Raw genomic sequence first — 115,343 nt, 5'->3', positions numbered from 1 at the left:
GCCCGCCGGGGCCGCGCAGGGCACGGTCCGTGCGGTGCTCGCCGGGCTCGCGCTCGTGGTCCTCGTCGTCGCCGTCCTCCGGCCGGTGCTGCGCTGGCGCACCACGCACTACGTCGTCACCACCCACCGGGTGCTGCTGCGCGAGGGCGTCCTCGCCCGCCGGGGCCGCGACATCGCGCTGTCCCGGATCGCCGACGTCTCCTACCGGCAGACCCTGGGCCAGCGACTGGTCCGCTCGGGGACGCTCACCATCGAGTCCCTCGGGGAGGGCGGGACCACCGTGCTCGAGCGGGTGCCCGACAGCGACGGCGTCCAGCAGCTGCTGGTCGCGCTGATGGAGGAGGACGTCGACCGGCGCGGCGGCGCCGGTGTGCCGCCGCCGCGCGACGGGTGGGACGACGACGGCTGGACCCCCGCCGGGTGGACCGCCGGGCACCGCACCACCCGCCTCTGAGCGGGGTGTGACGGGCCCGTCACGGCGTGGCTGGGCACTTCTGTCAGCACCCCGACCTACCTTCTGCGCCCATGCGGCTGCTGCACACCTCCGACTGGCACATCGGCCGCTCCCTGCACGGTGCCGACCTGCTGCGCGAGCAGGAGCACGTGCTCGCCGGGCTGGCCGAGGTCGTCGTCGCCGAAGCGGTCGACCTCGTGGTCGTCGCCGGTGACGTCTACGACCGCGCGGTGCCCTCGGCGGATGCCACCGGCGTGCTCGACCGGGTGGTCGGGCGGCTGCTGCGGGCCGGCGCGGCCGTCGTCCTGACGCCGGGCAACCACGACTCCGCCCGCCGCCTGGGCACCTTCTCCGGCCTGCTCTCGGCCGCCGGTCTGCACGTGCGCGCCACCACCGCCGGGCTCGACGAGCCGGTGCTGCTGCGCGACGAGCACGGCGAGGTGGCCGTCTACGGGCTGCCCTACCTGGAGCCGGAGATCGCCCGGCACGAGCTCGGTCTGCCGGGTGCGCGGTCCCACGAAGCGGTGCTGACCGAAGCGATGGAGCGGGTGCGCCGCGACCTGTTCCTGCGCCCCGGCACCCGGTCGGTCGTGCTGGCGCACGCCTTCGTCGGCGGGGGCGTGCCCAGCGACAGCGAGCGCGACATCTGCGTCGGTGGGGTCGACCTGGTGCCCGCGCCGGTGTTCGACGGGGTCGACTACGTCGCGCTGGGGCACCTGCACCGGCCGCAGACGATCACCGAGCGGCTGCGCTACAGCGGGTCGCCGCTGGCGTACTCCTTCGGCGAGGCCGGGCAGGACAAGCAGGTGTGGCTGGTCGACCTGGACGCCACCGGGCTGGCCGGCGTGCGCGCGCTGACGCTGCCCACCCCGCGTCCGCTGACCGTGCTCACCGGCACCCTGGACGACCTGCTCGCCGACCCGGCCCACGCCGCGGTCGAGGAGCACTTCGTCTCCGCACGGCTGACCGACGACGTCCGGCCCTCGGACCCGATGCGGCAGTTGCAGACCCGCTTCCCGCACTGCGTGCACCTGGAGTGGACCGGCGGCACCGCCGGGGGAGACGGGCGCAGCTACCAGGAGCGGCTGCGCGGCCGCAGCGACCTTGAGGTCGCCGGTGAGTTCGTCACCCACGTCCGCAACGGCGTCGGGATGAGCGACGCCGAGCGCGAGCTGCTCGTCCGGGCCCTGGGCGCGGCGGCCCGGGAGGAGCTGGCCCAGTGAGGCTGCACTCCCTGTCGATCACCGCGTTCGGGCCCTTCGCCGGCACCGAGACCGTCGACGTCGACGCCGTCGCCCGCGACGGGCTCTTCCTGCTGTGGGGCCCCACCGGCGCGGGCAAGACGACGCTGCTCGACGCCGTCGTCTACGCCCTCTACGGCACCGTCCCGGGCGCGCGCGGCGAGGAGAAGCGGCTGCGCAGCGACCACGCCGACGCGGCCACCCGCACCGAGGTCTCCTGCGAGCTCACCCTCGCCGGCGAGCGGCTGCTCGTCGTCCGCCGACCCGAGCAGACCAGGCCGAAGAAGCGCGGCGCCGGCGAGACGACCGAGCAGGCCAGGCTCACCGTCCAGCGGTGGGACGGTGCCAGGTGGCAGCCGGTGAGCACCCGCATCGACGAGGGCTCGGAGTACCTGCGGGTGCGGCTGGGCCTGTCCGCCGAGCAGTTCTGCCAGGTGGTGCTGCTGCCGCAGGGCGACTTCGCCCGCTTCCTGCGTGCCGAGCCGGAGGACCGCGCCAAGCTGCTGCGCACCCTCTTCGACGTGGGGCGCTTCGCGCGCGCCGAGGACTGGCTGGCCGCCGAGCGCCGCGCCGCCGAGGAGACGCTGCGCGCCGACCGGCACCGGATCAGCACCCTGCTGCACCGGGTGGCGCAGATCGCCGACGTCGAGGTGCCCGAGGAGCTGGCCCCCGAGCTGGTCGGCGCCCAGCCCGGCGCCTCGGTGAACGGGTGGGTCGCCGCGGTGCGCGCCCGGGCCGCCGGTGACCTCACCGCCGCGACCGCGGCGGCCGAGGCCGCTGCCGCGGAGAGCGCCCGCCTCGACGGCGAGCTGGCCCGGGCCCGCGCCCTGGCCGACCGGCACGCCCGGCGCGACCGGGCCCGTCAGGAACTCGTCCGGCTCACGGCCGAGGAGGAGCAGCTCGGCCCGCTGCGGGCCCGGGCCGACGCGGGGCGCCGTGCCGAGGCGCTGCGGGACGTGCTGGAGACCGCCGGCCGCACCGCGCTGGCCGCCGAGGCCGCTGCCGCAGCACTGCAGTCGGCGCGCGCCGCCTGGGCCGAGGTGGCTCCCTCGCTCGACGACCCCACCCACCCCGCCGCCGACACGCTGCTGGCCCGCGAGCTGCGGGACGAGGCCGCGGCGGCCCGCGCACTGGTGCCGGAGGCCGACCGGGCCGTCGGCCTGGCCCGCGAGGTCACCCGGCTCGAGCGGGAGATCCGGGCGCTCGCCGACCGCTGCGAGCGCGGAACCGCCGCGGCCCGGGTCTGGCCGGCACGGATCGCCGAGGCGCAGGACCGGGTGGACGCCGCCGTCGATGCCGCAGCGCGACTGCCCGGCCTGACCGCGGCCGAGGAGTCGGCCCGGACGGCGCTGGTGGCCGCGGCGCAGGCCGACCGTGCGGCGACCGCGCTCGCCGCATCCCGGGTGGCGGCCGACGCGGCGCGGACCACCTGGTTGGAGGCCCGCGAGCACCTGGTCGAACTGCGCAGCCGACGGCTCGACGGCATGGCGGCCGAGCTGGCCGCCGGCCTGGTCGACGGCGCCGATTGCCCCGTGTGCGGCGCCACGGACCACCCGCGGCCGGCCGTGCACGCCGGTCCGGTCGTCTCCCCCGACGACGAGGAGCGGGCCCGCGCCGCGGCCGATGCGGCCGAGGAGCGGGCGACCGCCACCCGGCGGGCCGTCGAGGAACGCGAGCGCGAGCTCGCCGTCCTCCACGCCCGGGCGGGCGACCTGCCGCTGCAGGAGCTGACCGCTCGGGCGGAGGAGGCCCGCGCGGCCCTCGCCGAGGTCGCCGGGTTGGCTGCCACGGTCGAGGAGGCGCGCCGCGACCTGGCCGCCCGCGAGGCGGAGCTGGACGCGGCCGCCGCCGCGCTCGCCGCCGACCGCCTGACGATGGAGAGCCGCAGCGCCGAACGCGCGGCGCGGGAGGAGGCGCTGACGGAGCTCACCGCGCGGCTCGACGCCGCCCGCGGGGCGGACGCCGACCTGCCGGCGCGGGTCCGGCGGCTGACCGCGGCCGCCGAGCGCTGCGAGGCGGTGCTGTCCGCGGAGGGCGAGGAGCTGCGCGCCCGCACGGCCGCCGACACCGCACGGGAGACCGCCGTGGAGCGGGCCGCGGCCGCCGGTTTCGCCGACCTGCTCGACGCCGCCGACGCGCTGCTCGACGCGGGGCAGCTGACCGTCCTCGAGCGCCGCCTGCGGGAGCACGACGAGGCCCGGTCGGTCGTCGCGGCCACCCTCGGCGACCCGGAGCTCACCGACCTGCCCCCGCGGCCGGACGTCGCCGCGCTGCAGCAGCGCTGTGCGGAGCTGACCGCCCGCCGTGAGGAGGCGGTCGCGGCTCTGGAGCAGGCCCGGCGCTGCGCGGGCGCCCTCGACGCGCTCGCCGGGGAGGTGGTCTCCGCCGAGGTGGAGCTCGCCGAGCGCCGCGCCCGGGCGGGGCGGGTCGCCGGCCTGGCCGACCTGGTCAACGGCCGCGGCGCCAACACGCTGCGGATGCGGCTGCAGTCCTTCGTGCTGGCCGCCCGGCTCGAGCAGGTCGCCGAGGTCGCCAGCCGGCGGCTGCAGGAGATGTCGGGGGGGCGGTACACGTTCCTGCACAGCGACGCGCAGGCCCGGTACGGGGCCCGTGGCGGGCTGGGCCTCGACGTCTTCGACGAGTACACCGGCACCCGGCGTCCCACCAAGACCCTCTCCGGCGGGGAGAGCTTCATGGCGTCGCTGGCGCTCGCCCTCGGTCTCGCCGATGTCGTCACCGCCGAGGCCGGCGGCATCCAGATGGACACGCTCTTCGTCGACGAGGGCTTCGGCACCCTCGACGCACTCGCCCTCGACGCGGTCATGAACGTGCTCGACGAGCTGCGCCGCGGCGGCCGGACGGTCGGCGTCATCAGCCACCTGGAGGAGTTGCGCACCCGCATCCCCACCCGGCTGGAGGTCGTCGCCGGACGGCACGGGTCCCGTCTGGCCGGCTGATCCGGCCGCTCCGGACCGCGGCGCACGGGGTGCGCGGGACGGGTGTGACAGGGGGCGCGACCCCTGGCATGTGTTGCCTCAACGGCGTCGGCTTTCGGTGGGTTTCGAGTTAACAGTCGCGTGCGGAGCGTGACTAGCGTCCAAGGCGTCCACAGGAACGGACCGATCCTCCTCGCTGCTTCTCCGGGAGACCCGATGTCCACCGCGCCGAGCACGAGCGCAGTCACCCACCCGTCCGCGCCGGGCGCCGTCCGCCGGTCGCGGTCGGAGATCCGGGCGTTGACCGGGCTGCGGATCGTCGCCGCGGCGTGGGTCGTCCTGTTCCACTTCGAGGGCCAACTCATGCCCTACGTCGACCAGTTGCCGGGCCTGCACGCCGTGCTCAGCGCCGGCTGGATCGGCGTGGAGCTGTTCTTCGTGCTCAGCGGCTTCGTCATCGCCCGCAGCTACCTGGACGAGTGCGGCCGCCGCTGGTCGACCGCGGGTGCGGCACGGTTCGTGGCCAACCGCTTCGCCCGGGTGTGGCCGGCGTGGATGACGGTGACGGTGGTCGCGTGCGCGTGGCTCGTGGTCTGCCCGCGGCTGGGCCTGAACCCGAACGTCATCAGCGGGCATCCGCCGCTGGACCTCACGATCCTGCTGCGCCAGGTGACCATGACCCATATGTGGGGCGAGTCCTCGCTGGTCGACGTCAGCTACGTCGCTCCCGGCTGGTCGATCAGCGCGGAGTGGCTGGCCTACCTGGCCTTCCCGCTGCTCGCCCTGGCGATGCGCCCGCTGCTGCGGGTCCACCCCGCGGCCACCCTGGTCCTCGCCACCGCGGCGATGTCCCCGCTGGCCCTGACCTCGTTCCTGCACGGCACCGACGACATCGAGATGAACTGGGTGTTGCGCATCACCTGCAGCTTCGTCGCGGGCATCCTCGCCCTCTGCGCCGTCGCCCGGCTGGAGGGCACCGAGCGGGGGGAGCGCTGGGGCCGGCGGCTCACCGCCGCTGCTCTGGTGACCACGGGTGTCGTGCTGCTCTGGGCCAATTGGCGCACCGGTCAGGACCTCGCGACGGGCCGGGAGTTCGGTAAGTACGCGGCCGTCGCGGTCGCGGGCTGGCCGATGTTCATCGCCGGCCTGGCGCTGGGCGGCGGAGGGCTGGGGCGCTTCCTGTCGCGTGACGCTCTCGTCTACGGCGGCCGGATCTCCTACTGCTTGTACCTGGTGCACTGGGTCGTGCGGGACATCGGTATGGCCGTGATCGCGCGGGACCCCGCAGGCGCGGGCGCGCAGTCGCCCGGCGGCGCGCTCGCCGTCCCCGTCCTCGTGGCCCTCTGCCTGGTCCTGGCGGCGGGGCTCCACCACGGGGTGGAAGAGCCGTCCCGTCGCCGGCTGGTCCGGCTGTGGAGCGGCCGGCGCGCCGTCGAGACGGCTTCCCCGGCGGAGCCGTCGCAGGCCGTGGCCGACGAGAGCCCCGAGGATCCAGCGGCCGCCCGCTGGCCGACGCCCCTGCCAGGCGGGTCCTGCCGCCCGCGGCCTGTGGTCGGGACCTCGCAGCTGCGGACGGCGCCGACTCCGGCCTTGCCTGCGGACGCTCGGCTGGCCGTGGGGGAGAGGCGCACCACCCCTGTGCGTGGCTGACGCCCGGGCGGACCCCAGCGCGGCGCGTCAGCCGGACCGCGGGCGGATCAGGCGGAGGCCTCGGCGGCGGGAAATACCCACCGCCGGTACATCAGATACCGCAGGACGGTGCCCACGGCGATGGAGGTCAGATTGGCGCCCTGGAGCGCCCACGCGCTGGTCAGGTCGAGGCCGTACCGGGCGAAGGCAACGATCCCCAGGCCCATCAGCAGCGTCAGCCCGTTGATCACCAGGAACATCGGGTACTCGCGCTTGAACCCGGTGCGGGCCCGGTGAGCGAACGACCAGTGGCGGTGGCCGAGGAAGGCCACGGTCATCGCCACGATGGTCGCCACCGCCTTGGCGACGACCGCGCCGCTGCCCAGGTGTCCGTAGAGCAGCTGGAAGAGCCCGACCTCGATCACGAAGCCGACCCCGCCGACGACACCGAACGCCCCGAGGTGGCGGACGACGGACCACAGGGAGCGGCTGCGGCGCTGCGCACCGGCGGAGACGGCAGTCACGGAGGGCCACGGTACGCGCCGGCGACGCGTCGCACCGGGCGATGCGGACCACCGGACCGTTGGCGGACAGCTCGTGGTCGTGCGCGCACGCTCGCCCGCGCTCGTCGCCAGGCCAGTGGTGCTCCGCCGGCCGTCCGCGTGCCGCGCCGCCTCCCGTCCCCGCACCGCCTCGTGACCGAGACTCGTGCCGTGGCGCGGCTCCTCCCTCGACGGGCTCTCGTGCGGACGGTGGTGGCGGCCGCCTTGGTGACCGCCGTGGTCGGCTGCGTCCCGGCGGCGGACGGTCCGCAGCCGAGTGCCGCGACGACCGACTCCCCGGAGCCGCGCACCTTCGTCGTGGTCGGCGACTCCATCACCGCGGGTGCCACAGACGTGTCCCAGCCGCTCGTCGGCGACCGGGTCCAAGGGGATGCCTCCTGGCTGCCGGCCGCCGAGCAGGCGAGCGGTCTCGACCTCGTGGCCGGCTGGGCGGTCCCCGGTGCCACCACCGCGGACATGCTGGCCGGCGTCGAGCCCACCGCCTGGACGGCGGACGTGCTCGTGGTGATGGCCGGCACCAACGACCTGGCCCACGGTGTGACATGGCAGGAGTCGGCCGCCCACATCGAGGGCATCGCCGCGGCAGCCGGGGCGCCCACCGTGGTGGCCGTCGCCATCGCGCCCAACGACCCCCGCCCGGCGGCCCGCAACGGCTACAACTCCGCGCTCGCCGACGTGGCCGGCCGCAACGGCTGGACGTACCTGGACCCGTGGGGGGAGGTCGACGCCGGTGGGGTGTTCATCCCGGGTGCCTCGCCGGACGGCGTCCACCCGACCCCGGCCGTGGCCGCCGACGTGGGGGACCGCATCGGCCGCTCGCTCGCCGCGCTGGGCTGAGCCCGCCGGGAGCCTCCCTGCAGGGCGTGTCCGACGGACCTCCGGCCTCGGGAGCACCCCTCAGGGGGCGCTCCCGTCGGCATGGGTCCGTCCGGCGCGTCCTAGGCTCGGTGCCCGTGGCCACCCCCGTCGACCCGCGCACCGGACTCCCCGTCGTCGCCATGGTCGGCGGTGGCCAGCTGGCCCGGATGACGCACCAGGCAGCCATCGCGCTCGGTCAGTCGCTGCGGGTCCTGTCCACGGGCCCGGACGAGTCCGCCGCGCTGGTGGCCGCCGACGTCCGGCTCGGCGACCACCGCGACCTCGACGCCCTCCTGGCCGTCGCCGACGGCGCCACCGTGGTGACCTTCGACCACGAGCACGTGCCCACCGAGCACCTGCGCGCCCTCGAGGCGGCCGGGCACCGGGTCGCCCCCGGCTCCGACGCGCTGGTGCACGCGCAGGACAAGCTGGTCCTGCGCCGGGCGCTGGCCGCCGCCGGCGAGCCGCAGCCGGTCTGGGCCGAGGTCGCCTCCGTCGACGAGGTCGCCGCCTTCGGCGACCGGCACGGCTGGCCGGTGGTCGTGAAGACGCCGCGTGGCGGCTACGACGGACGCGGGGTGTTCGTCGTGGACGGTCCGGACGACGTCGCGCCGCTCTTCACCCGGTACGACGTGCTGCTGGCCGAGCAGCGGGTCCCGATGGTCAGGGAACTGTCCGCGCTGGTCGCCCGCTCGCCCTTCGGCCAGGTCGCCGTCTGGCCCGTGGTCGAGACCGTGCAGCGCGACGGCATCAACACCGAGGTGCTCGCGCCGGCGCCCGGGCTGGACGAGGGCACCGCGACCGCCGCCCAGGAGCTCGCGGTGCGGGTGGCCGACCGGGTCGGCGTCGTCGGGGTCCTCGCCGTCGAGCTGTTCCAGACGGCGGACGGCGTCCTGGTCAACGAGCTCGCGATGCGGCCGCACAACTCCGGGCACTGGACCATCGAGGGCTCGCGGACCAGCCAGTTCGAGCAGCACCTGCGCGCCGTCCTCGACTACCCGCTGGGCACGACCGCGATGGCCGCGCCGGTCGTGGTGATGGCCAACGTGCTCGGCGGGCGCGCCGCCGAGGAGGGCTGGACCGGCCCCGGTCTCGACGAGCGGGTGCACCACCTGATGGCGCACTGGCCCGACGTGAAGCTGCACTGGTACGGCAAGGGCCAGCGCCCCGGCCGCAAGCTCGGGCACGTGACCGCGCTGGGCGCCGACCTCGACGAGGTGCGTGCCCGGGCCACCGCGGCCGCCCGCTACCTGGCCGACGGCGAGGTCGACCCGGCGTTCGCCTTCCCGACCGAGCACTGACCCCGACCGAGCAGCGAGGAGCCCCGCGTGGACCCGATCGTCGGCATCGTCATGGGCAGCGACTCCGACTGGCCGACGATGGAGCCCGCAGCGGCGGCGCTGCTCGAGTTCGGCATCCCCTACGAGGCGCACGTCGTCTCCGCGCACCGCACCCCGCGCCGGATGCTCGAGTACGCCGAGAGCGCCGCCGACCGCGGTCTGCGGGTGGTGATCGCCGGCGCCGGAGGAGCGGCCCACCTGCCGGGGATGATCGCCGCGGCCACGCCGCTGCCGGTGATCGGCGTCCCACGGCCGCTGGACCGCCTCGACGGGCTGGACAGCCTGCTGTCGATCGTGCAGATGCCCGCCGGGGTGCCGGTCGCGACGGTCTCCATCGGGGGTGGCCGCAACGCCGGGCTGCTCGCGGTGCGCATCCTCGCCGCGTCCGACCCGCAGCTGCGGGCCGCCGTCGAGCGGTTCCAGGCCGGCCTCGCCGACTCCGTCGTCGCCCGGGACGCCACGCTGCAGGATCGGCTGGCTTCCTCATGATCCAGGGCGGTCCTACGATCTACCCGTGGGTAACAACGCTGCGGGGCTCTACGCCCTGACCGAGGAGCACGAGGCGGTCCGCGAGGCGGTCCGCGACATCGCCGAGCGGGAGATCGCCCCGTACGCCGCCGAGGTGGACGCCGAGTCGCGCTACCCGGTCGAGGCGCAGAAGGCCCTGACCGCCGCCGGTTTCCACGCCACCCACATCCCCGAGGCCTACGGCGGCGAGGGCGCCGACGCGATCGCCACCTGCATCGTCATCGAGGAGGTCGCCCGCGTCGACGTCAGCGCCTCGCTGATCCCCGCGGTCAACAAGCTCGGCTCGATGCCGGTGATCCTGTCGGCGTCCGAGGACCTCAAGCAGCGGGTGCTGCGGCCGATCGCCGCCGGCGACGCGATGATCAGCTACGGGCTCTCCGAGCGGGAGGCCGGCTCCGACGCCGCCGCGATGCGGACCCGCGCCCGGCTCGACGGCGACAGCTGGGTGCTCAACGGCACCAAGGCCTGGATCACCAACTCCGGCATCTCCGAGTGGTACACGGTCATGGCCGTCACCGACCCGGAGAAGGGCGCCAACGGCATCTCCGCCTTCGCCGTCCACCGGGACGACCCCGGCTTCGCAGTGGGCCCCAAAGAGCGCAAGATGGGCATCAAGGGTTCGCCCACCTGCGAGCTCTACTTCACCGACTGCACCATCCCGGCCGACCGGATCATCGGCGAGCCCGGCACCGGCTTCAAGACCGCGCTGCGGACGCTGGACTTCACCCGGCCCACCATCGGCGCGCAGGCCGTGGGCATCGCGCAGGGCGCGCTGGACGCCTCGGTCGCCTACGTCAAGGAGCGCCGCCAGTTCGGCAAGGCGATCAGCGAGTTCCAGGGCGTGCAGTTCATGCTCGCCGACATGGAGATGAAGATCGAGGCGGCCCGCCACCTGGTCTACGTCGCCGCGGCCGCCGGCGAGCAGGGCCGCCCCGACGTCACCCGGGTCTCCGCCTCGGCCAAGGCCTTCGCCTCCGACGTCGCCATGCAGGTCACCACCGACGCCGTCCAGCTCTTCGGCGGCGCCGGTTACACGCAGGACTTCCCGGTCGAGCGCATGATGCGCGACGCCAAGATCACCCAGATCTACGAGGGCACCAACCAGGTCCAGCGCATGGTCATCGCACGCAGCCTCCTCCGGTAGCGCACCGCCCGGGCCGCCCGCGACCCCGCCCGGTCGCGGGCGGCCCGGGCGCGCGTACGAGGATGGGGGCGTGGTGAGACAACGCAAGGTGGGTCCCGAGGACGCGCGCTCCTGGCTGCTCGTGAACGGTGCCCGTACCGACCTGTTCGACCGGGCATCGGACTCGCGAGCCGACCAGATCGTGCTCGACATCGAGGACGCGGTGGACCCCGCCAACAAGGACCAGGCCCGCGCCGGCGTCATCGAGTGGCTCTCGCGCGGGGAGCGCTCGGCCTGGGTGCGGATCAACGACCGCTCGACGGAGTTCTGGGACGACGACGTCGCCAAGCTGTCCGGGGTGCCGGGCCTGCTCGGCGTCATGCTGGCCAAGACCGAGGCCGCGGAGCAGGTCACCGAGACCGCCGACCGGCTCGGCGGTTCCACGCCCGTCCTGGCGCTGGTCGAGTCGGCGCTGGGCATCGAGGAGGCCGTCTCCATCGCCCGTGCCCGCGGCGCCTTCCGGCTGGCCTTCGGCAGCGGCGACTACCGGCGCGACACCGGCACCAGTGCGGACGACCTGGCCATGGCCTACCCCCGCTCCCGGCTGGTCCTGGCCAGCCGGATCGGCGGCCTGCCCGGGCCCATCGACGGCCCGACCGTCAGCAGCAGCCACCCCGTGCTGCGCGAGCAGACCGCTGTCACCGTGTCCCTCGGGCTCACCGGAAAGCTCTGCCTGGACCCCGAGCAGACGCCGGTGATCAACGAGGTCATCAGCCCGACGCCGTCGGACGTCGCGTGGGCGCGCGACTTCCTGGCCGACTTCGAGGCCCGTGGCCGGGTCATCCGCGACGGCAGCGACAAGCCCCGGCTGGGTCGGGCCCGCAAGATCGAGCGCCTGGCGCAGACCTTCGGCGTCGAGCCCGCCTGACCGATCGGGGAGGGCGTGCCGCCGCCGCGCCGCGCCCTCCCCGCAGCCGGCCACCCGCCTCGTGGCCGCACCGTTCGTCACGTCCGTCCCGCTTCCCCCAGCAGCACTCCGACACCGCAGGCCCGACGACGGGCCCGGCTACTCTCGCCTCCGCCGGAAGGGCGCCCCTCAATGGGACGGACGGCTCCGTCCCCGCCGACCGCCTCTCCGTCGACCCACGCCACCAAGCCCGTCGGGGCTCGTGGACCCATGCCGTCGAAAGGCGCAGAGTGTCATCAACGCTGTCCCGGGAGATGTCGGTCGCGCTGCGTCCGCCGGTAGCCGCTGAGCACACCCCGGCTCGCCGGCTGCCGCTGCGAGCCGTCGTGTCCCTCCTGGTGGGGCTCCTGGGGATGGGCTTGGCCGTCGCGCTGCCCCTCGCGCCGGTCGTGGCCGACCGCACCGTGGTCAGCTGGCCGACGGAGGGTGCGCTGCCGACGTCGACGACGGCCTTCTTCGTGCCGTACCGGCCCGCCGAGGTCCACGCCCAGGTGCCGTGCCGGTCGGTGCTGGAGGCGCTGGACGCGCCCGAGCGGACCACGCTGCTGGCGACGACCCGCGTCCGCGGCGACGGCCCGACGTCCGGCCTCGTCGTCGACACCGAGGCCGGGCAGCTGCGCGTGCTGGTGAACGGGCGCCTCGTGCACACCGCGTCTCCGGCCGGGACCGGCTGCGACGTCCGGGTGGACTCCGACGACACGGGCACGACCGTCGCGGTGGGCGCCGACGCGCCGACGGTGCTGTCGGGCGAGCCGGTGCCGGAGGTCTTCGCGTTCACGACCGACCTCACGCCCGAGGAGGCGGAGGGGACGACGGTCACCGCCCGCACCCGCACCTGGTTCGAGAGCCGGCCGAGCGGGGTCAAGGCCGCGATGATCGGCGCCCACGTCGTCCTCGTCGTGCTCTCCGTCACCCTGCTGGCGTGGCGGCGGGGTGAGCGCCCGGCCCCCACGCGGAGGACCGAGCAGCGCGAGCGCGTCCGGGGTCGGGGCGTCCGGGCAGCCTGCGACGCCGCCGTCGTGGCCGCCCTGTCGGTGTGGGTGGTCATCGCTCCGCACACGGTCGACGACAGCTACGCCACGATGACCATCAGGAACGGCATCGAGAGCGGCGACATCGGGAACTACTACCGCTGGTACAACGCCTCCGAGGCGCCCTTCACGCTCGTCCAGCACCTCCTGCAACCGCTGGCGATGATCACGACCGAGCCCGTGTGGCTGCGCCTGCCCAGCTACCTGGCCGGGATCGCGACGTGGTTCCTGGTCAGCCTGGGGGTCCTCGGGGTCACGCTGCCGCAGTCCGGCCGGGGCCGCCTCGCGCGCGTGCTGGCAGCGCTGTGCTTCCTGGCCTGGTGGTTGCCCTACAACACCGGGGTCCGGCCCGAGCCCTTCGTCGCCCTCGCCGTGGTGGGCGTGTTCGCCCTGCTCCTGCGGGCCACCGCGCCCACTGCCCGCCGTCCGCTGCTGCTCCTCGCCGCGGCGGCCCTCGTCGCCGGGCTGTCGCTGTCCATCACACCGTCGGGCATCCTCGTCTTCGCGCCCGTGCTCGTGCTCCTCCCGAGGATCTGGCGGACGCTCCGCACCACCGACGGGGAGGCTCCGCACGCCGCGTGGGCCACGGTCGCAGGCCGCGCAGCGCTCCTCGCGTGCCTGGCGAGCGCCGGCTTGGTGGTGATGTTCGCCGACCAGTCGTGGCACGGGGCCGCGAAGGCCACCGAGATGCACACCGTCATCGGGCCGAACTTCAGCTGGTACGAGGAGATCGGGCGGTACGCCCGCCTGCTCCAGTACGGCGGTGAGGGCACTGCGACGAAGCGTCTGCCGGTGCTCCTGACCCTCGGGATGCTCCTGATCGTCGCGCTGCTGATCGCGCGGCGGGTGCGGGCGCTGCAGGGGTTCGGGGAGGCACACGTCCTCGCGGGTACGGCGGCGCTGGCCTTCGCGCTCCTCTGGGCCACGCCCTCGAAGTGGTCGCACCACTTCGGCTCGCTCGCCGGCCTGTGCGCGCCGTTCCTCGTCCTGGCCGGCCTGCTGCTCCTGCAGGTGGTCCGGGATCGATCGCGGGACGGGGCCGTCCGGGTGATCGGGTTGGCCGGCACCGGCGTCCTCGCGGGGGCCGCCGGGCTGGCCTTCTCCGGGCCCAACGACTGGTGGCTGTACTCCGACCACGGCGTGTCGTACCTCGGCCTCCCGGTGCGGCCCTTCGGGGTCCCGATCGACAACCCGGCGACGTGGCTCGTGCTCGGCCTCGCCGCGGCGGCGGTCGTGGCCTGGTCGCGGTCGCGGGACACCCGAGGGCTTGGTGGGTCCGCGGTCGTCCTGTCGCCGGTGCTGATCACCGCAGGCGCCTGCGTGGTGTCCCTCGCCGTGCTGCTGGGTGGGTTCGCCGTGGCGGCGCTGCGGCAGGCCGAGGTCGGCGGTTACACGGTGGCGGCGACGAACCTCGCGAGCCTGACCGGGAGCAGCTGCGGGATGGCGGAGTCGATCCAGGTGTTCCCCGACGATCCCGAGGGCCCGCTGCGACCGGCCACCGGCGACGGGTCCGACGACGGGTCCGCGGTCGGCTTCCGGCGGGATGCCGGCCACCTGTCGCCTCCGCCGGCGGAGCTCGCGGGGTCGGGGTCGGCCCTCGACTCCTGGGGGAGCTTCGTCGACGGCGAGCGGAGCACGGGAGAGCTGACGAGCCCCTGGTACAGCCTGCCCGACCTGACGGCCGGCCAGGACGTGGCCGTCAGCGCGGCCGGCCGGACCGGTGGCGCGAACCGCCTGGAGCTGGAGTTCGGCCGCTCCGACGGGGACGGCGGCGTCGACACGCTGGCCGCCAGTCGGCTGGACGACGGGCCGGCCGGGTTCGTCCACTGGCGCCCGCTGGCCGTGACCGCCGACGCGGTCCCCGACACCGCGGACCGGGTCCGCGTGGTGGCCGCGGACGCATCCACGGACGTCGGCGGCTGGTTGGCCGTGACCGGGCCGCGCGTCCGGACGGCACAGAGCCTGCAGGACTGGCTCGCCGGCCAGGGGCCGGTGCTGCCGGACTGGCTGGTGGGCAACCACGTCCCGTGCGTGCAGGACGTCCCCGTGGTGTCCGACGGCCTCGCGGAGACCCCGGCGATCGTCCTCGCCCACCCCAATGGAGTGAACAGCTCCGTCCCGTCCTTCAACCCGGCGGGGACCGGCACGTTCGCGGGGGTCGCGGTCGCCGACCAGGAGGTCGTGCCCAGCTGGCTGCCGGGCTCGCACCTCCCGGTGTGGGGACACGTGGTCCGGCTCGACTACCCGTTCGACCGGGACCGCTACGACCGGGTGACCGACCAGGTCACGCTGTGGGGCTGGGAGGGTGACCGGTAAAACCGGCCAGTCTGCCGGGCGACACGGCGCGTCGTCACGCAACGACACTGCATCGTCGCTTAGATTGGGACCTGTCCACGGGCGCAGGCCGGAGTTCGTCCCGCCTGCCCGGAACCCCACAGCACCAGGAGTCCGCGATGGCGACCCCTGCTATCCACCCCGACTACGCCCCGGAGGGCTTCGACCAGGTGGTCGAGCCCCTGCGCCGGCGGCTCGTCTCGTACGTGCTCCCCGTCTACAACGAGCAGGACGGCATCCGGGAGTTCCACCGCAGGCTCGCCGCGGCCACGGCCACCCGTCCCGACCTGGAGTTCGAGTTCGTCTACGTGAACGACGGCTCCCGCGACCGGTCGCTCGAGGTCCTCGAGGAGATCGCGGAGTCCTGCCCCGAGGCCCGGGTGCTCGACCTGTCCCGGAACTTCGGCCACCAGATGGCGATCACGGCCGGGCTCGACGACGCCCGTGGTGACGCGGTGATCGTCATGGACACCGATCTGCAGGACCCTCCCGAGGTCAGCATGGAACTGATCACGGCCTGGGAGGCGGGGGCGCAGATCGCCTACGGGCAGCGTCGCACCCGCAAGGACACGGCGATGAAGCGCCTGACCGCGCACGCCTACTACCGGATCCTCCACCGGTTCGCCGAGATCGACATCCCGGTGGACACCGGCGACTTCCGGCTCATGGACCGGGCCTCCACCGACGTGCTGCGCGCCCACCGGGAGCGCAACCGCTTCGTGCGCGGACTCGTGGCGTCGCTCGGGTTCCAGCAGGTGGCCGTGCCGTTCGACCGCGACGAGCGGGTCGCGGGGTCGACGAACTACCCGCTGCCGAAGATGCTGCGGCTCGCGGCCGACGGCGTGACCAGCTTCTCCACGGTCCCGCTGAAGATCATCACGCGGCTGGGGCTCATGACGACCGCCCTGGCGCTGCTGGGGATCCTCTACGCCCTCGTGATGCGCGTCTTCCTGCCCGAGGTCTCGGTGCCCGGCTGGACGCTGCTGATGATCATGGTGCTCTTCCTCGGCGGCGTGCAGATGCTCTCGCTCGGGGTGATCGGGGCGTACGTCGGCCGCATCTACACCGAGGTCCAGGCGCGGCCCCTCTACAGCGTGCAGAGGGTGGTGGGACGTGGCCACGCTCGACCGGACGCTGGGACGACCGCTCCCTGAGCTCTGGCGCCGGCACCGGAGCTTCGTCCTCTACCAGCTGATCGGCGCCTCGGGTGCCCTGCTGGACCTGCTGCTCTTCCTGGCGCTCTACAACGCCGCCGGGGTGCACGAGCAGGTCGCGGCGGCGATCAGCACGTCGGTCGGCATCGCGAACAACTTCCTGCTGAACAGCTACCTGAACTTCCGCAAGCGCGACGGCATGCTGCGCAGGTTCGTCCGCTTCTACACGGTGGGACTGCTCGGCCTGGCCCTGGTGGCGGTGCTGCTGCTCGTCTTCCACTCCTGGCTCGGGGTGGACGCCAACATCGTCAAGGTCGTGTCGATGCCGATCGTCGCCGTCCTGCAGTTCCTGGTGAACAAGAGATGGAGCTTCAAGTGAACATCGGCATCATCGGCGCCGGCGCGACGGGCCTGACCGCGGCCCACGACCTGGTGCGCGACGGCCACGACGTCACGGTCCTCGAGGGCGCCGACGAGCTCGGCGGACTGGCCGGCTCGCTCACGGTGCAGGGCACGCCGCTGGAGCGGTACTACCACCACATCTTCGAGACCGACCGCGCCTTCATCGAGCTGATCGACGAGCTCGGTCTCTCGCCGGAGCTGCGGTTCCACTCGACGACGACCGGCATCTTCCACGAGGGCGCCCTGCACGACTTCTCCACCCCGGTGGACATGCTGCGGTTCCCGCCGCTGACCCTGTGGGACCGGGTCCGGTTCGGCGCCTCCTCGGCGGCCCTCAAGGCCATCCGTCAGGGGGAGCGGCTCAACGACCAGCGGGCGCTCGAGTGGGTGCGCCGGTGGGCGGGTCGCCGGGCCGCCGACGTCATCTGGGAGCCGTTGCTGGCCGGCAAGTTCGGGACCCGGGCCCCGGAGATCTCGATGGCGTGGCTCTGGGCGCGGGTGCACTTCCGCACCTTCAAGCTGGGGTACCTCGACGGCGGGTTCGACCAGGTCTACACCGCACTGCTCCGGTCGGTGGAGGACGGCGGAGGCAAGGTCGAGTTCGGCAAGCGCCTGTCCTCGATCACCCAGCCGGACCCGAAGGGGCCGGTCGAGGTCCGCACCGAGGACGGCTCCCGCTACGAGTACGACAAGGTGCTCGTCACCGTTCCGCAGCCGGCGTTCGCCCAGGCGACCGGCGCGCCGTCGGACGACGTCCTGCGGCGCAACGAGTACCTCGGCGCGACGTGCTTCGTGCTCGAGTGCGACCGCAGCGTCATCCCGTACTACTGGCTCAACGTCAACGACCCGTCGTTCCCCTTCCTCGCGGTCGTCGAGCACACGAACATGATCCCGCCCGCCGAGTACGGCGGTCGGCACATCGTCTACGTGGGCAACTACGTGCCGCGCGACGACTGGCGGTTCACGACCGATCCCGCCGAGCTGCTCGAGCAGTACGTGCCGTGGCTACGTCGTCTCAACCCCGACTTCGACCTCTCCTGGGTGAAGGACTGGCACTTCTCCCGTGCGCCCTTCGCCCAGCCGGTCGTCACCCCCGACTACCGGGCGTCGATCCCGCCGCACGAGACGTCGATGCCGGGCGTCGTGCTCGCCACGATGTCGCAGATCTACCCGCAGGACCGCGGGCAGAGCTACTCCGTGGCGCTGGCCCGCAAGGTCGTGCAGCAGTACTTCCGCTGAGCCGCCCCGGGGTGTCGCGGTCACTCGAGCAGCCGTGACACCCCGGCCAGCCGGCCGTCGCCGGCCATCGCGGCCAGCCACGCCGCCCAGCCCGGACGGGCCCGCATCGCCTCCAGCGCCGCCCGCGCCGCGTCGCGGTCCCCGCGCTGCGAGGCGGCCAGCGCCGCGTAGAGGTCGCGGGCGCCCTCCGGGGCGAACAGCGCCAGGGTCTCGTAGTCCCGCTCGTCGTAGGCCCGCTGCAGGTTGCGCAGCATCCGCAGCTGCGCGACCGGGTCACCGGAGTCGTCGACCCGCAGGTCCATCCGGACCCCGTCGTCCTCGTCGCTGGCCGGCGTCCCGCTGACCACCAGCAGCGCCGCGGACTGCCGACCGCGGACGTCGCCACCGGCGTCCTGCCCGGCGGTCAGCGCGGCGAGCAGCCGGTCCGGCAGGTCCCCGCGGGCGGCGGTGTAGGCCTGCGCCATCGCTGGCAGCACCTCCGGCGAGGCCAGCATGTTGCCCTGCACACTCATCTGGTCGCCGACCAGGTGGCCGCTGACCGGGAACGAGCCGCGCCCAGTGTCGGCGGCGACGCGACCGGTGGCGTCGAGGACGGCGATCTGCCGGTCGACGTCCTCGGCCGCGTGCGCCGCCGCCCGCACCAGGTCGGCCGGATCGGCGCCGTCGGCGAGGCCGGCCAGCAGCGACTGGCCCAGGCCACGCCGGCTGCGCGCCTGCACCGCGACCACCCCGATGCCTGGCCGCGCGCTGGGCACCGCCCGCCCGACGGCGAGGATGCAGGACGACACCGCGATGCCCAGCTCGCCGGTCGCCGGGTCCCTCGCGACGACCGAGAACGTCACGGCATCGACTCGGCGGCGCTCGCCGACCCCGGAACGCGACGCGCGGTGTCCCCGGGTGACCTCACACAGTCGCCGGGAGCGGCATCTCGCGGACGTCGTCGGCGACGGTGAGCGGGGCTCCGGTGGCGGCCTGGACCTCGTCGACGCTGACGCCCGGGGCGGTCTCGCGGAGCAGGAAGCCGGCGGCGGTGACGTCGACGACGGCGAGGTCGGTGACCACCCGGTCCACGCACGCCTTGCCGGTCAGGGGGAGGGTGCACTCCTCGACCAGCTTGGGGGACCCGTCGCGGGCGACGTGCTCCATCATGATGATCACGCGCTTGGCGCCGTGGACGAGGTCCATCGCCCCGCCCATGCCGTTGACCATCTTGCCGGGGATCAGCCAGTTGGCCAGGTCCCCGCGGGGGTTGACCTGCATGGCGCCGAGGATGGCCAGGTCGAGGTGCTTGCCGCGGATCATGCCGAAGGACAGCGAGGAGTCGAAGAAGCTGGCCCCGGGCAGGATGGTGACCGTCTCCTTGCCGGCGTTGATCAGGTCCGGGTCCTCCTCGCCCTCGAACGGGTAGGGGCCCACCCCGAGGATCCCGTTCTCCGAGTGCAGGACGACGTGCACGTCATCGGGCACGAAGTTCGGCACCAGGGTCGGCATGCCGATGCCGAGGTTGACGTAGGCACCGTCCTGCAGCTCCAGGGCCACGCGGGCGGCGAGCTGGTCACGGGTCAGCGTCATCGGGCCGTCTCCTCGGTGGTGGTCTCCTCGCCAGCGGCGGCAGGGGTCTCGGAGGTGTCTGTGCGCGGCCGCGTGGTGCGGTTCTCGATGCCCTTGCCCTCGGCGCCGACGACGACCACGCGGTCGACGAAGACCCCGGGCAGGTGCACGTCCTCGGGCCGGATCTCGCCGGGCTCGACCAGGGTCTCGATCTCGGCGACGGTGATCCGCCCGGCCATGCCGGCCAGCGGGTTGAAGTTGCGCGCGGACTCGTGGAACACCAGGTTGCCGTGCCGGTCGCCGACCGCGGCGCGGACCAGCCCGAAGTCCGCGGTCAGCGCCGTCTCCAGCACGTACTGCTGGCCGTCGAACTCGCGGACCTCCTTGGGCTTCGAGGTCTCCACGACGTTGCCGTCGGCGTCGTAGCGGATCGGGATGCCGCCGTCGGCGACCATCGTGCCCACCCCGGTGGGGGTGTAGAACGCGGGGATGCCGACCCCGCCGGCGCGCAGCCGCTCGGCCAGCGTGCCCTGCGGGGTCAGCTCCACCGAGAGCTGTCCGGACAGGTACAGCCGGGCCAGCTCCTTGTTGCCGCCGACGAACGAGCTGATCGTCCGGGTGATGCGCCCGGCGTAGAGCAGCACGCCGAGGGCCTGGTCGTCCACGCCGCAGTTGTTGCTGATCGTCGTCAGCCCGGACGCGCCCTGTGCCAGCAGCGCGTCGATGAGCTTCACCGGCACACCGCACAACCCGAACCCACCGACGGCGAGCACCGCGCCGTCCCCGATGTCCGCGACCGCCTCAGCGGCGCTGCCGACCACCTTGTCCATGCAGGAACACACCGTCCGTCCGTCCGGGCGGCTGGGGAGCTGCGTCAGGCAGGACGGCCCAGCTCGCGGATGCCGTCGATCGTCCGGCCGAGCGTAGCGGTGACCTTCTCCGCCGCGGCGCGGCCGGGGAGCAGCGAGGGGTCGGGGGAGCGGACCAGCACGATGGACGCGCCGGCGGCCAGGGGGGCGAGCAGCCACGCGACCGGGCCGGCCTCGGCGGCGGTGCGGTCGTCGACCAGCACCCGGTCGCCCTGGACCATGCCCAGCCGTCCGGCGAGCTCGCGGGCGGTGTCCACCAGACCGCCGAGGGTCAGCTCCAGGCCGCCCAGCAGCAGGCCGGGCGCGGCCGGGTCGGGCCGCTGCCACGGGGTGAAGGCGTCGCCGTGCCCCCGCACCTCGAGGGCGAAGTCGCGGGCCGGGCCGGTGTAGCCGGTCATGCCCATGCCGAGCGGGTGCAGGGAGAGGCCCAGCAGTTCGGGCAGGTCCTGCTCCTCGAGCGGCGGGAGCCGGTCCTGCGCGGCCAGGACGACGTCGGCCTCGTCGAGCCGACCGTCGTCCTCGGCCGCGGTGTCGAGGACCGTGGCCCCGCAGCTCCACACCCCCAGCAGCACCGCCGCGGTCTGCCAGTGCACCGGCAGGGCCACGGCGACCGTGCTGCCGCCGGTCACGTCGAACTCGTCCTGGAGCAGGTTCGCCGTCTTGGCCACCCAGTTGGCCAGGGTGGCCGCCGACAGCTCGACCCGCCCACCGCCGAGGTCGTCGTAGGAGGTCAGCAGCGGCGCGGAAGGCGACCGTCGTAGGACGTCCTGCAGGAGGTCTGGTGGGGTGCTGGATGCTGTGATGGCCACGGCACGAGGATCGCAGTGTCGCCGCGCGGCCACGCGTCCGTCAGTTGCACGGGCCGCCCCGGTAGGTGACGGATCGGTGGGTCCCGTGGTGGACGCGAGGCACGAGTGACGGGTCCGTCACGGATCTCCCTGCGTGCATCCCTGGAGTCGTCGCCGCGGCGTTACAGTCGGTCCTCGACGAGTAACAGCCGTTCTCGGGCTGGCCGGGCCGGGTGACGCGGGAGGTCGGGTGCGCGGGCGTCATCGACCACCGCGCCGTGTGGCTGGCGATCCTCGGCGTCGTCGCCGTGCGGCGCCACCGTCCCGGCGGGCGCACCGGTCCCGCGATCCGCACGCGGCACACCCCACCGCAACATCCCACCGAGCGCGAGGCGGAGACGATGATGGAGACCGACGCTCGGGTGACCCGGGAGGCGGTGGATCGGGTCCCTGGGCCATGTGGACGCATCGCGGGACCCGTCGCGGTGGCGGTGGCCGCCGGACTCACCCTGTCCGCCGGCCTGAACCACGACATCCGCTATGTCCTGGGCGTCCAGCGTGTGTCGAGTGCGCCGGTGGCCGAGACGTTCTCGCACCGGCCCCTGCTCTACCGCTGGTCCGTCTCCGCCCTCGACCACCTCGCCGGTGCCCTCGGTGACTCTCGCGCCATCGATGAGGTGGTGTTCCGGGCCGGTGCTCTGCTCCTGTGCCTCGCGGCCGGGTGGCTGCTGTGGGTCGGGCTCCGCCGGGTCGTGGTGCCGGCCGCCGGGCTCACCGCACTCGTCGTGACCGCGTCGCTGGCACTGGCCGGGCCGTGGATCGTGCTGCAGCCGGAGTGGGTCGCCGCCGTCGTGGTGGTGGGCGCCGTCGGCCTCGCCCTACGGTGGTCGGATGGCTGGCTCGGTCCGCTCGCGGCCGGAGCCGGGCTCGCGTTGGCGGGCTGGCTCAAGCTGGTCACCTTCGCGACGGTCGGCATCGGTCTGCTCGCCCTCCACCTACTGCTGCCCGTGCTCGCTCGGCGCACGGCGGCGGCCACGGTGCTCTGGGCGCTGGCCTGGCTCTCGGTCCAGGTGGTCGTCTTCCCCGTCGAGGTGCAGTGGCTGCGCGAGCTCAGCACCCTGAACCGGAACAGCCCGCTGAGCGCCGGGATCGACTTGGGCGACGGGTACGCGCTGCTGCACGCCGTCCTCAACAGCGCCCTCATGGTCCCGGCCCTCACGGTGCTCCCCGCCGTCGTCGTAGTGCTGTGGCGACGGTGGAGCTGGCGCGGCCCGGCCGCCTTGCTCGCCGCGGGCGCTCTGTCGCTAGCGCCCCTCCTCGTCCAGGGGCAGTGGTTCCTGTACCACCTGGCCGCGCTCTCCCCGGTCGCCGCCGTGGCGCTGGTCGCAGCGGTCGCGTGCTGCGAGCGGCGCTACGCGCACGTCATCGGACCCGGTCTCCTGGCAGCGGCGCTGTGGGGCGGGCTGACCCTCTCGCTCCCGGTGGACTGGCGGCTCTCCCACGGCACTCTGGCGGCGTCTGGCGCGGTGCTCATCGCGACGGCGACGGCCGTGGCGGTTGCCCGCGACTACCGGTTGCCCCGGTGGCGCGGAGGGCTCGGTCCGGGTCCCCGGTTGCACACCTCGGGATCCCTGGCACTCATCTGTGCCGCGTCGTTCGGCGTGGCGACACTGCCCACCGCCGGGTATTCCTTCGACCAGGGGCACGCGGACCTCACGATCACGGAGGCACGGCAGATCGCCGACGACCGCGCCCGGCAGGCGACCGCGGTGCACGAGGCCTTCGGCTCCGGCCGCACGACGTACCTCGCCTTCGGTGACATCGCGTACTTCCTCGGGGACCCGGCCACGTGCGGCCATCCCGCCGCGACCTGGCTGCAGCGGTCGATCTCGACGCCGGCGGTGCGCGAGACGGCGAGCTACCGGGACGCCCTCGACTGCCTGCGTGCCCCCTCGTCGCGCCTGGTGGTGCAGACCACGTGGTTCGACTTGGCCGCCGCGCCGCCGGAGGTGCAGCGCCTGGTGGCGGAGCAGTTCGACTGCAGCAGCGGCGTAGCGGTGGACGACCTCCTCGTCTGTGCACGGAGAGGGTGACCCCCGAGAGGGCGGTCGACACGCGGCCATCCCCGACTGTCGTCGTGTCCGATCACTCCTCCCGCTAGCTTCCAGGACTTCGCGGGCGCCGCCGGGCGCAGGACCCTGTCCGCCTCGCTGACCTGGTCCGGACGGGACAGGTCCATGCGTGCCGTCTGCGTGCGCCGGGGGATGGGGAGGCCACGCGCCCAAGAGGAGGCGGCACGCAAGAGGCCGAGCAGGGCCCGATCCACGTCGCGCGGCTCGCCGCCGGCCGTGAGGTGGGCGGTCCGGCCTGCCCACGGCGGCCCGGACATGGGTCACCGGTGGGTGCTCCACGACCTTCGAGCGCGGCATCGGTCACCACTCGACGGCTGGCAGGACGCAAGTCCTGACCGGTGTGGTGCGAGCGGCCCACGTGCAGGCGGGTGGTCCGGCAGGTCCGCTCGGCCGGCCCGGCGGCCGCGGCGCCCGAGGGGCACGCAGCTGCCGTTCGCCGGCGGCATACGCCTGGTGGGCGCCGACGGGCAGGCGTCGAGCGGCCAAGGGCACGTGTGTGGGCCGCTGCCGTGCCCGACCGCACCCGGCGGCGGGCACCGCGGCCCACCGGTGCCCGGAGGAGGCGTCCAGCGACCACCGCGGCCGGCGGCGAGGACCGTCCGTGCCGACGGGGTAGGGCGGTGCACAGCGTGGTGCGCCCGACCGCGGTGACCGTGCGCCACGTACCCCGGAACCGGTGGGGAACGGCCCCGCCGGTGTCGCCCCACCACCAGGACGATGTCGCCACACGCACCCGACGACCGGGAAGCGCCTGCCGCCGGTCACCCGGGCGCCGGCCGGCCACTGCCCACGTCGGGGAGTCGGGTCCCCGTCGGTACCGCTCCTCGCTGGGCAGCCGAACGCGATCACGGCGATCCGGGCTCGACGGATGGTCCCCGCCGGGCCGGGACCTCAGTAGATGCAGCCGGTGTCCGCCGCGGTGCGGGCGTCCTCACCCTCGACCGGGGCCGAGGGAGCAACCGGGTCGACGGCCTGGCCGACCCCGTTGAAGTCCGAACCGAGCACCAGCTGCACGGTGCCGGAGATGGCGTCCGCGTTCTGCTCGAGGGCCGCGCCCGGCACGGCCGCGGCCAGCGTGGCGGCCAGCGCCTCCTCGCCGGCGGCGTACCGGACCACGGTGGTGTCGTAGCCGGAGGAGTCGGCGTTGCCGGTCGTCCCGACGGCGAACCCGGCGGTCTCCAGCGCGCCGGCGGCCTGGGCGGCCAGCCCGGAGGTGCCCGACCCGTTGAGGACGTCGACGGTGACCGCGGACGGCGCGACCGTCTCGGGCGCGGCCGGCGTGGTCCCGGCCGGCGCCGCGGGCTCGGCCGACAGGTCGGCGAAGAACGCGTGGAGGGTGTCCTCGTCCTCCAGGCGGATGATCGAACGGTCCTGGCCGTCGCGGTCGGTGCCGACGTAGGGGATGGTCTGGAACTCGATGCTGCCGGCGGTCACCGACTGCATCTGCTCGGCCAGCTGGAACAGGTCCAGGCGCTCGTCGACGGTCAGCGACCGGGACGCCGCCTCGACCAGCTCGCGCTGCTTGCCCAGGTCGAGCATGACCTCGTCCGAGAGCATCTTGCGCAGCACGCCGGCGATGAAGACCTGCTGGCGGACGATCCGGTCGAAGTCGCCGCGGGGCAGGCCGTGCCGCTGGCGGACGAACTTCAGCGCGTCGGCGCCGCTGATCGTCTGGACGCCGGCGGGGAACACCGCCCCGGACCACTCGGAGTCGTCGACGGCCTCGCACAGGTTGACCTCGACGCCGCCGACGACGGAGCTGAGGTCGAAGAAGCCGAGCAGGTCGACCTCGGCGTAGTGGTCGATCTGCAGGCCGGTCAGGCCGCTGATCGTCTGCACCAGCAGCTGGGCTCCGCCGGCCTGGCGGACCTCGTCGGAGGCGGTCTCCGGGGTCCCGGCGTAGCCGTAGGCGTAGGCGGCGTTGAGCTTGTCCCTCCCGTGGCCGGGGATCTCCACGTAGGAGTCGCGGGGGAAGGAGACGAAGGAGGCGCGCGACCCGTCGGCCGGGATGTGCACCAGGATCATCGTGTCGGTGTTGATGCCGGAGTCGGCGCCGGCGTTGAGGCTGGCCAGCTGCTCCTCGGTGAGGTTGGCCCGGCTGTCGTTGCCGACCAGCAGCAGGTTCACCGCCTCGGGCGCGTTCCCCGTGCCGTCGTTGCCGTCGGTCGGGATGGCGTCGGTGCGGTTGACCGTCGCCTCGGCGACCTGGCCGAGGTACCAGCCCCAGCCGGACCCGGCGAGCAGCACGACCGACAGCACCCCGGCGACGGCGCGGGCCGCGGTGGCGGCGCGGCCGGTGCGCCGGCGCGGCGCCGGGCCCTCCTCCGCGGACGCGTCCGCCGCCTCGGAACGGGAACGGGCACGGGTGGAGCCGGCGCGGCCGGCCCGGGGGTCCAGGCGGGCCGGCAGCTCCCGGTCACCACCGGCTCCGGGGTTTCCTCGTCTCACGGGGGTCCTTCCTCGTGCTCGTCCGCGCGGACACGACGCCGATCCGTCGTGACCGGGGCCGGCCTGGGTGCGGCCACCGTCGAGGGCGGCGGGCGTCGACCCGGAGGCTCACGGCGATGCTAGGTGCCGAGAGCCGCCCCCGGCTCGCGTGCCGTGGCGGAACGGGACGGGTGTGACGAGCGGTGCCAGGTGGCCACACGGGACCGGCCGACGGAGCTCAGCCGAGCGTGCGGGCCGGGACGTGCCGGGCGAAGAGGTGGTCGGCGAACTGCCGGAACGCACCCGATCCGCCGGCGGTGCTCCCGACGTGGTCGGCCACGTCGATCGCCTCGGGCCGCGCGTCCCCCGGGGCACCCGACACGCCCACCGCGGTCATGGCCTGGACGTCGTGCACGTCGTCCCCGATGTAGGCGACCTGCGCCAGCGGGACGCCGTGTCGGGAGGCCAGGGCCACGATGTCGGCGAGCTTGTCGGTGGAGCCGAGCACGCAGTCGTCGACCCGCAGCTTCCGGGCCCGCTCGGCCACGCTCGTGTGCGACTCCGAGGTGAGCAGCGCCAGGCGGACGCCGGCTTCGCGCAGCAGCTGGAAGCCCTTGCCGTCGCGCGCCGAGAAGGTCTTGGTCTCGGTCGCGACGGTGCCGTAGGTCAGCCCGTTGTCGGTCAGGACGCCGTCGACGTCCGCGACGACCAGCCGCACCGGGCCGACGCCGGTCTTCGCCGGCCTGGTGCGGTAGGCCCGCAGCAGGGCGTCGGTGACGACCAGGTCGGCGTGGGTGTCGATCTCCACGCCGGCCACCTCGTCGGTCTCCACCAGGCCGATCCGCCCGCCGATGCGCACCCCGCCGGCGCGCAGCCGGTCCACCGACGTGGCGTAGACCGCGCCGGACTCCACGAGCTGCCCGGCCCAGTCCTGTCGGCGCGGCCGGCGTTCCGGGGCGTAGTTGACCGGCGCGCCGGCGTCCCCGTCGGCGGCCTCCCAGAGGAACGAGTGCCGCCGGACGACGGTCAGGGCGCTGTCGTGGCTGCGCAGCCGGTGGGCCACCTCGTCGATGACCTCAGCGGAGGTCAGCGGGCTCGTCGCCTGGACGAGGGCCACGTCGCCCTCGACCGCGGCTCCGTCCACCGCCTCGAGCAGGGCTGCCTCGCTGGAGGCGGTGTCCGAGGACGTCTCCGCCGAGCGCCGGTGGACCTCGAGCCGCCGCCCCCCGTAGAGGCGGGCGACGGCTGCGATCTCCTCGGAGTCGGTGCTGACGACGACCCGGTCGACCGCGGCCGCCTCCGAGGCGGCGGCGACGGTCCAGGCGATCAGCGGCCGACCGCCGACCACGGCCAGGTTCTTCCTCGGGATCCCCTTGCTGCCGCCCCGCGCCGGGATGACGACGGTCAGAGGCCGTCGGTCCACTTGAGCTTCTCCCGCGTGGCCTTCTCCACCTCGAGCAGGTCCTCGGCCTTGTACGTGAGGGCCTTGCTGACGTTCACGGTGTCCCGCTTGAGCTTGCGCAGGCCGTCCGGTTCCAGGGACGCGGAGTGGTCGGTGCCCTTCGAGGTGCGGTCGAGGGTGAAGTGCCGCTCGATGGCCTGCGCGCCCAGGGTCATGGCCGCGACGTCCGCGGCGATGCCCAGGTGGTGACCGGAGAAGCCGATCCGGTCGACCCGGTCGCCGTAGGTCTCGACCAGGCGGCGGATCTCCAGCAGCGCCAGCTGGTCGAAGGGCACGGGGTAGCCGGAGGTGCAGGCGTAGAGGACGACGTCGCCCAGCCGGCCGCGGCCGTCGAGGAAGGCGACGATCCGCTCCTCCTCGGCGCGGGTGGTCATGCCCAGCGACACGTGGATCCCGCCGGAGTACTCGTCGCACAGGATGCCCAGGACGTCGAGGTTCAGGTTGGTCGCCGAGGGGACCTTGATGAACTCGGGGTCGAGCTTGGCGACCTCCCGTGCGGAGGCGGTGTCCCACACCGACGTGGAGTAGACGACGCCCGCGGCCTCGCAGTGCTCCTTGAGCTCCTCGTGCTGGGCCATGTCGAACTCGAGGAACTCGCGGTGCGCCCCGTAGCTGTCGCCGAAGCTGTGCATCGGGTTGGGGTGGGGGGCGTCGTACTGCTCCGGGGTGAGCAGGAGCCGGTTGTCGCGCTTCTGGAACTTGACCGCGTCGACCTCGCAGAACGTCGCGGCGATCGACACCATGCGCTTGGCCAGGTCCAGGTCGCCGGCGTGGTTGCAGCCGATCTCGGCGATCACCATGGGGGGCTTCGGACTCACTGGGGACTACCTCTCGGGTTCGAACCGCTCGAGCGTGGAGGAACGCGGGCGGGTGGGTGGGGCGTCCGTGCGGTTGGCAGGCCGGGTCCCGTTTCCGCACCACGCTAACCCGTTCGAGCGACGGGAGCAGAACGCTGCGTGTCGACAAGACCCCGCTGAGTAGGGCAACAGCAGGGGATCCGGCCGCGACACGCCTCACCCCGCGAAAGGATGCTCCGGGCGTGCCCGGACGGGAGGATCGACGCATGCGCGTGCTCGTCACCGGGGCAGCGGGGTTCATCGGCTCGCACTACGTCCGGACCATGCTGAGCGGCGGCTATCCGGCCTTCGAGGACGCCGAGGTGACCGTCTTCGACAAGCTCACCTACGCCGGCAACCTCGCCAACCTGGCGCCGGTGGCCGACTCACCGCGCTACCGCTTCGTGCGGGGTGACATCTGCAGCGCCGCCGACCTCGACGCCGCCCTGCCCGGTCACGACGTCGTCGTCAACTTCGCCGCCGAGTCGCACGTCGACCGCTCGATCACCGGTGCCTCGGAGTTCGTGCTGACCAACGTGCTCGGCGCCCAGCAGGTGTTCGAGGCCTGCCTGCGGCACGGCGTCCGCCGGGTCGTGCACGTCTCCACCGACGAGGTCTACGGCTCGATCGACGAGGGCTCGTGGAGCGAGGACCACCTCCTGGAGCCCAACTCGCCGTACTCGGCGGCCAAGGCCGGCGGGGACCTGATCGCCCGCGCCTACGCGAAGACCTACGGGTTGGACGTCTCCATCACCCGGTGCAGCAACAACTACGGGCCGTACCACTTCCCCGAGAAGGTCATCCCGCTGTTCGTCACCAACCTGCTCGACGGGCACAAGGTGCCGCTGTACGGCGAGGGGGCCAACGTGCGCGACTGGCTGTTCGTCGACGACCACTGCCGCGGCATCCAGCTGGTCGTTGAGCAGGGGCGGCCCGGCGAGTTCTACAACATCGGCGGCGGCCGGGAGCTGTCCAACCGGGAGCTGACCGAGAAGCTGCTCGAGGCCACCGGCCGCGACTGGAGCTTCGTCGAGAACATCGTCGACCCGCGCGGCGGGGGTCACGACCTGCGCTACTCGGTGGACTACGCGAAGATCGCCGCGCTCGGCTACGCGCCGCGGACGAGCTTCGAGGACGGGCTGGCGCTGACCGTGCAGTGGTATCGGGACAACCGGGCCTGGTGGGAGCCGCTCAAGGCCCGACTCGCCGGCACGACGGCCACCGCCCGGACGTGAGCGGGCCGGACCTCCCGACCGCCTGGCTGGTCACCGGCGCCCGCGGGCAGCTCGGCGGCGACCTGCTGGCCGTCCTGGCCCGCCGGCCCGGGGACCGCGTCACCGCGCTGGGGCGCGCCGAGCTCGACCTGACCGACGAGCGGCAGGTGCGCGAGGTCGTCCGCCGCTGGCTGGACGGCGTCCTCGGGGCCCGTCCCGTCGTCCTCAACGCCGCCGCCTACACCGCCGTCGACGCCGCGGAGACCGACGAGGAGACCGCGCTGCTGGTCAACGGCCGCGCCCCCGGCTGGCTGGCCGAGGAGCTCGCCGGGCGCGGGCGGCTGGTGCACGTCTCCACCGACTACGTCTTCGACGGCGAGGCTCGCGAGCCCTACCCGGTGGACGCCCCGGTGGCGCCGCGCTCGGCCTACGGCCGGACCAAGGCGGCGGGGGAGTGGGCGGTCGCGGCCGCCGGGGGCGACGCCACCGTCGTCCGCACGTCGTGGCTGTACGGCGCACACGGCGGCAACTTCGTGCGGACCATGGCCGGCCGCGCCCTCGACGGCGCCCCGGTCTCGGTGGTCGACGACCAGGTCGGCTCGCCGACCTGGTCGGCCGACCTCGCCGCCGGCCTGGTGGCGCTCGGCGCCCGGCCCGGGCCGGTGCCGCCGGTGCTGCACCGCACCGACGCCGGTGCGGTCAGCTGGTACGGCCTGGCCCGCGCCGTCTACGAGGAGGTCGGCGCCGACCCGGCCCTGGTGACCCCGACGACGACCGAGGCCTTTCCGCGCCCGGCGCCGCGCCCGGCGTGGTCGGTGCTCGATGGCAGCGCGTGGCTGGCCGCCGGGCTGCCCGCGCCGCGGCCGTGGCGGACGGCGCTGCACCTCGCGCTGCAGGAGTGGTCACCCCGCTGAGGCGTGGGACCCGTGGGGCGCGAGTGGCCAGCGGGACGGCGTGGACCGCTTCTCCCGGATCGTCGGTCGCGTCGACTCAAGACCGCCCGTGGCCCTGCCGATGCTCGACGTGGACAGATGCGCCCTCGCGGGGCGCAGCCGCCACGCTCCACCGGAGGACCAGCCCGTGCGTCGCCGCCTGCTCGCCGGAACCACCGCCTTCGCCGCCCTCACCGGGGTCGTCCTGGTGCTCCCCGTCGTCGCCGAGCCGAGCCCCGAGGCCGTGCCCGTCGAGACGTCGGTGGAGGAGGTCGCGATGGGGTCGTTCAGCGACCCCGCGCCCGAGGCGCAGGTGCGGGAGGGCACCACCGCCCCGGTCGCCGGCGTGCCCGACACCGTCCCGACGCTGTCGGTGAGCGCCACCGACGTCGCCGAGTTCTCGCTGGTCGGCGTCACCTGGGCGTACGACCCGGCGGTCACCGACACGGTCGTCCAGGTGCGCGTGCGCGACCTCGGGGGGACCTGGGGGACGTGGACGGAGGTCAGCGCGGAGGCGGCCGAGCAGGAGGCCGAGGCGGACACCGGCACCCCCGTCCGGAGCGGGACGGCGCCGCTGTGGACCGGTCCGGCGACCGCGGTGGAGGCCGAGCTGGTGACCCGCTCGGGTGCCCAGCCCACCGACGTGCAGCTGGACCTGGTCGACCCGGGGGAGAGCCCCGCCGACTCCGACCTCGGCGACCCCGACATCACCGAGACCGCCGACGCGGCCGTGGCGATGCCACCGGTGTTCTCGCGGGCGCAGTGGGGCGCCGACGAGCGGATCATGGGCTGGACCCCGCAGTACGCCAGCACCATCAAGGCCGCGACGCTGCACCACACCGCCGGGTCGAACAACTACACCGCCGACCAGGTCCCGGCGATCCTGCGCTCGACGTACACCTACCACGCGCGGAGCCTGGGCTGGGGCGACATCGGCTACAACGTCCTCGTCGACAAGTTCGGCCGGCTCTGGGAGGGCCGCTCCGGCGGCCTGGCGAGCACCGTGGTCGGCGCGCACGCCGGCGGGTTCAACACCTCGACCTTCGGGGTGTCGATGATGGGCAACTACGACGTCGTCGACACGCCCCAGGCCATGATCGACTCCGTCGCGGCCATCATCGCCTGGAAGTTCTCGCTCTACAGCGTCAACCCGAAGGGGACGACGACCCTCACCTCGGGCGGCACGGACAAGTACGCCGCCGGCGCGCGGGTCACCCTGCCGACCGTCTTCGGGCACCGCGACACCAAGAGCACCGCGTGCCCGGGTCGGTACGGCTACGCGCGGCTGGGCGAGATCCGCGACAAGGTCGCCGCCCGGATGGCGAACACCAGGTCGCCGATCGTCACCCGCTACGAGTCCGACGCCGGCCTGCGGGCGTGGCTCGGCGCGCCGGTGGGGGGCGAGCAGTCGGCGGCCGGTGTCACGTGGCAGGTCTACGCCAACGGGGCCCGCCTGTACTCCTCGCCGCTCGGCGGCGTCCGGCTGGTGGTCGGCGGCATCCTCGAGCGGTACCTGTCGGCCGGCGGGCCCGCCGTCCTCGGCCCGCCGATCACCGACGACGCGCAGACCCCCGGCGGTCGCGGCGCCTTCGTCCGCTTCCAGCACGGCGACGTCTACTGGTCCCCGGCGACCGGCTCGCAGCTGGTACGAGGCGAGATCCTGAAGGCGTGGCTGGCCGCCGGCGGCGCGACCGGGTACCTCGGCTTCCCGACCACCAGTGACGCGCGGACGCCGGAGGGCCGCGGCTACTTCGTGCGGTTCCAGGGCGGCGACATCTACTGGTCGCCGACGACCGCGGCCCGCGTGGTCGTCGGCTCCATCCGGGAGACCTGGCTGGCCGCCGGCGGCACGACGGGCTTCTTCGGCTTCCCGACGACCAGCGACACCCCGGCCGGCAAGGGCGCGTTCGTGCGCTTCGAGGGCGGCGAGGTGCTGTGGTCGCCGACGACCGGGACCAGGATCGTCCGCGGCAACATCCTCGACGCCTTCCGGGCCGCCGGCGGACCGACCGGGTTCCTGGGCTTCCCGACGACCAGCGACGCGCCGACGCCGGACGGTCGCGGCTACTTCGTGCGGTTCCAGGGCGGCGACATCTACTGGTCGCCCGCGACCGGCGCCCGCATCGTGCGCGGCGGCATCCTGGCCACCTGGCTGGGCTCCGGCGGTGTCACCGGGCCGCTGGGCTTCCCGACCACCAGTGACGCAGCCACCCCGGGTGGCCGCGGAGCCTTCGTGCGGTTCCAGGGCGGCGACATCTACTGGTCGCCGACGACGAACATGCAGATCGTCCGGGGCGAGATCCTGAAGGCGTGGCTGGCCGCCGGCGGCGCGACCGGGTACCTCGGCTTCCCGACCACGAGCGACGCCCGGACGCCGGACGGTCGCGGCTACTTCGTGCGGTTCCAGGGCGGCGACATCTACTGGTCGCCCGCGACCGGCGCCCGCATCGTGCGCGGCGGCATCCTGGCCACCTGGCTGGGCTCCGGCGGTGTCACCGGGCCGCTGGGCTTCCCGACCACCAGCGACGCAGCCACCCCGGGTGGCCGCGGGGCCTTCGTGCGGTTCCAGGGCGGGGACATCTACTGGTCGCCGACGACGAACATGCAGATCGTCCGGGGCGAGATCCTGAACGCCTACCGGGCCGCCGGCGGACCGACCGGGTTCCTGGGCTTCCCGACGACCAGCGACGCGCCGACGCCGGACGGTCGCGGCTACTTCGTGCGGTTCCAGGGCGGCGACATCTACTGGTCGCCCGCGACCGGCGCCCGCATCGTGCGCGGCGGCATCCTGGCCACCTGGCTGGGCTCCGGCGGTGTCACCGGGCCGCTGGGCTTCCCGACCACCAGTGACGCGCCGACGTCCGACGGCCGCGGAGCCTTCGTGCGGTTCCAGGGCGGCGACATCTACTGGTCGCCGACGACGAGCATGCAGGTGGTGTCCGGCGCGATGGCGCGGACCTACTGGGAGCGGGGCGGCAGCTCCTCGGCGCTCGGCTTCCCGACCCGCTCGAGCTACCCCGTCCCCGGCGGCATGCGCACCGACTTCGAGCGCGGCTCGATGACGTGGAACTCCTCGAGCGGGGCCGTGACCGTCTCGCAGTGACCACAGACGGCGCACGGCCCGCGTCGCTCCCTAGCGCGGGTCGTCACCCGCAGTAATCTGCCGGACACGTACGCGCATGTGCGTCCGTGTCCACCGCGCGAGCGGACAGTGCCGTCCCGCCGGACGCCGATGACCGACCCCTGCCGTGGGTCGACCTGGGAGTGCCCTTGTCCCGCAAGACCCGCCGCAGCCGTCGCGGCCCCGTTCTGGTCCTCGCGACCCTGCTGCTGGCCGTCGGTGCCCTCGTGCTCTGGACGAGGTCCGGCGACACCGCCCCGGCTGCCGCCGGGACGCCCCCGGTCACGACGCCGGCCAGCACCTCACCCCCGGCCGGCACCTCGCCCCCGGCCGTGCCCTCGTCGAGCGCGCCGGTGGCGGACACGGCGGAGGGCGAGGCTGAGGAGGACGTCGTCCAGGCGCCCTCGTCGCCGACCGCCGCGCCGGCGCACGACGAGGACGCCGGCGGGCTCGCGGCGGTCGCCGTCTCGCTGAGCTACACCGGCTACGACGCCGCCGCGGCGGCCGTCGTCGCAGGCGGGTACGCCGCCGGGATCGTCGAGGAGGACGCCACCTGCACGCTGGTCCTCCGCCGCGAGGGCGTGGAGCTGCGGGGGGAGTCCCTGGGTGCGCCGAGCGCGGCCACCACCGACTGCGGTGAGGTGCGGGTGGGTGGCGACGCGCTGACCTCCGGCACGTGGGAGGCAGTGCTGAGCTACACGTCCGAGACGTCGGTCGGGGAGTCCGCGGCTGTCGAGGTGGAGGTCCCGTGAGATCCCGGCTCCGTCTCGTCGCCACCTGCCTCATCGCCCTCGGGCTGGCATCCGTCTTCGTCGCCGGGTCCTCGCCGCAGCAGCCCGACCTGACCGAGTCGGCCGACCTGCGGCTGTTCAACCCGGGCGACATCATCGACGACGACGTCTTCTACAACCCGTCGACCATGTCCGCCGGGCAGATCCAGGACCATCTGACGGTCAAGGGCAACCGCTGCACCAGCAACTGCCTCAAGGACTACCGCGAGGACACCTGGACCCGGCCGGCCGACCCCCGCTGCAGGGGCTACGCCGGCGCGCGTGGTGAGACCGCGGCGCAGATCATCCACAAGGTCGCGCAGTCCTGCGGCATCAACCCGCAGGTGCTGATCGTCATGCTGCAGAAGGAGCAGGGCCTGGTGACCGGCACGCCGTCGTCGACGTCGTACCGGGCGGCCATGGGCTTCGGCTGCCCTGACACCGCGGTCTGCGACTCGCAGTACTACGGGTTCTTCAACCAGCTCTACAGCGCGGCCAACCAGCTGCAGAGGTACCGGGCCAACCCGGGCAACTACAAGTACCGCGCCGGGATGACGAACACGATCAGCTACCACCCGGCGACCGAGAAGGCCAACAACCTCAACAACTGGCGCTGTGGGACCGCCCAGGTCTACATCCAGAACCAGGCGACCGCGGCGCTGTACATCTACACGCCCTACGTGCCCAACGCGGCCGCACTGGCCAACGAGTACCGCGTCGGCGACGACTGCTCGTCGTACGGCAACCGGAACTTCTTCAGCTACTTCACCGACTGGTTCGGCAGCACCCAGACCGGCCCGGGGTCGATCAACGAGAAGTACACCCACCTCCGGGCTTCCGGCGTGGACCTGGGCGCCTCGACGTCCGAGGTGGTCTGCAACCTCCCGTGGGGCGGCTGCTGGCGCAGCTACCAGGGCGGCACCATCTTCTGGCACCGGGACACCGGGCCCCACGTCGTCCGCGGGGCCATCCTGCAGCACTACCAGTCCCTCGGTGGCCCGGCCCTCCTCGGCTACCCGACCGGGGACGACACCGCGGCGCCGGTCAACGCGGGGTACTACACCGACTTCCAGGGCGGGGCGATCTACTGGTCGGCCGCCACTGGCGCGCGCGAGGTGCGCGGCGACCTCCTGGCCACCTGGCGGGCCAAGGGCGCCCAGGCCGGTCTGCTCGGCTACCCGGTCGGCGGGGACGAGGCGGTCCCTGGCGGCTTCCGCTCCCGCTTCCAGGGCGGGACGCTCTACTGGTCGCCGCCCACCGGAGCGCGCATGCTGCGTGGCGCGATCCTCGCCCGGTACGAGGCCGCGGGTGGCCCCCGGAAGATCGGTTTCCCGACGACGGACGACGTGGGCGCGGCCAACGGCGGTGCGAAGGTCGAGCTGCAGGGCGGGGCGATCTACTGGTCGGCGGCGACCGGGGCGCACGTGGTGCGTGGCGGGCTCCTGGAGAAGTGGCGGTCCTGGGGTGCGGAGTCCGGAGTGCTGGGCTATCCGACCGAGGACGAGGCGGCCGGCCCCAACGGCGGGTACCTGTCCACCTTCCGCGGTGGCACGGTGTACTGGTCGCCGTCCACCGGCGTGCGGGTGATGCGCGGGGCGATCCTGCAGCGCTACGTGGCCGCCGGTGGGCCGCAGGTGCTGGGCTACCCGACCACCGACGACGTGGGCGCGGCCAACGGCGGTGCGAAGGTCGAGCTGCAGGGCGGGGCGATCTACTGGTCGGCGGCGACCGGGGCGCACGTGGTGCGTGGCGGGCTCCTGGAGAAGTGGCGGTCCTGGGGTGCGGAGTCCGGAGTGCTGGGCTATCCGACCGAGGACGAGGCGGCCGGCCCCAACGGCGGGTACCTGTCCACCTTCCGCGGTGGCACGGTGTACTGGTCGCCGTCCACCGGCGTGCGGGTGATGCGCGGGGCGATCCTGCAGCGCTACGTGGCCGCCGGTGGGCCGCAGGTGCTGGGCTACCCGACCACCGACGACGTGGGCGCGGCCAACGGCGGTGCGAAGGTCGAGCTGCAGGGCGGGGCGATCTACTGGTCGGCGGCGACCGGGGCGCACGTGGTGCGTGGCGGGCTCCTGGAGAAGTGGCGGTCCTGGGGTGCGGAGTCCGGAGTGCTGGGCTATCCGACCGAGGACGAGGCGGCCGGCCCCAACGGCGGGTACCTGTCCACCTTCCGCGGTGGCACGGTGTACTGGTCGCCGTCCACCGGCGTGCGGGTGATGCGCGGGGCGATCCTGCAGCGCTACGTGGCCGCCGGTGGGCCGCAGGTGCTGGGCTACCCGACCACCGACGACGTGGGCGCGGCCAACGGCGGTGCGAAGGTCGAGCTGCAGGGCGGGGCGATCTACTGGTCGGCGGCGACCGGGGCGCACGTGGTGCGTGGCGGGCTCCTGGAGAAGTGGCGGTCCTGGGGTGCGGAGTCCGGAGTGCTGGGCTATCCGACCGAGGACGAGGCGGCCGGCCCCAACGGCGGGTACCTGTCCACCTTCCGCGGTGGCACGGTGTACTGGTCGCCGTCCACCGGCGTGCGGGTGATGCGCGGGGCGATCCTGCAGCGCTACGTGGCCGCCGGTGGGCCGCAGGTGCTGGGCTACCCGACCACCGACGACGTCGGCGCGACCGGGGGCGGCACCCAGACCGAACTGGAGCGCGGCGCCATCTACTGGTCGCCGACGACCGGCGCACGCCTCGTGCTGGATGAGGCCGCCGAGCACTACGGGGCGCTGGGTGAGACGGCGTCCTGGCTCGGCTACCCGACCTCCGACACGGTGGCCGTCACCGGGGGCACGCGCACCGAGTTCCAGGGCGGCGTCATCGACGTGATCGACGGAACGCCCACCGCTCACCGGCGCTGACCGGTACGACGACGGCGGCCGCCGGCCCCCTCCCGAGGGGACCGGCGGCCGCCGTCGTGTGCGCTGTCGGTCAGGCGGTGCTGGCGCCGTCGGAGCCGGTGACGGCACCGGGCCAGCGGGCGGCCTCGAGCTTGCGCAGCCGCTCCTCGTAGAGCGCCATGCCGCTGAACCGCACCCGGATCCGCTCGTGCTCGCGCAGCACCTCGTCGAGCAGGCGGCGCGCCTCGGGGACGTCCCCGGGGGAGCCGACCTCGACCGCCCCCTCCGCGCGCTCCCGGTCGGCCATCCGGACCTCGAGGGCGGCCACGTGCGGCCCCAGCCGGTCGACGTCGAAGGAGACCCGGCCGTGCTGCTCACGCAGCTCGGCCAGCTCGTCGGACACCCGGCGCAGCTCGTCCTCGAGCCGCCGGACGTCGCCGACGAGGGCGTCGCAGCGCTCGTCGACGGTGCGGCGCAGCGCGTCGAGGCCGGACTGCAGCTCCGCCCGGAGGCCGGTGTCGACGTGCTCGACGCGGTCGCGCAGGCCCTGCAGCGCAGGCTCGGCGCGGACGGCGACGACGGCGTCGAGCTTGCGCTGCACCCGCGCCCACACCGGGTTCACCCGGGCCGCGACCGCGAGCCGGCGCAGGGGGCCGCTCACCGGAGGTACTCCGCGCTGCCGTCCTCGATCCAGCTGCGCAGCATGGTGGCCTCCGCTATCAGCTCGTGGTCCCCGGTCAGCACCGAGGCCCCGCCGTAGGCGTGGTCCCAGGTCGACTGCACGGGGGCCCAGATGAAGGAGAACCCGGCGAGCAGCAGCCGCGCGTCCGGGTAGAGCAGGCGCGCCAGCCAGGCCGCGACCGTGCCCGTCGTCGCCCACCGCGGCTGGGCCGGGTCGAAGCCGAGTGCGCGGGACAGCGGCTGGTTGACCTCGCGGTTGGGGATCGGCACCAGGCCGAGGTCCGGGGGCCACCAGGTGGGCAGCCGCTCGACGTCGGCGTACATCATCCCGGGCTCGTTGTAGAGGTAGAGTCGGGACCGGTAGTCGGTGAAGACCCACGGCGTGGCCTCGAGGGCCCACTGCGTGACGACGACGTCGGCGCGGGTCCCCAGCCCTCGGGGGTGCTGCGGTCCGTCGAGGGCGAAGCCGTTCACGCGGACCACCAGGTCGGCCGCGTCGATCGCCGCGGCCCGTTCGGGGTCGGGGGACACCGGGGCGTTGCCGACGACGGCGACCGACTCGACGGGGGTGCGGCGGGCGTAGGCGTCGACCAGTTCGGCGACGACCTCCAGCCCGTTCCGCGCGGGGGTCGGCGCCCCGACCTCGGGGTCTGCGACTGCCATCGCCGCGACGGTAGCAAGCAGCGTGGGACGGACTGGTTCTCCCGGGGTGGTCCGGCCCTCATGAGGGCGGTGTGACGGATGGGGTCCCGTTCCACCGGGCCTCGGGCCGCCGGGTGGCGACGCGGTTATGCTGCCGTCATCGAAGCCGGTCGAGGGACGCGTGCCGCCGCCGTGACCGGTGGGTGGTCCACGCCCGGTCGACCGCCGCGCGACCTGGACCCGTCATGCCGTCGTCCCGAGGACCGCACAAGCCTATGACCACCACCTCCGCCGAGCCGCCCGTCGCCGAGACCGAGGCGACGGGCGCCGTCGCCGGCCTCGCGCAGCGGCTCCTGACGCTGCCGCCCGCGCCAGGCCTCCCGGTCGAGCTGTACGCGAAGCGCCTGCAGGGCCACGCGGACCTGGAGCGCACCTCCTTCCGGCTCGCCCCTGACTCGGTGCTGTCGACCAACACCTACTCCGGCCGCGTGCCCGCCTCCTACTGGCAGCGCTGGACCGCAGTCCGGGAGTTGACCTTCGAGGCCGAGACCTCGGGGGAGGGCCGGGTCGAGCTGTACGCCAGCGACCCCACCGGGGAGGAGCGCTACCTGACCGGGACGGCGGTGTCGGGGGAGGAGCGGGTCTCGCTGACCGTCGCCCTCGACCGCTTCGTCGACGGCGGCGCCGTGTGGGCCGACTTCTCCTCCGCCAGCGACGCGGAGCTCCGGGTGTCCTCGGGGCGCTGGACGATCCCGCACCCGCCCCGGCCCCGGAAGACCGCCGTCGTCATCTGCACGCACAACCGCCCCACGGACTGCGTGAAGACCCTGCAGACGCTGGCCGCCGACCTGCCGGCGCTCGACGAGCTCGACACCGTCTACGTCGTCGACCAGGGCGACAAGCGGGTCTCCGCGCACCCGGACTTCGAGCAGGTCTCCGCCGCGCTCGCCGGCCGCTTGCGCTACATCACCCAGGCCAACCTCGGCGGCGCCGGTGGGTTCACCCGCGGCATGTACGAGATCACCGAGGTCGAGTCCGAGCACCACGCCAACGTGCTCTTCATGGACGACGACATCGTCCTCGAGCCCGAGTCCATCATCCGGATGACCGCGTTCGCCAATTCCGCGCGCGAGCCGGTGATCGTGGGGGCCCAGATGCTGTACGCGCTGCACCCGAAGCGGCTGCACACCGGCGCGGAGTACGCCGACCTGGTCAAGCTGCAGGCCGGCAAGGTCGTGCCCGGCGCGCTGTGGAACGCCGACCTCACCGAGGAGAACCAGGAGCTGCGGGTCGACGCCGACTACAACGCCTGGTGGAGCGCGCTGCTGCCCTCGGAGATCGTCTCGGCGACCGGCTACCCGTTGCCGGTCTTCTTCCAGTGGGACGACATCGAGTACGGCTACCGCGCCCGCGAGAACGGCTTCACCACCGTCACCCTCCCCGGGGCCGGCGTCTGGCACGCCGACTTCACCTGGAAGGACCAGGACGACTGGTCGCGGTACTTCAGCGTCCGCAACAGCCTGATCACCTCGGCCCTGCACACGGGGTTCGACAGCCGGTCCATCGCGGTCACCCTGTTCGGCAGGCTGGTGGCCTACATCGCCGGGCTGCAGTACGGCCTGGCCGCGACCGTCATCAAGGGCATCGACGACTTCCTCGCCGGCCCGGAGATCCTGGCCGACGGCGGCCAGCGGGTCCTCGGCGAGGTCCGGGAACTGCGCAAGGCGTACCCGGAGACGGTGCGGCACGACGCGGGCCAGATCCCCGGCGTCCCGCTGCGCGGCGAGAGCATCCAGCGGGCGCTGCCCGACCCGTCGCAGTTCCGCGCGGTGCTGGCCAAGCGCCTGGTGTGGCAGCTGACCGGGCGCACCGCCGGCTCGGTCGCCATCACCGCGGACGACGCCCAGTGGTGGCACGTCTCCCGCTACCGCCGCGCCATCGTCACCGACGCGTCCCAGGAGGGCGTGCGGGTCCGCGACCTCGACCGCGACAAGGCCACAGCGCTGCTGCGCGAGAGCGCCGCGGCCTGCTACCGGCTGGCCAGGCAGGGCCCGGCGGCCGCGCAGCAGTACCGGGACGCGCTGCCGGAGCTGAGCAGCCGCGAGAACTGGCGGCGCCTCTTCGGCGCCGAGACCGAGTAGGCCCGGGCATGTCGACGAGCAGCACCACCACGCGCACCATGTCCGACATCCCCCCGCACGTGCGGCCCCCCGGCCGCGACTTCCGCTCCGCCTTCCGCGACCTCGGCCGCGGCTGGGCGCAGCGGGAGCTGTGGCTGCAGCTGGGCTGGCAGGACATCCGCCAGCGCTACCGGCGCTCGGTCCTCGGCCCGATCTGGATCACCATCAGCATGGCGGTCACCGCCATCGCGCTCGGCATCCTGTACTCCGCGCTGTTCGGCCTCGAGCTGGCGACGCTGCTGCCGCACGTCCTCGTCGGGATGATCGTGTGGACGTTCGTCTCCGGGTGCATCTCCGAGGGCTCGGAGGTGTTCGTCGCCAACTCGGGGTTGATCACCCACCTGCCGGCGCCGATCAGCATCCACGTGTACCGGCTGGTGTGGCGCCAGACGCTGTTCTTCGCCCACAACCTGATCGTCTACGCGGTCATGCTGGTGGTCTTCCCGCAGCCGCTGAGGTGGACGGACCTGTCGGCCTTCCTGGCGTTCGGCCTGCTCGTGGTCAACGGCATGTGGGTGGCGCTGCTCATCGGCATCGTGAGCACCCGGTTCCGCGACCTGCCGCCGGTGACCCAGAGCGTCGTCCAGCTGCTGTTCTTCCTGACGCCGATCGTCTGGATGTACGACGTCCTGCTGGACAACCCGGCCGTCGCGCAGCGGGCCCGCCTCGTGGAGCTCAACCCGCTGTTCCACTTCGTGGAGCTCATCCGGCGGCCGATGCTGGGCCAGGACCAGCAGTGGCACACCTGGTTCGTCGTCATCGGGATCACCGTGGTCGGCTGGGCGCTGGCGCTGCTGGTCATGCGCCGCTACCGCGGCCGCGTGGCGTACTGGGTCTGAGGAGGACGTCACCATGGTGAGCATCGACGTCCGCGACGCGAGCGTGGACTTCCCGATCTTCGACGCCAAGTCGCGGTCCCTGAAGCACACCGTCCTCGGTGTGGTCGGCGGCAACGTGGCGGCCAACGAGCGCAAGGTCGTCGTCATCGAGGCGCTGCGCAACATCAACCTGCACGTCTCCGAGGGCGACCGGCTGGCGCTGGTCGGCCACAACGGCGCCGGCAAGTCCACCCTCCTGCGGCTGCTGTCGGGCATCTACGAGCCCACCGGCGGCGAGGCGCTGGTCAACGGGAGGGTCGCGCCGGTCTTCGACCTCGGCGTCGGCATGGACCCGGAGATCTCCGGCCTGGAGAACATCATCGTGCGCGGCCTGTTCCTCGGGATGAGCCGCAAGCAGATGGAGGCGCGGGTCGACGACATCGCCGAGTTCACCGAGCTCGGCAACTTCCTGCAGATGCCGCTGCGGACGTACTCCACCGGCATGCGCGTGCGGCTGGCGCTGGGCGTGGTCACCAGCATCGACCCCGAGATCCTGCTGCTCGACGAGGGCATCGGTGCGGTCGACGCGGCGTTCCTCGAGCGGGCCAAGGGGCGGCTGAAGGACCTGGTGGACCGCGCCGGCCTGCTGGTCTTCGCCTCGCACTCCAACGACCTGCTGAAGCAGCTGTGCACCTCGGCGCTCTGGATGGAGCACGGCACCATCAAGCAGCACGGCCCGCTCGAGGAGGTCCTCGACGCGTACAAGGGCCGTGAGCACGCGGCCTCGGGGGGCTGAGTGTCCGAGGCGGCACCCCGCACCCCCGCCCGCCCGGACGACGAGCGCGTCGTCGCGGTCATCGTCACCCGGCACCGGCCGGAGTCCCTCGCCCAGGCGCTCAAGGCGCTGGCGGTGCAGACCCGGCCGGTCGACTCGGTCGTCGTCGTCGACAACGGGCCCGACCAGCCGGCCGAGGAGGTCGTGCGCGCCAGCGGGCTGCCGCACACCTACCTGCTCTCCCAGGCCAACCTCGGCGGTGCCGGTGGCTTCGCCCTGGGCATGCTCACCGCCCTGGCCGACGGCGCCGACTGGGTGTGGTGCGCCGACGACGACGGCCGGCCCGCCGACGAGCACGTGCTCGCCACCCTGCTGTCGGTGGCCCGGGAGCGCGGGCTGGCCGAGGTCTCGCCCGCGGTCGCCGACATCGACGCACCCGAGAGCTTCGCCTTCCCGATGCGCACCGGGCTGCGCTGGAGGGGAGAGCGCGACCGCCTCGGCGGCGTCGACTTCCTGCCCGGCCACGCCTCGCTCTTCAACGGCGCGCTGTTCGCCGCCGCGACCCTGGCCCGGACCGGCGTGCCGGACCTGCGGCTGTTCGCCCGCGGCGACGAGACCGAGATCCACCGCCGGCTGGTGCGCGCCGGCCTGCCCTTCGGGACGGCGCTGAACGCCACCTACCTGCACCCCAACGGCCGGGACGAGTTCAAACCGATCCTCGGTGGGCGGCTGTCCGCGCAGTACCCCGAGGCCGAGTGGAAGCGGTACTACACCTACCGCAACCGCGGGTACCTGATGCGCCAGCCGGGGATGCGCTGGCTCTTCCCGCTCGAGCTGGTCCGCTTCTCCTGGTTCTTCCTGGTGACCCGGCGCGACCCGGCCGGCTGGCGCGAGTGGCTGCGCCTGGTGCGGGCCGGCCGCCGCGAGCGGTTCACCCCCGCCGCCTGACCGCATCCCCGACCACCGACGACGGCGGGGCACCACCTCCACGAGGGTGGTGCCCCGCCGTCGGTCGTCCTGCCCACACGGCCCCCGGACGGCGGACGGCCCGGGCTCCCTCCGAGGAGAGAGCCCGGGCCGTCCGGGTGCGGGTGACCGCTACAGGGCGGTCCTCACGAGGTGAAGACCTTCTCCCAGTTCGCCGTCGACGTGAGCTCGGCGTAGGAGTCGCGGTACTGCTGCTTGGCGCGGGGGAAGCGCCGGGCGATCTCCAGGTTCAGCCGCACCGACTCGCGGGCCAGGCGCCAGAACGTCGCCGGGTCGCGGCGGCGGACCGTGACGCCGCGGCCGTCCGCGGTGGCGACCGAGGCGCTGTCCAGCTGGGCCAGCACGAACCACTGCGCGTCCCGGGCGGAGAGCTCCACCTGCGGCCGGTCCTCGCCGTCCTGGACCGGCCGGACGTTGTTGCGCAGCGCCTGCAGCGCCGCGCGCACGATCGCCCGCTTGGCCACCGGCGGGTGCACCATGCCCTCGGTCGCGTCCTGGCCCATCCGCGGCAGCGGGATCTGCGAGCGCTCGGTGATGACCTGGCCGTCGGAGTACCGCGCCCGCTCCGCCCGGACCTCCGCCAGGACACCCGGCAGCTGCGCGAAGAGGTTCTGCGGGCCGGCGAGGAAGTCGCGGTAGGCCTTCAGGTGCAGCGCCACGGCCGAGTACTCGAGCCGGAGCAGGTGCCGGATGTCGGCCTTGATGTTCCCCTTGACGATGTCCTCGGCCCGCTTGAGCGGGCTGTGCAGGGCGGCGATCACCAACTGGTTGCGGGCGTGGAAGTAGGCCTGCCAGTCGCTGACGTCGTCCTTGTCGGTCCACGACAGGTGCCAGATCGCCGCGCCGGGCAGGGTGACCGTGCGGTACCCGGCGGCGGCGGCCCGCAGTCCGTACTCGGCGTCGTCCCACTTGATGAACAGCGGGAGCGGCAGCCCGATCTGCTCGGCGACCTCACGGGGGATCAGGCACATCCACCACGCGTTGTAGTCCACGTCGACCCGGCGGTGCAGGTGCCGGGCGTCCCGCAGCGAGTGGTGCGCGAAGTCGTGACCGACCGCGGCGTACGGCGCCGGGCGGTACTTCATCAGCCGCCGGTCGACGCTCTCGCCCATGGTGTGCAGCACCGAGCGGTCCTGCAGGCTCAGCATCTGCCCGCCCACGAGCGTCGGCTCGTCGGTGAACCGCGCGAAGGTCAGCGCCCGGTGCAGGCTGTCCGCCTCGAGCTGGACGTCGTCGTCCAGGAAGACCAGGTGCGTGGCGTCGGTGTTCGTCAGCGTCTCGTGCATGGCGCGGGCGAAGCCGCCGCTGCCACCGAGGTTGCCCTGCTCCACCACGTGCAGGCGGGCGCCGAGCGGGCCGGCCACCGCCGGGAACGAGGCCTCGTCCCGCACCTTGAGGTTGCCCTGGTCGGCGACGACCACCGCGGCGAGCTCGGCGTCGAGGACCGGGTCCGCGGCGACGGTCTGCAGTGCGGCGACGCAGTCGACCGGGCGGTTGAAGGTGCAGATCCCGACGGCCAGCCGGCCCGGGCGCAGCGGCTCGCGGTCGGCGTACCAGCCGGCGTCCTCGATCGTCGTGTCCTCGTCGGCGGTGACGTCGAACCAGTACCAGCCGCCCTCGACGAAGGGGGTGAGGTCCAGGTCCAGCTCGACGGTCCGGCCGATGCCCTCGACGGTGGTGCCCAGGGCGTGCAGCACGTCGCCGTTGCCCTTGGACCGGTAGACGTCGATGCGGCAGGCGCCGGAGATGCGCAGCTGGAGCGTGACGCTGGTCAGCGAGGTCCAGCGCCGCCAGTAGCCCGCCGGGAAGGCGTTGAAGTAGGTGGCGAAGGAGACCTCGTCACGAGCCGACAGGTGCCCGGTCGACCGCGAGGTGACGTGCACCTTCTCGGACCGGTCCTCGTCGAGGTAGAGGGCGCGGACCTTGCGCGGGTCGGCGACCCGCGGCATCAGGACGCGCTGGAGGAGGGTCACGGCCCGACCGGGGGCCAGGTCCTCGGCGGCGAGGTCGGCCACGACGTCGGGGGACACCTCGGCGGTCGTCATCGGGTTCAGTCCTCCAGGCGGCCGTCGAGGGCGCCGCCCTCGGCGAAGTACGGGCGGATGCGGTTCTCGAACATGGTCAGCGCCGAGCCGATCGCCATGTGCATGTCGAGGTACTTGTAGGTGCCGAGGCGCCCACCGAAGAGGACGCGCTTCTCGGCGGCCTCCTTGGCGGCCAGCTCGCGGTAGCGCTCGAGCTTGGCGCGGTCCTCGGGGGTGTTGATCGGGTAGTACGGCTCGTCGCCGGTCTGGGCGAAGCGGGAGTACTCGCGGACGACGACGGTCTTGTCGGTCGGGTAGTCGCGCTCGGGGTGGAAGTGCCGGAACTCGTGGATCCGGGTGAAGGGCACGTCCTCGTCGGCGTAGTTCATGACCGAGGTGCCCTGGAAGTCGCCGATCGGCAGGACCTCGGTCTCGAAGTCCAGCGTGCGCCAGCCGAGCTCGCCGGCCTCGTAGCCGAAGTACTTGTCGATGGGGCCGGTGAAGACCGTCGGGACGTCCTTCGGCAGCTGGTCACGGACGTCGAAGTAGTCGGTGTCCAGCCGCACCTCGATGTTCGGGTGGTCGGCCATCCGCGTCAGCCAGGCGGTGTACCCGTCCTTCGGCAGACCCTCGTAGGTGTCGTTGAAGTACCGGTTGTCGAACGTGTACCGCACCGGGAGGCGGGCGATGACCGCGGCGGGCAGCTCGGTGGGATCGGTCTGCCACTGCTTCTTCGTGTAGCCGCGGATGAAGGCCTCGTACAGCGGCCGGCCGATCAGGGAGATCGCCTTCTCCTCGAGGTTGGTGGCCTCGGCGGTGTCGATCTCGCCGGACTGCTCGGCGACGAGGGCGCGGGCCTCCCCGGGGGAGAAACTCCTGCCGAAGTACTGGCAGATGGTCGCCAGGTTGATCGGCAGCGAGTAGGTCTTCCCCTGGTAGATGCTGAAGACCCGGTGCTGGTAGTTCGTGAACTCGGTGAACTGGTTGACGTACTGCCAGACCCGCTCGTTGGACGTGTGGAACAGGTGCGCGCCGTAGACGTGCACCTCGATGCCCGTCTGCGGCTCCGGCTCGGAGTAGGCGTTGCCCCCGATGTGGCTGCGGCGGTCGATGACCAGTACGCGCTTGTCCAGCTGGGTGGCGACCCGCTCGGCGACCGTGAGGCCGAAGAAGCCGGAGCCGACGACGACGAGATCAGGACTGGCTTGAGTCACGCTTGGCGACTGTACCGGCGCAGAACGGCCCGACCCGGGCGAAACGGGGACTGGTGTGACGGGCCCGTCCCCCTCGTCACACCGGTTCCCTGGAGCCCCACCAGGCCCCGCCGTCCCGGGCCTCCCGGTGCGTCCGGCGGGCCCGCCCGGCGCGCCTCGTAGGGTTCCCCGCGTGAGTGCACCACCTCCGGACGTCCCCCTGCGCGTGGTCGCGGTGACGTACTCCCCGGGCGAGGCCCTGGAGGGCTTCGTCGAGTCGCTGGCCGAGGCCACCACGCGGCCGGTCGAGGTGGTCCTCGCCGACAACGGCTCGACCGACGGCACCCCGGAGCGCGCCGCCGCCCTCCACCCCCACGTGCGGCTGCTGCGCACCGGCGGCAACGTCGGCTACGGCGCCGCGGTGAACGCCGGGATGGCCGGCCTGACCGAGGGCTACGCCGTCGTCGCCAACCCCGACGTCCGCTTCGACCCCGGCTCGGTCGACGAGCTGCTGGCCGTGGCCGCCCGCTGGCCGCGCGCGGCCACCGTCGGCCCGGCCATCCGCACCCCGGAGGGTGAGCTCTACCCCTCGGCCCGCGACCTGCCGCGGCTGTCCACGGGCGTCGGGCACGCGCTGCTCGGCTGGGCCTGGCCCGGCAACCCGTGGACGGCCCGCTACCGCCGCGAGCGCGAGACGCCGCGCGAGCGCCCGGCCGGGTGGCTGTCGGGCTCGTGCCTGCTGGTCGACGTCGCGGCCTTCTGGTCGGTCGGCGGCTTCGACCCCGGCTACTTCATGTACTTCGAGGACGTCGACCTGGCCGAGCGGCTGTCCCGCCGCGGCTGGCTGCACGTCTACGCCCCGTCGGCGGTGGTGGAGCACGAGGGCGGGCACGCCACCAGACGCCAGCCGCACCGCATGCAGCGGGTGCACCACACCAGCGCGCTGCGCTACCTGTCCGGGCAGTACCCGCTGCGCCGGCACGCCCCGCTGCGGCTGGCCCTGCGCGCCGGCCTGGGGGCCCGGATGCTCGTCTCCTACGTCAGCGGCCGGGTCGCTGCCGGGGCGCCGTTCCAACGCCGAGCCGAAGGGGTGGGCCGGGCGGCTCGCCGGAGGAGGACCTGACGTGCGACACGCGGTGATCATGGCCGGCGGCTCGGGGACGCGGCTGTGGCCGCTCTCCCGCAGCGGGCGGCCCAAGCAGCTGCTCGACGTCGTGGCGAGCGGCGACGGCCCGCCGCACAGCCTGCTGGCCGAGGCCTTCACCCGGCTGGAGGCGGTGCTGCCGGCCGAGCGGATCTGGGTGTGCACCGCCGCCCGTTACGGCGAGCAGGTGCGCGCTGCCCTACCGCGGCTGCGCCCGGACCGACTGGTGCTCGAGCCGGTCGCCCGGGACACCGCCAACGCCGTCGGCCTGGCCGCGGCCCTGGTCGCCGACGCCGACCCCGACGCCGAGCTGGCCGTGGTCAGCGCCGACCACGTCATCCGCCCGGTCGAGCGGTTCGCCGCGGCGCTGACCACCGCCTACGACGCCCTCGCCGCGCGGCCCCGCGCGCTGGTGACCCTCGGCATCCGGCCCACCGCCCCGGCCACCGGCTTCGGGTACGTGCAGCGCGGCGCGCCGACCGAGGTGCCCGGCGTCGCGGAGGCGGCGTCGTTCCGCGAGAAGCCCGACCGCGGCACCGCCGAGGCCTACCTGGCCTCGGGGGAGTACCTGTGGAACTCGGGCATGTTCGTCTGGCGGGCATCGACGGTCCTGCAGGCGCTCGCCGACCACCTGCCGACCACCGCCGAGGGCCTGGCCCGCGTGGTCGCCGTCCCGGCCGGGACGCAGCGGGACGCCGTCCTGGCCGAGGTCTTCCCGACGCTGCCGAAGATCAGCGTCGACTACGCCGTCCTGGAGCCCGCGGCCACCGAGCCGGGGCGGGTGCTGGTCGCCGACCTGGACGTCGACTGGCTCGACGTCGGCTCGTGGCCGGCCCTGGCGCAGACGCTCCAGCGGGTGGGTGAGGACGCGGTCTCCGGGCCGGCGGTCACCCTCGACAGCGCCGGCAACATCGTCTTCAGCGACGACCCCGACCACCTGGTGGCCCTCGTCGGCGTCCGCGACAGCGTCGTCGTCCACACCGTCGACGTCACGATGGTCTGCCCCGTGTCCGACGCCGAGCGGGTCAAGCAGCTGCTCGCGGCCGTCGAGGAGAGACACGGGTCTCGGTTCAGCTGAAGGAGGGCCTCCCTGCCCTCCACCACTCGCAGGCTCGCGGCGGGAGCCTGCAGGGAGGCCGACGCTCCGGGATAGTTTGCCGGGCGTGAAGAACTTCGACGTCGCCGCTGTCGTCTCCGGTGGGGCCTCGGGCCTCGGCGAGGCCACCGTCCGAGCCCTGGTCGCGCGGGGCGCGGCCGTCACCGTCCTCGACCTGCAGGAGGAGAAGGGGGAGAAGCTCGCCGCCGAGCTGGGCGGGCACACCACCTTCGTGCGCACCGACGTGACCGACGCCGACTCGGTGCAGGCCGCGATCGCCGACGCCACCGGCAAGGACCGGCCGCTGCGCATCGCGGTCAACTGCGCCGGCATCGGCTGGGCCCAGCGCACGGTCGGCAAGGGCAACGTCCCGCACGACCTCGACCCGTTCGTCCGCACCGTCATGGTCAACCTGGTCGGCTCGTTCAACGTGCTGCGGCTGGCCGCCGCCGCGATGGCCGCCACCGAGCCGGAGGAGGACGGCGAGCGCGGCGTCGTCGTCAACACCGCCTCGATCGCCGCCTACGACGGGCAGATCGGGCAGGTGGCCTACTCGGCGTCCAAGGGCGGCATCGTCGGCATGACCCTGCCGGCGGCGCGCGACCTGTCCAGCGTGGGCGTCCGGGTCTGCACCATCGCCCCCGGGCTCGTGGACACGCCGCTGCTGGGCAGCCTGCCGGAGGAGGCACGGCAGGCGCTGGCGGCGGGCATACCCTTCCCCAAGCGCCTCGGTCGTCCGGAGGACTTCGCCCAGTTGGCCCTCGACATCGTCGAGCACGGCTACCTCAACGGCGAGGTGATCCGGATGGACGGCGCGCTGCGGATGGCACCTCGCTGATGACGCGCTGCTGACGGATCGTCCCTCTTCCCCGGGGAGCACCACCTGAGCACCACCACGCTGGACGCCCCGGCGTTCGTCGACGTCTGGCGGCCGGACTGGCCGCTCGACGTCCGGCGCACCCTCTTCCCGCACCAGCGCAGTGCCGGCGACCCGGCGCTGCGCCACGTCGACGACGGGTGCTGGCGCGCGGTGAGCACGCCCGACGGCCCAGCGACGGTGCACCTGACCGTCCGCGGCGGCGAGGTGCGGGTGACGGCGTGGGGGCCCGGCGCCGAGCGGGCCGGGGCAGCGGTGCCCGCGTGGCTGGGCGCCGAGGACCGGCCCGAGGAGTTCGAGCCCGGCGGACACCCCCTGCTCACCCGCGTGCACCGCGCCTCCCCGTGGCTGCGGTTGGGCCGCACCGGGCGCACCTGGGACGCCCTGGTGCCCGCCGTCCTCGAGCAGAAGGTGACCGTCATCGAGGCGCACCGCGTGTGGCGCGCGCTGCTGCGGCTGGCCGGCGAGCCGGCCCCGGGCCCGGCCCCCGAGGGGATGCGCGTGCCGCCCACCCCGCAGCGGGTGCTGGCGGTGACCGACTGGGAGTGGCACCGCTGCGGCCTGGACGGCGCCCGTCGCCGGGCGCTGCGAGCCGTGGCGAGCGTCGCCGCCCGGCTGGAGCCGGAGGAGGCCGTGGACTGCCCCGACCTGCAGCGCAGGCTGAAGACGGTGTCGGGCATCGGGGTCTGGACGGCGGCCGAGGTGGTGCAGCGGGTCTTCGGCTGCCCGGACACGGTCAGCTACGGCGACTACCACCTGAAGAACCTGGTGGGCTGGTCGCTGGCCGGCCGCAGGACCGACGACGACGGGATGATGGAGCTGCTCGAGCCCTGGCGCGGGCAGCGGCAGCGCGTCGTCCGGCTGCTGGGCATCGGCGGCAGCCGCCCGCCCAGGCGGGGTCCGCGCAACGCCCCGACCAACTACCGCCGGATCTGAACGGCGACGATCAGCTCAGCTCGTCCTCGTGGGTCCTGGCTCACCACCGGACGCGAGCCGGGACCGGGAACGATCACCTCACCTGGTCGTCGGGTCGGGGCCCACCACCGGGTCGTCGAGCAGGCGGAGCAGGTAGTCGCCGTAACCGCTCCTGCCCAGCGGCTCGGCGGCGCGGCGCAGGCCGTCGTCGTCCAGCCAGCCCTGCCGCCAGGCGACCTCCTCGATGCACCCGATCTTGAGCCCCTGCCGCTCCTCGACCACTGACACGAACTCGGTGGCCTGGCGCAGCGAGGCGAAGGTCCCGGTGTCCAGCCACGCCGTGCCGCGGTCCAGGACGGTCACGGTGAGCCGGCCCTGGCGCAGGTAGTGCTCGTTGACCGCGGTGATCTCCAGCTCGCCGCGGGCGCTGGGCCGGATGCTGCGCGCCACGTCGACCACCGACGACTCGTAGAAGTAGAGCCCGGGCACGGCGTAGGAGCTCTTCGGCTTCGCCGGCTTCTCCTCGATGGAGAGCACGCGGCGGTCGACGTCGAACTCGACGACGCCGTAGTCCTGCGGGTTGGCCACGTGGTAGGCGAAGACGTGGCCGCCGTCGGGGTCGGGCAGCCGGCCCAGCGCCGTGCCCAGGCCCGCGCCGTAGAAGATGTTGTCGCCGAGCACCAGCGCGACCGACGAGTCGCCGATGAACTCCGCGGCGATCAGGAAGGCCTGCGCCAGCCCCTCGGGCCGCGGCTGGACGGCGTACTCGATGCGCATGCCCAGCCGGCTGCCGTCGCCCAGCAGCGCGCGGAACGCCGCCTGGTCGCCGGGCGTGGTGATCACCGAGACCTCGCGGACGCCGGCCATCATCAGCGTCGAGAGCGGGTAGTAGATCATCGGCTTGTCGTAGACCGGCATCAGCTGCTTGCTGACCGCCTGCGTGATCGGGAACAGCCGGGTGCCCGTGCCCCCGGCCAGGATGATCCCGCGCATGACCGGCGACGCTACCGGCGCGCTGCGGCTCAGGACGCGGGGGACCCGAGCCACAACCTCCCGACGAGCGAGCTGCCACCCGGGGTGCCCACCGGTTCCCAGCGGGTGGTCCAGCCCTCCGCGTGCAGCTGGACGATCACCGCGCCGATCAGCGCCCCGAGGTTGAGCGCCGCCGTCGTGGTGGCCCGCTCCGGGAGGTGCACGTCGACCACCCCGTCGTCCTCGCCGCCGTAGCGGAGCACGACCGGGAACTCCGGCAGCGCCGTCGTCGCCACCCGGAACGCCGCGGCGACGGCGTCGAGCTCGCCGGGGCGGGGGACCAGGTCCGTGCTGGGCGCGCGGGTCGCCACCAGGTCGCGGCTGCCGTAGGGGAACAGGTCGCCGGGACCCAGGCGGACCAGCGGCCGGGTGCCGGCGTCGTCCTCCGGCGGGTCGAACGGCAGGCCGCGGACGACGGCCACCGGGATGCCGGCCAGCTTGCCCTTCACCAGGTCCGCCGCGGCCGCCAGCTCGTCGACCAGCGCCACCTGGGTGGTCTCCAGCCGGTTGCCGTGGGCGTCGACCGCGCCGCGGAGGTCGACCAGCGCGGGGATCCCCGCCGAGCCGACGGCGACGTCGGTCAGCCCGTCCCGCCAGGTCCGGCCGAAGGTGTCACTGACGATGACGGCGACCTGGACGCCGAGCAGCTCGTGCAGCCGGTCGCGCAGCGCCCGGGCCGAGGCGTCGGCGTCCTCCGGCAGCAGCACGAGTGCGCCGCCGGACACGTTGGAGGCGTCGATCCCGGCGGCGGCGACCACCCAGCCCTGCGGCGTCTCGACGATCTTCAGCGGGCCGCGTCGGGCGACCACGCGCACCGTCTGGTCGTCGATGGCCCGCTGCCGGACGGCCTCGCGGTCCTCTCCGGGAGCGACGGGCACCAGCCGGTCCTCGACCTTCGACACCACCTTCGAGGTCACGACGACGACGTCGCCGTCGGCCAGCCAGGGGGCGGCACCCGCCACCGCCGCGGCGAGGTCGTCGCCCGGGGAGAACTCCGGCAGCCCGGTCACCGGGAGGACCGAGATCCCGGTCGGCACCCCCTCAGACACCGGCGGCTCCGAGCGCGGCCCGCGCCATCGCCGCGGTCGCCTCGGGGGAGGACATGAGCAGCGGGACGGCGCGGACGTCGACGCCCGGGACCTCGGCGCGGTCGCCGGTGTGCACCAGCCAGGCGTCGAGCAGCCCGCCGGCGGACCGGGCGCCGTAGTGCCGCCCCACCCCCTCCGCGCTGACCTCCACGCCGAGGACGGGCAGGCAGCGGTCGGCCATCCCACGCACGACGCTGCCGCCGACGATCGGCGAGACCCCGACGACCCGGCCCGGCGTGGCCAGCAGCGCCTGCCGCAGCCCCGGGACGCCCAGGACGGTGCCGATCGACACCACCGGGTTCGAGGGCGCCAGCAGCACGGCGTCGGCGGCGGCGAACGCCTCGGCCACGCCCGGCGCCGGCTTCGCCGCGTCCACCCCCACCTGCACGAAGGCGCGGGGTTCTGGCTCGGCGCGGTGCCGCACCCACCACTCCTGGAAGTGCAGCGCCTGCTGCCGCCCGGTCTCCGGGTCGGCGACCACGACGTGGGTCTCCACCCGCTGGTCGCTCATCGGCAGCAGCTCGACGCCGGGCTGCCAGCGGTCGGCCAGCGCCGCGGTCACCCGGGACAGGGGGTACCCGGCGTCCAGCATCCGGGTGCGGACCAGGTGGGTGGCCAGGTCGCGGTCGCCCAGGCCGAACCACGTCGGCTCGGCCCCGTAGGCGGCCAGCTCCTCCTTCACCGTCCAGCTCTCGCCGGCCCGGCCCCACCCGCGTTCGGGGTCGATGCCGCCGCCGAGGGTGTACATGACGGTGTCGAGGTCGGGGCAGATCCGCAGCCCGTGCATCGTCACGTCGTCCCCGGTGTTGACGACCGCGGTGAGCCGCGCGTCGGGCACGGCCGAGCGGAGACCGGCCAGGAACCGGGCGCCGCCGACCCCTCCGGCGAGGACGACGATCTGCACGAAAGTCATCGTGCCCGATGGGCACTTGTCCACTGTTCGCCGGGCGTGTCGAAGTGTGCAGCGAGAAGTGACGAACACCCTGTGACCGGAGTTGCTGGTGAGACTCATTGCTTACACCGGGCGGAGTTGACGGCCCCACAACGACACGCGTGTAATTCCCGCGGTGTCATCGAGTGCCGAGCGGCCCGGGAACGTCCCGTGGAACGCACATCGGGACGACAGCGAGAGGGGACGCATCGTCATGGCAGAGGTCTCGTGGTTGAGCGACTACGTGAACGCCTCCGAGCGCGACCGCAGTGCCACGGGGCAGGGCCAGGGCTTCGCCGGCCTGTGGAGCATGGGCCTGGATGCCGACCTGCAGTCCTGGCAGGAGCGCGCGCTGTGCGCCGAGACCGACCCCGAGGCGTTCTTCCCCGAGAAGGGCGGCTCCACCCGCGAGGCCAAGAAGATCTGCACCGGCTGCGAGGTCAAGGCCGAGTGCCTGGAGTACGCGCTGGCCAACGACGAGCGCTTCGGCATCTGGGGCGGGCTCTCCGAGCGTGAGCGCCGCCGCCTGCGCCGCCGCGCCGTCTGAGCGAGGACCCCTCTGCCCCCCACTGCTCGCAAGCTCGCAGAGGGGCCACCCACCGCACACAGCGCCGTGTGACACCAGCTCCGAGCTGTCCCCACAGCCGCCGACGGATCCCGTCGGCGGCTGTGGTGTCGTTCGGGGCATGACGACGCGCGTGGTGACCGGGCGGGCCGGCGTGGTGCGGGAGCTCCGCGCGGCCGGGCCGCTGCTCGCGGCGCTGCGTGCGCCGGTGACCGCCCGGGCTCCCTGGCTGACCGCCGCGCTCGCCCTGGACGACGCCCGCCTCGCCGGCCCGCGACCGGTCGCCGTCGTGGTCGACCCGCCCGGCGGCGCGGGCGCCCCACGGGCGTTGGCGACCCTGGTCCTGCGCGGCGGCCCGCGGCTCGCGGCCACGCTGCTGGGGGACGGGCTGCCGGTGCCCGCCGGTGCGGCCCCGGCCCGCCTCCCGGCCCGGGACGACGATGCCGCCGAGCAGCTGGCCTCCGGCGTGCTGGGCCTGCTGGACCGGGTGCGCCGCCCCTGGACCCTGCGGCTCACCGGCCTCCCGCTGGGCGACCCCACCCTGCGCGCGATCGGCCGGCGGCGGCCCGAGGCGGCGTTCGCCAACGCGCGCAGCGCCCGCCTGGTCGACGACCTCGACGACGCCGGCGGGGTGCACCGCACCCGGGACCCCGCCGAGCTGGACCGCCGGCTGCCCCCGTTGCTCGCCCACGAGCCCGACCGTCGCACCCGCACCGCCCTGCGCGTCACCGCCCGGCTGCACGCCGCGATCGGTCAGGTCGAGCTGGCCACGACGGTCGACGGCGACCGGGGCCTGCTGAGCCTCGTCGACGGCGCCGACCGGCGGCCGTGGTGGGGCACCCCCCATGCGGGCTGGCGCACCGAGATGGGCGCGCCCCTGGTCTCGCTGACGCTGTCCGGCGGCGGCCCGGCGGCGCTGCTCAGCCCGCGTAGCGGACGACGTTGAGCTGCGGCTCGTCCACGCTTCCGGCGCGGTCGGTGTCGAGGAAGACGGTGCCCTCGGCGGCAGCGGTGCCGTCGCGCACCGGCCCGGCGGGGGAGACGGTGACCGCCAGGTCGTACACCCGGCCCGTGTAGGCCGGCGCGGTGCCGATCGGCCGGGTGTAGGTGGGGAAGCGCCCGGTCAGCCGCAGGTCCTCGCCGTCCCGGGTCACGGTCAGCGCGGGCGAGGGCAGGTCGGCGTACTCGGTGCGCGACCGCACGCACCCCGCGGCCGCGGGGTCCTCGGGCGCCTCGGTGGCCAGGCAGTTCCAGGTCGGCAGCCGCACGTGCGCGAGCGCCGTCCCGCCGTCCCCGGCCGCGGTGACGCTCACCATCGGGTAGGCCACCGTCGTCCCCACCGCCTGCTGCTCGACGACGAGGCCACCGAAGGCCAGTCGGGCCATGACGCCGTCCTCGCCCAGCGGCACCGAGCGGGTGGCCAGCACCCCCGCGCCGCCCTCGCCCGGCAGCGGGTCCGCCGGCACGGCCGGCAGCGACGGCGGCGCCGGAGGAGGGGTCGGAGTGTCATGCGGGGACGGCGCCACCGGGCCGGGCGCGGGGGTGGCGGTCGGGTCGCCGCCGTCGCGGGTGGCCCCGGCGACGCCGGCCAGCGCCGCGACCAGCACCAGCGCCGCGGCGGCCATCCCGGCCACGGCGCGGCCGCTGCCCTCCGGGCGCCCGGGGCCCGGGTCGTCGTCCGCAGGGGGCGCGGCGACCGGCGCGGGCGGCGGGGCGGGCGTGCCGGGCGGGGCGTCGAGGAAGCCGGGGAGGTCGTCGTCCGGCCAGCGCGGCGGCGCCGGACGGGCGGGGCGCGGGGGCGCCGGGTCGGCAGGGGGAGCCGGGGGTCGCGGACGGTTCGGCGCGACCGCGGCCAGACCGGCGAGCGCGAGCAGCGCCAGGACCAGCACGACCCACGGGACGGCGACCGGCGCGGAGGAGTCCATCGCGACAGAGCATCGCAGGCGGCCCGGCCCCCTCCCGGGCACCGCCCCGAGCGTGGTGACGTACTGGAACGGCCACCCTCCAGGGTCCCGCGCCGAGCACCCGAGGCGTGGGAGGGCGGGTGGCCCGTCAACCGGTGGGGTCGATCTCCTCGGGATCGCGCCCCAGCAGCACGGCGACCTGGTCGACGACGACGTCGCGCACCAGGTCGGCGAGGTCGTCGCGGTCGTGCGCCCGCAGCTCCAGCGGCCGCCGGTAGACGACGATCCGCGGTGGCACCTCCCGGGCGCCGTCCCGGTGCGCGGGCAGGACACGGGCCAGCGGGACGCTGCCGTCGTCGAGCACGTCGGCGTCGAGCACCACCTCGTCGGGGTCGGTGTGCTCCACCCAGGGCACGTCCTCGACGGCGAACTCGACCCCGGCCAGTTCCTTCTCCCACCGGCGCTCGAGGTCCTCGACCGCGTCGAGGACGAGGTCGTCGAACTGCTCGGCGCGGCTGCGGGCCAGGGGGACGCCGTCGGGCACCAGGCGCCCGCGCAGCCCGCGGCCGTGGCGGTCGCGGCGGGATCGGGCGGATCGGCTCATGACGGGTGCGAGCGTACGGCTCCGGCCCCGACCCGACGTCCCGAACGGGGGAGGGGCTGCCGTCGGCGGTGGCCGGGCCGAACGGGCGCCGGTGCCCACGGGGACATCGTGGAGGGTGGGACTGCTGCTCATCCGGGGTGACGGAAGACGGTGCGCCTGATGCCAACCAGCCGGGTACGCGGCTACTGTGCGGTGCGTGAGGAACCGGTGGTGAGGCAGTCACGTCGCTGCTCGCGCAGCGGCTGCGCGCAACCGGCGGCAGCGACCTTGACCTACGTGTACGCGGAGTCGACCGCTGTCGTCGGCCCGTTGGCGACGTTCTCGGAGCCGCACAGCTACGACCTCTGCGAGTTCCACGCCGAGCGGCTGACCGTGCCGCGCGGCTGGGAGGTCGTCCGCCACGAGATCGACGTCGAGGACTCCGGCCCGACCGGGGACGACCTGCTGGCCCTGGCCGACGCCGTCCGCGAGGCCGCCCGGCCCGAGCCGCCGCGCAACCCCGCCGACGACGGCAGCGGCACCCGCCGCGGCCACCTGCGGGTCCTGCCCGACATCACCTGATCCGGTCGCCCGGCTCCCCGTTAGGGTCGGTCGGCGCCGCTGACCGGGGAGTCCGCGGCCGGTTTCCGGCGAGGGTGAGCAGGGTGAGTGGTCTCTCTTCCATCATCAAGGCCTACGACGTGCGCGGCGTCGTCCCCGACGAGTGGGACGAGGGTGTCGCCCGCCGGATCGGCGCGGCCTTCGCCGAGCTCGTCTGGCAGGAGAGCGGGTCCACCGCGATCGTGACCGCGCACGACATGCGCGACTCCTCGGTGCCCCTCTCGCGGGCCTTCGCCGAGGGCGTGCTCTCCCGCGGCGTCGACGTGGTCGAGGCCGGCCTCGGCTCCACCGACCTGCTCTACTTCGCCTCCGGCTCGCTCGGCGTCCCCGGCGCGATGTTCACCGCCAGCCACAACCCCGCGCAGTACAACGGCATCAAGCTCTGCCGCGCCGGCGCGAGCCCGGTCGGGCAGGAGTCGGGCCTGGCGACCCTCCGCGAGTGGGCCGAGCGCGACTCCTACGACCGGGTCCCCGAGCGGACGGCGTCGATCGACCAGCGCGACCTGCTGGCCGAGTACGCCGCGCACCTGCGCTCGCTGGTCGACCTCTCCACCATCCGGCCGCTGCGGGTCGTCGTCGACGCCGGCAACGGCATGGGCGGGCACACCGTCCCCGTCGTCCTCGCCGACCTCCCGCTGGAGGTCCTGCCGCTGTACTTCGAGCTCGACGGCTCCTTCCCCAACCACGAGGCCAACCCGCTGGACCCGGCCAACCTGGTCGACCTGCAGGCGGAGGTCCGCCGCACCGGCGCCGACCTCGGGCTGGCCTTCGACGGCGACGCCGACCGGGTCTTCGTCGTCGACGAGCGCGGCGAGCCGGTCAGCCCGTCGGCGATCACCGCGCTGGTCGCCGTCCGCGAGCTGGCCAAGGGCCGGGGGACGACGGTCATCCACAACCTGATCACCTCGCGGGCGGTCCCGGAGATCGTCCGCGAGCACGGCGGTGAGCCGGTGCGCACCCGCGTCGGGCACTCCTTCATCAAGGCCGAGATGGCCCGCACCGACGCCGTCTTCGGGGGAGAGCACTCCGCGCACTACTACTTCCGCGACTTCTGGCGGGCCGACACGGGCATGCTCGCCGCCATGCACGTGCTCGCCGCGCTGGGGGAGCAGAGCCGGCCGCTGTCGGAGCTGACCGCCGGCTACTCCCGCTACGTCGCCTCGGGCGAGATCAACTCCACCGTGGCCGACGCCGCGGGCCGGACGAAGGCGGTGCGGGAGGCGTTCGAGGACCAGGACGGCGTCACCGTCGACGAGCTCGACGGGCTCACCGTGGACCTGCCCGACGGCTCGTGGTTCAACCTGCGGGCCAGCAACACCGAGCCGCTGCTGCGGCTCAACGTCGAGGCGCCCGACGAGGCGCGGATGACCGAACTGCGGGATCGAGTGCTGGAGATGGTGCGCGCATGACCACGGGTTCGTCACCCCACCCCACCGACCCCCAGCCGGGTCCCCTGGGGCTGGACCCCACACTGCTGGAGATCCTCGCCTGCCCCGACACCCACCACAGCCCGCTGACGGTGGACGAAGCGGCCGGCGAGCTGGTCTGCCCGACCTGCGACCGGGCCTTCCCGGTCCGCGACGGCATCCCGGTGCTGTTGCTCGACGAGGCCCGGCGGCGCTCGTGAGCGAGCTCGCGAGCTCACGCAGGGGCGCAGCACGTCGCGGCACGAGTCCGACGAGCGCCAGCGAGGAGGACTCGTGACGTCGCCGGAGCTGGCCGAGGAGGTCCTCGACGACCTCGACGTGCTGCGCGCGCGGGACCCACGCGGCCTGCTGCCCGCGGTGGCCGGGGCCGGCGCGCAGGTCCGCGAGACCGCCCGGCTGACCGAGGAGGCCGGCCTGGAACGGGTCACCGCCGGCGGCCGCCCGCGCGGGCTGGTCATCGTGGCCCGCCGCGAGGGGGCCGTGGCCGCGCAGGTGCTGCGGGCCCTCCTCGGGCCGGCCAGCCCGGTCACCGTGGACGTCGTCCCCGGGCCCGATCTGCCGGTGTGGACCGGCCCCAGCGACATCGCCGTCGTCGCGACCCGCACCGGCGCCGGCCGCTACGCCGTCACCCCGGCCTACGAGGCGGCCCGCCGCGGCGTGACGCTGCTGGGCATCGGCGCCGAGGACGCCCCGCTGCGCGCGGCCTGCTCCACGGCCCGCGCGCCCTACGTGCCGCTGCCGCGGTCCCGGGTGCGGCACACCACGCTGTGGTCGCTGCTCACCCCGATGCTGCAGCTGGCCGTCGGGCTGGACCTGGTGTCCGAGGGCGCGGCCGACCTGGAGGCGATCGCGGGGGCCCTCGACGAGGTCGCCACGGAGTGCGGTCCGGCCCGGGAGTCCTTCGTCAACCCGGCCAAGACACTCGCCCTCGAGCTGCTCGACGCACTCCCGGTGATCGCCGCCGAGGGGCCGCTGGCCGGCACCGCCGCGACCCGGATCGCCGACCAGCTGGCGACGCTGGCCGGGCTGCCGGTGACCACCTTCCGGATGCCCGACCAGCGGGTCGCCGCCTGCGCGGTGCTGCGCGGTCCGCTGGCACCCGCGGACGGCGAGGACGACTTCTTCCGCGACCGCGCCGAGGACACCGGCCGGCGGCTGCGGCTGCTCACCGTCCGCGACGCCGACGCCGGCGAGCACGACGACGCGGGGGAGCGCGAACCCCGCTCGGCCCGGGAGGCGCTGGGGGAGGCGCTGCGCAGCGCTGCCGCGGCCAACGTCCCGGTGAGCGGGCTGGCCGAGCACGGGGAGCCGGAGCGGTACGGCCGACTGCCCCGCCTGGCCCGTCAGCTGGCGGTCGCCGACTTCTCGGCCGTCTACCTGGCCCTGGCCCTGGACACCGAGCGGTCCGGCCCCGCATGAGCACCGGCACCTCCCCGGCCGTCACCGACCCGCCGTCCCCGGCGGGCTCCGGCGCGGCCACCGCCGCCCGGGACTGACCCCCGGCGTGGGCGTGGGCCGCACCCGGCTCTCGCCGGCCCGCCGGGCGGCCGACCGGGTCCGGCTGGCCGACGAGGTCGTCGACGTGCTCGTGGTCGGCGGCGGCCTCCTCGGCGCCTGGGTCGCCCTCGACGCGGCCGGCAGGGGGCTCGCGGTCGGCCTGGTGGAGGCCCGCGACTGGGCCGCCGGCGCCTCCGGCCGGCCCGCCGTGCTGCTCTCCGGCTCCGGGACGCCGGCGCGGACGGCGGTGCGTGAGCGCGCCCGGCTGCTGCGGACGGCGGCACCGCACCTGGTCCGGCCCGTGCCACTGCTGCTGCCGGCGCCCACGCCGCTGCTGTCCGACCTCCTGGCCCCGGGCCTGCCGCGCTCCCGGCCGCTGTCGCGGCGGGCCGCGCTCACCGCCGTCCCGGGGCTGCGTCTCCTCGAGGGACCCGGCGCGCTGCGCCGCTGGGACGCGCAGGTGGACGGCGCCCGGCTCACCCTCGCCGTCGTCCGGACCGCGGCCGGCTACGGCGCCCGCGTCCTCTCCCGCGCCTCGGGAACGGGGCTGCTGCGGGCCGGGGACGCCGTCGTCGGCGTGCAGGTCACCGACCGCACCGACGCGTCGGCCTTCCCGGTGCGTGCGCGCAGCGTCGTGCTCGCCACCGGGGTGGACGGCGGCGGGTTGACCGACGGCGTCCCCGCCGACCCGCTCGTGCAGGTGGTGCTGCCGCGGACGGCGCTCGACGGCGGGGGTGACGGCCTGGTGCTCCCGGTCGCGGGCGGTGTGCTGACCGTCGTGCCGGCAGGGGAGCAGTGGGTCGTCTCGCACCCCGGTCCGGACGTGCCGGCCGTGCTGGGCGCGCTGGACCGCGCGTTCGCCCGCCCGGTGCCCGCGGCCGCCGTCGTCGCCGTCCGGGTCGACCGGCTGCCGCGCGGGGACGGCGTGGCGACCCCTGCGCCGGGCCTGACGGTGGTCGCCGGTGGGCTGCCGACGGCCCGGGTCACCGCCGCGGCCGCCGTCGACGCCGCGACGGCGGGCCTGCCCGGTGTGCCGCCGTCGCGCACCGCGCACCTGCCGCTGGTGGGCGCGCACCGCTGGGACGACGTCCGCGACCGTGCGGCGGAGTTCGCCGCGGACGCCGGCCTGTCCCCGGACGCCGTCGACCGGCTGCTGCGCCGGCACGGCGACCGGGTCACCGACGTGCTCGACCTGGTCCGCGCCGACCCGCGGTTGCGCCGCCCGCTGCCCGGGGCGCCGGGGTACCTGGCCGCCGAGGTCGTGCACGCGGTCACCGCCGAGGGGGCGCTGTCCCTCGAGGACGTCCTCGCCCGGCGGACCCCCTCGTCCGGCGCGGATCCCGCGGCGGTGGCCGCGCTCGTGGCCGGGCCGCTCGGCTGGGACGCCGCCCGCACCGCCCGGGAGGTCGCCTCCGCGCGCTGACCCGAACGGGCGAAAGGCAGCGCAGGTGTGAACCGCACCATGCCCGCGACCGGGGATCGGCCAGTAGCCTCCACGGCGATGTTGTCCCTCACCAGTGCCGTCCGCTTCTACCCGTGGGGGAGCCGGACGGTCATCCCCGAGCTGCTCGGGCAGCCCAGCCCGGCCGCGCAGCCGCACGCGGAGCTGTGGATGGGCGCGCACCCCGACGAGCCCAGCCTGCTGGCCGACGGCCGTCCGCTGGACCGGGCGATCGCCGAGGAGCCCGAGCGGCTGCTCGGTGCCCCGGTCGTAGCGCGCTTCGGTCCGCGGCTGCCGTTCCTCATGAAGGTGCTCGCCGCCGACCGGCCGTTGTCGCTGCAGGCGCACCCCACGATGGAGCAGGCGGCGGCCGGCTACGCCGCCGAGGAGGCCGCGGGCATCCCCAGGGACGACCCGACGCGGACGTTCAAGGACCCGTGGCACAAGCCCGAGCTGCTGCTCGCGCTGACCACCTTCGAGGCCCTCTGCGGCTTCCGGCCGGTCGAGGAGTCGTTGCACTGCCTGGCCAAGCTGCAGCTGCCCGAGCTCAAGCCCACGATCGCGGCGCTGGCCCGCGGCGGCCTGCGGGCGGCCATCCCGCAGCTGCTGGCCCTCTCCGACCAGCGCCGCTCCTCCCTGGTGGAGGCGGTCGCCCGCAAGGCGGCCTCCTTCGTGGCCGCGCACGACCCGGAGTTCATCAACACCTACCGCTGGGCGGCGACGCTCGCGGAGTCCTACCCGGGCGACCCCGGCGTCGTCATCTCGCTGATGTGCAACCACCTCAAGCTGGCGCCCGGTGAGGCGGTGTTCCTGCCCGCCGGCAACCTGCACGCCTACCTCAGCGGCGCCGGGGTCGAGGTCATGGCCAGCTCGGACAACGTGCTGCGCGGTGGGCTGACCAGCAAGCACGTCGACCTCGCGGCGCTCATCGAGGTGCTCGACTTCACCGACGGCCGCGTCCCGGTCATCCACCCGGTGCTCGGGCCGGGCGGGCTGCGCTACCCCGTGCCGATCGAGGACTTCGACCTCACCCGGGTGCAGCTCGACGACCGCACCGGGACGCTGACCACCACCGGCCCGCAGGTGCTGCTGTGCACCGAGGGCCGCGCCGTGCTGGGGGCCGCGGACGGCGAGCTGGTGCTGGAGAAGGGGCAGTCGGCCTTCGTCCCGGCGGGGGAGCCGGTCACCGCCCGCGGGCCCGCGCTGCTCTACCGGAGCACCACGAACCTCTGCTGACCGCGGGTCAGGTGCGCGCCCCGCGACGGGTCGCGAGCCACGCGGCGAGCGTCGCCACGCCGGCCGAGACCAGCTCGGCGACGGTGAACATCACGCGGGACACGACGGCCAGCGCCAGCGCCTGCCCGTAGGGCAGCACCGTGGCCAGCGCCCCGACGATGACGAGCTCCCGGGCTCCGATGCCCGACGGCAGCACGAAGGCCACCACGCCGGCGGTCATCGCCACCCCCATGGCGCCGATGCACAGGACGAGGGCCAGCGCCCGGTTCGTCGGCCACGGGTCCTCCAGCGTGTCGACGAGAGCGAACAGGTGGACGCCGTACAGCAGGTAGACCAGCAGGCTCAGGCCGCTCGCCCGGGCGAGCGCCCCGCCGGCGAGCCGCTGCGGCAGGGGATCCTGGCGGAGCAGCCCCAGCAGCCTGTCGACGACGGCCGTCAGCGCCCTGGGGTGCAGCAGCGCGAGCCCGACCGGCAGCAGGGCGAACAGCCACAGCAGGGCGGGCCGGCTGCCGGCCAGCGCCGGGACCGCGAGCAGGCCGGCGACGAGCGAGGTGACGACGGCGATCCCCGCGGTGAGCAGCGAGGCGGTCAGACCGCGGACCCGGGAGACCCCGGCCGCCCGGGCCAGCTCCATCTGGAGCACGAACGCGACGACCGATCCGGGCACGTACTTGCCCAGCTGGCCGACGAGGTAGATCCGGGCCGCGTCCGGCACCCCGACCCGGGCGCCCATCGCGGCCAGGGCGGCACGCCAGACGAGCGGACCGAGCAGCACACCGGCCGAGACCGCCACCAGCGCGAGCACCAGATGCGGCCACGCCAGGTGGCGCAGCGTCGCCGACACCTCGTCCCACTCGCGGACCACCTCGTGCACGGCGACGCCGATGACGGCAGCGACCACCGCCCGACGACCCCAGGTCAGCAGGACGCCTCTGACGTCCCTGACGCGGGGATCGGCGGCTGCAGGAGTCCCGGACGGGTCCGGCGTCGGCGTGGGGGTGTCGACGTCCTCGGTCACGAGCCGGGGCCCCCGTTCCCTGCCCGGTGCGGCACCGTGCGGCTCGGGGCCCGGTCCAGATCGGTCGTCGTCCGGACGGAACCCGCGGGCACCACGTCCCCCCGTGGCCGTCCGTCGACGCCTGCCTCCCGGGGGACCGGCGCGTCGTCCGTGGGCGGTGGCACCGTCGGGGGCCGTCTCCGCCGCCGGGCGACGAGCCAGACGGCCGACTGGCCGAGGCTGAGCAGTGCCGCGACGGCGACGGCGGCGATCCCCGCCGACAGGCCGGGAGTGCGGTAGGCGATCGCCACGACGTGCCGACCGGCCGGGACGTCGACGGAGAGCAACCCGGCGGGACCGTCCCGCACCTCGACCGGCTCGCCGTCGAGCGTGGCGGTGTGGCCCGGCCAGGTCAGCCGGGCGAAGACGAGCGTACCGGCGTCGGCCGCCTGCACCTGCACCTCCTCGCTGACGCCCGTGCCGGCGTCGGACAGGACGTCCACACCGGGTGACGCCCAGGTCAGGCGTCCCTCGTGTCCGACGGGCCGGTCCCGGACCCACACGGTGCGCACTCGGTCACGGGCGCCCACGGACCAGCCGGGCGGGGGCGGCTGGCGGGCCGGGCCGGTGAACAGCTCGTTGTCGAGCACGAGGGTCTCCACGCCGAGCAGGTCGACCAGCGGCACGCCGGTGTCGCCGACCGGCCGCCAGGCGCGGTCGAGCGCCTCCGGGCACACCTGACCGCGGTAGCCCATGCACAGGGCGTCGGCGAACTCCGCGAACCCCATGCCGCTGTACCGCACGATCGTCTCGTGCCCGGACATGAGGTTCTCGTTGCCGAACAGGAGGTGCCCGGTGTACCGGCGCGGTGCGGTCCCGAGCGAGTCCGGGAGGGCCAGCTGCAGCACCGTGCCCCGGTAGGCGGCGGAGGCCTCCTGCACCTGGGCGATGGAGTGGGGCAGCTGCGCCCGGTCGGAACCGTCGCTCGCGTACAGCGGCAGCTGGGAGGACTGGTAGGTGACGACGAGGACCGTGCCGGCCACCAGGACCGTCGCCCAGGGGAGGCGCCCCCAGCGGTGGAACGCGGCGAGGGACAGGAGGACGAGGGCGAGCACGCCCACCGTGGCGAGGACGTGCATCGTCCACTGCTTGGGGTGTACGGCGAAGGACAGGTAGCCCCCGGCCACCACGACGGCGACCGTCGCCGCCGTCCGTCGGCGCACGTGGTCGGTGGCCAGGCCGCGGGACAGGAGCAGCGCGAGCAGTACGGCGAGGGACAGGTAGAGGTACTCGATCAGCCGGATCGGCCAGCGGAAGAGCCAGAGGTTGGACGGCCCGACGGTCAGGAGGGCGAAGACGACGGCGATGACGGCCACGCTGGCCAGCGGGCGGTCCGGTCGCCGCAGGCCACGCCAGCGCACCCACGGCAGCAGGGGCAGGGCGAACCAGATGGAGTAGGTCGACGGCACCCGCTCGAGGAGCGCCCCGCCCCAGTTGAGGATCGCGGGCAGGTACGTGGGTGCGCTGGAGGCCAGGAGGTCGCCCAGCTGCGGCACCAGGAACGTGTCGTTCGCCAGCATCGCTGTCTGCTCCCGGTCGGTCACCGGCAGTGTCTCCAGGAGCGGCAGGAAGACCAGCGCCGCGGTCCCCCCGACGCACGCACCGGTGACGACGAGGCCGCCCAGTCGCCCCCAGTCGCGCCGCATCAGCAGCTCGACGGCGATGCCGGCCAGCACGATGACCATGCCGAGCGCTGCGTACGGGTTGCCGGTGGTCATGGCCAGGGCACCGAAGAGGAAGGTGACCAGGGGCAGGAGCCGGCCACGGGACTGCCGGCGCGCCGCCCACCAGAACCACGTCACCCAGGTGAACGCCATGAGGCCGGCCGGCCAGCCGTTGGCCTCGTAGTAGAGGGTGAATCCGGTGGCGGGGATGCCGAAGGCGACGACGACCGCAGCGAGCCGACCTGCGCCGTACTCGCGGAACAACAGGTAGGCACCCATGCCGAGCAGGGCCAGGAACTGGATCTGCACGATGGCGGCTGCCGCGGCGAGGTCGTCGAGGTACGAGACGAGCACGTAGTCCAGCAACTGGACCGGGTTCCACAGCGCGTACGTGCTGTCGGCGGCGTAGTTGCCACCGGTCCAGCCGGCCGGTTCCATCGTCGACCACTGCCCCGCGCGCAGCAGCTGGCCGAAGTGGTGCCACAGCGGGACGAACGACTGGGGGTTGTCCCCGCCGTAGTAGAAGGCGTGCCGTTGCGCGAAGGGGATCACCAGCGTCGCCGCGACCGCGAGGCCGACGCCGAGGGTCACCACGGACTCGGGGATCCGGTGCCCGACCCGCGCCGTCGTGGAGGACCCGGTCGACGTGTCCGCAGCGGTGCTCACCCAGAGGCCTTCCTCGTCCGTGGTGCCCTGGATCCGCGGGCACCCCTGCAGCCGCTGACGTCCTCACCGCCCCGGCCCGGCAGGACGGCGACCGGTGCGCTCGCCGCTCCCCGGGCAGGAGGTTGCCGTCGGGAGCCCGACGGCGCACGGACCTCCGGTTCCGTGTGACCCCGACGTTACTCTGCAATTGCGGACGAGCACGTCCGTTTGCGGCGTCCGACGGAGCTCCACGAGACGGGGGGCAGCGGCCATGGGCGGGGGGCCAGCCACGCCGGTGGACGAGTCGCCGGTCGCCGCGCCGAGGTCCCTGAGCTACGTCGTCCCGGCGCACAACAGCGCGCCGGCCATCGAGGACACGCTCCGCGCGCTGGCGGACAGGTTGGACGGCCGGGACGCCGAGGTGATCGTCGTCGAGAACGGCTCCACCGACGGCACGGGTGCTCTGCTGGAGCGGATCCAGAGGACCTGGACCCATCCCGGGGTGTCGCTCCGGGTCCTCCGGTCGGCGAAGGGGATGGGGAACGCCTACCGCGCCGGCATCGCCGCGAGTTGCGGGGCCCGGGTCGTCCTGACCGCCGACGACCTGCCGTTCGGCTTCGACGACCTCGACGCCGCCGAGGAGGTGGACCCCGCCGTGCACCCGGTGGTCATCGGGTCCAAGGGGCACCGGGACTCCGACGTCGACCGCGGGCTGCTGCGCCGGGTCCTCAGCGCGGGGTTCCTCGTGCTGCGTCGCGCCGTCCTGGGGATGCGGACGCTGGACCCGCAGGGGACGTTCGTGCTCGCCGGCGACTGGGCGCGCGAGATCGGTCCCCGGCTCACCGAGCCGGGCTACCTGGTCACGACGGAGCTGTGCTTCCTCGCCGAGCGGTCGGGCGTGCAGCCGCTGGAGGTGCCGGTGCGGCTCTCTCCGCAGCACTGCGACCACCGCAGCCGCATCACCGTGCGCGACGTGCGGCAGATGGCGGTGGGGCTGCTGGGGATCCGGCGTCGGCACGCGTCCCCAGCGGGGAGACGGTCCGCGACGGCGCCCGCTCAGCGGTAGGGCGAGCTGGCCGACTGCCGCACGGCCAGGGCCACCTCGAGGGCCCGGCGCCCCTGGACGCCGGTCACCCGCGGGGACCGGCGGTGCGCCACGCAGTCGAGGAAGTGCTCGAGCTCCAGTGCCAGCGGCTCGCCGCGGTGCTCGAGGTAGGGGATCTCGACCAGCCCGCTCTGCCGGTACCGCACACCGGCCTCGGCGAGGAACTCGTTGTGGTCCACCCGGTGGATCGTGAGGTCCTGGCGCACCAGGTCCAGGACGACGAAGTTGGTGCGCTGGGTCAGCTCGATGCGGCGGATCTTGCTCTGCCCGACCCGGCTGGCCGTGACGGTCGCCGTCACCCCGTTGCGGAACTGGAGCAGGGCGGTCACGAGGTCGAGGGAGTCGGTCCGCTCCCGGCGGCCCATCCCCTCGACCCGCTCGACGTCGGAGCCCGCCAGGGCCAGGGCCAGTTCGAGGTCGTGGATCATGAGGTCGAGGACGACGTCGGCGGTGACCCGCGGCGAGAACGGGCCCATGCGGGTCAGCTCGAGGTGCAGCGGGTCCTGCACGATCCCGTCCAGCTGGAGCACCGCGGGGTTGAAGCGCTCGACGTGACCCACCATCAGGACCCGGTGGTTCACGCGCGCCGCCTCGATGAGGGCGTCGGCGTCCTCGACCGTCGTGGCGACGGGCTTCTCGACCAGCAGGTCCACCCCGGCCTCGAGCAGCGGGACGCCGATCTCGGCGTGCCGCTCGCTGGGCACGGCGACGACCGCGGCCTCGGCGGACCCGGCGACCGCTCCGGGGTCGGCGCAGTACCGCGCTCCCACGGACTCCGCCAGCGCCCGGCCGCGCGGGCCGTCCGGGTCGACGACCAGCGTGAGCTCGGCCTCCGGCAGCCGGCGCAGGACCCGGGCGTGGTTGGCCCCCATGATCCCCGCACCGACGACGGCCACCCGGGTCACCGGAGCACCTCGGTGACGGCCTCGACGATCCGGTCGAGGTCTGCCGGGCTCAGGTTCGGGTGGACCGGGAGGGACACGACCTCGGTGGCCACCTGCGCCGCGAACGGTGTCTCGTCGACGACGACCTGCGGGTGGTCCCGGTAGCAGGGGTGGTCGTGCACCAACCGGGGGTAGTAGACGCCGGCCCTGATCCCGCGGTCGGCGAGAGCGGCCACGAGGCCGTCCCGGTCCACCGCCGCGTCGGCGGTGACCCGCACCGTGTACTGGTGGAACACGTGCTCACGTCCGGGGGGCACGGCGGGTAGGCGCAGACCGGGTACGGAGCGCAGGCCCTCGGTGAGATGGGCCGCGTTGGCGCGGCGGGCGTCGTTGATGGCCGGGAGCCGGCCGAGCTGGGGGAGGGCGATCGCCGCCTGCAGGTCGGTGAGCCGGTAGTTGTGGCCCGGCAGCTCGTACCGGTACGGCGCCCGCATGCCGTGGTTGCGGAGCAGGCGCAGGCGGTCGGCGACGTCGGCGTCCCGGGTCGTCACCATCCCGCCCTCACCGCACATGACGTTCTTCGTGGCGTAGAAGGAGAAGCACCCGATGCCGAAGGAGCCGACGGCGCGCCCGTCGACCCGCGCACCGTGCGCCTGGGCGGCGTCCTCCACGATCGCCAGGCCACGCTCCCGGGCGAGCTCCTCGAAGCGGGGCATGTCCGCCGGCAGCCCGTAGAGGTGCACCGGCAGGAGCACCCGGGTCCGCTCGCGGACCAGCGCCCGAGCGCTCGCGACGTCGAGGCAGGAGTCGTCCGCGACGTCGGCGAAGCGCGCCGTGGCCCCTGTCTCGAGGATGGCGTTCAGCGTCGCGACGAAGGTGAACGGGGAGGTGACCACCTCGTCACCCGGGCCGACCCCCAGCGCCTGGAGCGCCGCGACCAGCGCCGTCGTGCCGCTGTTGACGGCCACGGCGTGCGCGACGTCGTGCGCGGCGGCGAACCGTCGCTCGAACTCCTCCACTTTCGGCCCCTGGGCCAGCCGACCCGAGCGCAGGACCTCGAGGACCAGATGCTCCTCCTCGGGGCCGATGGCGACGGCGGAGATCGGGATCGGCGTGGTCACCGGGACCTCCTCGCCGGCGCTCGTCGGGCCCGTGCCCGGTGGTGGGGTGCCCGTGCGTGACCTCGCGAGCTCGGTCACGTCTGCGTTCCCCCGTGGTCCGCCGTCTCCTCCCGGTGTGCTGAGCACCGGAGGTCCTCGGGGGGCGTCACCCCCCGGCTGACCACCTCGCCGCACTCGCACACCCACCCGGCGGGGCGGGCGGGGTTGCCCAGGACCAGCTGGTGCGGCTCGACGTCCCGGGTGACCACGGCACCGGCCGCGACCATCGCCGCCCGGCCGAGCACGGTGCCGCAGACGATGGTCGCGTTGGCGCCGATCGAGGCGCCGTCGTGGACCGTGGTCGGGGTGATCGTCCACTCGCCGGCCGAGGCCCGGGGCCGCAGGTCGTTGGTGAACACGGCGCTCGGGCCCACGAACACGTCCGAACCCAGCACGACCCCGGTGTAGACGGAGACGTTGTTCTGGATCTTGCACCGGTCGCCGACCACGGCGCCGGCGTCCACGAAGACGTTCTTGCCCAGCACGCAACCCGAGCCGACCACCGCGCCGTCCCGGACGTGGGCGTGGTGCCAGACCCGGGTGCCCGCACCGACCTGAGCCCCGTCCTCGATGACGGCCGTCTCGTGGGCGGCTGCCGGGTGGCGCGCGGGCTGCTGCGTAGCCGTCATGGTCTCCGTCCGGGTCGGTGTGGCCGGGGTCACAGGTGGACCGGTCGAGGGGAGCGTACGGCGGCGCCGCGCCGACTCCGCCTGGAACGGCGCGCGTGCGGCCGTGCAGCGGGCGTGTCAGGCCCCCGCACCCCGGCCGGACGCCTAACGTCGAGGGGTCCGACTCCGCTCGGAGGACGCCCGTGACCCCCTGCTCTCCCCGGACGTCACCCGCGGCGCGGCGCGGCGCGCTGCTCGCCGGGGCGCTCCTCGCGCTGTCCGGGTGCGGACTGCTCCCGGCGGCCGAGCCGCGTGCCGGGACCGCGCTGACCGGTGTCCTGGACGACGCGGCTGCCGAGGAGGCGATCGCCGGCGCGCCCCCGGGCTCCGCCCTGGCCGCCGTCGGGGAGCTGCAGGTGCGCGGCCGGGCCCCGCGCACCGGCTACGAGCGCGAGGAGTTCGGCGACGGCTGGGTGGACACCGACCGCAACGGCTGCGACACCCGCAACGACGTGCTGGCCCGCGACCTGACCGGCGAGCGGTTCCGGCGCGGCTCCGACTGCGTCGTCGTCTCCGGCACCCTCGACGACCCCTACTCCGGGCGCACCATCGAGTTCCGCCGCGGCGAGGACACCAGCGACGACGTGCAGATCGACCACGTCGTCGCGCTGTCGGACGCGTGGCAGAAGGGTGCGCAGCAGTGGGACGCCGACCGGCGCACCACCTTCGCCAACGACCCGCTCAACCTGCTCGCCGTCGACGGGCCGCTCAACCAGCAGAAGGGGGACGGCGACGCGGCCACCTGGCTGCCGCCGAACACCTCCTACCGGTGCGCCTACGTCGCGCGGCAGGTCGCGGTGAAGACCGGCTACGGGTTGTGGGTCACCCGCGCCGAGCGCAACGCCGCCGCCACGGTGCTCGCCGGGTGCCCGGACGAGCCGCTGCCCGGCGCCCCGTCGGACGGCGCCGAGACCCCGCCCCCGCCGACGGCCTACGCCGACTGCGACGCGGTCCGCGCGGCCGGAGCGGCCCCGATCCGGCGGGGCGAGCCAGGCTGGAACGACGCCTTCGACGGGGACGGCGACGGGCTCGGCTGCGAGTAGGGAACCCCTCGCCCGCGTATCCTGGACGACGGCACGAGCCCCGCCGAGGCCTCGGCACGCTCGCTCACGCAGCCTCGCCGCCGGCGCTCGCCGGCAGCACCCGCGAGACTGCTCCGTCAGCGACCGACGCGAGACCCGGCCGAGCGTGGCCGGGCGATCCCTGGAGCGACATGACCGCCACGACCGGCCCCCGTGTACTGACCGCCGGCGACTTCAAGGTCGCCGACCTCTCCCTGGCCGGCTTCGGCCGCAAGGAGATCCAGCTCGCCGAGCACGAGATGCCCGGCCTCATGGCCCTGCGCGCCGAGTACGGCGACGAGCAGCCGCTGGCCGGCGCCCGCATCGCTGGCTCCCTGCACATGACGGTGCAGACCGCCGTCCTCATCGAGACGCTGCAGGCGCTCGGCGCCGACGTCCGCTGGGTCAGCTGCAACATCTTCTCCACCCAGGACCACGCCGCCGCGGCGATCGTCGTCGGCGACGGCACCCCCGAGCAGCCCACCGGTGTCCCGGTGTTCGCCTGGAAGGGCGAGACGCTGGAGGAGTACTGGTGGTGCACCCAGCGCCTGTTCGAGTTCCGCGACGAGAGCGGGGCCGTCGTCGGGCCGAACATGCTCCTCGACGACGGCGGCGACGCCACGCTGCTGGTGCACCTGGGCACCCGCTTCGAGGCCGACGGCGCCGTCCCGGACACCACCGAGGCCGACTCCGAGGAGTACGGCGTCATCCTCGAGGCGCTGCGCGGCACGCTGGCCGCCGACGCCGGCCACTGGACCCGCATCGGCCAGGGCATCCGCGGCGTGACCGAGGAGACCACGACCGGCGTCATGCGGCTCTACGAGCTCGCCCGCGAGGGCCGGCTGCTGTTCCCGGCGATCAACGTCAACGACTCGGTCACCAAGAGCAAGTTCGACAACCTCTACGGCTGCCGGCACTCGCTCATCGACGGCATCAACCGCGCCACCGACGTGATGATCGGCGGCAAGGTGGCCGTGGTCTGCGGCTACGGCGACGTCGGCAAGGGCTGCGCCGAGGCGCTGCGCGGCCAGGGCGCCCGCGTGATCGTCACCGAGATCGACCCGATCAACGCCCTGCAGGCGGCGATGCACGGCTACGAGGTCGCCACGCTCGACGCGGTGATCGGCAGGGCCGACATCATCATCACGGCCACCGGCAACCGCGACATCATCACCGCCGACCTGCTCGGGCGGACCAAGCACCAGGCGATCGTCGGCAACATCGGCCACTTCGACAACGAGATCGACATGGCCGGCCTGGCCCGCACCCCCGGCATCACGAGGACGACCATCAAGCCGCAGGTCGACGAGTGGCGGTTCGCCGACGGCCACACGATCATCGTGCTCTCCGAGGGCCGGCTGCTGAACCTCGGCAACGCCACCGGGCACCCGAGCTTCGTGATGAGCGCGTCGTTCTCCAACCAGGTCCTGGCCCAGATCGAGCTGTGGACCAACCAGGCGGCCTACGAGGGCAGGACCCCCGGCGTCACGGTGCTGCCCAAGCTGCTCGACGAGAAGGTCGCCCGGCTGCACCTCGGTGCTCTGGGCGTGGAGCTCACCGAGCTGACCAAGGTCCAGGCCGACTACATCGGCGTCCCGGTCGAGGGCCCGTACAAGAGCGACCACTACCGCTACTGAGGAAGGACCCCGCTGCCCCCCACCGCTCGCAGGCTCGCGGCGGGACCCTGCGGCGGGGCCGTTCCGGTACGTCACCGGGCTCGCGGCGGGACCCTGCGGCGGGGCCGTTCCGGTACGTCACCGGGCTCGCGGCGGGACCCTGCAGCCGGGCCGGCGGGGACACCCTTCCGGAGCACTCTCCGGGCGGGTGTCCCCGCTTCTGACCCGGAGCAGCGCAGAATGGTCGCCGTGCCACCCAGCGCTGCCCAGAACGGGACCTCCCGCGGCCGAGTCCTGGTCGTCGACGACGATGCCGCCCTCGCCGAGATGCTCGGCATCGTGCTCCGGCGCGAGGGTTACGAACCGGCGTTCGTCTCCGACGGCAACCGCGCGGTGGCCGTGTTCCAGCAGACCCGCCCGGACATCGTGCTGCTGGACCTGATGCTGCCCGGCCGCAACGGCCTGCAGATCTGCCAGGACATCCGCACGCAGTCGACCGTCCCGATCGTCATGCTCACCGCCAAGGGCGACACCCTCGACGTCGTCCAGGGACTCGAGGCCGGCGCCGACGACTACGTCACCAAGCCGTTCAAGCCGGTGGAGCTGGTCGCGCGGGTGCGTGCGCAGCTGCGCCGCGGCGAGACCGGACAGGCGGAGAACCTGAGCATCGGCGACGTGCACATCGACGTCCCGGCGCACCAGGTCACCCGGGACGGCGTCCCCATCGCGCTGACCCCGCTGGAGTTCGACCTGCTGGTCGCGCTGGCCCGCAAGCCGCGCCAGGTGTTCACCCGCGAGCTGCTGCTCGAGCAGGTGTGGGGCTACCGGCACGCTGCTGACACCCGGCTGGTCAACGTCCACGTGCAGCGGCTGCGCGCGAAGATCGAGCGGGACCCGGAGAAGCCGGAGATCGTGCTCACGGTGCGAGGGGTCGGCTACAAGGCCGGCCCGCCGTGAGCGCGGCTCCCCTGCACCGGCCGTGAGCACCACGCGGCCCGCGCCGCCGACGACCGGCGCGTCGCCAGCGCCGCCGTCGTCCCCGGGCGCCGTCGGCGCGACGCCGGCCGAGGAACCGCGCCGGCCGCTGTCGGCCGACCCCGACGCACTGCGCCGCCGGCTGCGCCGGGGGGCCACCCGGACGCGCCGGCTGGCGCAGCGGCTGGCCGCGCGGGCGGCGGCAGCCTGGCGCTCGTCGCTGCAGGTCCGCATCGGCACCATCACCATGCTGGTGGCCGGCACGGTCGTGGTCATCGTGAGCCTGGTGCTGTTCAGCCAGATCCGCGAGCAGCTGCTGTCGGTGAAGGAGCAGGCGGCGATCGACCAGGTGCAGACCGGGGTCGTCTACGCGCAGAACGAGGTCGCCGGCATCGCCGCCGGTGACGCCGCGAGCGTGCGGGCGACCCTGGACCGGACGGTCAAGCAGCTCAAGGACCGGGGCAGCCCGGCCGGTGACTTCGAGGTCGTCATGGTCTACCGGACCGGCGACTCGGACCGGCCGCCCGCGGTCAGCCAGCGCGGCGTCTACCCGGCGATCCCCCCCGAGCTGCGCGCCGACGTCGCCTCCGGCGGCCAGTACGCGCAGTACGCGATGGTCCCCGACGGCAGCGGTCAGGCCCGGCCCACCTACCTCGTCGGTGCTCCCGTGCCGACCGGCGCGGGCAGCGCCGAGCGGATCGAGCTGTACTACGCCTTCCCGCTCGACCAGGAGGCCGAGAGCCTCTCGCTGTTCCGCAGCACGGTGGTCATCAGCGGCATCGCCCTCACCCTCTTCGTCGTCGGGATCGCCCTGCTCGTGACCCGGCTGGTGGTCGACCCGGTGCGCCGGGCCGCGGGCATCGCCCAGCGGCTGGCCGAGGGGCAGCTCGAGGAGCGGATGGTCGTGCGCGGCGAGGACGACCTCGCCCGGCTGGCGACCAGCTTCAACGCGATGGCCGACAGCCTGCAGCGGCAGATCACCCAGCTGGAGTCGCTGTCCCAGCTGCAGCAGCGCTTCACCTCCGACGTCTCGCACGAGCTGCGCACGCCCCTGACGACGGTGCAGATGGCCGCCGACGTGCTCTACGAGTCCCGCGCGGACTTCCCGCCGCACGTGGCCCGTTCGGCGGAGCTGATGCGCGCCGAGCTCGACCGCTTCGAGGCGCTGCTCACCGACCTGCTGGAGATCAGCCGCTACGACGCGGGGGCCGCCGTCCTCGACTGGGAGCCGACCGACCTCGGCGCGCTCGTGCGCCGGGTGGCGGCCGGGATGTCGGCGCTGGCCGAGCGGCACGGCTGCGAGCTGACGGTGTCCGGACCCGCCCAGGACGTCATCGCCGAGGTCGACGCCCGCCGGGTGGAGCGCATCCTGCGCAACCTGGTCGGCAACGCGATCGAGCACGGCACCGGCAAGCCGGTGGAGATCGCCTGGGCGGCCAATCGGACGGCCGCGGCGGTCACCGTGCGCGACCACGGGGTGGGCCTCTCCTCGGCCGAGGCGCAGCACGTGTTCGACCGCTTCTGGCGCGCCGACCCCTCCCGGGTGCGCACCGTCGGCGGCAGCGGGCTGGGGCTGTCGATCAGCCTGGAGGACGCGCGACTGCACGGCGGCTGGCTGCAGGTGTGGGGGCAGCCCGGCGCGGGCGCGCAGTTCCGGCTGACGCTGCCGCTGGCTGCCGGCACCGACCTCACCAGCTCGCCGTTGCCGCTGCGGCCCGCGGTGCTGCGTCGCCCCGGAGGTGCCGCGTGACCCGCCGCGGCGTCGTCCTCGCCCCGCTGGCGTTGTCGGCCCTGCTCGCCCTGCTCAGCGGCTGCTCGACGGTCCCGACGAGCTCGGCGCCCGTGCAGATCACGCAGGCGCCGCCGCGTGCGGACACCCCGGTCGGCATCGAGCCGCTGTCGCCGGAGCCCGACGCCACGCCGGAGGAGGTCGTCCGCGGCTTCCTCGACGCCGCCGCCAGCACGGTGCGCGGACACCCCGTGGCCCGTGAGCACCTGGCCCCCGATCCGCAGGGGTCGTGGTCGGACGACGCCGGCATCACCCTGCTCGGTGCCGACTACGCCACCGTCACCACCGACGCCGGCACCGTCGTCGTGACCGGCGAGCTGGTCGGCACCATCGACCAGCGCGGCGGGTTCACCGTGGGCGGCCAGGAGGTCTACTCGCGGGAGTTCCGGCTCGAGCAGGTGGACGGCGAGTGGCGGATCAGCGACCCGCCGGACGGGCTGCTCATGCTCGAACCGGACTTCGAGCGGCTCTACGAGCGGCGCGACCTCTACTTCCTCGACCCGACCGGCCGGCGCGTCGTCCCCGACCCGCGCTACCTGATCAGCGGGGAGGCACAGCCGACGGTGCTGGTCGAGCGGCTGCTCGAGGGGCCCTCGGCGGTGCTGGCCGCGGGCGTCGTCAACGAGCTCGAGGGCGCCGCCCTGGGCAGCACGGTGACCGTCTCGGCCCAGGCGGTCACCGTCGACCTGACCGGCGTCGCCGACGCCCCGCCGACCCGGCTCGCGGGGCTGTCGGCGCAGCTGGTCTGGACGCTGGGCCAGCTGAACTCGGTGCGCTCGGTCGAGGTCCTCGTCGACGGGGACCCGCTGCGCCTCGACGGCGTGCCTCCGGTGCAGACGGTCGACACCTGGGCCAGCCTCGACCCCGACGCCGCCCCGGTCGACGCGGTCGGGCACTTCCTCGTCGACGGCGCGCTGTGGACGGCGGCGGACGTCCCGGCGCCGGCGCCCGGACCGGCCGGAGCCGGTGTCTACGGGCTGTCCAGCGCCGCGGTCGCGACCGACCCGAGCACCGGCGAGCTGGTGCAGATGGTCGGGGTGACCCAGCGGGACGGCGTGGCGACCCTGCTCACCGGCTCCTACGGCCGCGAGCTCACCCCGGTGCTGCCCAGCAGCTCGCTGACCGTGCCGACGGTGGCGCCCGCCCGGCAGGAGTTCTGGCTGGTCCGCGACGGCTCGACGGTGGTGCGGGTGACCGCGGGCGGCCCCCCGCAGGCGGTCAACGCCGTCACGCTGCCGGGTCTCGGCCGGGCCACCGCGCTGCAGCTGTCGCCCGACGGCGTCCGCGCGGCCGTCGTGGTCGAGGACGGCCAGCGGCAGAGCCTGTACGTCGGCACCGTGGTGCGCTCGGACGACGGCCCGGTGGCGCTGCGCGACTGGCGCGAGGTGGCCCCAGCGTTGGGCCAGGTGGTCGACGTCGCGTGGCGGACCTCCGGCAGCCTGCTGGTGCTGGCGGGCGACGCCGCCGAGGACCGCACCCTGCCCTACACGGTCGGCGTCGACGGCTGGGACCTCTCGCCGGTCCCCACCGCCGGGCTGCCCAGCCAGGCCTCCGAGGTCGCCGCCGCGCCCGAGCGACCCCCGCTGGTCAGCGCCGGCGGCACCATCTGGGAGTGGCAGGTCGCCGCGGGCACGTGGGTGACCCTGGTCCGCGGGGAGCAGCCGCAGCCGGGCACCGAGCCGTTCTACCCGGGGTGAGGACCCCCGCCCCCGCCCCTCGCGGGCTCGCGGCGGGACCCTGCGAGGGGGCCGGAGGACTGAGACGCCGAGGCTGTGCCTCGGCGTCCACAGATCCCCGGTGACGCTGGGCGCGGCGGACGCAGGCCGCGAGGCTGGACGAGTGGACGGCGGGGTGCTCGCGGCGCTGGCCGACCTGCTGCTGCCGCGCGAGTGCGCCGGGTGCGGCGTGCCGGGCGCCGTGCTCTGCCGGCGGTGTGCCGCGCTGCTGGCCGTCCCGCACCTGGCCCAGCCGCGCCGCTTCCCCGCGGGCTTCCCGCCGACGGTGGCCGCCGGCGCCTACGACGGGCCGGTGCGCCCGGCGGTCAACGCCTTCAAGGAACGCGGCCGCGCGGAGCTGGCCCGCCCGCTGGGTGCCGCCCTGGCGCTGGCCGTCGCTGGTGTGCTCACCGGGTTGGCCGCGCGTCCGGGCCCGGTGCGGCTGGTCCCGGTGCCCAGCAGCCCCGCCGCGCTGCGTGCCCGCGGCCGCGACCACGTCCGGGAGCTGACCGCCCGTGCGGTGGCCGAGCTGCGGGCGGCCGGGGTGCCCGCAGCCGAGGCCCGGCTGCTGCGCCGCAGCGGGCGGGCCGCCGACTCCGCGGGCCTCTCGGCGGCGCAGCGGCGGGCCAACCTGGCCGGGACCTTCGCGTTGCGCCCCGGCTCCTCCGAGCTGCCTGCGCACGCGGTGCTGGTGGTCGTCGACGACGTCGTGACCAGCGGCGCGACGCTCACCGAGGCGGCCGCGGTGCTCGCGTCGGCGGCCGGCCGGGAGGCGCCTCCGGTGCTGGCCGCGGTCGTCGCGGCCACCCCTCGGCGCGCCGTCCCGGGGCGCCCGGCGCGCGTCCGCGGGGGTCCGGCAGATCGACTGTCGGGACCCGGCGACCGGGACTAGCGTGGGTTCGATCACAACCCGAACGACCGGGAGGTCTCATGGAGATCGTGGTCCGTGGCCGGAACGTCGAAGTCCCCGAACACTACCGGCAGCACGTCGAGGACAAGGTCGGCCAGACCGACCGGTTCGACTCGAAACTCAAGATCCTGCGCATCGACGTGGAGCTCTTCCACGAGAAGAACCCACGTCAGTCCGGCAAGTGCCAGCGCGTGGAGATCACTCTGCGCGGCAAGGGCCCGGTCGTCCGCGCCGAAGCGGCCGCGCCCGACTTCTACGCGGCACTGGACCTGGCCGTCGGCAAGCTCGACCACCGGCTGCGCAAGGCCGCCGACCGCCGCCGCGTCCACCACGGACGGCGGACGCCGGCCAGCGTGCGGGTGGGCGGTGGCGCCCCCGGCACCGACGTCGCCCAGTCCCTCGACCGCGACCGGGAGCTCGCGGAGGGACCGCACGTCACCGACCTCGACGAGCACCTCCCCGGCCGGATCGTGCGAGAGAAGCACCACCCGGCCACCCCGATGCACGTCGACCAGGCCCTCCACGAGATGGAGCTGGTCGGCCACGACTTCTTCCTCTTCATGTGCGCCGACACCGGGCTGCCGACGGTCGTCTACCGCCGCCACGCCTACGACTACGGCCTCATCCGGCTCACCGACGCGCCACTGGACGGCGCCGCCGCGCGGCAGTCCGCCCCGTCCGCGGAGCCCGCGGCGGCCCGGGCCTGACACCGGGGCGGGGGTGCGGCGAACCCGCACCCCCGCCCCGCTCAGTCCCCGCGCAGCCGCCCGAAGAGCACCCCGTCGGTCCAGGTGCCGTCCCGATGGTCCAGGCACCCGCGGACGACGCCCTCGCGGAGGAACCCAGCGCGCTCGGCCACCCGCTGCGACGCGGTGTTGGCCACGTCGGTGAACAGGTGCACCCGCACCGCGCCGTGTGCGAACGCCCAGTCGGCCAGCGCCCGGGCGGCCTCGGCGGCGTGGCCCTGACCGCGGGCCCAGGGCGCGACCCAGTAGCCGATCTCGGGCCCGAGCCGCCCGCCACCGCCCTGCAGGTGGTGCAGGCCGCAGGAGCCGACCAGTTCGCCGCGGGCCTCGACCGCGCAAGGCAGATCCCGGCCCTCGGCGCGGCTGCGCACGGCGACACCGGTGACGAACTCCTCCGCGTCGGCCCGCGTGTACGGCTCCGGCAGACTCGCCAGCCAGCGCTTGTTGTCGGGGTCCTGGCAGGCGCGGAACACCGCGTCGGCGTCGTCCGGGCGGAACGGGCGCAGCAGCAGCCGCGCGGTGCGGACCACCTCGGTGGACAGGTCGACGCCGGAGAGGTCCAGGGCCTTCGGTTCTCGGCTCACGGGGTAATGGTCAGGGGTTGCCCAGCACCCGGTCGACCGAGATCTGCAGGACCACCCGCGTCGGGTTCTCCCTGGGGGTGCGGTAGCGCCGGGCGTAGCGGGCCTCGGCGTCGGCGACCGCGGTGGGGTCGTCCCGCACCACCGCCGTCCCCTCGAGGGTGACCCAGCGGCGGCCGTCGACCTGGCACACCGCGACCCGGGAGCGTCCGGCGCGGACGTGCCGGGCCTTGGCCGACGTCCCCGAGGTGATGACCCGGGCGGTGCGGGTGGCCGCGTCGTAGGTCACCCCGACCGGGACGACGTGCGGGCTCCCGTCGGCGCGCAGCGTGGTCAGCGTGGCCAGGTGCCGCTCGGTGAGGAAGGCCAGCAGGTCGTCGGGCAGGTCGTCGAGGTCGTGCGCCACGGGCCGGATTCTCGGCTACCGGATCCCGCGCCGGACACCGCCTACCCTGGAGCGGTGGTGTTCTCGAAGATCCTCCGAGCCGGTGAGGGGAAGACCCTCCGGCGACTGAGCAAGATCGCCGATGCGGTCGAGTCGCTGGCGGACGACGTCGCCGACCTCACCGACGCGGAGCTGCGCGCGAAGACCGACGAGTTCAAGGAGCGCCTGGAGGAGGGCGAGACCCTCGACCAGCTCCTGCCGGAGGCCTTCGCCGTCGTCCGCGAGGCCGCCACCCGCACCCTGGGCCAGCGGCACTTCCGCGTGCAGCTCATGGGCGGCGCCGCGCTGCACCTGGGCAACATCGCCGAGATGCGCACCGGTGAGGGCAAGACGCTGACCGGCGTCCTGCCCGCGTACCTCAACGCGCTCACCGGCGAGGGCGTGCACGTGGTCACCGTCAACGACTACCTGGCCAAGCGCGACGCCGAGTGGATGGGCCGGGTGCACCGCTTCCTCGGCCTGTCGGTCGGCGTGATCCTCTCCGGCGAGCGCCCGGAACACCGCCGCGAGCAGTACGCCTGCGACATCACCTACGGCACGAACAACGAGTTCGGCTTCGACTACCTGCGCGACAACATGGCCTGGAAGAAGGCCGACCTCGTGCAGCGCGGACACCACTTCGCCATCGTCGACGAGGTCGACTCGATCCTCATCGACGAGGCCCGCACCCCGCTGATCATCAGCGGCCCCGCCGGCGACCCGGCGATGCACCGCTGGTACACCGAGTTCGCCCGGCTGGCCCCCCTCATGCAGCGCGACGTCCACTACGAGGTGGAGGAGGCCAAGCGCACGGTCGCCATCACCGAGGAGGGCGTGGAGTTCGTCGAGGACCAGCTCGGCATCGAGAACCTCTACGACTCGGTCAACACCCCGCTGATCAGCTTCCTGAACAACTCGCTCAAGGCCAAGGAGCTCTACCACCGCGACCAGCAGTACATCGTCAGCAACGGCGAGGTGCTGATCGTCGACGAGTTCACCGGCCGCGTGCTGTCGGGCCGGCGCTACAACGAGGGCATGCACCAGGCCATCGAGGCCAAGGAGCGGGTGCAGATCAAGGACGAGAACCAGACGCTCGCCACGATCACCCTGCAGAACTACTTCCGGCTCTACGGGAAGCTCTCCGGGATGACCGGCACCGCCCAGACCGAGGCGGCCGAGCTCTCGCAGACCTACGGGCTGGGCGTCGTCCCCATCCCGACGAACCGGCCGATGATCCGGCAGGACCGCTCCGACGTCATCTACAAGACGGAGAAGGCGAAGTTCGACGCCGTCATCGACGACATCGCCGAGCGGCACGAGGCCGGGCAGCCGGTGCTGGTCGGCACCGCGAGCGTGGAGAAGTCCGAGGTCCTCTCCAAGCTGCTGCTGCGCCGCGGCATCCCGCACGAGGTGCTCAACGCGAAGAACCACGCGCGGGAGGCGCACATCGTCGCCCAGGCCGGGCGGCTGGGCGCGGTCACCGTGGCCACCAACATGGCCGGCCGCGGTACCGACATCCAGCTCGGCGGCAACCCCGACTTCATCGCCGACGAGCAGCTGCGCGCCCGCGGTCTGTCGCCGGCGGAGACGCCGGAGGAGTACGAGGCGGCCTGGGACAGCGCGCTGGAGAAGGCCAGGGAGCAGGTCGAGGCCGAGCACGACCAGGTGACCGAGGCCGGTGGCCTCTACGTGCTGGGCACCGAGCGGCACGAGAGCCGGCGCATCGACAACCAGCTGCGCGGCCGCTCCGGCCGGCAGGGCGACCCGGGTGAGTCGCGGTTCTACCTGTCGCTGGGCGACGACCTGATGCGGCGCTTCAACGGCCCGATGCTCGAGTCGATGATGACCACGCTGCGGGTCCCCGAGGACCAGCCGATCGAGTCCAAGATGGTCAGCCGGGCGATCCTCTCGGCGCAGACCCAGGTCGAGCAGCAGAACTTCGAGGTCCGCAAGGACGTCCTGAAGTACGACGAGGTGCTCAACCGCCAGCGCACCGTCATCTACGCCGAGCGGCGCAAGGTGCTCGACGGCGAGGACCTGCACGTGCAGGTCCGGTCCATGGTCGACGAGGTCATCAGCGCCTACGTCGACGGCGCCACCGAGATGGGTTACGCCGAGGACTGGGACCTCGAGCAGCTGTGGACCGGTCTCAAGGCGCTCTACCCGGTGGGCGTGGACCGCGACGAGCTGATCGACCGCGTCGCCGACGGCGACCAGGCCGGGCTGTCGGCCGACGTCCTCAAGCGCGAGCTGCTCGACGACGTCCACCGGGCCTACGAGGAGCGCGAGGCCGCCCTCGGCTCGGAGGTCATGCGCGAACTCGAGCGGCGGGTGCTGCTCTCGGTGCTCGACCGCAAGTGGCGCGAGCACCTCTACGAGATGGACTACCTGCGGGCCGGCATCCACCTGCGCGCGATGGCCAACCGCGACCCGGTCGTGGAGTACCAGCGCGAGGGCTACGACATGTTCATGTCGATGCTCGACGGCATCAAGGAGGAGTCGGTCGGCTTCCTGTTCAACCTGGAGGTCAAGACCAAGGAGCAGCAGGACGCCGAGGCCCGGGCCAAGCAGGCCGAGGCCGAGGCCAGGGCGCTCGCGGCGGCGCAAGAGGGGACGGCGCGGGTCCTGGCCCGGCAGGCGGCCGCCGCTCGGGCGGCGCAGGCCGCGGCAGCGGCTCCTGCTCCGCCGGTCGCACCCGCCTCGTCGGCTCCGTCGGCTCCGGCGGCGCCTGCGCAGCCGGCCCCCGCCCCGGTGGAGAGCGACGGCGTTGCGCCCGCTGCCGAGGCGGCCCCGGCTCCCGCTCCTGCTCCTGCTCCTGCTCCGGTGCAGCCCCCGGCGCCGGCGCCGGCCCCGCGCCGGAGCTCCCCGGCGCGGCGGCCGCGGCACGCCGCGCCCGAGGCCGTCCCGGCGGCACCCGAGGTGGCGGAGCCGCTGTCCACGGGCACCGGGCCGGAGCTCTCGGTCAAGGGTCTCGACGACCCGCACCGCAGCGACCAGCTCAGCTACTCCGCCCCCGGCCTGGACGCCTCCGCCAAGGAGAGCGGCCGGGCCAAGGCAGCCAAGACCGCGACCGTGACCGGCACCAAGGAGCCGGCTCGCAACGCGCCGTGCCCCTGCGGCTCGGGCAAGAAGTACAAGGTCTGCCACGGAGCGCCCTCGCGCGCCTGAACGCCCCGCGTCGACACCCCCTCCGGCTGCCTGCCGGAGGGGGCGTCGTCGTCGTGGCCCCGTCCCGGGTCCCACCCTGAGCTCTGACGGCCCCCTTGCAGGGTCCCGCCGCGAGCCTGCGAGTGGCGGGGGCGAGGGGTCCTTCAAGAGGAGGACGGTTCTTCTCCGGTGGGGGCAGGGAGGTCCTCTGACGAGGGGTGGGGAGGTCCTCTGTCAGCCGATCTGGAGCGCGGTGCACCGCCACCGGCCGTCGATGCCCTCGAGTCGCGCGGCGACGGCGTGCGCCCGGCCCGACCGGCGGGCCACCGCACTGACCTCGGCGACCCCGTCGACCGGCTCGCAGAGGTGCACCGGTCCGAGCAGCACCGGGGCGGTCCCGTCGGCGCACCAGCGGGGTCGGCGGCCACTGGTGAGCGCCGCGTAGACGCCGAGGGCGGTGAGCGGTTGCACCTGGCTCAGCGGCCGGCGGCCGGTCAGCCCCTCGAGGGTGAGCAGCAGCAGTCGGCGGCCGGCGACGCGCGGGTCGGGGAGGTCCGCCCGGGCCGACCAGGACGGCTCGAAGCCCGGCACGAACCCGGCGGGCGGCTCCTCCGGGCGCGGCCGTGGGCCCGGCCGGTGCGGTGCCCGCGGGACGGCCACACCCGGGAGCACCAGCCGCAGCACCGGCTCGGGGTCCAGCGGCGGCTGCGGCGTCGGGACGACGGTGAGCCGCAGCGGAGCCGGCCGCAGCGGCTGCGAGCCGGCGTCGGTCGCCGTGTCGGTGGTGGTGCCGGTGACGGCGGGCCGGACGGGGGAGGCGGGTCGGACGGGGGACGCGGGCGCGGTCATCAGGAGCTCCGGGGTGCGGGGTGGGCGAGCGGGCGGCGTCAGGACGCCGGGGGCGGGCGCAGCACCTGGCCCGGCAGCAGGAGGTCGGGGTCGGGTCCGATCACGGCGGCGTTGGTGTGCCACCAGGCGTCGACGGCCGTGGCCGCCTCGGCGTCCGTCGGGGTGCCGCCGGTACGGCGGGCGAGGTCCGCGGCGGCGATGTCCCACAGGCACTCGCCGCGCAGGACGACGTGTTCGCCGTGGACCGGTGCCGGCCAGTCGGGCACCGCGGCGGGGGCGCTGGGTGCCGGCGGGGCGGGCGTCGGTGCGGGCGCCTCCGGCCAGTCGGTCACCGGACCGGTGGGGCCCTCGGCGGAGGCGACGGCGACGGCCTGGGGGAGCGCACCCGACGCCGGGGTGCAGCCCGCCACCAGCGGGCCGCTGCTGACCAGTCCGACGCCCAGGGCGAGAGCCGCAGCTCGCCGGGCGCCGGCCGGCAGTAGGCACCGGGTGAGCGCCCGGGCCGTCGTGCCGGCGACCCCCGGCAGCGCCGAGAGCGCGGTGAGGGTCAGGCCGAGGGCGCCCCACAGCCAGACGGCCCAGGCGAGCGCCGCGACGCCGGCGAGCAGGACCGTCTCGGCGCCGGCCGTGTCGACGACGCGCTGCAGGTCGAGGCCGGCGTCGGCCACGGCCCCGAGGTCCGGGGTGACCGCGCGGAGGCCGGCGGCGGCAACGGCCATCGCCGCCGCCGTCCCGCACAGGCGCCGGATCGACATGTCTCCTCCTCGACTGGTCGACAGCTGCTGCGTGACTAAAGCAAGCAAATGCAGTCAAACGCAACGGTGAGCCCACAGTAGTGTGGAAACCGAGGAGGTGGCCGATGCGGTGGGAACGGCTCTTCGCCGACCTGCAGGCGGAGTTCGACGAGGCGGGGGCCGCGGCCGAGCGGGCCGAGGACGCCTCACGCCGGCGGGTCGAGACGGGCGCCGTCCGGCTGGTGGACCGGCTGGCCGGCGCCCTCGACCGGCCGCTGACCCTGCGGTGTTCCGGCGTCGGCGACGTGACCGGTGTCCTCGTCGAGGTGGGCGCCGACTGGCTGCTGCTGACCGACGAGAGCCGGCGGGAGGTGCTCGTGGCGACGTCGACCGTGCGGACGGTCGCGGGGCTGGGACGCGCGACGGCTCCGGCCGAGGACCCTGGTCCGGTGCGCGCGCGGTTGGACCTGCGGCGAGCGCTGCGCGGGCTGGCCCGCGACCGCAGCGTCGTACAGGTCGTCCTGGACGACGGTGCGGCGTACGTCGGCACCGTGGACGGCGTCGGTGCCGACCACGTCGAGCTGGCCGAGCACGCCGCCGACCAGCCGCGCCGGGCGGCGGCCGTCCGCGGGGTGCGGGCGATCGCCCTACCGGCGGTGGCGGTCGTGCGGACGCTGGCACCGGGGCTGGACTGACCGTGCCGCCGGCTGGGGCTCCCCGGGTGGGGCTCGGCCCGGCGGCCGTGGGGGTCAGCCCCGGCTGCGTCCTCCCGGACCGGTCGACGCGTCGTCCTTCTCGGCCTGTTCCTCGGTGGCGGGCTCCGCGGGCACGGTGCCGGCGCGCGCCTCGGCGTACTTCCGCGCGATGAAGCGCTCGAGCTCCTCGTTCTCGACCCGCCACTGGCCGCGGCCGCCGATCTGGATGGCGATCAGCTCCTTGCGGCGCACCAGCGCGTAGGCCTGCGACCACGAGACGTTGAGGATCTCGGCGACGTCGTCGAGGGTCAGGAACCGCGGTGTGGGCATCAGGTCTCCGTCCGGTCCTCGACAGTCTGGCAGCCCCGTCCGGGTGGCATGCGCGTCGTCCACAACCCCGAACGTGTGGACAGCGCCTGCGCGCACCGGCGTCTCTGTCCCATCATCTCCGTCCGACCGTGCGCCCACCCGGGCCGTGCACGGCGTGCGAGCAGATGGAGGGACCGCCGGCTGTGAGCGCCACGCGCCCCGTGCCCACCGCCCCGGGGGCGAGCACCCCGGGCACCGCCGCCCCCGTACCGGGGTCGGCACCGCGACGGGTCCGGCCGCCGCGCTGGCTGGACCTCCGGCTGGTGCTCGGCGTCCTGCTGGTGCTCGGTTCGGTCCTGCTCGGCGCCCGCGTGGTCGCCGCGGCCGACGCGACGGTGCCGGTGTGGTCGGCCGCGGGCGACCTCGCGGCCGGCACCGTGCTCACCGCCGGGGACCTCGTGGCCGTCGACGTCCGGCTGGACGACGTCGCCGGTGCGTACCTCGCGACGGGCACGCGACCGGAGGGTCGGACCCTCGCCCGCGCCGTGCGCAGCGGCGAGCTGCTGCCGCGGACGGCGCTGGAGGAGCCGGCCGAGCTGGTGCAGCTGGCGCTCCCGGTGCAGGCCGGCTACGTGCCGCCGGGGCTGGACCGCGGCCAGGTGGTCGACGTCTACGCGGTGGCCGACCCCGCCGCGGGCGCCACGGGGGCCGGCGACGGGAGCGTGGCCCTCGTCGTGGCGGCGGCGCCGGTGCAGGCGATCTCGGGCCGCACCGAGGGCGTGCTGTCGACGGCCACGACCACCGTGCAGGTCGTCGTCTCGGTGCCGGCCGACCAGGCGCCGGCGGTGCTCGGTGCGATCGGTGGCCGGCCGCTGGTGGTCGTCGTGCACGGTTCGGTGGACGGCGCCGGCGGTGCGGCGTCGGTGCCGACGACCACCGCGCCGTCCGTTGCGCCGACGACCACCGCGCCGTCCGTTGCGCCGACGACCTCCGCGCCCGCGCGGTCGACCTCCGCGCCCGCGCGGTCGACCTCCGCGCCCGCGCCGTCGGCTCCTGCGGCGGCCCCGTCCGTTGCGGAGTCCGCCCTGCCCGCGGCCGGCGCTGCCGGGCCGGCCCCCGACGCGGCCGCACCGTCGCTCCCGCCCTCCGCCGCCCCGCCGTCCGAGCAGGGTGGCGCGGCGCCCGGGGTCGCGCCGACCGGGACGCCCTGATGGCGCTGCAGGTCTTCACCGCCGTCACCGGTGCCGGGTGGGAGTCCGCACTGGTGGGTGCCCTCGACCGGGCCGACCACGGTGTCACCGTCGTCCGCCGGTGCGTGGACGTCTCGGAGCTGCTGGCCGCCGCGGCCACCGGGACCGCGCAGGCCGCGCTCCTGTCGGCCGACCTGCGCCGCCTCGACGAGGACGCGGTCGCCCGGCTCGCGGCGGCCGGTGTGGCCGTCGTGGGACTGGTCGACCCGGGCGACGAGCGCGCCACCGACCGGCTCCACGGCCTGGGGATCGGCCGGGTCCTCCCGGCCGACGCCGAGCCCGAGGCCATCGCGCGGGCACTGCGTGAGGCGGTGGCCGGTGGCCCGTCCGCCGGCCGCGGCATCGTCGACCCACGGGTCGCGCTGCCCGCGCACGGAGTGCCCGAGCCGACGCCGGAACGGCCGGCCGGCCGCGGCCGCGTGGTCGCGGTCTGGGGGCCGACCGGCGCACCGGGTCGCACCACCGTCGCCGTCGGCCTCGCCGACGAGGCCGCCCGGCTGGAGGTGTCGACCCTGCTGGTCGACGCCGACGTGTACGGCGGCGTGGTCGCTCAGGTGCTCGGGCTGCTCGACGAGTCGCCCGGGCTGGCCGGCGCGGCGCGGCAGGCGGCCGCCGGCACCCTCGACGAGGCGACGCTGGGCCGGCTCGCCTGGGCGGTGCGCCCGCGGCTGGGTGTCCTCACCGGGTTGGCGCGCGCGGACCGCTGGCCCGAGCTGCGGCCGCACGCCGTGGCCGCCGTCCTGGAGGAGGTGCGCCGCAGCACCGAGCTCATCGTGGTCGACTGCGCCTTCAGCCTCGAGGAGGACGAGGAGCTGTCCTTCGACACCGCGGCGCCCCGGCGCAACGGCGTGACGCTCACCGTCCTGGAGGCTGCGGACACCGTGCTGTGCGTCAGCGGGGCGGACCCCGTGGCGCTGCAGCGCAGCATCCGGGCCCTCGGCGAGCTGCGCGACGTGCTGCCCGACGTCGAACCGGTCGTGGTCGTCAACCAGGTGCGACGCGGACCGGTGCCCGGCGACCCCCGCCGCGAGATCGGCGACGCGCTGGAGCGCTTCGCCGGCCGCGAGGTGGGCTTCTTCCTGCCCGCCGACCGACGCGCCACCGACGCGGCCCTGGCCGAGGGACGCACGCTGGCCGAGGTCGCGCCGTCCTCTCCGCTGCGTACGGAGCTGCGGGCGATGGCCGCCGCGCTCACCGGAGTGCAGGTGCCCGCGTCCGGCCGGGGGCGCCCGCGACTGCGCCGACGGGCAGGCTGAGGCGACGGGTCCCACCCCGCTCGGGGCTGTCCGTGCGGTGTGCCGCGTCGTAGCGTGAGGCAACCAACCGGGAGGAGACCGAAGGTGGAGCGCCTGACCACCCTGGACGCGTCGTTCCTCTACCTCGAGCGGCCGGACAACCCCATGCACGTGGCCGGCGTGCTCGTGCTCGAACCGCCGACGGGGGGCCTGGACGCGATCGCCTCGCTGATCGAGGCCCGGCTCCCCCTGGTGCCGCGCTACCGGCAGCGGGTCCTCGAGGTGCCCGGGCACCTGGCCAACCCGGTGTGGGCCGACGACCCCGACTTCGACGTCGAGTACCACGTGCGTCGGTCCGCGGTACCCCGGCCGGGGACGCAGGCCCAGTTGTTGGACCTCGTCTCCCGGGTGGTCGCCCGCCCGCTGGACCGGGGGCGGCCGCTGTGGGAGGTCTATCTCGTGGAGGGCCTCGCCGAGGGCCGGGTCGCGGTGGTCACGAAGACGCACCCGGCGCTGGTCGACGGGCTGGGGGCGGTCGACATCGGCCAGGTCCTGCTGGACGACTCGCCGGACGCGACGGTCCCCGCGCCCGAGGAGTGGCGACCCCGCCGCCTGCCCGGGGTCCTGCAGCTGGTGGGCGAGGCCGTGGCGGAGTACGTGGCGCGCCCGACGGCGGCCGTGGAGACCGCGCGGCACGCCGTCACCGACGCGCGGGCCACCGGCGCGCGACTGAGCAGCGCGGCCGAGGGTGCCGTGCGGGCGGCGCGGTCGGCGCTGTTCCCGGCCCCGCACAGCCCGCTCAACGCGACGCTCGGCAGCCAGCGCCGGGTGGCGGTGGCACGGGCCGATCTCGACGACGTCAAACGGGTCCGCAAGGCGCTCGGCGGAACGGTCAACGACGTGCTGTTGACCGTGGTGACCGGAGCACTGCGCGACTGGCTGCTGTCGCGGGGCCAGGCGGTCCTCGGGTCGACCTCGGTGCGGGCGCTGGTGCCGGTGTCGGTACAGGGCGACGAGGAGGAGTCGCCGGGCACCCGGGTGTCGAGCTACCTGGTCGACCTCCCCGTCGGCGAGCCCAACCCGCGGGTGCGGCTGACGCGGCTGAGCTACGCGATGCGCGGCGTGAGCCAGCACGGCCGCTCCGTCGGCGCGGACGCGCTCATCGCGCTCACCGGCTTCGCCCCGCCCACGCTGCACGCCCTCGGCGCCCGGGCAGCGCGTGGCCTGTCCCGCCGGATGGCCAACCTGGTGGTCACCAACGTGCCGGGGCCGCAGGTGCCCCTCTACGCCGCAGGCGCCCGGATGCTCGAGGTCTTCCCCGTGGTCCCGCTCGCCCCGGGGCAGGGGTTGTCGGTGGGCGTCACCAGCTACGACGGCTGCGTCTACTTCGGACTGAACGCCGACCGCGACGGCGTCGGGGACGTCGACGTGCTCGCCGACCTCATCGAGCAGGAGCTCGCCGTCCTGGTCGAGACCGCGGGCTGACCCGCGGCCGGCGGGGCCGTGCTCGCGCCGGGATACCGTCGTGCGTCCCCGCGGCACGAAGGAGCCAGCCCCGTGCGTGTGTACCTGCCCGCCACGACGAACGTCCTGCGGACGCTCGTGGACGAGGGGCGCCTGACCGGGCCGCTCACCGCCTTCGCGGTCACCCCGGGTCTGCGCGACTTCTACACCCTCAGTGACGCCGGGGCCGACGAGGAGGAACTGGAGTACGCCGCCCTCCTCGCGGCCGCGCGGGCCAGCCTCCGGCTGATCGACGTCGACCCCTCCGCGGCTCGCCGCCGGGTGGTGCTGGCCGCCGACGTCCCCGACTCCGCGGTCGCCGAGGTCGAGGACCCGGACGCCGACCGCGGCGCCGTGCGCATCACCGGGAACGTGGCCCTGGCCGATGTCGCCAGCGCGCACGTCGACGGCGCGGAGGCCGAGGACGACGTCCGGGCGGCGGTGGGCGTCGTGCTCGAGGCCGACCTCGGCAGCGAGGACGCCCAGTTCGTCGTCGACCAGGCCGAGGGTCACGAGCTCGCCTGGTACGCCACCCAGGAGATCGGGGCGCTGCTCGAGCTGCTGTGACGCGGGGACGGGCGACCGGTCACCACGCTGCACCGCAGGCTCCGTTGCCCACCGTGGCCGGGACCCGGTCCAACGGCGGGTCACGCCGGGCGACCTGCACCCGCTGGGCCGTACCCGCCACCACCAGCCAGCCCGAGCCGGGGCGTGCGGGGACCGGTGTGCGGGGGAGCCGGGTGCCGAGCAGGTCGGCGTCCCCGGGAGCCGGCGACAGCAGCAGGCCGCTGCGTCGCCGTCGCAGCGCGGGCACTGGACCCCGGAAGGCCGCTGACAGCTCGGCCGCCGTCCCGGCCACGAGGAGGACGACGTCCGGGACGGCCCCGGCCGCGGTGAGCGCGCCGAACACGGCGGAGTCCACCAGGTCGGCGGAGTCGTCGACGACCACGGCGCCGGGGGTGGCGCGCGGTCCGGTGAGCCACTCCTGCCAGCCGGCGAGGTCCGTGGCGCCCAGCCGGCGCAGGCCGGGCATGGCACCAAGCGAGGCGCGGTCCGGATCCCGGACGACCTGCAGGACCGCGGCCCCCGCGGCGGCGAGGTGCCGCGCCCAGCTCGCCAGCGCCGTGGTGCGCCCGCTTCCGGGCGGCCCCGCGACGAGCAGACCGCCGGTGCGGGACAGGTCGACGGTGAGCACGGCGCCGTCGTCACCGCCGGGCCCGACCGGAAGCAGCAGCGGGTACCCGCTGTCGGTCGGCCCCGGCAGCCGCAGCAGGGGGGCGGCCGGGAGCTCGGGGATCGCCAGCGGACGCCCGTGGTGGGGCGTGTGGGGCCAGGTCGGGGGCAGGTCGCGCGGCAGGACGAGCTGGCACTCCCGGGCCTCCTCGCCGACCAGCGCCCGGCCGGGTGGCCGGTGTCCGGGTACGTCTCTCGCCGGGATGCCCGCGACGGCGTAGTCGGTGCGGTCGGGCAGTGGCAGGACCAGCCGGGTGCCGACGGCGTTGGCCAGCCGGCCGCCCGGGACGGCGCGATCGGCGGTGAGCAGGCTCGTCAGCCCGGCTGCTCCGCCGTCCCGGACCAGGCGCAGCAGCGCCGCCGACCCCCGGCCCGGGTCCGACTCGTCGAGCTGGGTCATGACCGACTCGACGCCGTCGACGAGCAGCATCAGGTGCGGGCGGGGTCCACCGGCTGGTGCCGCCCGCCGTGCCGCCACCTCGTGCGCCAGCCGGTCGAGCAGCCGTACGGTCCGCAGGGCGTCGTCCCCGCCGACCACGGTGCCGGTGTGCGGCAGACCGGTCACCACCGCGGACAGCCCGCCGCCACCGTGGTCGAGCACGTGCACGTGCAGCTCGTCGGGGCCGAGCGCGGTGACCGCCTCGGCCAGCGCGGACCGCAGGAACGTCGTGCGCCCGCTGCGTGGGCCACCGACGGCGAGCCAGCCGCCGGCTCGGTCCAGGTCCAGCTCCAGCGGCTCCTGGGTCTGCGCGTCCGGGTGGTCGAGCAGTCCCAGCAGCAGTCGGGGGCCCGCACCGTCCCCCGCGCGGTCCCGCAGGTCCGCGGCGGACAGCCGGTCGGGCAGGGCGGGCTGCCACGGCCGGTGCGGCCGCGGCAGCCCCGTCCCATCGGCCCGGCACGCCAGCTCGGCGGTCAGCCGGGCCAGGTCGCTGGACCCGGGCGGCACCTCCTCCACCACCGGGTCGGCGGGTGCCGGCCACCGCCACGGGGCCACCTGCGGCCCGGTGTCCCGGACGCCGCGCGGCCCGCCGCTGACGCGTGCCGCCTGGAACGGCACGGGGGCGCCGCCGCCGGCCCGCAGGTACCCGCGGCCGGGGACGTCGACCGGCAGGACGGCGGCGTGTGCCGAGCCGAGCACGTCCCGCGACTCGGCCTCGTCGGTGGTCCGCAGGCAGATGCGCAGCGTGCAGTTGGCGCGGATCTCCGGAGAGACGACTCCGGCGGGTCGCTGGGTCGCCAGCACCAGGTGCACGCCGAGCGAGCGACCCCGCTGGGCGATGCCGACGAGCCCGGCGAGGAAGGCCGGGAGCTCCTCGGCCAGCCCGGCGAACTCGTCCACCACGATCACCAGGCGGGCCAGCTCGACCGCGTCGGGCAGGGCCGCCAGGTCGGGGACGCCGTGGGCGGCGAGGAGCTCCTCCCGGCGGGTGAGCTCGGCGGTGAGCGACCGCAGCGCCCGGGCCGTCGTCGCGCCGTCGAGGTCGGTCAACAGGCCGACGGTGTGCGGGAGCTCGGCTGCCTCGGCGAACGCCGCTCCGCCCTTGTAGTCGACGAGCAGGAACGAGCACCGGTCCGGCGCGTGGGTCAGGGCCAGGGCTGCGATCAGCGTCTGCAGCAACTCGGATTTGCCCGAGCCCGTGGTCCCGGCCACCAGCACGTGCGGTCCGTACCGGCACAGGTCGACCGACAGGTCCCCGGTCGCGGTGCGGCCCAGGGTCGCGACGAGCGAGTCGCGCGCCCGGGACCACCCGCCGACCGCGGCAGCCGCCAGGTCGAGCAGCCGGACCTGCCTGGGGAGGGCGGCGTCCGAGGCAGCGGGCGCCAGCACGGCCAGGTCGCGCGCCAGCTGCGCGGCCACCGCCGGCGTCAGCCGGTCGGCGACCGCGACCGGCTGCTCGCCGGCAGCGGAGCGGAGCAGGGTCGCCCGTTCGCCGGTCTCCCCGCCGAGCAGCAGGACGGCCTCCCCGAGCCCGGGGAGGTCCGCCGCGGAGGGCGCGCAGCCGAGGACGACGACCCGGACGGCGTGCGCACGGCGCAGCGCGGCCAGTACCCGGGGGCCGACCGGCCGGTCGACCAGCACGGCGACCCAGCCGGGTGCACCCTGCTCGCCGCCCGCTGGCCGGGATCCGAGGGCGGCGGTGAGCCACCGGAGGGTGTCCTCGTCGGGATCGTCGGCCGGGGGAGCGGTGCGGACGTGCACCGACGCCGCGGCGAGGTGCGGCAGCCACCGCAGCCAGGCCCAGTCGGCCAGCCGGTCCGGCGTGGTCAGCAGGGCCAGCTCCACCTCGCCGGGCGCGTGCAGCGTCGCGAGCTGGCCCAGGATGCCCGCGAGGACGCCCACCGCCGGCTCGCGCGGACCGGCGACGCCCAGCCCCCCGGTGGCGGCCAGCCCGACGACGACGGGCACCCGCTCCGACGGCTCGAGGCCACGGGAGCCGTCGGAGCCCACCCGCACCACGCGGGACTGCCCGGGGCCGGTGCCGATCCGCACGGCCAACGCGTCGGCGTCCCCTCGGCGTCGCTGCCACAGGTCGGTGGACCGGCGGCGCGCCGCGGTGGTCAGGGTGGCCAGGTCCGGGGAGGCGGCCTCGGCCGCGCGTTCGTCGGCGCGGAGGGCGGCCGCCAGCCGTTCCTCCGCCGCGGCCAGCTCCGCGGCGTGGGCAGCGCGGGCACGTCGCGTCGTGCGCCGGCCCGACCACCGGTCCGAGAGCCACGTGCCCACGGCCACCAGCGGGCTGAAGAGGGCGAAGAGGACGAAGTGCGGAGCCTCGAGCGCCCAGGCCAGCGTCGCGCCGCCGACCGCGGGGAGGGCCACCGCCACCCACGCCAGCCGTCGGGGCGGTGCGGGGGCGGGCGCGCTCGGGAACGCGATCTCGACGTCCTCGCGCGGCCGGTGCAGGCGCGGGTGCGGACGCAGCTGCAGCCGTCCACCACCTCCGGGCCGGACCGCGGCGCGGGCGCTGCCCGGTCCCGTCGTCCGCAGCGTGCTCGACCCCAGCCGGAGCGGTGTCCCGGACGGCCACGGCCGCGACCGTTCGTCGAGGGGCGCGCCGTCCAGCCGGCTGCCGTTGCTGGAACCCAGGTCGCGGACGGTGAGGTCACCGGCGCCGACCTCGACGAGGACGTGCCGCCGGGACACGTCGGGGTCGGTCAGCCGGACGGTGGCGTCGCTGCCGCGGCCGACGACGTGCCGGCCGCGGTCCAGGGCGAGCGCCGTCCCGGCGTCCGGGCCGGCCACCACGTGCAGCTCCAGCGCGCTCGACCCCGCCGCGGCGCCTGGGCGGGGGCCGGGCCGGCCGAGGCCCAGCAGTGCCCCGTGCAGCAGCGCCGGGTCGGTCAGCGGGAGGTCGGGAGCCAGCCGGGTGCTGCCGGACCACAGCTCCGCGGACGGCAGGCGCAGCGCAGCGGCCAGCGGTGGGAGGACCGCGCCGAGCCGCTCGTCGTCGCAGGCCGAGACCGCCACGTCGAGTGCACCGCTGGGGGTGACGAGGGTCCAGCAGCGGGTCGCGGGGGAGGGGGCGGGCACGTCCCGACCCTGGCGCCCGCGCTCCGCCGCCCGGGGTCCGCCCACGGACCTGTGGGCGGCGGGCGGGGCTGTGGACGACCGGGGTGGGCGGGAGGGGCCCGGCACCTACCGTCCGCCCCGACCGGGAGGGACCCGGACCACGAGGAGGACACGTGAAGGTCGAGATCGCCACCCTGCAGTCGCTGGCCGGGCAGTGCCGTGCCGAGGCAGCCGAGACCACCGCCCGGCACACCACCCTGTCGAGCAGTGTGGACGCCTCGGTGCTCGAGGGGTGGACCGACAGCCAGGCCGCGGCCCGGTTCACCGAGCTCTACGAGCAGTGGCGGCTCAGCGCCCAGGGGGTCAGCGACGCGCTGACCGGCATGGGCGGTCTGCTCAGCAGCGTGGCGGCGTCCTACCAGCAGCACGAGGCGGACATGGCGGCCCGCATCGGTGCGCTGATCTGACCGGGCCCGCATCCGACGCGGCCCGGTGCCGCCTCAGTCCGGGGGCGCGGCCCCGGCCGGGGAGATCTCGGCCGGGCGCCCGCCCGCGGTCCGGGCGCGCAGCCGGCGAGTGGCGTCGGGCAGCCGTTCCCACGGGAGGATCGAGAGGATCGCGACGCAGTGCGGCAGGAAGATGATCGCCACGCTGGCGTAGACGGCCAGGTGGAAACCGAGCAGGAAGACCACCAGCGCGACCCGCGCGCGGGCCGACCAGACCAGCAGCATGAGCGGTGCGGCGAACTCCAGCGCGAGCATCGCCCACTGGGCGCCCACCAGCAGGCCGGGCACCTCGAGGGCCCAGTCCGACAGCAGGGTGCCGCGCCGCACGAACGCCCGGGCCAGCGTGGACCCGGTGGCCCAGTCCCAGCCGCCGAAGCGCATCTTGGCCCAGGCGGCCAGGAAGTACGTGAGCATGACGGTGACGAAGACCGCCGCCATGGCCCAGCCGGCCGCCTCGGAGGAGCGCCTGTCGCGCCACCGCACGCGCCCGATGGTGGGCAGCACGGCCAGCGCGACGAGGTAGGCGATCCGGTCGTGGTCCACCTTCCCGTAGCTCATCGCGATGACCATCCACTCGAAGTAGAGGAGGAACACCGCGGTGCCCAGCAGGCGGGGCGCCCGGCCGGTCGCCGCCACCAGGGCGGTCCCGACGAGGGCCCACTGCACGGTGGACACGACCGCGGGGGTGGGCGTCGGCAGCGGCAGCAGCTGGCCGATGGTCAGCGGCGCGTACCACTCGGTCGGGACGTCGGCGTGCGCCCGCACCCAGGCCGTGGTCAGGAAGACGTCGACCGGCACGAACAGGTAGGCGATGGTCCGGAACACGGCGATGCGCGCCAGCGGGACGGGCCGGAACCACCAGTTCCACCACGCGCGGCGGCCCGGGGACGACGGCGCGGCGGTGGTCGCGCCGGCACCGGGGGAGGCGGTCGTGCTCACGGGGTGCCCTCCTGGTCGCTCGCCACGGCGTGGTCGACGAGCACGCTCTCGGTGACCTCGCCGGTGCGTCGCCCGCCGTCGAGCGCGTGCCGCCGCTGCACCACCCGCACCGCCACCAGCGGCTCGGCGTCGGGGTGGCGGTCGGCGTAGGACCCGGCGAGCAGGCCCAGCAGCTGCGGCTCCTCGACGAGGCGGGGCAGCTGCCCCTCGAACTCGGCTCGGCGCAGGCCCACCTCGCCACCGGAGAGCCGCACCTCGTCCCCGTCGGCGGTCACGCCGACCACGGTGGTGGAGACCACCGGGCGGTCGGGGTCCGCGCGGGTCGAGTACATCCGGAACGGGCCGAACGGGAACTCGGAGTCGTTGCCCCACAGCGTGCCGCCGAGCAGCAGTGCGAGCACGGCGGCGGTGGCGGCGAGCCGGACCCGGCGGCCGGTGGGCGAGAGCGTCAGGACCCCGGGCTCCCCGGTGTCCGGAACGCGGGGAGCCGGTACCACGGGCGCATCGTAGGATCGGCGGCCGTCCAGATGGGTCACCGACGCGTGGTGGGCACCTGGCCCGCCGGGCGTGGTGGGCCCGTGCCCTGCGGCCGTCCGGTGCCCCGATGTCAGCGTCGACACGCGGAGGCAGCACGTGCAGTTCGGTCGGTACTACGAGGAGTTCGAGGTCGGTGCGGTCTACAAGCACTGGCCGGGCAAGACCGTCACCGAGTACGACGACCACCTGTTCTGCCTCCTCACGATGAACCACCACCCGCTGCACCTGGACAGCCACTACGCGGCGGAGGCCACCGACTTCGGCGAGAACGTCGTCGTCGGCAACTACGTCTACTCGCTGCTGCTCGGCATGAGCGTCCCGGACGTGTCGGGCAAGGCCATCGCCAACCTGGAGATCGAGTCGCTTCGGCACGTGGCGCCGACCTTCCACGGCGACACCGTCTACGGCGAGACGACGGTGCTGGACAAGACGGAGTCGAGGTCGAAGGACGACCGCGGCGTCGTCCACGTCGAGACCATCGGCTACAAGCAGGACGGCACGGTCGTGTGCGTCTTCCGACGCAAGGTCATGGTGCCCAAGCGCTCCTACGGCGAGGCGCGCGGCGGCGAGCAGCCCGGCCGCCCGGAGCCCGAGCCGCGGAGCTGACCGCCCGGCGGGCTGCCCGGCCGGCTCAGGACGGCAGCACGCCCCAGCCGCGCAGTGTCTCCAGCAGCCGCGGCGTGCAGGTCAGCCGCTCGAGGTCGGCGGCGTCGGCGAAGGTGACGTCGTCCGCGTCGTCACCGGCGACCGGGGTGGCCGCCGGGTCCAGCAGCGTGCAGGCCAGGTCCACGACGTCGTAGACGACGCCGTGGCCCGGGATGCGCACCCGGCCCACCTCGGCACCGGCCCGCACCGCCAGCCCGGTCTCCTCGCGCACCTCGCGCTCGACCGCCGCGGCCACCGACTCCCCGGCTTCGACCCGGCCGCCGGGCACCGACCACAGCCCACGGGAGGGTTCGTGGCCCCGCCGGACCAGGAGCAGCCGGCCGCGGGCGTCGAGCACCACCGCGCCGACGCAGGCGACCACCGGCGGGGGGACGTCGGCGGCGGGAGGCACGCCCGAACGGTACGCACGGCTCCGCCGGAGCCACCGCTTGACGAACCCGTCCGGTCACAGGACGGTGATGCCCGATGACTGCGACCACGGTCTGTCCCCGCTGCGGCGAACGCGTGGTCGTCCGCCCGGGGAACTCGGCTCAGGCCTGGTGCCACGTGCACGGTGCGGTGACGCCGCTGCACCACACGCTGCTGGTGGCGCACGACGCCATCTCCGCGGTGACCGCCGACGCCCGGGTGCCCGCGTGGGTGCCCGACCCGATGCCGCCGGGCTGGTCGGTCACCGGCCTGGCGTGGGGCGGGGAGCCCGGGGCGCGCGCGATCGTCGTCGACTGCGCCGGACCAGCTCCACTCGGGGGCTCGGCCGAGCTGGTGCTCGTCGCCGAGGAGCCCGGCACCGGGGTCGGCTGCGGGTACGCCGGGCTGCCCGGCCTCGATCCCGGCGACGTCATCAGCGGCCCGTCGTCGGCCGACGTGGAAGCCGCCGGGCAGCGCGCGCCGCTGTGGGCGGTGCCCACCTCCGACGACCGGGCCGCCTTCGTGGGGGAGGCCTACGGCGTCTGGTTGTGGCTGGTCATGTGGCCGATGTCGGCCGCGTGGCTGCTCGCCGAACGGCTGCAGCTGCTCGACCTGCGCGAGCGTCTCTACCCCGACCTGCCGCTCGGCCCACCCAGCGAGCACCTGCTGCCCGGACCGTGACGGACCGGACCGGACCGTGCCGCATCCCCGGCGGCGTGTCCGGGGAGGCAGCCTTGCGACGTGTGTTACGCATGGGGCTCGCCGTGCGGACGGCCCCGTCCGCACGCCATCCGACAGCCACCGCGGAGGTGACGGTGAAGAAGGTCCTCACCTGGCTGGCGCTCGCCTTCGTCGTCTTCTACGTCATCTCGGCGCCCGAGAGCTCCGCTGACTTCGTCCGCACCGCCGGCCAGGCCCTCGGCGACGCGGCGTCCTCGCTGGCCTCGTTCTTCGAGTCCCTCGCCTAGACCGGCGTGGGCGGCCCGGCGACACCTCCCGACGGCCGCCGGCCGCGGTGGAGCAAGGACGCCGACAAGTACCTGCTCCCGCACGAGAAGCCGCCGGTCGTCGCCACCCGCCGGCACTGGGCGGTGCTCGCCGTCCCCGTGGCCAAGGGGGGCCCGCTGCTGGCCGTCGGTCTGTGGCTGATGGTCCTCGACCCGGCCAACCGGCTGCCGACCACCGCCGGCTTCCTCGTGCTCGTCGGCGCGCTCGTGTACCTCGCGCTGCGGGCGGGCGAGTGGTGGATGCGGCACTTCATCGTGACCAACCGCCGGGTGCTCCTGACCAGCGGGATCATCGTCCGGACCGTGGCTCTCCTGCCGCTGCGCCGCATCACCGACCTGACGTACAAGGAGACGCTGTTCGGCCAGCTGCTCGGCTACGGCACCTTCCGCTTCGAGTCGGCCGGCCAGCAGCAGGCGCTCTCGGAGATCACCTTCCTGCCGCGGGCCGACGTGCTCTACCGCGACGTGAGCGACCTGCTGTTCGGCGGCAACGGCGCCGACAAGGGCGACGACGAGGGCGAGGCCGAACCGTCGCCGCGACGGCCCCGCCGGTCACCGCAGCCGTCGCCGGACCGCCGCGGGCGGGAGGCCACGGCCGACGGAGGACGGGACACCCAGCCGATCCCGCCGGTGCCGCCGCGCCGCCCCGGCTCCCCGTGAGTGGTCGGCCGACGGGTGCGGCAAGCTGGGCGCTGATGCGGATCGACCTGCACACGCACTCATCGGTGTCCGACGGCACCGACACCCCCGCCGAGCTGCTCGCCGCGGCCCGCGCCGCGGGCCTCGACGTCGTCGCGCTCACCGACCACGACACCACCGCCGGCTGGGCCGAGGCGGAGCGGACCCGCCCCGAGGGGCTGACCGTCGTCCCGGGCATGGAGTTGTCGTGCCGCTGGTTCCCGGCCGGGGCGCCGCCGATCAGCGTGCACCTGCTGGCCTACTTGTTCGACCCCGAGCACCCCGCCCTCGCCGCGGAGCGGGTGCGGTTGCGCGAGGAGCGGCTCGGCCGCGGGGAGCGGATCGTCGCCGCGCTGGCCGAGGCCGGGCACCCGGTGGTCTGGGACGAGATCGTCGAGCGCGCCGGCGGCGGGGTGGTGGGCCGGCCGCACGTGGCCCGCGCGCTGGTCCAGGCCGGCGTCGTGGAGTCCGTCGACCACGCCTTCGCCACGCTGCTGCACCACCGCAGCCCCTTCTACGTGGCCAAGGCCGACACCGACGTGCTCCACGGCATCGCCCTGGTGCGCGCGGCCGGCGGGGTGCCGGTGTTCGCCCACGGCCTGGCCACCCGCCGCGGCCGGGTGGTCGGTGACGAGGCGATCGCGGTGATGGCCGAGGCCGGTCTGCTCGGCCTGGAGGTCGACCACCCCGACCACGACCCCGACGAGCGCGCCCACATGCGGGGGCTGGCCGGCGAGCTCGGGCTGCTGGTCACCGGCTCGAGCGACTACCACGGCAGCAACAAGACGACGCCGATCGCCGCCTGCACCACCGCGCCGGACCAGTACGAGGCGCTGCTGGCCGCCGGGACCGGCGCTGCGCCGTTCCCCAGGGCCGACGGTCCCGCCGGTTAGCATGGCAGGCGAGCAGCTGGAGATGCCCGGGATGCCGCGGCGGCTGTTCCCGGCGACCCCGAGCAAGCTGGCCGCCTTCAGCGACTGCCCGCGTCGCTACCGGTACGCCTACGTCGACCGGCCCACACCGGCCAAGGGCCCGGCCTGGGCGCACAACAGCGTCGGCTCGGCGGTACACGCCGCGCTGCGCTCGTGGTGGGAGCTGCCGCTGCCGAAGCGCACCCCGGCCGCGGCGCGGCAGCTGCTGTACGGGGTCTGGTCGGCCGCCGGCTTCCGCGACGCCGCGCAGTCCGAGCGGTGGCGCGCCCGGGCCGCGGGCTGGCTCACCGACTACGTGACCGGCCTCAACCCCGCCGACGAGCCGGTCGGCACCGAGCGGCAGGTGGCCGCGACGACCGAGCGGCTGGCGCTGTCCGGCCGGGTCGACCGGATCGACCAGCGGGGCGACGAGCTCGTCATCGTGGACTACAAGACCGGTCGATCCGTCTGCACCGACGACGAGGCCCGCGGCTCACCCGCGCTGGCCGCCTACGTGCTGGGGGTGCGTCGCACCCTGCGCCGGCCGTGCAGCCGGGTCGAGCTGCACCACCTGCCGTCGGGCACGGTGGCCGCGTTCGAGCACACCGACCGGTCGCTGGCCAACCACGTCCGCCGGGCCGAGGACGTCGCCGCCGACATCGCCGCGGCGACCGCGGCCGTCGACGCCGGGGAGGACCCGGACGTGGCGTTCCCCGCGGCGCCCGGCCGACAGTGCGGCTGGTGTGACTTCCGGCCCAGCTGCCCGGTCGGCCAGGCGGCGACCCCGGCGCGGGAGACGTGGAGCTTCCTCGCCGAGGAGTCGACCGCCCACGCTTGAGAAAGGGCCCCTTGTCCCACCACTCGTGGGAGGACGGGGACCTTCCTCAAGCGGTGAGCGGCTCGGCCGACGCGACGCGTTCCCGGGCCGCCCGCACGATGGGCGACTCCCGCACCTGCGCCGGCACCGTGAGCGCCGCGCGGCGGAACGCCCGCACGGCGGCGGTCGCGGCGGTGTCGGTCAGGCCGTAGCCCGGCAGCCCGTACAGCCGGCGGGCCCACTGGGGCAGCGTCGCGGCACTCAGGGCGGCCAGGGTGCTCCACGCGGGCCGTGCGGGGGTCAGCAACTGCACCCACCCCGGCATCGGCGGCACCAGGACGAACAGCGAGGCCTCCCGCGCCGCAGAGGTGACCGCGAGCCGGGGGCGGGTGCGCTCGAGGTAGGCGTCGAGCTCCGCCCCGCTCGCCGGCACGTCGGCGGCCTCGCAGCCGATGAGCACCGCGGCGGTCACCTGCTCGGCGACGTAGCGGTCGGCGTCCGCGTCGGTCAGCGGCACCCCGGCGCGGCGGGCGACCGACAGCAGCGAGTCGACCTCGCAGCAGTGCACCCACAGGAGCAGGTCGGGGTCGTCGACGGCGTAGCTGCGGCCGGTGGTCTCCTCGACCGCCGTGTTGCCGCGGTGCATGCCGCGCACCCGGCGCACCGCGCGCAGCGCGTCCCGGCGGGTGCCGAAGGTCAGCGTGGCCACGTACTCCGCGGTGCGGGTCAGCCGCGCCCACGGGTCGGTCGAGAAGGCGGTGGAGAAGCGGGCGACGCCGTCCATCGCCACCGGGTGCAGGGCCTGCAGGAGCAGTGCCCGGATGCCGCCGACGGAGAAGGCCGGGTCGGCGTGGATGCGCCAGCTGATGCTGTCGGGGCCGAAGAAGCCGAGCAGGTCGTCCTCGGCGGTGAAGTCGCGGATCGACGGCATCCGGTTCACCGCACCGCCCCGGCGTCCTCGGTGGAGCGCCCGGCGGTCGGGAGCGAGGTCCAGAAGTCCAGCAGGACCTCCACCGTGCGGACCGGGTTCTCGATGGCGGGGGAGTGGATGGCGCCCGGGATGACCTCGTGCCGGGCGCCGAGCCGGTCGGCCATGTCCTCCTGGACGGCCGGCAGCCACGCGTCGTCCGCCACCCCGTACGCCACCAGCACCGGGACGCCGGTGGCCGCGAGCTCGGCGACCCGGTCGGGCTCGCGGGTCATCGCGTCGGCCATGCCCCGCAGGCCCGCCGCGCTGTTGGCGAGGAACCGCCGGGACAGGAACACGCGGGTCGGCTCGGGCACCTGCTGGGCCTTCGGGTCGGTCATCGCGAGCTGCTCCAGCGTCTCGTGCACCAGCGGCACGCCCCCGGCGTCCAGCAGCGGGGTCAGGTGCTCGAGCAGCTCCGCCCGGCCGCCGTCCAGCTGGGACGGGCCGGAGCCGAGCAGGGTGAGGCTGGTGAACGCCGTCGGCTCGGCCAGGACGGCGGCCCGGCTGACCAGTCCGCCGAAGGAGTGCCCGAGCAGGTGCAGCGTGCGGGCGCCCTCGGCGCGCAGCTGCCGGGCGACGGCGACGAGGTCCTCGCCCAGCTCGTCGACCGAGTAGCGGGCCGGGTCGTCGGGCCCGGGGGACTCGAACTGGCCGCGCTGGTCGAGCGCGACGACCCGGTAGCCGGCGGCGCACAGCGGGCGCAGCAGCGGCGCGAAGTCCTCCTTGCTGCCGGTGAAGCCCGGGACCAGCAGGACGGTGCCGCGCTCGCCGTCGCCCCCAGTGTCCAGCGCCGTCAGCGGACCCGCGCCGCCGTCGAAGGTGCGGTGCCGCGCGTCGTGGTCGGCGAGCTGGCGGAGGTCGTCGGGTGCGATGGAGAGAGGAGCGTGGTCGTCCGGGCCGCCGGGCATCACCATGCCACCAGTGAACATCGCCCGGCGCGACGCTGCCGCGCCGGTGGGTCAGCGGTAGGCGAGGACGCGGTCGGGCAGTTGGTGGACGACGACCGGGCCGGCCACGGTGAGCAGCCCGCCGGCCTCCAGCGGTGGGGTGTCGACGCGCTGCAGCTCCTCGCCGGTCGCGAGGTCGCGGAGGACGACGGCGTCGCCCTCGGGCACCGGCACCGACGCCCCGGTGGCGAGCAGCGCGCGGTCGACCGGCGCCGCGGGCAGACCGGTGGCCGGGGCGCGCCAGGACACCGCGCCGGTGTCCTGGTCGACGACGGCGAGCGTGCCGTCGGCCCACACGAGGGCGCCGGCGCCGACCCCGGTCGCCAGCACCTCGCCGGGGGCCGTGCCGTCGGTGGACACCGCGACGGGTGCGCCGAGCGGGGCGCCGTCGGCACCGGCGAGCAGCTGCACGCCGTCGTCCCCACCGACGACGACGGCCTGCTCGACGCCGGCCAGTGTCGTGCCCTCGGCCGTGTCACGGGTCCACAGCGGGGTGCCGTCGTAGCCGTCGAGCAGGCGCACCCGAGTCGAGCCCCCGCACTCCTCGAGGACGGCGACGCCGGCCCCGCCGACGTCCCCGTCGGCGAACGTGCACCCCTCCTCCGGGTCGGCTCGCCAGCGGATGCTGTCGCCGACCGGGTCGAGGGTGAGCACGCCGGTCGGGCTGGTCGCCAGCACGATGCCCTCGGTGCTGGTGAGCACTGCGTCGGGACGCAGGTCGAGGTTGCGGGTCCACAGCCGGACGCCGGTGTCGACCGACAGCGCGACCGCCTCGTCGCAGCGGTCCTCGGTCCCGGAGACGGCGACGACGCGGCCACCGACGAGGGTCCAGTCGCAGAGCCGGGCATTGGCGCGCGTGTAGCGCCAGGCCTCCTCGCCGGTGACCACGTCGAGCGCGCGCACCCCGTGTCCGTCGCCCACGACGACCCGGCCGCCGTCCACGGTCGCCCGGGTCGCGCCGCCGGACGCCGTGGTGGGCGCGGTCCAGGCGGCGGAGACGGCACCGGCCGGCGTCCCGCTGGGGACGTCGGCCGGTGCTGCGGTGGTGCTGTCGGTGGCGGCTGCGTCCGAGCCCCGCCAGAGCAGGGTGGCGACGACCACCAGGGCGAGTGCGGCCGCCGTCCACACCCACACCCGCAGCGGCGGTAGGTCCGGCCACCTCCAGGGGCCCGCTGGCCCCGTCCAGAGGCTCACCGCGAGCCTGCGAGCGGTGAGGAGGACGGGGTCCTGTTACGAGGGGTGGGGAGGAGGTGGTCCTCCATCTACGCGGCCGGCTCGGCCGAGCTGCGGCCTGCCCCGCCGCGGCGACGCCGGCGGCGCTTGCTGGCCGGGGCCTCGGCGGACGCGGCGCCCTCACCGGACGCCGCCTCGGCGGGTGCGTCGGTCGCGGCAGCGGCACCGGCCGCGGCGGCACCGCCACCCCGCGTGCGCCGGCGCGGGCGGCTCTTGCGGGCACCGGCCGGCTTCTCGTCGTCCGCACGAGCCTGCTCGTGGGCGCCGGAGCGGGTGCGCTTGCCCGTCTCGCCGAGGTCCTCGATGGCCTCGGCGTCCAGGCCCTCGCGGGTGCGCTGGGCGCGGGGCAGCCGCCCGGTCGCACCCTCGGGCACGTCGAGGTCGGTGTAGACCCACGGCGAGGTGGAGTACGTCTCGTGCGGCTCGTCGAAGTCGAGGCCCAGCGCCTTGTTGATCAGCTGCCAGCGCGGGACGTCGTCCCAGTCGACGAGGGTGACCGCGACGCCCTCGCGCCCGGCGCGGCCGGTGCGGCCGATCCGGTGCACGTAGGTCTTCTCGTCCTCGGGGCACTGGTAGTTCACGACGTGGCTGACGCCGGTCACGTCGATGCCGCGGGCGGCGACGTCGGTGGCGACCAGGACGTCGACCTTGCCGCTGCGAAAGGCGCGCAGCGCCTGCTCGCGGGCGCCCTGGCCGAGGTCGCCGTGCACGGCGGCCGCGGCGAACCCGCGCTCGACGAGCTCGTCGGCGACCTTCTGCGCGGTGCGCTTGGTGCGGCAGAAGACCATCGCCAGACCGCGGCCGCGGGCCTGCAGCACGCGGGCGAGCAGCTCGGGCTTGTCCAGGTTGTGCGCCCGGTAGACGAACTGGGTGGTCTGCGGGACCGTCGAGCCCTCGTCGTTGCCGTGCGCCCGGATGTGCGTCGGCTGGGTCATGAACTGGCGGGCTAGGTTCACGATCGGGCCGGGCATCGTCGCGGAGAACAGCATCGTCTGCCGCTTCGCGGGGACCATGCCGAGGATCCGCTCGATGTCGGGGAGGAAGCCCAGGTCGAGCATCTCGTCGGCCTCGTCGAGGACCAGCACGCGGACCTTGCCCAGGATCAGGTGGCCCTGCTCTGCCAGGTCCAGCAGCCGGCCGGGCGTGCCGACGACGACCTCGACGCCGGCCTGCAGCGCGGAGACCTGCGGCTCGAACGCGCGGCCGCCGTAGATGGCCTGCACGCGGATGCCGCGCTTGGCGCCGGCGGCGCCGAGGTCGCGGGCGACCTGCACGCACAGCTCGCGGGTGGGGACGACGACGAGCGCCTGAGGGACGCCGTCGCCTCCCTCGGCCGACGGGACGACGCGCTGCAGCAGCGGGACGCCGAAGCCGAGGGTCTTGCCGGTGCCGGTGCGGGCCTGCCCGATGAGGTCGTTGCCGGCCAGCGCCAGCGGGAGGGTGAGCTCCTGGATGGCGAAGGTCCGGGTGATGCCGACCTCGGCCAGCGCCGCGACGACGTCGGGGTGGACGTCGAAGTCGCTGAACAGCGGTGCGGTGTCCTCGACGGGCGCGCCGCCGAGTGCCTCGACGGTCTGCTCGAGCTGCTCGGGGGCGGGCGCACCCGACTCGGCGTGCTCGATCTCGGGAGTGGTGGGGGTGTTCTCGGTGGAGGTCAGTGCTCTCGCCTCTGGTCTGCTGGGGGACCGGCTCCGGGGGCGCGCTCGCGCCGCTCCGCAGCCGTCCCGGTCGGGTGTCGCGGGATCAGTTCCAGCGCCGACGCGGCCAGCAGAAACCGGGCCGCACCTCGGTGTCGGTCCGGGAGGAAACCCCTCGGGGCGTCGTCTCCAGCGGTCGTCAGCGCACAGATACACAGCGAACCGGAGGGCTCGCCGATTCCCAGTCTAGCGTGCGCGGCGGTTAGCCTCCCTCCGCTGCGCTGTCCGGACGCCTCGTGCCACCCGTCCGGGGCAGTCGCCCACCGTCCCACCGACCTCGGGAGCTGCCAGTGGACACCGTCGACAAGCGGGCCGTCATCGACCTGCTGGGCGTGCTGTCCTACGCAGAGCTGACCGCCTTCGACCGGCTGGCCGAGGACGCCCGGCTGGCACCCACCCTGGACGGCCGGGCCGCGCTCGCGCAGATGGCCGCCGCGGAGATCGACCACCACCGCCGGCTCACCGCGCGCCTCACCGAGCTCGGCGCCGAGCCGACCGCGGCGATGAGCCCGTTCGTCCCCGCGCTCGACGCCTTCCACGAGAGCACCCGGCCGCGCACCTGGCTGGAGGGCCTGGTCAAGGCCTACGTCGGGGACGGCCTGGCCTCGGAGTTCTACCGGGAGATCGCCGGCTTCCTCCCCGACCCGGACCGCGCGCTGATCCTCGACGTCCTCGCCGACACCGGGCACGCCGACTTCGCCGTCCGTGAGGTGCGGGCGGCCATCGCCACCAACCGCACGCTCACCGACCGGCTGGCCCTCTGGGGACGACGGTTGGTGGGCGAGGCCATGCGGCAGGCGCAGGCGGTCATCGCAGAGCGCGACGAGCTCGCCGAGCTGATCATCGAGGGCACCGGCGACCTGTCCGGCATCGGCCGGCTGGTCGAACGGATCACCACCGCGCACACCCAGCGGATGAAGACCCTCGGCCTCGCGCCGTGACACTGTCGGCCTACCGGCCGACACCGCGGCCAGGTGCCGTTCCCGACCTGCGTCGAGCTCGTCCCGCGCACTCGTCGGGGAGCCTCCGGCCCCCGCTCCTCGCGGCGGCTCACCGACCTCCCCTGATCCAGGCCCTGACACGGCGACGGGGCGCCCCCGCTGCTCGCGGGAGCGCCCCGTCGGGACGAGCGGACCGGGGCTGTCGTCAGGCCCCGGCGATGAAGCCCACGCGCCGCTGGTCAGCCTGCGCGATCTCCACGTAGGCGATGCGGTCGACGGGCACGAGCACCCGACGTCCACGCTCGTCGACCAGGGTCAGCAGGCCGTCCTTGGTCGCGCCGGACATGGCCTTCGCCACCTCGGTCGCGATCTCGTCGGGGGTCTGGGAGCTGTCGATGACCAGCTCCCGGGGGGAGTGTTGGACACCGATCTTGACTTCCACGGGGGATGCCTCCTCGAGTTGCGCGGCTGTCCTCCACGCTAGTGCAGCCGACGAGCCGTCGACCTGCGGTGCAGGTGCGCCGTCAGCGAACGGCCCGCGGCCGCTCAGCGCGACGCGCCCTCGCCGGGCTCGACCCGCGGGAAGCCCGAGATGCCGCGCCAGGCCAGCGCCGTCAGGAGGGCCACCGCCTCGTCGCGGGAGACGGTGCCCTTGCGGGGCAACCACCAGCGGGCGCTGGTCTCGGACAGCCCGGTCAGGCCCGAGGCCAGCAGTAGGGCCCGCTCCCGGTCGAGCCCGGTGTCGGCGGCGATCACCTCGCCGATGGCCTCCACGCAGGCCCGGTGGCCCCGGTCGGCGAGCTCGCGGACGTCGTCGTCGTTGTTGAGATCGGACTCGAAGACCAGCCGGAACGCGGCGCCGTCGGCGTTGATGAAGTCGAAGTAGGCACCGACGGCCCCGTTGACGCGGGTGCGGTTGTCGTCGGTGCCCTCCATCGCCTCGCGCACGCGGTCGGTGAGCAGGGTGACCTGCTGCTCCAGCAGAGCCAGGTAGAGCTCCCGCTTGCCCGGGAAGTGCTGGTACAGCACCGGCTTGCTGACCCCGGCCCGGTCGGCGATCTCGTCCATCGCCGCGGCGTGGAAGCCGTTGGCGACGAACACCTCCTGCGCGGCCTGCAGCAACTGCGCCCGGCGGGCGCCCCGCGGCAGGCGGGACGAACGGCGGACGGGCGCGGGAGCAGAGCGGGGTGCGTGCATGGCGGGCAGATGTTACCGACCGGTCACCCGATCGCGCGCCGTCGTGGGCCCTGACCTACCGTCGGCCGGTGCCCGAGGGTCCCGCAACCCCCATCGCCACGGAGCGCCGCCCGGCCCGGCTGTCGACCGTCGGGCTGCCCAGCACCGACACCCTCCCGCCGCCGTGGCCGGGTGAGCAGGTCGCCGTCCGCGGGGGAGAGGTGTTCGTCCGGCGGACGCCGTGGACCGGCCCGGTCGACGACGGCCCCCGCGAGGGTGCGCCACGGGAGCGCGCGCTCTACGTGCACGGGCTGGGTGGCGCCTCGACGAACTGGACCGACCTGGCCGCGCTGCTCGCCGTCCGCTTCGACGGCTGGGCCCTCGACCTGCCCGGCTTCGGTCGCTCGCGGCCGCCGGCGCGCTCCTCCTACTCGGTGCGCGGGCACGTGCGGGCGGTCGTCGACGTCCTGGAGCGGATCGTCGCCGAGCCCGGGGAGTCCGCCGGCCGGCCGGTGCACCTGCTGGGCAACTCCCTCGGCGGCCTGGTCTCGCTGTTCGTCGCCGCCGGCCGCCCCGACCTGGTGGCCACCCTGACGCTGGTGTCGCCGGCGGTGCCGGTCTACCGCGTGCCCAGCGCCTTCAGCCGCACCCTGCTGCTGCTCCTGCTGCCCGGCATCCCCACGCTGGCCGAGCGCCGACTCTCCGGCGTGACGCCGGAGCAGCAGGTCCGCGGCATGGTGCAGATGTGCTTCGGCGACCCGCGCCGGGTGCCGAGGGCGCGGCTGGAGCAGGCGCTCGAGGAGATGCGCGAGCGCGCCGAGCAGCCGTGGGCGACGCAGGCGCTGACCCGCAGCATGCGCGGCCTGATCACCTCCTACCTGCGGGTGGGCCCGCGCAACGCCTGGCGGCTGGCCCGGTCGCTGCGCCCGCCGACCCTGGTCGTCTGGGGCGACCGCGATCGGCTCGTCGACCCGGCACTCGCACCGCGGCTGGCCGACGTCGTCCCCGATGCGCGGCTGCTCGTCCTCGAGGGGGTGGGGCACGTCGCCATGCTCGAGGCGCCCGAGCCGACGGCGCGGGCGGTGCTGGCGCTGGCGGAGGACGCCGCCGAGGCGGTCCTGGGCCAGGACGACGACGCCCGGGCCTCCTGACCTGGGTGCAGCCATCCGTGTACACGCCGTGGCCGCACGGTCTCCACCGGACGGCCGGGGCGTGAGAGTCTGCTGAGGTGAGTCCCGCGGACGCCCTCCCCGGCCGCGGTCCGAACGGGCGCACGCGACCGGCGCCGGACGCCGGCCCGCCCGGTCGTCCTGCGCGCGCCGAGGAACCCGTGCGCGGGCTGCCGCGCGTGCCCCCGCCCGCAGCCAGCCGTGCCCAGCCGCACGAGCCCCCGCGGTTCGCCGACACCAACCCGGTCGTGACCCGGTACCGGGAGGGATCCCGGAGTCGCACCGACCGACCGCGGGGGCGTCGTCCCGCGGCGACCGGTCGCCCGCCCGGTCAGGGACCGGACGGGCCGCGCACCGGCGGGACGCGCGTCGTCGTCCCCGACCGCACCCGGTCGAGACCCCCGAGCGGCGGAGGCGGCCGGTTCCGCCGCTTCGTGACCCGCTGGGGCTGGCGCGCCTACGCCGTCCCGCTGCTCGCACTCGCGACCGTGGTGACCCTCGTCGACCTGGTGGTCGGTGGCAGCGGCACGAGCGGGTCGACCACCGTCCCGCCGGAGCCGTCCGTCGCGGCCGTGACCCCCGGCGCTGTCGAACCCACGGCGCCGGTCGAGGTCGACGCCGCACCGACCGAGGCGCCGGAGACGGCCGCAGGAGCCCCCGGCTTCGTGCAGCAGGGCGCGGGCACCGTGACCGTCGTCCCCGGCACCTCGCAGGTCTACGGCACCGGGCCGCTGCAGCGCTTCGTCGTCGAGGTCGAGGACGGCATCGAGGTGGACGGGCCCGCGTTCGCCGCCGCGGTCGAGGAGACGCTGGGCGACCCGCGCTCGTGGGGCAACGGCGGGCGGATGTCCTTCCAGCGGGTGGGTGAGGCCGAGGCCGCGGCCGGGGACTTCGCGTTCAAGGTGACCCTGATCAGTCCCGGCAACATGGAGCGGTACTGCCCGGGCGTGGGCACCGGCGGCTACACCTCCTGCCGGTACGGCGACCGCGCCGTCATCAACCTGGCCCGCTGGGCGACCGCCGTTCCGGACTACCAGGGCGACATCCCCACCTACCGGCACTACGTGGTCAACCACGAGGTGGGCCACGCCCTCGGCAACGGCCACCAGGAGTGCCCCGGTCCCGGCCAGCCCGCCCCCGTCATGCAACAACAGACCCTCGGCCTCGAGGGCTGCGCCAAGAACGCCTGGCCCTACCCGTGACACGGCGGCCCTCCGGACCGCACCGCGGCCACGTGCCGCCCCCGTGCCGCGCCGAGCGCCTCTCGCGAGGCCACTCCCCGATGGGGAATCAGGTCGACGTGCCACGCTGTTGACCCGACGAACGTCGGCCTGCGCTGGGCCGCTGTCGAGTACTGAGGAGCAGCTCGTGTCCCTGCCACCCCTGGTGGAGCCCGCCGAGGACCTGACGATCGACGAGGTCCGCCGGTACAGCCGTCACCTGATCATCCCCGACGTCGGGATGGACGGGCAGAAACGACTGAAGAACGCCAAGGTGCTCGCCGTCGGCGCCGGCGGCCTCGGCTCGCCGGTGCTCATGTACCTCGCCGCGGCCGGGGTCGGCACGCTCGGCATCGTCGAGTTCGACGTCGTCGACGAGTCGAACCTGCAGCGCCAGATCATCCACGGCAAGTCCGACGTCGGCCGGTCCAAGGCCGAGAGCGCGCGCGACTCCATCGAGGAGATCAACCCCTACGTCGACGTCCGCCTGCACGAGACGCGGCTGGACAGCGACAACGTGATGGAGATCTTCAGCCAGTACGACCTCATCGTCGACGGCACCGACAACTTCGCCACGCGCTACCTGGTCAACGACGCCTGCCTGCTGCTGGGCAAGCCGTACGTGTGGGGCTCGATCTACCGGTTCGACGGCCAGGTCTCGGTCTTCTGGAACGAGCACGGCCCGAACTACCGCGACCTGTACCCGGTGCCGCCGCCGCCCGGCATGGTGCCCAGCTGCGCCGAGGGCGGCGTGCTCGGCGTCCTGTGCGCGACCATCGGCGCCATCCAGGCCACCGAGGCGGTCAAGCTCATCACCGGCATCGGCGAGACGCTGCTCGGCCGGCTGATGGTCTACGACGCCCTGGAGATGACCTTCCGCACCATTAAGGTGCGCAAGGACCCGGAGGCCGAGCCGATCACCGGGCTCATCGACTACGAGACCTTCTGCGGGGTCGTCTCCGACGAGGCTCAGCAGGCGGCCGCCGGCTCGACGATCACCGTCGACGAGCTCAAGGACATGATGGACGCCGGCAAGGACTTCGAGCTGATCGACGTCCGGGAGCCCAACGAGTACGAGATCGTGTCGATCCCCGGCGCGAAGCTCATCCCCAAGGACGAGATCCTCTCGGGTCGGGCGCTGTCGCAGCTGCCGCAGGACAAGCCGATCGTGCTGCACTGCAAGACCGGGGTCCGCTCGGCGGAGGTGCTGGCCGCGGTCAAGAACGCGGGCTTCTCCGACGCCGTCCACGTGCAGGGTGGCGTGACGGCCTGGGCCACGCGGATCGACAAGACGCTGCCCACCTACTGAGGAAGGACCACCTCCCCGGCCGCCTGGCAGGGTCCCGCCGCGGGCGGGCGGGCGGTGGGGACAGGGTGGTCCTCCCGCCGGTCCGCTCCCGTACGGGAGCGGACCGGGCCCGGGCGCTGTCTACTGACGACATGCCCGAGTTCGCCCCGACCGAGCTGCTCGCGCTCTTCCAGCGCGCGCAGGCCGCGTTCACCGACCGCGTCGACGCGGTCAAGCCTGGGCAGTGGGACGACGAGGCGTTGCCCGGTTGGACGGTCGCCGACCTCGTCGCGCACCTGGTGTCCGAGGCACTCTGGGCGCCGCCGCTGCTGGCCGGGGAGCCCTTCGACCTCATCGACGGCCGCTTCCCCGACGACACCAGCGACCTGCTCGGCGACGACCCCCTGGCCGGTTGGGAGTCCGCCGCCGACGGTGCGCTGGCCGCCTTCGCGCAGGACCGGGCGCTGCTGCACACCGTGCACCTGCAGCGCGGCCCCACCTCGGCGGCCGAGTACATCGAGGAGATGACCGCCGACCTCACGGTGCACTCCTGGGACCTCGCCCGCGCCACCGACGGTGACACCGAGCTGGACCCGGCGCTGGTCACCGCGGCCCTGGTGGTCGCCGACCGGCTCCCCCTCGACGGTGTGCCGGGTCTGTTCGACCCGCCGCTGGACGTACCGCGGACTGCCCCACCGCAGGTCCGATTGCTGGGCAGGTACGGCCGCCGGGCCTGAGCCGGCCCACCGCGCAGACGCGGCAGCGACGGTTCCCCGCGGCGCTGAGCTGCCGCTGCTCGACGCCAGCAGGAGGTGCCTCGATGAGCCAGGACCTGCTGTGAGCGGCGAGGCGCCCGGCGGACCGCCGCCTCCGGGTGCCTCGCCGCTGGACGTCGACGAGGCGGTGTTCGACGTCGTGGAGCGCATCCCGCCCGGGCGGGTGAGCACCTACGGCGCGATCGGCCGGCTCGTCGGCGTCGGGCCGCGGCGGGTCGCCCGCGCGCTCTCCCAGGGCGGGGGGGCGGTGCCCTGGCACCGGGTCGTCCGCGCCGACGGGTCGGTCGCCGAGCCGGTCCGCGTCGAGCAGCTCGCCCGGCTCGCCGCCGAGGGCGTGCCGGTGCGCAACGGCCGGGTCGACCTCGCCGCCGTCGGCTGGCCCTGAGCCGGCTCGGCCGGCTCCAGGGCCCCGGGCGCGGTGTTGGTCACCGTGCTGCCCGACGAGGAGCCGACCCGTACCAGCGGGGACCTCCGCGGGACGACGCCGTCCGGGCTGTCCACCTGCGGGTCCGGATCCGGTCGGCGGCCCTCCCGGAGGTGCTAGGCACGGCAGCGGCCGCGGCGCTCCGGGCCGCGCCGGCGGCCTGACCTCCGGAGATCGTCGGCGCCACGTGATGTCATCGGGGGGTGGCACTGCGGGGGGACGAGTCGACGCCGGTCTACCGCCTCGTGCAGCGGGCGGTGGCGCCGGTGCGACGGCCCCGGCTCGACCCCACCCAGCAGGCCGTCGTCGACCACCCGGGCGGCCCGCTGCTGGTGCTCGCCGGCCCTGGGACGGGCAAGACGACGACGATCGTCGAGGCGGTCGCCGCGCGGATCGAGCGCGGCGTCGACCCCGAGCAGATCCTCGTCCTGACCTTCAGCCGCCGGGCTGCCGCCGAGCTGCGCGACCGCGTCACCGCGCGCGTGGCGCGCACCATCCGGGAGCCGCTGGCCCGCACCTTCCACTCCTACGCCTACGGCGTGCTGCGACGGGCGGCGCTGCTGCGCGGGGAGGCGCCCCCGCGGCTGCTCACAGCCGCCGAGCAGGACGCCGTCGTCGCCGAGCTGCTGCGCGGTGACCTGGCCGGGGAGGGCGCGGTGCGCTGGCCGGAGTCGTTGTTGCCGGCGCTCACCACCACCGGATTCCGCGGCGAGCTGCGCGAGCTGCTGCTGCGGGCCACCGAGCGCGGGGTCGATTCCGAGCTGCTGGCCGCCTGGAGCCGCGAGACCGGCAACGAGGCGTGGCTGCACGCCGCGGCCTTCCAGGAGCAGTACGAGGCGGTCACCGCCTTCTCCACCGCCGGCGGCGGTGACGCGTCGGGCTACGACCCCGCCGAGCTGGTCCGGGCCGCGATCGTCGAGCTGGAGGACGACCCGGCGCTGCTGCGCGCCGAGCGCGAGCGGGCCCGCTGGCTGTTCGTCGACGAGTACCAGGACACCGACCCCGCGCAGGTCGAGCTGCTGCAGCTGCTCGCCGGCGGCGGGGGTGACCTGGTCGTCGTCGGCGACCCCGACCAGGCCGTCTACGCCTTCCGCGGCGCCGAGCCGCGCGGCATCGTCGAGTTCCCGGAGCGGTTCCGCACCGTCACCGGCCGGCCCGCACCGCGGCTGTCGCTGGGCGTGTGCCGGCGCTCGGGCCCGGCGCTGCTGGCGGTCAGCCGGAGGGTCGCCGAGGCGCTGCCGGGCCCGTGGGAGCACCGCCGGCTGGCCCCGGTCGAGGGCGCCGAGGAGGGCTCCGCCGAGGTGCACGTCTTCGGCTCGGCATCGGTCGAGGCCGCCTACGTCGCCGACACCCTGCGCCGCGCGCACCTGGTCGACGGCGTCCCGTGGTCGGGGATGGCCGTCGTCGTCCGCACCGCGCTGGCCATCGGGCCGCTGCGCCGGGCGCTCGTCTCGGCCGGCGTGCCGGTCGAGGTGAGCGCCGACGACCTGCCGCTGGCCGCCCAGCCGGCCGTCGCACCGCTGCTGGCCGCGCTCGGCGCGCTGCTGCCGCAGCCGGGCACCGAGCCGGGCACGCCGGCCCTCGACGAGCCCGGCGCCGAGGCGCTGCTGACCTCGCCGCTGGGCGGCGCGACCGTGCTGGACCTGCGTCGGCTGCGCCGGGCGGTCCGGATCGCGCAGGCCCAGCGTGGGGTCGACGCCGACGAGCGGGGCGCGCCGCTGGCCACCGCGCTCACCGACGAGGCGTTGCTCGGGGAACTGCCCGAGGCCGTCGCCCTCCCCGCGCGCCGGGTCGCGGACGTGCTGGCCGCCGGCCGGGTGGCACTGGCCCGTGACGGCTCCGCGGAGGACGTGCTCTGGGCGATGTGGCAGCGCAGCGGCCTGGCCGGCCGGTGGGCCAGGGCCAGCGCCGCCGGCGGGGCGGCCGGGGCGGCTGCCGACCGCGACCTCGACGCCGTCGTCGCGCTGTTCGACGCCGCCGCGGGCTTCGTCGACCGGCTGCCCTCGGCCACCGTCGGCGCGTTCGTCGAACACCTGTCGGCACAGGAGCTGCCCGGGGTCGCCGGCGCGGGGCGGGAGTCGGCGGCCGACGCCGTCCGGCTGCTCACCGCGCACGCGTCCAAGGGCCTGGAGTGGGACGTCGTCTGCGTGGCCGGTGTGCAGGAGGGCATCTGGCCCGATCTCCGCGACCGCGGCACGCTGCTGGGCACCGAACTGCTGGTCGAGCGGGTGGCGGGCATCGACGGCGCCGTCCTCGACCGGCGCGTGCAGATGCTGGCCGAGGAGCGGCGACTGTTCTACGTCGCCTGCACCCGCGCCCGCCGCCGGCTGCTGGTCACCGCCGTCGAGGGTGCCCTGGACGGTCCCGACGCCGGCGCCACCGCCTCCCGCTTCCTCGACCTCGTCGTCGCCCCGCCCGACGACGGCCGGCCGCTGACGCCGCTGCCGCGCTCGCTCACGCTGCCCGCGCTGGTCGCCGACCTGCGGCGGGCGGTCAGCGATCCGCAGACCGAGCCGGCCCGCCGGTCGGCCGCCGCGGCGGTGCTGCGCCGGCTGGCCGACGAGGGCGTGCCCGGCGCCTCCCCGGCCGACTGGTGGGGCCTGGCGCCGCTCTCCGACGACGCCCCGCTGGTGCCCGACGGCGAGGCGGTGCGGGTGCGCCCGTCGGCGATCGAGACCTTCCAGCGCTGCCCGCTGAAGTGGGTGCTGGGCGCGGTCGGTGCCGAGGCCTCGCCGGACGCCACCCGCACCGTCGGCTCCGCGGTGCACGCCGTCGCCCAGAAGGTGGCCGAGGGGCTGCCCGCCGCCGAGGCACCGGCCGCGCTGGCCGAGGAGCTCGACCAGCTCGACCTCGGGTCGGGGTGGGCCGACCAGCGGCAGCGGGTCGCCGCCGGCGACATGCTCGACCGGTTCCTGCGCTGGCACGCCGCCAACCGCCGCGAGCTGGTGGCCGCCGAGGCCGACTTCGACGTCACCGTGGGGCGGGCGCGCATCCGCGGCCAGGTCGACCGGCTCGAGCGCGACCGCGCCGGCCGGCTGGTCGTGGTCGACCTCAAGACCGGCCGCACCGCCGCCCGCGACATCGACACCCACGGGCAGCTGGCCGCCTACCAGGTGGCCGTCGCCGCCGGCGGGTTCGGCGAGCACGGTGACACCCCCGGCGGCGCGGCGCTGCTCCAGGTCGG

Annotated in this window: 100 protein-coding genes (2 of these 100 running past the window's edge); 63 read left to right on the top strand and 37 right to left on the bottom strand. The window is 74.9% G+C overall.

All coding sequences use genetic code 11. The features are described 5' to 3' along the window. The 4 genes from ACU610_RS15890 to ACU610_RS15875 all read left to right on the top strand — a co-directional run. On the top strand, positions 1-454 hold the 3' portion of the coding sequence (locus ACU610_RS15890; protein WP_446768675.1) for a PH domain-containing protein. 137 nt of this gene lie to the left of the window's left edge; 454 of the gene's 591 nt are visible here — the last part of the coding sequence; the start codon falls outside the window, past its left edge; the stop codon is at positions 452-454. 71 nt (positions 455-525) lie between these two features. Continuing rightward, positions 526-1,677, top strand: coding sequence for an exonuclease SbcCD subunit D (locus ACU610_RS15885; RefSeq protein WP_446768674.1), 1,152 nt, complete (start codon positions 526-528; stop codon positions 1,675-1,677). After that, positions 1,674-4,652 (top strand): AAA family ATPase, encoded by a 2,979-nt coding sequence (locus ACU610_RS15880; protein ID WP_446768673.1) that lies wholly within the window; start codon positions 1,674-1,676, stop codon positions 4,650-4,652. The genes ACU610_RS15885 and ACU610_RS15880 overlap by 4 nt, the downstream gene beginning before the upstream one ends. 195 nt (positions 4,653-4,847) lie before the next feature. Beyond that, positions 4,848-6,281, top strand: a complete 1,434-nt coding sequence (locus tag ACU610_RS15875) for an acyltransferase family protein (protein ID WP_446768672.1) — start codon at positions 4,848-4,850, stop codon at positions 6,279-6,281. A gap of 47 nt (positions 6,282-6,328) precedes the next feature. Here ACU610_RS15875 and ACU610_RS15870 read toward each other — a convergent pair whose 3' ends face one another. Further along, a complete protein-coding gene (locus tag ACU610_RS15870; RefSeq protein WP_446768671.1) occupies positions 6,329-6,784 on the bottom strand; it encodes a GtrA family protein in 456 nt (151 codons plus the stop codon). A 189-nt stretch (positions 6,785-6,973) separates the two neighbouring features. Here ACU610_RS15870 and ACU610_RS15865 point away from each other — a divergent pair, with 189 nt between their 5' ends. The 9 genes from ACU610_RS15865 (at position 6,974) to ACU610_RS15825 (ending at position 17,799) form a co-directional block, all read left to right on the top strand. Then, a complete protein-coding gene (locus ACU610_RS15865; RefSeq protein WP_446768670.1) occupies positions 6,974-7,660 on the top strand; it encodes an SGNH/GDSL hydrolase family protein in 687 nt (228 codons plus the stop codon). Positions 7,661-7,776: 116 nt separating this feature from the next. After that, the gene (locus tag ACU610_RS15860) at positions 7,777-8,982 is read left to right on the top strand and encodes a 5-(carboxyamino)imidazole ribonucleotide synthase (protein WP_446768669.1); all 1,206 of its coding nucleotides are present in this window, start codon (positions 7,777-7,779) and stop codon (positions 8,980-8,982) included. 27 nt (positions 8,983-9,009) lie between these two features. Then, entirely contained in the window at positions 9,010-9,510 is a 501-nt protein-coding gene (gene purE / locus ACU610_RS15855; protein WP_446768668.1) for a 5-(carboxyamino)imidazole ribonucleotide mutase, read from the top strand. 25 nt (positions 9,511-9,535) lie between these two features. After that, entirely contained in the window at positions 9,536-10,693 is a 1,158-nt protein-coding gene (locus ACU610_RS15850) for an acyl-CoA dehydrogenase family protein (RefSeq protein ID WP_446768667.1), read from the top strand. 73 nt (positions 10,694-10,766) lie between these two features. Continuing rightward, complete coding sequence (locus ACU610_RS15845) at positions 10,767-11,600, top strand: HpcH/HpaI aldolase/citrate lyase family protein (protein ID WP_446768666.1); 834 nt, start codon at positions 10,767-10,769, stop codon at positions 11,598-11,600. A gap of 365 nt (positions 11,601-11,965) precedes the next feature. Beyond that, a complete protein-coding gene (locus tag ACU610_RS15840) occupies positions 11,966-14,986 on the top strand; it encodes an arabinosyltransferase domain-containing protein (protein WP_446768665.1) in 3,021 nt (1,006 codons plus the stop codon). Between the two features lie 137 nt (positions 14,987-15,123). Continuing rightward, complete coding sequence (locus ACU610_RS15835) at positions 15,124-16,158, top strand: glycosyltransferase family 2 protein (RefSeq protein WP_446768664.1); 1,035 nt, start codon at positions 15,124-15,126, stop codon at positions 16,156-16,158. Continuing rightward, complete coding sequence (locus tag ACU610_RS15830) at positions 16,118-16,537, top strand: GtrA family protein (protein WP_446768663.1); 420 nt, start codon at positions 16,118-16,120, stop codon at positions 16,535-16,537. The genes ACU610_RS15835 and ACU610_RS15830 overlap by 41 nt, the downstream gene beginning before the upstream one ends. Continuing rightward, on the top strand, positions 16,534-17,799 hold the full coding sequence (locus ACU610_RS15825) for an NAD(P)/FAD-dependent oxidoreductase (RefSeq protein WP_446768662.1): 1,266 nt from the start codon (positions 16,534-16,536) through the stop codon (positions 17,797-17,799). Before ACU610_RS15830 ends, ACU610_RS15825 begins: the two co-directional genes overlap by 4 nt. Before the next feature lie 20 nt (positions 17,800-17,819). On the opposite strand, the gene ACU610_RS15820 is transcribed toward ACU610_RS15825, so the two are convergent. The 4 genes from ACU610_RS15820 to ACU610_RS15805 form a co-directional block, all read right to left on the bottom strand. After that, positions 17,820-18,641: a DUF1028 domain-containing protein gene (locus tag ACU610_RS15820; protein ID WP_446768661.1), complete on the bottom strand. Its 822-nt coding sequence runs from the start codon at positions 18,639-18,641 to the stop codon at positions 17,820-17,822. 61 nt (positions 18,642-18,702) lie between these two features. After that, positions 18,703-19,371: a CoA transferase subunit B gene (locus ACU610_RS15815; protein WP_446768660.1), complete on the bottom strand. Its 669-nt coding sequence runs from the start codon at positions 19,369-19,371 to the stop codon at positions 18,703-18,705. After that, positions 19,368-20,180, bottom strand: coding sequence for a CoA transferase subunit A (locus tag ACU610_RS15810; RefSeq protein WP_446768659.1), 813 nt, complete (start codon positions 20,178-20,180; stop codon positions 19,368-19,370). Before ACU610_RS15810 ends, ACU610_RS15815 begins: the two co-directional genes overlap by 4 nt. A 44-nt stretch (positions 20,181-20,224) precedes the next feature. Next, complete coding sequence (locus tag ACU610_RS15805) at positions 20,225-21,028, bottom strand: TIGR03089 family protein (RefSeq protein WP_446768658.1); 804 nt, start codon at positions 21,026-21,028, stop codon at positions 20,225-20,227. Between the two features lie 212 nt (positions 21,029-21,240). On the opposite strand from ACU610_RS15805, the gene ACU610_RS15800 reads away from it, so the two are divergent. Continuing rightward, complete coding sequence (locus ACU610_RS15800; protein ID WP_446768657.1) at positions 21,241-23,100, top strand: hypothetical protein; 1,860 nt, start codon at positions 21,241-21,243, stop codon at positions 23,098-23,100. A gap of 930 nt (positions 23,101-24,030) precedes the next feature. Here the strand turns inward: ACU610_RS15800 and ACU610_RS15795 are convergent. From ACU610_RS15795 to ACU610_RS15785, 3 genes are all read right to left on the bottom strand, one after another. Continuing rightward, entirely contained in the window at positions 24,031-25,587 is a 1,557-nt protein-coding gene (locus ACU610_RS15795; protein WP_446768656.1) for an LCP family protein, read from the bottom strand. Between the two features lie 217 nt (positions 25,588-25,804). Next, entirely contained in the window at positions 25,805-26,989 is a 1,185-nt protein-coding gene (locus ACU610_RS15790; RefSeq protein WP_446768655.1) for a cytidylyltransferase domain-containing protein, read from the bottom strand. Next, complete coding sequence (locus tag ACU610_RS15785; RefSeq protein WP_446768654.1) at positions 26,971-27,846, bottom strand: N-acetylneuraminate synthase family protein; 876 nt, start codon at positions 27,844-27,846, stop codon at positions 26,971-26,973. Before ACU610_RS15785 ends, ACU610_RS15790 begins: the two co-directional genes overlap by 19 nt. Before the next feature lie 245 nt (positions 27,847-28,091). Here ACU610_RS15785 and rfbB point away from each other — a divergent pair, with 245 nt between their 5' ends. The 5 genes from rfbB to ACU610_RS15760 all read left to right on the top strand — a co-directional run bounded on the left by rfbB (position 28,092) and on the right by ACU610_RS15760 (position 36,753). After that, entirely contained in the window at positions 28,092-29,099 is a 1,008-nt protein-coding gene (gene rfbB, locus ACU610_RS15780; RefSeq protein ID WP_446768653.1) for a dTDP-glucose 4,6-dehydratase, read from the top strand. Next, the gene (gene rfbD, locus ACU610_RS15775) at positions 29,096-29,992 is read left to right on the top strand and encodes a dTDP-4-dehydrorhamnose reductase (protein WP_446768652.1); all 897 of its coding nucleotides are present in this window, start codon (positions 29,096-29,098) and stop codon (positions 29,990-29,992) included. Before rfbB ends, rfbD begins: the two co-directional genes overlap by 4 nt. Before the next feature lie 166 nt (positions 29,993-30,158). Further along, positions 30,159-33,113 carry an N-acetylmuramoyl-L-alanine amidase gene (locus ACU610_RS15770; protein ID WP_446768651.1) on the top strand — a complete coding sequence of 985 codons (2,955 nt, stop codon included), beginning with the start codon at positions 30,159-30,161 and terminating at the stop codon, positions 33,111-33,113. Between the two features lie 167 nt (positions 33,114-33,280). Further along, a complete protein-coding gene (locus tag ACU610_RS15765) occupies positions 33,281-33,883 on the top strand; it encodes a hypothetical protein (RefSeq protein ID WP_446768650.1) in 603 nt (200 codons plus the stop codon). Next, positions 33,880-36,753: a hypothetical protein gene (locus tag ACU610_RS15760; protein ID WP_446768649.1), complete on the top strand. Its 2,874-nt coding sequence runs from the start codon at positions 33,880-33,882 to the stop codon at positions 36,751-36,753. Before ACU610_RS15765 ends, ACU610_RS15760 begins: the two co-directional genes overlap by 4 nt. 70 nt (positions 36,754-36,823) lie before the next feature. On the opposite strand, the gene ACU610_RS15755 is transcribed toward ACU610_RS15760, so the two are convergent. Together ACU610_RS15755 and ACU610_RS15750 are read right to left on the bottom strand one after the other, a co-directional pair. Continuing rightward, positions 36,824-37,393, bottom strand: a complete 570-nt coding sequence (locus tag ACU610_RS15755; RefSeq protein ID WP_446768648.1) for a hypothetical protein — start codon at positions 37,391-37,393, stop codon at positions 36,824-36,826. Further along, positions 37,390-38,076, bottom strand: a complete 687-nt coding sequence (locus ACU610_RS15750; RefSeq protein WP_446768647.1) for a hypothetical protein — start codon at positions 38,074-38,076, stop codon at positions 37,390-37,392. Before ACU610_RS15750 ends, ACU610_RS15755 begins: the two co-directional genes overlap by 4 nt. A gap of 254 nt (positions 38,077-38,330) precedes the next feature. Between ACU610_RS15750 and ACU610_RS15745 the strand changes: the two genes are divergently transcribed. From ACU610_RS15745 to glfT1, 4 genes are read left to right on the top strand one after another with little or no spacing between them, the layout of a single operon-like run. After that, a complete protein-coding gene (locus tag ACU610_RS15745) occupies positions 38,331-40,196 on the top strand; it encodes a glycosyltransferase (protein ID WP_446768646.1) in 1,866 nt (621 codons plus the stop codon). A gap of 8 nt (positions 40,197-40,204) precedes the next feature. After that, positions 40,205-41,074: a galactan export ABC transporter permease subunit Wzm/RfbD gene (gene wzm, locus ACU610_RS15740; RefSeq protein WP_446768645.1), complete on the top strand. Its 870-nt coding sequence runs from the start codon at positions 40,205-40,207 to the stop codon at positions 41,072-41,074. A 13-nt stretch (positions 41,075-41,087) separates the two neighbouring features. Continuing rightward, positions 41,088-41,849: a galactan export ABC transporter ATP-binding subunit Wzt/RfbE gene (wzt, locus tag ACU610_RS15735; protein ID WP_446768644.1), complete on the top strand. Its 762-nt coding sequence runs from the start codon at positions 41,088-41,090 to the stop codon at positions 41,847-41,849. After that, positions 41,850-42,776 (top strand): galactofuranosyltransferase GlfT1, encoded by a 927-nt coding sequence (gene glfT1 / locus ACU610_RS15730; protein ID WP_446768643.1) that lies wholly within the window; start codon positions 41,850-41,852, stop codon positions 42,774-42,776. A 164-nt stretch (positions 42,777-42,940) separates the two neighbouring features. Here the strand turns inward: glfT1 and ACU610_RS15725 are convergent, their stop codons facing one another. Both ACU610_RS15725 and glf read right to left on the bottom strand, forming a co-directional pair. Further along, the gene (locus ACU610_RS15725; protein WP_446768642.1) at positions 42,941-44,860 is read right to left on the bottom strand and encodes a glycosyltransferase; all 1,920 of its coding nucleotides are present in this window, start codon (positions 44,858-44,860) and stop codon (positions 42,941-42,943) included. Positions 44,861-44,865: 5 nt separating this feature from the next. Further along, entirely contained in the window at positions 44,866-46,053 is a 1,188-nt protein-coding gene (glf, locus tag ACU610_RS15720; RefSeq protein ID WP_446768641.1) for a UDP-galactopyranose mutase, read from the bottom strand. 172 nt (positions 46,054-46,225) lie between these two features. Here glf and ACU610_RS15715 point away from each other — a divergent pair, with 172 nt between their 5' ends. The 4 genes from ACU610_RS15715 to ACU610_RS15700 all read left to right on the top strand — a co-directional run bounded on the left by ACU610_RS15715 (position 46,226) and on the right by ACU610_RS15700 (position 50,085). Next, positions 46,226-47,155, top strand: a complete 930-nt coding sequence (locus ACU610_RS15715; protein WP_446768640.1) for a glycosyltransferase family 2 protein — start codon at positions 46,226-46,228, stop codon at positions 47,153-47,155. Between the two features lies 1 nt (position 47,156). Then, positions 47,157-48,254, top strand: coding sequence for a mannose-1-phosphate guanylyltransferase (locus ACU610_RS15710; RefSeq protein ID WP_446768639.1), 1,098 nt, complete (start codon positions 47,157-47,159; stop codon positions 48,252-48,254). A gap of 85 nt (positions 48,255-48,339) precedes the next feature. Further along, positions 48,340-49,110: an SDR family NAD(P)-dependent oxidoreductase gene (locus tag ACU610_RS15705; protein ID WP_446768638.1), complete on the top strand. Its 771-nt coding sequence runs from the start codon at positions 48,340-48,342 to the stop codon at positions 49,108-49,110. A 192-nt stretch (positions 49,111-49,302) separates the two neighbouring features. Beyond that, positions 49,303-50,085: a DNA-3-methyladenine glycosylase family protein gene (locus tag ACU610_RS15700; RefSeq protein ID WP_446768637.1), complete on the top strand. Its 783-nt coding sequence runs from the start codon at positions 49,303-49,305 to the stop codon at positions 50,083-50,085. Between the two features lie 78 nt (positions 50,086-50,163). Here ACU610_RS15700 and rfbA read toward each other — a convergent pair whose 3' ends face one another. Genes rfbA through cofD form a run of 3 tightly spaced genes read right to left on the bottom strand, consistent with a single transcriptional unit; the run spans position 50,164 to position 53,097 of the window. Continuing rightward, positions 50,164-51,057 (bottom strand): glucose-1-phosphate thymidylyltransferase RfbA, encoded by an 894-nt coding sequence (gene rfbA, locus ACU610_RS15695; protein ID WP_446768636.1) that lies wholly within the window; start codon positions 51,055-51,057, stop codon positions 50,164-50,166. 29 nt (positions 51,058-51,086) lie between these two features. Continuing rightward, positions 51,087-52,145 (bottom strand): coenzyme F420-0:L-glutamate ligase, encoded by a 1,059-nt coding sequence (locus ACU610_RS15690; RefSeq protein WP_446768635.1) that lies wholly within the window; start codon positions 52,143-52,145, stop codon positions 51,087-51,089. Further along, positions 52,138-53,097 carry a 2-phospho-L-lactate transferase gene (gene cofD, locus ACU610_RS15685; RefSeq protein WP_446768634.1) on the bottom strand — a complete coding sequence of 320 codons (960 nt, stop codon included), beginning with the start codon at positions 53,095-53,097 and terminating at the stop codon, positions 52,138-52,140. The genes ACU610_RS15690 and cofD overlap by 8 nt, the downstream gene beginning before the upstream one ends. Positions 53,098-53,425: 328 nt before the next feature. Between cofD and ACU610_RS15680 the strand changes: the two genes are divergently transcribed. Both ACU610_RS15680 and ACU610_RS15675 read left to right on the top strand, forming a co-directional pair. Beyond that, positions 53,426-53,662 (top strand): WhiB family transcriptional regulator, encoded by a 237-nt coding sequence (locus ACU610_RS15680; protein WP_446770728.1) that lies wholly within the window; start codon positions 53,426-53,428, stop codon positions 53,660-53,662. 139 nt (positions 53,663-53,801) lie between these two features. Then, complete coding sequence (locus ACU610_RS15675) at positions 53,802-54,626, top strand: hypothetical protein (protein WP_446768633.1); 825 nt, start codon at positions 53,802-53,804, stop codon at positions 54,624-54,626. Here ACU610_RS15675 and ACU610_RS15670 read toward each other — a convergent pair. Both ACU610_RS15670 and ACU610_RS15665 read right to left on the bottom strand, forming a co-directional pair. Continuing rightward, complete coding sequence (locus tag ACU610_RS15670; RefSeq protein ID WP_446768632.1) at positions 54,601-55,605, bottom strand: hypothetical protein; 1,005 nt, start codon at positions 55,603-55,605, stop codon at positions 54,601-54,603. The genes ACU610_RS15675 and ACU610_RS15670 overlap by 26 nt on opposite strands. 127 nt (positions 55,606-55,732) lie before the next feature. Continuing rightward, on the bottom strand, positions 55,733-56,188 hold the full coding sequence (locus ACU610_RS15665; protein WP_446768631.1) for a metallopeptidase family protein: 456 nt from the start codon (positions 56,186-56,188) through the stop codon (positions 55,733-55,735). 159 nt (positions 56,189-56,347) lie between these two features. Between ACU610_RS15665 and ACU610_RS15660 the strand changes: the two genes are divergently transcribed. The 6 genes from ACU610_RS15660 (at position 56,348) to manA (ending at position 62,389) form a co-directional block, all read left to right on the top strand. Continuing rightward, positions 56,348-56,749 carry a DUF3499 domain-containing protein gene (locus tag ACU610_RS15660; RefSeq protein ID WP_446768630.1) on the top strand — a complete coding sequence of 134 codons (402 nt, stop codon included), beginning with the start codon at positions 56,348-56,350 and terminating at the stop codon, positions 56,747-56,749. An 83-nt stretch (positions 56,750-56,832) separates the two neighbouring features. Continuing rightward, positions 56,833-58,197 (top strand): phosphomannomutase/phosphoglucomutase, encoded by a 1,365-nt coding sequence (locus tag ACU610_RS15655; protein ID WP_446768629.1) that lies wholly within the window; start codon positions 56,833-56,835, stop codon positions 58,195-58,197. Next, on the top strand, positions 58,194-58,415 hold the full coding sequence (locus tag ACU610_RS15650; RefSeq protein ID WP_446768628.1) for a Trm112 family protein: 222 nt from the start codon (positions 58,194-58,196) through the stop codon (positions 58,413-58,415). The genes ACU610_RS15655 and ACU610_RS15650 overlap by 4 nt, the downstream gene beginning before the upstream one ends. 73 nt (positions 58,416-58,488) lie before the next feature. Then, entirely contained in the window at positions 58,489-59,634 is a 1,146-nt protein-coding gene (locus tag ACU610_RS15645; protein WP_446768627.1) for an SIS domain-containing protein, read from the top strand. 85 nt (positions 59,635-59,719) lie between these two features. Beyond that, complete coding sequence (locus ACU610_RS15640; protein ID WP_446768626.1) at positions 59,720-61,135, top strand: FAD-dependent oxidoreductase; 1,416 nt, start codon at positions 59,720-59,722, stop codon at positions 61,133-61,135. Positions 61,136-61,213: 78 nt separating this feature from the next. Next, entirely contained in the window at positions 61,214-62,389 is a 1,176-nt protein-coding gene (gene manA, locus ACU610_RS15635; RefSeq protein WP_446768625.1) for a mannose-6-phosphate isomerase, class I, read from the top strand. A 7-nt stretch (positions 62,390-62,396) separates the two neighbouring features. Here the strand turns inward: manA and ACU610_RS15630 are convergent, their stop codons facing one another. Beyond that, complete coding sequence (locus ACU610_RS15630; protein WP_446768624.1) at positions 62,397-63,290, bottom strand: lysylphosphatidylglycerol synthase domain-containing protein; 894 nt, start codon at positions 63,288-63,290, stop codon at positions 62,397-62,399. A gap of 113 nt (positions 63,291-63,403) precedes the next feature. Then, positions 63,404-65,776, bottom strand: a complete 2,373-nt coding sequence (locus tag ACU610_RS15625; RefSeq protein ID WP_446768623.1) for a hypothetical protein — start codon at positions 65,774-65,776, stop codon at positions 63,404-63,406. Between the two features lie 250 nt (positions 65,777-66,026). Here ACU610_RS15625 and ACU610_RS15620 point away from each other — a divergent pair, with 250 nt between their 5' ends. Continuing rightward, complete coding sequence (locus ACU610_RS15620; protein WP_446768622.1) at positions 66,027-66,821, top strand: glycosyltransferase; 795 nt, start codon at positions 66,027-66,029, stop codon at positions 66,819-66,821. Here ACU610_RS15620 and ACU610_RS15615 read toward each other — a convergent pair. From ACU610_RS15615 to ACU610_RS15605, 3 genes are all read right to left on the bottom strand, one after another. Further along, positions 66,812-67,765, bottom strand: coding sequence for a Gfo/Idh/MocA family oxidoreductase (locus ACU610_RS15615; protein WP_446768621.1), 954 nt, complete (start codon positions 67,763-67,765; stop codon positions 66,812-66,814). The genes ACU610_RS15620 and ACU610_RS15615 overlap by 10 nt on opposite strands. After that, positions 67,762-68,865: a DegT/DnrJ/EryC1/StrS family aminotransferase gene (locus ACU610_RS15610; RefSeq protein WP_446768620.1), complete on the bottom strand. Its 1,104-nt coding sequence runs from the start codon at positions 68,863-68,865 to the stop codon at positions 67,762-67,764. Before ACU610_RS15610 ends, ACU610_RS15615 begins: the two co-directional genes overlap by 4 nt. Positions 68,866-68,939: 74 nt before the next feature. Beyond that, positions 68,940-69,533, bottom strand: coding sequence for an acyltransferase (locus ACU610_RS15605; protein WP_446768619.1), 594 nt, complete (start codon positions 69,531-69,533; stop codon positions 68,940-68,942). Positions 69,534-69,715: 182 nt separating this feature from the next. Between ACU610_RS15605 and ACU610_RS15600 the strand changes: the two genes are divergently transcribed. The 7 genes from ACU610_RS15600 to hpf all read left to right on the top strand — a co-directional run bounded on the left by ACU610_RS15600 (position 69,716) and on the right by hpf (position 78,345). Next, positions 69,716-70,615: a GmrSD restriction endonuclease domain-containing protein gene (locus ACU610_RS15600; RefSeq protein WP_446768618.1), complete on the top strand. Its 900-nt coding sequence runs from the start codon at positions 69,716-69,718 to the stop codon at positions 70,613-70,615. A gap of 170 nt (positions 70,616-70,785) precedes the next feature. Next, complete coding sequence (ahcY, locus tag ACU610_RS15595; protein ID WP_446768617.1) at positions 70,786-72,270, top strand: adenosylhomocysteinase; 1,485 nt, start codon at positions 70,786-70,788, stop codon at positions 72,268-72,270. A 228-nt stretch (positions 72,271-72,498) separates the two neighbouring features. Then, positions 72,499-73,206, top strand: a complete 708-nt coding sequence (gene mtrA / locus ACU610_RS15590; protein WP_446768616.1) for an MtrAB system response regulator MtrA — start codon at positions 72,499-72,501, stop codon at positions 73,204-73,206. 22 nt (positions 73,207-73,228) lie between these two features. Further along, complete coding sequence (mtrB, locus tag ACU610_RS15585) at positions 73,229-74,974, top strand: MtrAB system histidine kinase MtrB (RefSeq protein WP_446768615.1); 1,746 nt, start codon at positions 73,229-73,231, stop codon at positions 74,972-74,974. Then, positions 74,971-76,710 (top strand): LpqB family beta-propeller domain-containing protein, encoded by a 1,740-nt coding sequence (locus tag ACU610_RS15580; protein ID WP_446768614.1) that lies wholly within the window; start codon positions 74,971-74,973, stop codon positions 76,708-76,710. The genes mtrB and ACU610_RS15580 overlap by 4 nt, the downstream gene beginning before the upstream one ends. A gap of 142 nt (positions 76,711-76,852) precedes the next feature. Further along, positions 76,853-77,620 (top strand): ComF family protein, encoded by a 768-nt coding sequence (locus ACU610_RS15575; protein ID WP_446768613.1) that lies wholly within the window; start codon positions 76,853-76,855, stop codon positions 77,618-77,620. A gap of 38 nt (positions 77,621-77,658) precedes the next feature. Then, positions 77,659-78,345, top strand: coding sequence for a ribosome hibernation-promoting factor, HPF/YfiA family (gene hpf / locus ACU610_RS15570; RefSeq protein ID WP_446768612.1), 687 nt, complete (start codon positions 77,659-77,661; stop codon positions 78,343-78,345). Positions 78,346-78,386: 41 nt separating this feature from the next. Here hpf and ACU610_RS15565 read toward each other — a convergent pair whose 3' ends face one another. Both ACU610_RS15565 and ACU610_RS15560 read right to left on the bottom strand, forming a co-directional pair. Beyond that, positions 78,387-78,968, bottom strand: a complete 582-nt coding sequence (locus ACU610_RS15565; RefSeq protein WP_446768611.1) for a GNAT family N-acetyltransferase — start codon at positions 78,966-78,968, stop codon at positions 78,387-78,389. 10 nt (positions 78,969-78,978) lie between these two features. Further along, complete coding sequence (locus ACU610_RS15560; RefSeq protein WP_446768610.1) at positions 78,979-79,371, bottom strand: pyridoxamine 5'-phosphate oxidase family protein; 393 nt, start codon at positions 79,369-79,371, stop codon at positions 78,979-78,981. Positions 79,372-79,425: 54 nt separating this feature from the next. On the opposite strand from ACU610_RS15560, the gene secA reads away from it, so the two are divergent. Further along, positions 79,426-82,557 carry a preprotein translocase subunit SecA gene (secA, locus tag ACU610_RS15555; RefSeq protein WP_446768609.1) on the top strand — a complete coding sequence of 1,044 codons (3,132 nt, stop codon included), beginning with the start codon at positions 79,426-79,428 and terminating at the stop codon, positions 82,555-82,557. Positions 82,558-82,770: 213 nt separating this feature from the next. On the opposite strand, the gene ACU610_RS15550 is transcribed toward secA, so the two are convergent. Further along, positions 82,771-83,385, bottom strand: coding sequence for an Rv3235 family protein (locus ACU610_RS15550; protein WP_446768608.1), 615 nt, complete (start codon positions 83,383-83,385; stop codon positions 82,771-82,773). Between the two features lie 38 nt (positions 83,386-83,423). Next, complete coding sequence (locus ACU610_RS15545; protein ID WP_446768607.1) at positions 83,424-84,140, bottom strand: hypothetical protein; 717 nt, start codon at positions 84,138-84,140, stop codon at positions 83,424-83,426. Between the two features lie 104 nt (positions 84,141-84,244). Between ACU610_RS15545 and ACU610_RS15540 the strand changes: the two genes are divergently transcribed. Then, entirely contained in the window at positions 84,245-84,814 is a 570-nt protein-coding gene (locus ACU610_RS15540; RefSeq protein ID WP_446768606.1) for a hypothetical protein, read from the top strand. A 54-nt stretch (positions 84,815-84,868) separates the two neighbouring features. Here the strand turns inward: ACU610_RS15540 and ACU610_RS15535 are convergent, their stop codons facing one another. Next, complete coding sequence (locus ACU610_RS15535; RefSeq protein ID WP_446768605.1) at positions 84,869-85,144, bottom strand: helix-turn-helix domain-containing protein; 276 nt, start codon at positions 85,142-85,144, stop codon at positions 84,869-84,871. A 182-nt stretch (positions 85,145-85,326) separates the two neighbouring features. Between ACU610_RS15535 and ACU610_RS15530 the strand changes: the two genes are divergently transcribed. From ACU610_RS15530 to ACU610_RS15515, 4 genes are all read left to right on the top strand, one after another. Beyond that, the gene (locus ACU610_RS15530) at positions 85,327-86,334 is read left to right on the top strand and encodes an SAF domain-containing protein (RefSeq protein ID WP_446768604.1); all 1,008 of its coding nucleotides are present in this window, start codon (positions 85,327-85,329) and stop codon (positions 86,332-86,334) included. Further along, positions 86,334-87,629 (top strand): AAA family ATPase, encoded by a 1,296-nt coding sequence (locus tag ACU610_RS15525; RefSeq protein ID WP_446768603.1) that lies wholly within the window; start codon positions 86,334-86,336, stop codon positions 87,627-87,629. Before ACU610_RS15530 ends, ACU610_RS15525 begins: the two co-directional genes overlap by 1 nt. 84 nt (positions 87,630-87,713) lie before the next feature. Beyond that, positions 87,714-89,093 (top strand): WS/DGAT/MGAT family O-acyltransferase, encoded by a 1,380-nt coding sequence (locus ACU610_RS15520; RefSeq protein ID WP_446768602.1) that lies wholly within the window; start codon positions 87,714-87,716, stop codon positions 89,091-89,093. Positions 89,094-89,165: 72 nt separating this feature from the next. After that, positions 89,166-89,678, top strand: coding sequence for a DUF6912 family protein (locus ACU610_RS15515; RefSeq protein WP_446768601.1), 513 nt, complete (start codon positions 89,166-89,168; stop codon positions 89,676-89,678). A 19-nt stretch (positions 89,679-89,697) separates the two neighbouring features. Here the strand turns inward: ACU610_RS15515 and ACU610_RS15510 are convergent, their stop codons facing one another. Then, complete coding sequence (locus tag ACU610_RS15510; protein WP_446768600.1) at positions 89,698-93,870, bottom strand: FtsK/SpoIIIE domain-containing protein; 4,173 nt, start codon at positions 93,868-93,870, stop codon at positions 89,698-89,700. A gap of 152 nt (positions 93,871-94,022) precedes the next feature. Between ACU610_RS15510 and ACU610_RS15505 the strand changes: the two genes are divergently transcribed. Further along, positions 94,023-94,316 carry a WXG100 family type VII secretion target gene (locus ACU610_RS15505; RefSeq protein ID WP_446768599.1) on the top strand — a complete coding sequence of 98 codons (294 nt, stop codon included), beginning with the start codon at positions 94,023-94,025 and terminating at the stop codon, positions 94,314-94,316. A gap of 33 nt (positions 94,317-94,349) precedes the next feature. Here ACU610_RS15505 and ACU610_RS15500 read toward each other — a convergent pair whose 3' ends face one another. Both ACU610_RS15500 and ACU610_RS15495 read right to left on the bottom strand, forming a co-directional pair. Continuing rightward, positions 94,350-95,294: an MFS transporter permease gene (locus ACU610_RS15500; RefSeq protein ID WP_446768598.1), complete on the bottom strand. Its 945-nt coding sequence runs from the start codon at positions 95,292-95,294 to the stop codon at positions 94,350-94,352. Further along, positions 95,291-95,791 carry a hypothetical protein gene (locus tag ACU610_RS15495; protein ID WP_446768597.1) on the bottom strand — a complete coding sequence of 167 codons (501 nt, stop codon included), beginning with the start codon at positions 95,789-95,791 and terminating at the stop codon, positions 95,291-95,293. The genes ACU610_RS15500 and ACU610_RS15495 overlap by 4 nt, the downstream gene beginning before the upstream one ends. A gap of 136 nt (positions 95,792-95,927) precedes the next feature. On the opposite strand from ACU610_RS15495, the gene ACU610_RS15490 reads away from it, so the two are divergent. After that, positions 95,928-96,437, top strand: a complete 510-nt coding sequence (locus tag ACU610_RS15490; RefSeq protein ID WP_446768596.1) for a MaoC family dehydratase — start codon at positions 95,928-95,930, stop codon at positions 96,435-96,437. A 25-nt stretch (positions 96,438-96,462) separates the two neighbouring features. On the opposite strand, the gene ACU610_RS15485 is transcribed toward ACU610_RS15490, so the two are convergent. Next, on the bottom strand, positions 96,463-96,888 hold the full coding sequence (locus tag ACU610_RS15485) for an NUDIX hydrolase (protein WP_446768595.1): 426 nt from the start codon (positions 96,886-96,888) through the stop codon (positions 96,463-96,465). A 74-nt stretch (positions 96,889-96,962) separates the two neighbouring features. Between ACU610_RS15485 and ACU610_RS15480 the strand changes: the two genes are divergently transcribed. The 5 genes from ACU610_RS15480 to ACU610_RS15460 all read left to right on the top strand — a co-directional run bounded on the left by ACU610_RS15480 (position 96,963) and on the right by ACU610_RS15460 (position 100,339). Beyond that, positions 96,963-97,586: a DUF6758 family protein gene (locus ACU610_RS15480; RefSeq protein ID WP_446768594.1), complete on the top strand. Its 624-nt coding sequence runs from the start codon at positions 96,963-96,965 to the stop codon at positions 97,584-97,586. 134 nt (positions 97,587-97,720) lie between these two features. Further along, entirely contained in the window at positions 97,721-97,873 is a 153-nt protein-coding gene (locus ACU610_RS15475) for a hypothetical protein (protein WP_175486517.1), read from the top strand. A gap of 6 nt (positions 97,874-97,879) precedes the next feature. Further along, on the top strand, positions 97,880-98,572 hold the full coding sequence (locus ACU610_RS15470; protein WP_446768593.1) for a PH domain-containing protein: 693 nt from the start codon (positions 97,880-97,882) through the stop codon (positions 98,570-98,572). Positions 98,573-98,607: 35 nt separating this feature from the next. Further along, positions 98,608-99,483 (top strand): PHP domain-containing protein, encoded by an 876-nt coding sequence (locus ACU610_RS15465; protein ID WP_446768592.1) that lies wholly within the window; start codon positions 98,608-98,610, stop codon positions 99,481-99,483. A 1-nt stretch (position 99,484) separates the two neighbouring features. Beyond that, on the top strand, positions 99,485-100,339 hold the full coding sequence (locus ACU610_RS15460; protein ID WP_446768591.1) for a RecB family exonuclease: 855 nt from the start codon (positions 99,485-99,487) through the stop codon (positions 100,337-100,339). Between the two features lie 46 nt (positions 100,340-100,385). On the opposite strand, the gene ACU610_RS15455 is transcribed toward ACU610_RS15460, so the two are convergent. The 4 genes from ACU610_RS15455 to ACU610_RS15440 form a co-directional block, all read right to left on the bottom strand. Further along, positions 100,386-101,249, bottom strand: a complete 864-nt coding sequence (locus tag ACU610_RS15455; protein ID WP_446768590.1) for an oxygenase MpaB family protein — start codon at positions 101,247-101,249, stop codon at positions 100,386-100,388. 5 nt (positions 101,250-101,254) lie between these two features. Next, positions 101,255-102,202: an alpha/beta fold hydrolase gene (locus ACU610_RS15450; protein ID WP_446768589.1), complete on the bottom strand. Its 948-nt coding sequence runs from the start codon at positions 102,200-102,202 to the stop codon at positions 101,255-101,257. 45 nt (positions 102,203-102,247) lie between these two features. Continuing rightward, positions 102,248-103,369, bottom strand: coding sequence for an outer membrane protein assembly factor BamB family protein (locus tag ACU610_RS15445; protein ID WP_446768588.1), 1,122 nt, complete (start codon positions 103,367-103,369; stop codon positions 102,248-102,250). Between the two features lie 128 nt (positions 103,370-103,497). Next, a complete protein-coding gene (locus tag ACU610_RS15440; RefSeq protein WP_446768587.1) occupies positions 103,498-105,321 on the bottom strand; it encodes a DEAD/DEAH box helicase in 1,824 nt (607 codons plus the stop codon). Between the two features lie 134 nt (positions 105,322-105,455). Between ACU610_RS15440 and ACU610_RS15435 the strand changes: the two genes are divergently transcribed. Then, positions 105,456-106,106 (top strand): ferritin-like fold-containing protein, encoded by a 651-nt coding sequence (locus ACU610_RS15435; protein ID WP_446768586.1) that lies wholly within the window; start codon positions 105,456-105,458, stop codon positions 106,104-106,106. Positions 106,107-106,311: 205 nt separating this feature from the next. On the opposite strand, the gene ACU610_RS15430 is transcribed toward ACU610_RS15435, so the two are convergent. Further along, entirely contained in the window at positions 106,312-106,548 is a 237-nt protein-coding gene (locus ACU610_RS15430; protein ID WP_446768585.1) for a DUF3107 domain-containing protein, read from the bottom strand. 104 nt (positions 106,549-106,652) lie between these two features. Continuing rightward, positions 106,653-107,303: a TetR/AcrR family transcriptional regulator gene (locus ACU610_RS15425; RefSeq protein WP_446768584.1), complete on the bottom strand. Its 651-nt coding sequence runs from the start codon at positions 107,301-107,303 to the stop codon at positions 106,653-106,655. A 68-nt stretch (positions 107,304-107,371) separates the two neighbouring features. On the opposite strand from ACU610_RS15425, the gene ACU610_RS15420 reads away from it, so the two are divergent. The 6 genes from ACU610_RS15420 to ACU610_RS15395 form a co-directional block, all read left to right on the top strand. Next, the gene (locus ACU610_RS15420) at positions 107,372-108,433 is read left to right on the top strand and encodes an alpha/beta fold hydrolase (RefSeq protein WP_446768583.1); all 1,062 of its coding nucleotides are present in this window, start codon (positions 107,372-107,374) and stop codon (positions 108,431-108,433) included. 452 nt (positions 108,434-108,885) lie between these two features. Then, entirely contained in the window at positions 108,886-109,653 is a 768-nt protein-coding gene (locus ACU610_RS15415) for a DUF3152 domain-containing protein (RefSeq protein WP_446768582.1), read from the top strand. Between the two features lie 166 nt (positions 109,654-109,819). Continuing rightward, the gene (gene moeZ / locus ACU610_RS15410) at positions 109,820-110,980 is read left to right on the top strand and encodes an adenylyltransferase/sulfurtransferase MoeZ (protein ID WP_446768581.1); all 1,161 of its coding nucleotides are present in this window, start codon (positions 109,820-109,822) and stop codon (positions 110,978-110,980) included. 131 nt (positions 110,981-111,111) lie between these two features. Beyond that, on the top strand, positions 111,112-111,696 hold the full coding sequence (locus ACU610_RS15405) for a TIGR03086 family metal-binding protein (protein WP_446768580.1): 585 nt from the start codon (positions 111,112-111,114) through the stop codon (positions 111,694-111,696). Between the two features lie 100 nt (positions 111,697-111,796). Continuing rightward, positions 111,797-112,120 carry an MGMT family protein gene (locus ACU610_RS15400; protein ID WP_446768579.1) on the top strand — a complete coding sequence of 108 codons (324 nt, stop codon included), beginning with the start codon at positions 111,797-111,799 and terminating at the stop codon, positions 112,118-112,120. A 242-nt stretch (positions 112,121-112,362) separates the two neighbouring features. Continuing rightward, a protein-coding gene (locus ACU610_RS15395) for an ATP-dependent helicase (protein ID WP_446768578.1) crosses the window boundary here: on the top strand, positions 112,363-115,343 show its 5' portion. Its footprint extends 208 nt past the window's final position; the window shows 2,981 of its 3,189 coding nt (coding positions 1-2,981); the start codon lies at positions 112,363-112,365; the stop codon falls past the right edge of the window.

Source organism: Geodermatophilus sp. URMC 61 (genome assembly GCF_052931555.1).
This window is presented reverse-complemented; position numbering and strand designations above follow the sequence as displayed.

Bases quoted from the DNA above. Each gene is read 5' to 3' on its own strand.
- ACU610_RS15725 (WP_446768642.1), bottom strand. From the start codon at position 44,860: ATGACGACCGCCGAGGTGTCCCCCGACGTCGTGGCCGACCTCGCCGCC.
- ACU610_RS15405 (WP_446768580.1), top strand. From the start codon at position 111,112: ATGCCCGAGTTCGCCCCGACCGAGCTGCTCGCGCTCTTCCAGCGCGCG.
- ACU610_RS15665 (WP_446768631.1), bottom strand. From the start codon at position 56,188: ATGAGCCGATCCGCCCGATCCCGCCGCGACCGCCACGGCCGCGGGCTG.
- ACU610_RS15550 (WP_446768608.1), bottom strand. From the start codon at position 83,385: ATGACCGCGCCCGCGTCCCCCGTCCGACCCGCCTCCCCCGTCCGGCCC.
- ACU610_RS15460 (WP_446768591.1), top strand. From the start codon at position 99,485: ATGGCAGGCGAGCAGCTGGAGATGCCCGGGATGCCGCGGCGGCTGTTC.
- ACU610_RS15465 (WP_446768592.1), top strand. From the start codon at position 98,608: ATGCGGATCGACCTGCACACGCACTCATCGGTGTCCGACGGCACCGAC.
- ACU610_RS15650 (WP_446768628.1), top strand. From the start codon at position 58,194: ATGACCACGGGTTCGTCACCCCACCCCACCGACCCCCAGCCGGGTCCC.
- ACU610_RS15480 (WP_446768594.1), top strand. From the start codon at position 96,963: ATGACTGCGACCACGGTCTGTCCCCGCTGCGGCGAACGCGTGGTCGTC.
- ACU610_RS15675 (WP_446768633.1), top strand. From the start codon at position 53,802: ATGACGACGCGCGTGGTGACCGGGCGGGCCGGCGTGGTGCGGGAGCTC.
- cofD (WP_446768634.1), bottom strand. From the start codon at position 53,097: ATGACTTTCGTGCAGATCGTCGTCCTCGCCGGAGGGGTCGGCGGCGCC.
- ACU610_RS15885 (WP_446768674.1), top strand. From the start codon at position 526: ATGCGGCTGCTGCACACCTCCGACTGGCACATCGGCCGCTCCCTGCAC.
- ahcY (WP_446768617.1), top strand. From the start codon at position 70,786: ATGACCGCCACGACCGGCCCCCGTGTACTGACCGCCGGCGACTTCAAG.
- ACU610_RS15835 (WP_446768664.1), top strand. From the start codon at position 15,124: ATGGCGACCCCTGCTATCCACCCCGACTACGCCCCGGAGGGCTTCGAC.
- ACU610_RS15810 (WP_446768659.1), bottom strand. From the start codon at position 20,180: ATGGACAAGGTGGTCGGCAGCGCCGCTGAGGCGGTCGCGGACATCGGG.
- ACU610_RS15450 (WP_446768589.1), bottom strand. From the start codon at position 102,202: ATGGTGATGCCCGGCGGCCCGGACGACCACGCTCCTCTCTCCATCGCA.
- ACU610_RS15545 (WP_446768607.1), bottom strand. From the start codon at position 84,140: ATGTCGATCCGGCGCCTGTGCGGGACGGCGGCGGCGATGGCCGTTGCC.
- ACU610_RS15540 (WP_446768606.1), top strand. From the start codon at position 84,245: ATGCGGTGGGAACGGCTCTTCGCCGACCTGCAGGCGGAGTTCGACGAG.
- ACU610_RS15745 (WP_446768646.1), top strand. From the start codon at position 38,331: ATGACCACCACCTCCGCCGAGCCGCCCGTCGCCGAGACCGAGGCGACG.
- ACU610_RS15455 (WP_446768590.1), bottom strand. From the start codon at position 101,249: ATGCCGTCGATCCGCGACTTCACCGCCGAGGACGACCTGCTCGGCTTC.
- ACU610_RS15670 (WP_446768632.1), bottom strand. From the start codon at position 55,605: ATGGACTCCTCCGCGCCGGTCGCCGTCCCGTGGGTCGTGCTGGTCCTG.
- ACU610_RS15680 (WP_446770728.1), top strand. From the start codon at position 53,426: ATGGGCCTGGATGCCGACCTGCAGTCCTGGCAGGAGCGCGCGCTGTGC.
- ACU610_RS15660 (WP_446768630.1), top strand. From the start codon at position 56,348: ATGCCAACCAGCCGGGTACGCGGCTACTGTGCGGTGCGTGAGGAACCG.
- rfbA (WP_446768636.1), bottom strand. From the start codon at position 51,057: ATGCGCGGGATCATCCTGGCCGGGGGCACGGGCACCCGGCTGTTCCCG.
- hpf (WP_446768612.1), top strand. From the start codon at position 77,659: ATGGAGATCGTGGTCCGTGGCCGGAACGTCGAAGTCCCCGAACACTAC.
- wzt (WP_446768644.1), top strand. From the start codon at position 41,088: ATGGTGAGCATCGACGTCCGCGACGCGAGCGTGGACTTCCCGATCTTC.
- manA (WP_446768625.1), top strand. From the start codon at position 61,214: ATGTTGTCCCTCACCAGTGCCGTCCGCTTCTACCCGTGGGGGAGCCGG.
- ACU610_RS15750 (WP_446768647.1), bottom strand. From the start codon at position 38,076: ATGGCAGTCGCAGACCCCGAGGTCGGGGCGCCGACCCCCGCGCGGAAC.
- ACU610_RS15875 (WP_446768672.1), top strand. From the start codon at position 4,848: ATGTCCACCGCGCCGAGCACGAGCGCAGTCACCCACCCGTCCGCGCCG.
- wzm (WP_446768645.1), top strand. From the start codon at position 40,205: ATGTCGACGAGCAGCACCACCACGCGCACCATGTCCGACATCCCCCCG.
- rfbB (WP_446768653.1), top strand. From the start codon at position 28,092: ATGCGCGTGCTCGTCACCGGGGCAGCGGGGTTCATCGGCTCGCACTAC.
- ACU610_RS15535 (WP_446768605.1), bottom strand. From the start codon at position 85,144: ATGCCCACACCGCGGTTCCTGACCCTCGACGACGTCGCCGAGATCCTC.
- ACU610_RS15605 (WP_446768619.1), bottom strand. From the start codon at position 69,533: ATGACGGCTACGCAGCAGCCCGCGCGCCACCCGGCAGCCGCCCACGAG.
- ACU610_RS15525 (WP_446768603.1), top strand. From the start codon at position 86,334: ATGGCGCTGCAGGTCTTCACCGCCGTCACCGGTGCCGGGTGGGAGTCC.
- ACU610_RS15620 (WP_446768622.1), top strand. From the start codon at position 66,027: ATGGGCGGGGGGCCAGCCACGCCGGTGGACGAGTCGCCGGTCGCCGCG.
- ACU610_RS15815 (WP_446768660.1), bottom strand. From the start codon at position 19,371: ATGACGCTGACCCGTGACCAGCTCGCCGCCCGCGTGGCCCTGGAGCTG.
- ACU610_RS15425 (WP_446768584.1), bottom strand. From the start codon at position 107,303: ATGCACGCACCCCGCTCTGCTCCCGCGCCCGTCCGCCGTTCGTCCCGC.